Genomic DNA, 113,066 nt, shown 5'->3' on the forward strand with positions numbered 1-113,066 from the left:
TATCGGTCCTCCACGCGGTGCCCTTAGCCGCGTTCAGGGCGCGGATGGGAAGAATGCCGTTCTTGGCTACGATGCCGGCCATCTCCGTATCGTTCCACTTGATAGTTGCCAGTCTCATATTTCACTCATTCCTTTTCTATAAAAATTGAATTGATCGATGCTCGTTGATCAGCCGTTGTAAGTCAACGGATCGTTTCCCCGTCGGCCGCCGCACTCTAAGGAGTTAATGAGCTGTGTTTCCTCTGGCGTTAGGGAGAAATCGAACACATCAAAGTTCTCTCGGATGCGGTCGTAGTGGCTGGATTTGGGGATGGGGATCTGCTGGCGTTCCAAGTGCCACCGCAGCACTACCTGATTGGCCGTTTTCCCGTATTTTTCCCCAATGGACAATATGCGGGGATCCCCCATAAAGGCCCCACGCTTGATGGGACTGTAAGCCACCAGGGCGATACCCCGATCCAGACAGAACTGGCGCAGCTCCCGCTGCTGAAAGGCGGGGTGTAACTCGATCTCGTTGATAGGGGGATAAGCCCCAAAGACTTCCTTTATTCGTTCCAACTGATCTGCCTGAAAGTTGGACACGGCCACCGATCGGATCAATCCCTGGTCTTTCAACCTGAGAAGCTGCTCATAGGCGGACAGACGTCGCTTCTCCTCCGTTCCAGGCCAATGGAGCAGGCAGCAATCCAGATAATCCACGCCCAGATCCCTGAGGGACTGTTGGGCCGAGTTGGCGGCCACCTCATAGTCCTTAGGCCAAACCTTGGAGAGTATGTAGACCTTCTTCCGGTCTAACCCCGCCAATCTGAGTCCTTCGCCCACGTCTTTCTCATTGGCATACATAGCGGCGGAGTCGATATAGCGATAGCCGCACTCCAGCGCCCAGGCAACAGCCTGGGATATCTCATGTCCATAGGAGGCATAACATCCAAACCCATACCGCGGCATCTCGGTTCCATCCAGCAATGGCATCATTCCAGGCTTTGTTTCCATGACTTCACCTCCATCGAATTCAGTTTGCCCACCTTGTTTTTTATTTTATCACGATTTTTTTAAAAGTAAAATACTCTGTTACATAACTTGGTATAAGAATTACCATATAAGTTACATCATTAATGTCATTTATGGGTTCCATTTTTGAAGCGAGAAACAGTAACGTGAATGCACGACGAATTTTCTATAGAAAATAATCAAAAACCACTGGCCGTGCCAGTGGTTTTTGATCACAAATAAAACTCGCCGCAAGCGATACGGCGCTTGCGGCGAGTTGGCGCAGAAGGGGGGATTCGAACCCCCGCACGGTTTTACCCGCCTACTCCCTTAGCAGGGGAGCCCCTTATAGCCACTTGGGTACTTCTGCATGGCTGTAAGCTACGAGTTCACTATTTACTTTGGCTAGAGATGAAAAGTGGCGGAGAGAGTGGGATTCGAACCCACGGCTCTTTCGAGTCACCGGTTTTCAAGACCGGCTCCTTAAACCACTCGGACATCTCTCCTCATCTTTTCAAACAAATTAGAGGCGAGGATTATCTTACCATACCCCCACCCACTTGTCAAGAGCTAAAATGGACAGGTTGCCCATCGCTCCCCGGACGGACCATAGGTCAGCGCCCGGGGAGTTCTTTTCAGATACCTCTGTCCAATGTCTTGCGCAGACGTATTTTTCCCTCCAGAGCCTGGTCGATCATGGAGAGAAACTTTTCCCTATCCTCCGGCAATCCGCCTTTTAGGGGCAGATAGTTAGAGGCATGATTGCTGGTAAAGTGAAGCGGGTCCACATCCAGATTCTCGATCAGCAGACGGCACTCCTCCAGGACATGGTCGGCAGAGCACACCTCAAAGCGGCCAGCCAGCACATCCTCCCCCAGCGGAGTCCCCTTGGCCGGGGCAAAGGTCATGGCGGACAAGTGCCTTGGCTTCATGGCGTTTATCATCTTGGCGGTAGACAGAATGTGCTCCCGCCAGTCGCCCCCCTCTCCCCTGGCCCCAGTCATGCCCAGGATGATGGTGACCCATAGATCGATGCCCGCCTCCACCAGCCGCTGTCCTGCCAGCAGCATCTGGTCGGCAGTAACTCCCTTCCGGATGAAACGCAGTACCGTGTCGCTGCCGCTCTCCACTCCGAGATAGGCTCTGGAAAGACCCGCCTCATGGAGCGTCCTCAGCTCCTCCGGCGATTTGGAAAGCGTACTACGGGGGCCGGCATAGACCGTGACCTTTTCCAGATGAGGAAAGGTGTCGTACAGCTTTTTCAGGATGCGGAGCATTTCCTCCGTTTTGATGATGATGGCATCGCCGTCCATCAGAAAGACCCGCTGGAGTCCAGGACCGTAGTAGTCCCGAGCCATATCGATATCCTCCAGGATCTCCTCTGTCGGGCGGATTCGGAACTGTTTGGATTTATACATTCCGCAGAAGGTACACTGGTTGTTGGAGCAGCCAATGGTACATTGGAGCAGATAGCTCCTCCACTCTCCCGGCGGACGGTACAGAAGGTCACTGTCGTAACGCATAAGTCTCTATCCTTTCAAAATATCCTGGCAGGCCCGGCACATCGCCTCCATCTCCTGGTCAGTGCCGATGGACACGCGGAGATAGTCCCGGATGCGGGGTTTGTCAAACCAACGGACCAGGACCCCGCGGTCCCGCAGGCTCTGCTGAAGCTCTTTTCCGCCAACAGCGGGATGCGTAATAAAAATAAAGTTGGCGTTGGAATCATGGACGAAAAAGCCCAGTTCCCGCAGGCGGGCCGTGGTACGCTCCCGGGTGGTTATCACTTTACGCCGGCTCTCCTCAAAGTATTCCACATCCCGAATCGCCGCCTCCCCAGCCGCCAGGGCCAGCCGGTCCAGAGGGTAGGAGTTAAAGGAGTTTTTCACACAGCGCACAGCGGCCATCACCTCAGGACTTCCCAAGGCATAGCCGACACGCATACCGGCCAGGGACCGGGACTTGGACAGCGTGTGGACTGTAACCAGATTGGGGTAGCGGTTCAACAGCTCCACAGCAGAACGGGCACCAAAGTCGGCATATGCCTCGTCCACCATCACCACCCTGTTCGGGTCCGCCTCTAAGATGCGGCAGATCTCCTCCAGCGGAAGGGTACGGCCGGTGGGGGCATTGGGATTACACACCACTGCGCCTCCACTGCCGCGCAGGAACTTCTCCACTGGGAAAGAAAAGTCCTCATTGAGCGGTATCTCCTCAAAATCCAGTTGGAAAAGGTGAGCGTAGACCGGGTAAAAGCTGTATGTGATATCAGGGAAGATCACCCTTCTGCCCGGGGAGAAGAAGGCGTAAAAGCACAGGCCCAGCACCTCGTCAGAGCCGTTGCCGCAGAACACCTGTTCTGGAGTGAGGCCGTGGTACTCCGCGATGGTCTGCCGCAGTTGGGATGCCTCCGGGTCCGGATAGAGCCGCAATGTCTCATCAGCAGCAGAGCGGATTGCCTCCAACACTTTAGGGGAAGGCGGGTAGGGATTCTCATTGGTATTTAACTTAATAAATACCCGGTCCTTTGGCTGCTCCCCAGGGATGTAGGGTTCCAAGTCCTGAATACGGCTGCTCCAAAATCTCTTATCCATAGTGTGACCCGCCTTCCGTCCGTCTATTACTGGATGGGAGACTCACGCCCCCACCTCGCTGCCGTCCCGATATACCTTGCGGATATTTTTTTCCGCCTTGCTCCTGGGGAGCATGACCTCATGCCCGCAGCCCTGGCAGCGCAGCTTGAAATCCATCCCCACCCGCAGGACCAGCCACCCCTGGCTGCCACAGGGATGGGGCTTCTTCATTTTCAGGATGTCATTGACATGGATATCCATTCCTGTCCCGTCCTTTTTCAAAGTGATTCTATTATAGTATAGAGCTTTTGAAATTGTCAACGGGCGGCGGTTCTCTCCACAAAATAGAATAGGCCGCCGGAATTCCGGCGGCCTGTATGACATGCTCTGTTCAGCCGTTTTACTTCGCCAGCTCGGCAGTATCGAGGGCGATCATCAGTTCCTCGTTAGTAGGGATGACCAGGGTGCGCACGGTGGCATCCTGGGCAGAGATGTCGATCTCCTCGCCCCGCTTGCCGTTCTTCTCGTCATCAATCTTGATTCCCATGAACTCAAGGCCGCTAACGATGGCCTTGCGGTCGCCGGCGCCGTTCTCGCCTACACCGGCGGTAAAGATCACGGCGTCCACGCCTCCCATAACAGCGGCATAGGAGCCGATGAGCTTCTTCACGCTGTAATGGAACACATCCAGAGCCAGAGCGGCCCGCTGATTGCCCTCAGACTTTGCCTTCTCCAAATCACGGAAGTCAGAGGATACGCCGGAGATGCCCTGGACGCCGGACTTCTTATTGAGGATGTTCAGCATCTCCTTGATATCATAGCCGTACTTGTTCATCAGGTACTCCATAATACCGGCATCGATGTCGCCGGCACGGGTGCCCATGGGCAGACCAGCCAAGGGGGTAAAGCCCATGGAGGTATCCACGCTCTTTCCGCCGTCAATAGCGGTAACGGAGGAGCCGTTACCCAGGTGGCAGGAGATGAGCTTCAGCTCCTCAATGGGCTTGCCCAGCATGGCCGCCGCCCGCTGGGACACATACTTATGGCTGGTACCATGGAAGCCGTAGCGACGGACCTTGTCCTGTTCATAATACTCATAGGGCAGGGCGTAGGTGTAGGCCACGGAGGGCATGGTCTGATGGAACGCGGTGTCAAACACAGCCACCATGGGGGTTCCGGGCATGAGGGCCTGACAGGCCTTGATGCCAATGATATTGGCGGGATTGTGCAGAGGGGCCAGGGGGTTGCACTCCTCGATGGCGGCCATGACCTCGTCCGTGATGAGCACGCTCTTGGCGAACTTCTCGCCGCCATGGACCACCCGGTGACCCACAGCATCGATCTCCTTCATGGAGCCAATGACGCCATTGGCGGGGTCCACCAGGGCGTTCAGCACAGTCTGGATGGCCTCGGAGTGGGTGGGCATGGCCACGTCGGCCTCCTTGACGGCCTGCTTGCCCTCAGGCTTATAAGTAAATTTACCGTCGATTCCGATGCGCTCGCACAGTCCCTTGGCCAGCACCTGCTGGGTTTCAGGGTTGAGCAGCTGATACTTCAGGGAAGAGCTGCCAGCGTTGATGACCAAAATGTTCATTGAGATCGATCTCCTTCACAAATCAAATTTCACAAGCTTGTGGTTGCCTTGAGCCGGGGGATGCACTATAATAGTTTCATCCTCTGTCCATGGTCCCTATTCTACCGCTTTTCCCCGGCCAGGACAACCGTTTTTTCGAAAAACAGGAAATTTTCTTTGTCAGGAGGCCTTCCATGCGGGTCATCGGCATCGTGGCGGAATACAATCCCTTCCACACCGGCCACCAATATCAGATCTCTGAGAGCCGGCGGGCCGTGGGTGGCGAGGCCGGGGTCGTGGCTGTCATGAGCGGAAACTGGGTCCAGCAGGCAGGCTGTGCCATTACTGATAAGTGGAACCGGGCCCGGCTGGCCCTGATGGGCGGCGTCGATTTGGTGCTGGAACTGCCCACGGTGTGGGCAGTCTCCTCGGCGGAGTCCTTCGCTCAGGGGGCTGTGGACCTGTTGGAGGCCACTGGAGTGGTGGATGTGCTCTCCTTCGGCAGCGAGTGCGGAGATGTGGACCGGCTCCAACGGGTGGCCGTGTGTCTCAACAGTCCGGTATACGAGACGGGAGTACGCCGTTTCGTGGACGAGGGGATGCCATTCGCCTCCTCCCGGCAGGAAACGGTGCGGAGCATCCTTGGGCCCGATAGTTCAGAGCTTCTGTCTGCTCCCAACAACAATTTGGGTGTGGAGTATCTCCGGGAGCTGGACAGGCTGAAAAGCAGTATTCTCCCTATGACCGTCAGACGGGAGGGGGCTCCCCACGGCGTACTGTTAAAGGTGGCGGAGCACCCCCGTTTTCTCTCCGCTACCCAGCTTCGGGCCTTTTTGGAACAGGGAAGCTGGGAAGCCGCACAGCTCTATCTCCCCCAAGGAGGACTGGAGGTACTAAAGGAGGGCTGGCATGGTTCTCCCTCCTTGAAGCGGGTAGAGCGGGGTCTGCTGGCCAACCTACGCGCTATGACAGCGGAAAACTGGGCCAAGCTTCCTGACAGCGGGGCAGCGGAGGGAGCCTCCGTCCGGCTGGAGCGGGCTGGCCGAAACTGCCGCTCCCTAGAGGAGTTTTTCCATCTGGCCAAGCCCAGACATTGGACTGTGTCCCGGACGCGGCGTCTGCTGACGTGGGCCTACCTGGGGTTGACGGAGGCAGACCGCCCAGACAATCCGCCTTATCTTCGTGTGCTGGGCCTTAACGCCAGGGGGCAAGCCATTCTGAAGAAGATGAAGTCCCAGGCATCTCTGCCCATCCTCACAAAGCCGGCCCACGCCAAGGCACTGGATGAGGTGGGCCGCTCCCTTTTCGCACAGGAGGCCAGATGCACCGACCTGTATGACCTGTGCCTGGAGTCCGTTCCCGTCCCCGGGCGGGAATGGACCTCGGGACCTGTCGTTGTTGGAAATTGACCTGCCCCTTTTCTGCCCCATGGAGGCCGCTATGGAAACAAAGGTAAAACGAAAGATACACTTGGGATTGGCCGCCGCTCTGTTCCTCCCAATCCTGCTCATTGGGCTGTTTTATCTTCTCAGCCCTCTGCCCAGAGTGATGGATCGGTGGGTCTTTGGCGTAATGGCCCCTGTGGAGCAGTTTTTGGGCCGAATGTGGTCCATCTTTCCCTTCTCTGTGGCCGAGGTTCTGGTCGTCCTGGTCTTGACAGGCAGCGTGGCCTGGCTGGTCCGGGCTATCGTTTTAGCTGTTCGGCGCAGGGAGCTCTCCCCTCTCTTACGGCGGCTGCTGGCGCTGGCCGCCGTGTGGCTTTGGGTCCTAGCGGCCCTTTTCTGGTTTTGGAACGCCGCCTATCAGGCCTCCAGCTTCACCCGGCGCAGTGGGCTGGAGGTCGCTCCCTACTCAGTCGAGGCGCTGGCCGCCGTCACGGAGTATTTTGCCCAAAACGCCGCCCGGCTTTCCAGCCAGGTGGACCGGGACTCAGAGGGCCGCTTCGCTGTGCCCCGTGATTACTATTTTCACAAAGGAACACAGGTCTATGAAGGGCTTATCCAGGAATTTCCCTGTCTGGATATCCCGCCGGTCAGGGCAAAACCCCTTCTCTTTTCCAGGCTCCAGAGTATTCTGGGCTTTACTGGCGTCTACTTCCCCTTCACCGGAGAAGCCAATGTGAATGTGGACTGTCCCGCCTGCCTGATTCCGGAAACCATCGCCCATGAGATGGCCCACCAGCGGATGGTAGCCTCTGAGCTGGAGGCCAACTTTGTGGGCATCGCCGCCTGTGTCACCTGCGGAGACACCGTCTTTCAATACTCCGGCTATCTCGCCGGACTGATCCAGCTGTGTAACGCCCTGTACCCCGTGGCTCCAGACCTGTGGGACGAGATCGCCGGCCGGTGGTTTACTCTGGAGCTGGCCACAGACTGGAATGAGAACAACGCCTATTGGGCCGCCCTGGAGTCCCCTATCGAGGATGCGGCCGGACAGGCCTACGACGCCTTTTTGAAGGGCAACGGCCAGGAGCTGGGGATGCGCTCCTACGGAGCCTGTGTCGATTTGCTGGTCAGCTATTTCGGAAGAAAATGAAAGAGGGAGGGCGGCCTACAAGGCTGCCCTCCCTCACAAATACGCCGGACTACACTGCCAAATCATAGATCAGCCGCCCCAGCAGCAGGGCAAGCACCACAAAAAACATAGGGCGGATAATCTTAGCGCCCCCCTTGAAGGCCAGACTGGAGCCCACATAGTTGCCCGCCACACTGCACAGGGCGGCAGGGATCCCTACCAGCCACACGACCTTACCCGCCAGGGCATAGGTCACCAGCGCCGCGATGTTACTGGAAAAGTTGATCGCTTTGCTGTTTCCTGACGCGGTGAGCAGGTCAAACTTGGAAAGGGCGGTGTAGCCCAGTATCATAAAGGTGCCAGAACCCGGACCAAAAAAGCCATCATACCCTCCAATGACCAGGCCGATGGAAAGAGATATAGCCATAAGCTGGGCCCGACTCAGCTCACTGGACCGGTCCTCCCTTCCAAGGTCCCGCCTGACAAGGAGAAAAACCGCCACAACAGGTACAATGGCCAGCATGATATAATACAGGATCTGTTCTGGAACCATCATATTCAGCTGCGCTCCGATCCAGGAGCCTCCCAGGGCGGCCGCCGCCCCCACCAGGACGCTTGGGAGATGAACGTCCCCCTGACGGAAAAAACGGATGGTGGACAGCAGACTCCCACAGGAACTGCTGCATTTATTGGTAGCGGTGGCCCCGTGAGGAGACAGCCCAGCCAGCAGATAGGCTGGGATCGTGATGAGTCCCCCGCCCCCCACGATAGCGTCTACAATGCCTCCCAGAAAGATCAGCGGACAGACGATGACCAACGCTCTGAAAACTTCTAACTCCTCCATGCTTCCCTCTTCCCACCCCAGGCGGGGTCACTCCCTTTTTCTTTTTATCTCATCCCAGTACCGCTTGGCGGCCTGTTCTGTTTTATTCTCCCCATAGACGTAATAGCGCACATCCTTCAGCTCGTCGGGCAGATACTGCTGGTCCACCCACCGGCCTGGGAAGCTGTGGGGATAGAGATAGCCCTGCTCTCGCTCCAGGCCGGAGGAATCGGCGTGGACATTCTGGAGATGCCGCGGGATGTCCCCTACCCTGCCCCGGCGCACATCGGCCATAGCGGCCTCAATGGCCATGCAGGAGGTGTTGGACTTTGGGGCAGTGGCCAGAAGGACTACCGCCTGGGCCAGAGGCAGCTTGGCCTCCGGCAGCCCAAGCTGAAGGGCATTGTCCACACATGCCTTGACGATGGGCACCGCCAGAGGATAAGCCATGCCCACATCCTCGCTGGCGGAGCACAGGATGCGGCGGATGGCGGTAATCATATCCCCCGCTTCCAGCAGCCGGGCCAGATAGTGGAGCGCCGCGTCCGGGTCAGAGCCCCTCATGGACTTCATGAGGGCTGACGCGATATCAAAATGGGCATCTCCCACCCGGTCGTAGCGCATCGCCGACTTCTGGGCCACCGTTTTGGCATCCTCCAAGCTGACAAGGAGTTTCCCTTGCTCACGCCTCGCGGCGCTGAGTAAAAGCTCAATGGCGTTCATGGCCTTTCGGATGTCGCCGCCACAGGCCCAGGCGATGTGCTCCTTTACCCCGTCCTCGCATACTACCTGGGCGCCCAACCGCTCCTCCATGATGGAGATACCCCGCTCCACAGCGGGGAGGGCATCCTCCGCCGTGATCTGCTTAAACTCGAAAACCGTAGCCCGGGACAGCACCGCCCCAAAGACGGCGAAGAATGGGTTTTCTGTGGTGGAGGCGATAAGGGTGATGCGACCGTCCTCCATAAACTCCAGCAGGGACTGCTGCTGCTTCTTATTGAAGTACTGGATCTCGTCCAGATAGAGCAGCACACCCTCCGGCGCCATCAAAGTGCCGATATCTCCGATGATGTCCTTGATGTCGGAGATGGAGGCCGTGGTGGCGTTGAGCCGGTGCAGGGGCCGGTTGGTCCGCTGGGCGATGATGTTCGCCACCGTAGTCTTGCCTGTGCCTGAGGGGCCGTAAAAAATCAGGTTGGGGATATTGCCCCCCTCAATGATCCGGCGCAGCAGGCCGTTTTCTCCCAATATATGCCTCTGCCCCACCACCTGATCCAGGCTCTGGGGGCGTATCTCATCCGCTAACGGGCGGTATGCCATCGTTTCTCATCTCCTCACGGGGTTCTCTGTCATTCCTCGTCCAGCGTTATCTCCGCCTGGAACGCCACCACTGCGTCGCCGATAATGCGGATTTCGCCGGGACGTCCCTCCTCCAGCTCCACACAGACCTCCATAGCACCTGGCCGGCCCATGGCCTCCCCCTGGACAGAGGTGAAGCGCACCTCGTCTCCATCTGTGGGGATCAGTCCAAATTGGACCAGATAGGCACCCATGGGGCCGTTAGCAATCCCCGTCACCGGGTCCTCGGCCACACCGTTCGCAGGACCGAACATTCGTCCATGGACCAGAGGCTCCTCCCCAGGATGGAGGGTAAAGACCAGATACCCGTTGCAGCCAATCTCACCACTCAACTCCTTGAGAGCCTCTAAGTCCGGTTTTAAGCTGTGAAGCTTATCCAGGTCGTTGAGGACCACCATCAGCTTGGGAGAGCCTACGGAGGCGGAAGCCATGGGGCAGCCAGGCCGGAGGTCGTCCCATGTCACGCCTAGGGCGTCCAGCACGCGGGCCTGGTACTCCTGGGGCAACGGTTCTCCTACGACGGCCTTGCCCTGGGTCATGACCACCCGGTAATCACCGTTATCCTTGCACACATCCACAGGAAAAAGGCCAGCTCCGCACTTCTGGACTACCCGGGCGCTGTCCAGACCCAGTTCCATGGCCCGGATATAGTGGGAGGCGATGGTGGCATGACCACAGACAGGTACCTCTCGGGTGGGGGTGAAAAACCGGACATGGACATCATACTCCCCCTCTTTTCCCGGGAAAAGGAAGGCCGTCTCCGAGTTATTCAGCTCCCGGGCGATGCGCTGCATCTGTCCCTCTGTCAGCCCTCGCGCGTCCGGCACCACACCGGCGGGGTTCCCCGCCAGTTTCTCCCGTGTAAACGCGTCCACCTGATAAATGGTATAATTTTTCTTCATGGTTGCTCCGCCTTTCTGCGCATATGCGCTGCTGCCCGCCAGATAGATGACATCCTGGCGAAAGGACGCTCCGGCCCTTATGCTCCTTTTCCCTGCTGCTTACTAAAAAAATCACACCAGGGCCGCAGGGTACACTGCTGGCACTGGGGCCGCCGGGCGATACAGACGGCCCGTCCATGGAGGACCAGCCGGTGGCAGAAGTCATTGGACTCCTCTGGAGGCAGGATCTTCCTCAGCTGCATCTCCACCTTGGTTGGGTCCTTGGAGCCGTCGGTCAACCCAAGCAGACCGGAGATGCGGATGCAGTGGGTGTCCGCCACCACCACGCCGGGGGTGTGGTACACGTCTCCCAGGATCAGGTTGGCTGTCTTTCTGCCCACACCAGGCAGCTTCAGCAGGTCCTCCATAGTATTGGGCACCTTGCCGCCGTATTCCCGCAGAAGCATTTGGGAGGCTAGTACGATGTCCTTGGCCTTTGCCCGGAAAAAGCCCGTGGAATGTATGTACTGCTCCACTTCGGCAATCTCAGCATTGGCCAGCGACTCCAGAGTAGGAAAGCGGGCATACAGTGCCGGAGTCACTTTATTGACACGCTCGTCAGTACACTGGGCGGCCAGTCGAACGGAAAATAGAAGTTCGTAGTCCTTCCGGTAGTCCAGTGAACAGATTCCGTCCGGATATAGGGCTTTCAGCTCCTCTATAATGGCGGCCACATCGGCCTTTTTCTTTTTCATATCTGTTTCTCTCCATTCAGCTTTCTCCACACGAGGGAGAAGTTCTGTCATTTTGATATCATACCATACTTACCGGAAAATTTCGACGGCTTTTTTTCATTCCTCCATTGTTTTTTCTCCGCTTACTGATATAATATATATTATTCTGGGGGAATATCTCTTTTCCTCAGAGCAAACTGCTTATTGATATCAGGAGGAGCTATACATGGTCAAGGAGTCTATGGATTTTCTCATCGCGCAGGACCCTGAAGTGGGTCAGGCTATCCGGGCGGAGTATGACCGCCAGCAGCAGAACATCGAGCTGATCGCCTCGGAGAACATCGTCAGCGCCGCTGTTCTGGCGGCGGCCGGCACTGTTCTTACCAACAAGTATGCCGAAGGCTATCCCGGCAAACGGTATTACGGCGGCTGTCAGTGCGTGGACGTGGTGGAAAATATCGCCATCGAGCGGGCCAAGGAGCTGTTCGGCGCCAAGTTTGCCAATGTTCAGCCTCACTCCGGCGCCCAGGCCAATTATGCTGTCTACCAGGCCCTTTGCCAGCTGGGCGACACGGTCATGGGTATGAGCCTGGATAACGGCGGACACCTGACTCACGGCTCTCCTGTCAACTTCTCCGGCAAGAACTATCACATGGTGGCCTATGGCGTGGACAGCAAGGGATATATCGACTATGACCAGGTCCGGGACCTAGCTAAAAAGCACCAGCCCAAGATGATCCTGGCTGGTGCCTCCGCCTATCCCCGCACCATCGACTTCAAGACCTTTGCGGATATCGCCCACGAGGTAGGGGCCTATCTTTTTGTGGATATGGCCCACATTGCCGGACTGGTCGCCGCCGGGCTCCATCCGTCCCCCATCCCCTATGCGGACGTGGTGTCCACTACCACCCACAAAACTCTCCGCGGCCCCCGTGGCGGTATGCTGCTGACCAACGACCCGGACATCGCCAAAAAGCTGAACTCCGCTATCTTCCCCGGCTCCCAGGGCGGCCCGCTGGAGCACATTATCGCCGCCAAGGCCGTGGCGCTTGGCGAAGCTCTGAAGCCCGAGTTCAAAGAATACCAGGGTCAGATTATCAAAAACGCCCAAGTTCTGTCCAAGACTATCATGGCCGGCGGCCTGGATCTGGTGTCTGGCGGCACGGACAACCACCTGATGCTGGTGGACCTACGCCCCGCCCATCTGACCGGCAAGGAGATGGAGCACCGGCTGGACGAGATCTGTGTCACGGTCAATAAGAACGCCATTCCCAACGATCCAGAAAAGCCCTTTGTCACCTCCGGCATCCGAGTGGGTACTCCCGCCGTTACCGCCCGCGGTTTTAAAGAGGAGCAGATGGAGATCGTGGGCAAACTGATCTGTGCCGCCGCCCAGGGAGACTTTACCGCCAAGGTGGATCGTTTGAAGGAGGAGGCCCTGGCCCTCACCGCCTGTTTCCCCCTGTATCAGGACTGACTTCTTTCCTTAAATCATAGTCACCGGCAGTGCCGGTGGCTATGATTTTTGAAATTTTCTCTTGCATTTTTTCTTCCCCTGGCATATAATACTCCATGGACAACTGAATCCAATGTCTTCAGGGCGGGGTGAAACTCCCCACTGGCGGTAAAGTCCGCGACCGAATGTGGTAGCACATTCGCTGACCCGGTGGAACTCCGGGACCAACGGTCATAGTCCGGATGGAAGAAGATGTGTGTTGAACAATGACACGTGTGTTTTCGCGCGTGTTCGCGCACCTCCTTGATTGTTTTAACACCTGGAAGGCATTTTGGCTTTTCAGGGGTACCAAAACAATAAAGGAGTGTTTTTTATGTCTAATCGAGAGCAGACCCGGAAATTGGTGGTCCTGGCCCTATTGGCCGGAGTATCGGTGGTGCTGGTATACTTTATCCGTATTCCGCTGATCCCTCTAGTCCCCTTTTTAGAATACGATCCTGCTGATATCCCCATTTTCATCGGTGCCCTGGCCTATGGTCCTTTAGCTGGCGTCCTGCTCACTGTGGTTGTCAGTGTGGTCCAAGGGCTTACCGTAAGTGCCGCTACCGGCGGGCTGTTTTATGGCATTATCATGCATATTATCGCTACCTCTACCATGGTGATGGTGGTTTGTTCTGTTTACCGTATTCGGCATACTAAATCTGGCGCGGTTCTTGGGTTGATCTTAGCTACGCTGGCACGGGGATTAGTTATGCTGCCCGCCAATCACTTTATTACCCCCCTCTTCATGGGCCAGCCTGTGGAGGTAGTTGATTCCCTGCTCCTCCCTGGGATTCTTCCCTTTAACCTGCTGGTAGGTACCATCAATTCCACCGTTACCTTCCTAGTCTACAAGACCGTTTCCCGCCACGTCATCCACGGCGAAGGTTGGAGCAAAAAATCCGCCCCGGCCGAGAGCGAAGCCTGACCTCCCCTGCTTACGCTCCACTGAAGCGGTCTGACCAGCCGCTTTCCTTCTAGAATTACATTTGCAACATTCAAAAAGCGGGGCAGAATTATCTGCCCCGCTTTTTTTCGCGCTTTTTTTGCTGCCGGAGAAGGAATTTCCGCCGGTCCTCCTCCTGACGCTCCAGATGCTTCTTTTCCCTTCGGGCCAGCCCTCGATCCTCCCGCTGAAGCGCGAGAGCCGCCTGGGCCTTGGTCCCTATCCCTCTAATCTGGGTAGACTTTCTCGCTTCCCGCTGAAGGCGCTTTTGTTTCTGCTCCAGGGTAGGGCGCTCCTCTTCCGACAGCTTACTGAACACCAGCCTGTGCCACTCCTTCAACACCCATTGATAGATCTGAGTGTCAGTGGGCTGGGCGCCAAAGGTGATTTTGGCCGCCTGATAGCCCTCCTCCCCCCATCGCTGGGCAATACCCACCCAAAAAGGGGACTGGAACAGCACTATAAAACTGCTCATACTTGGAACCATATTCAGTTTCCTCCCTAACATGACACGTCAGAGAAGGGACGACCCGGGAGGGAAGGCTACTTACGGGAGCGCGGACCCGCGGACGGACTACCAACCGCCTTGTGTTTTTATCTCTGCCCCTGCATTCTAATACAGAGCTGTCTCTCTGTCAATCCAGCAGGCCAGCCAGAAGCGCCAGGGCAGGAGCCAGCCGTGCGGGCGCTGTTCCCGGATAATTGACTACCAGAGTGTGGAGGGGGGCCGCCCCCGGCCGCTGCTGGTAGTCTGTGAGAAAGGAGAGCCTTACTCCGCGCGCCTCCATCTCCCTCGACAACCAACTGTCCTCCCTTTCCGTCTCCAGCTCCAGCAAAAAATGGAGTCCGGCCTCCTCTCCAAGCACACGGCAGCGGCCGGACAGAGGACTTTGGCCGATGGCTGCCAGCACCTCGTCCCGGCGATTTCGGTAAAAGACACGCATCCGGTTCACATGGGACTCAAAATAGCCCTCCTCCAGAAAGCTTGCCAGGGTATACTGCTCCATCGCCGGAACTGTACAGGAGTAGAAGCCTAGCCGACGTGGATATTCCTCCATCAGAGAGGGCGGCAGCACCATATAGCTGACACGCAGCGAGGGGGCCAGTGACCTGGAAAAGGTATTCATATAGATGACCCGTCCTGCAGCGTCTATGCTCTTCATCGCTGGTATAGGGCGTCCTGTAAAGCGGAACTCACTGTCGTAGTCGTCCTCGATGATATATCCCCTTTGCTCCTCCGCCCATCGCAGAAGCGCCTGCCGGCGCAGGATGGGGGTCACTGTCCCTGTGGGGAATTGGTGGTTGGGCGATATATGGAGGATCTGCACCCCCCTCTCCTCTACCTCCTGAGGGCGCACCCCCCGGCTGTCCATCGGAAGGGGGATGCATCCCGCCCCGTTCAGGCCGTATATTCTGGCCGCCTTGGAGTAGCCAGGGTCCTCTACCCCGTACAGCAGGTCCCGGCCCAAAAGCTGCACGATCAAATTATACAGGTACTCCGTCCCCGCCCCCACCACGATCTGCTCCGGTGCGGCGGAAATGCCCCGGAACTGGTAGAGATGTCGGGCGATTGCCTGCCGCAGAGGATAGACACCGTTGTGGGGCGTCGCCTGAAGCAGCTCGGCTCCCCGCTCCGTAAGTATTCTTCGCATCAGACGGGCCCAGACAGAAAAAGGGAAGCCCTCTGTCCCGCTTCCGGTCCCCCGCAGGTCCAGCCGCCACTCCCGCTGTTCCCTGTTCTTTTCCCTGGCCTCTGCCGGATTCTCCCTAACTGGTCCTGTCTCCACCGGGTTGACAAAATACCCCCGCTTTTCCCTGGCGTTCAGGTACCCCTCCGCCTCCAACTGGGCATAGGCGTTCTCCACCGTTACCACTGCGGTATTCAAATGGGTGGCCAGGGTCCGCTTGGAGGGCAGCTTCTCCCCCGCTTTCAAGCGGCCGGACAGGATGTCCTCCTTGATGCAGCGATACAGATAGTCGTACCTGGCCAGGCTCCCTCGCTTTTCCAAATCATATGTCAGCATAAACAGCCCTCCAATCTGGTCCTATAAAAAAGTTATAGTTTGGTCCTTTTAATCATATCAGATATGATTAAAATACAACTCAGTTGAAAAAGCAAGCAAAAATTTCCCCACCACTTTTAAAGGAGCGATCACCATGTCAGATACCAAGATCCGTAAGCTGGTATTAGCCGCCCTCTTTGCCGCCCTGTGTACCATCATGACCCTGGTCATCCAGGTTCCCTCCCCCATGCAGGGCTATGTCAACCTGGGAGACTGTGCCGTTCTTCTCTCCGCCTGGGTTCTGGGCCCACTCTACGGCGGGGCCGCCGCCGGCGTAGGTTCCATGCTGGCGGACCTTCTCTCCGGCTACGCTCACTATGCTCCTGGAACCTTCGCTATCAAGCTGGCGATGGCCGTAGTGGCCGCCCTGCTGTTTCAGGCTCTCCAACGGCGCCGCACTCCAAATGTACTCCTCTCCCAGGCTGTGAGCGGCTTTGCGGCTGAGATCATCATGGTAGCCGGCTATTTCGGCTACGCCTGCCTGTGGCTGGGCAAGGGTCTGGCCGCCGCGGCCTCCGTGCCGGGGAATATCATTCAGGGGCTCTTTGGGCTGGCCGCCGCGGCCGCAGTCTACGCCGTACTCAGCCGTGGCCACGCCCTAACTCATATAACCCGCTGATTCCGACAAGGTCCCACCGCCGAAATCTTGCCCGCTAATCGAAAGAAGCTGGAGGAAAGGCACAGCCTTTCCTCCAGCTTTTCTCCTCTCTCCGCCGGGTATTCCGCGTCATATTCTAAGAAGCAGGACGGCGATACGAAAGTATACCATCAGGGATATCCCATCCGCGATGGTGGTGATCAAGGGGCTGGCCATCACAGCAGGGTCCAGATGGGCACGGCTGGCCAGAATAGGCAGGAAACAGCCCAGCAGCTTTGATACAATCACCGTCACTACCAAAGTCAGGCTGACCACTATGGCCACTATCAGATCCAGGTGGTCCAAAACAGTCAGTCGCAGCAGATTGACAGCGGCCAGGGTAATCCCACACAGCACTCCGACCTGTATCTCCTTCCAGGCCACCTTCCACCAGTCCCCATACCCTATCTCCCCCAGGGAGAGCCCCCGGATGATGGTGACGGAGGACTGGCTGCCGCAGTTCCCTCCCGTATCCATCAGCATGGGGATAAAGGCAGTAAGTACCACCTGGGCGGCCAGGGCAGTCTCATAATGGGTAATAATGGCCCCGGTAAAGGCCGCCGATACCATCAGCAGCAGGAGCCACAGCACACGCTTTTTGTAGATCTCCCACACGCTGGTTTTTAGATAGGGCCGCTCGGAAGGAAGGATGGCGGCCATCCGCTCCATATCCTCAGTGGCCTCGTCCCGCAGTACCTCCATGGCATCCTCCGCGGTGACTGTCCCAACAAGCTTTCCCTCGTCATCCACCACGGGCAGTTCCACGCAGTCCGCCGCCTCCATCAGACGCACAGCCTCCTCCTGGTCATACTCCGGAGTAAGGACAGCCCTAGGGGCGGACATGGCCTGATCCAAACGGGCGCAGTCGGGCGCCGCCACCAGTTCGTAGAGGGTAAGAGCACCCAACAGGCGCCCCTCCTCATCCACCACATAGCAGCTGCTCATAAAATCCTGGGGCACACCCACCTGGCGCAGGCGGGCCAGTGCCTCCCGGGCACGCATCCGCGGAGAGAGCTCCAGGGGCTGACGGGACATGATAGCCCCCACAGTCCCAGGGATGGCAGGGATCATATTGATGTTCTTCATAACAGCTTCCTCCTTGTCGTCGAGTTCGGTTTTTTACCGTTTCGTGACAGGAGGTCCGGCAAACTCAGCCGGCTGTCTCGGCGCCCATCCCAGGACGCCGCGTACCATATTGAGTTTGTCCGCCGGGACCTCGACTGCCGCTGTCCATGAGATGTTCACCTCTCTTTGCTTCAAAATCGCTCCGGATAGAAAAGAGCACGCAAGCCGCGGCGGCGGCAAGCGTGCTCTGCACATACCCTATCATGCCACCGTCCAAGCTTTAGCATCGCGGGGCGGTGAAGTCGCGTTAAATCCTGCCTTCTGTTCGACAGGACCTGTTCAAACCAACGAAGGATGTCTCCATCCCTTTGCGGCAGCGACCCATATCCCCACGGTAGCCTTACCTACCGGATTACGGGGCTATTATATCCTCTTTCTGGCGGGCTGTCAACCCCTGGTTAAGCGGCTTGGCCGTCACTGCACCACCACGTTCTCCGCCCCCAGCCGTTCCGTCAGGTCAGCCACCAGGGCTGGATGGATTTGGCAGTAGGAGCCCACACGCTTTTTGCAGTCCTCAAAATAAAGCACCACCCGGCTCTCTCCGGGGAAAAAAGAGAGGGCCAGCCGGACCTTACGCAGGCGAGGGTCCTCTCTGGCGGGCAGGCGGAGGTAGAGCGTCTTTTCCTCCTCCCCTGTCATCTCCCCATTTAGGTCTCCCAGGGGGCGGATCTCATCCACCATGAGCTGTGGCTCCTTCTCGTCCCGGACAGAGATCCGGCCCGTAGCCAGGATCGCCGAGTTTTCCCTGATATGGCTGCCACTATTCTCCAGCACTTTGGCAAAGCACAAAAGCTCCATCGAGGCAGTATCATCCTCCAGGTTGACATAAGCCATCAAGGTGTTATTCCGGGTGGTTCTGGTACGGTAAGTGGAAATAATACCGGCCACTGATACCCTCTGGTTGTCCCGGTACTCCTTAGGTCCATCCTCCCGCTGAAAGTCCAGCAGGATAGAGCCGATGCTCACCGCCCCCTTCCGCCTGGCCATCTCCCGGTACTGATCCATGGGGTGCCCGGACAGATACAGCCCGGTGATTTCCTTCTCCATGGTCATCAGCTCCTGAGCGCTGTACTCCGCCAGCTCCGGCAGGACCAGTGCGGGAAGGGGGGCGCTCTCCTCCACTCCGCCGAGCCCAAAGAGATCCAGCTGCCCCTCCACGTTCCGCTTCCGAGCCGCGGCAATCCCGTCCAGCACTTGGCCGTATACCTGCATCAGTTGGGACCTACGGTAGCCCATGCGGTCAAAGGCTCCGGATTTGATGAGACTCTCCACCACTCTCCGGTTTAGATCCTGGTCAAACATCCGGTCGCAGAAGTCCATAAAGTCTGTAAAGGGTCCACCCTTTTCACGTTCTGACAACATGGCGTTTACAACGTTTCGTCCTACCCCCTTCAGGGCCACCAGGCCAAAGCGGATTCCTCCCTCTACCACAGTGAAATCGGCCTGGGACTCGTTCACATCAGGGGGAAGCAGAGGGATATCCATATCCCGGCACTCAGAGATATACTCCGCCACCTTCTCGGTGGAATCCAGCACCGAGGTGAGCAGAGCGGCCATGTACTCCTTGGGGTGGTGGCACTTGAACCAGGCGGTCTGATAGGCCACCACGGCGTAACACACAGCGTGGGCCTTGTTGAAGGCGTAGTTGGCAAAATCGTTGATTTCATCGTAGATAGACTCGGCAATAGCGGCGGGTACTCCGTTGTGCTCACAGCCGACAATATTCCGCTCCGGGTCCCCGTGGATAAAGGCAGCCCGCTCCCGCTGAATATCCTTCATTTTCTTTTTAGACATGGCGCGGCGCACCATGTCGGCCTGTCCCAGGGAGTAGCCTGCCAGCTGTTGGAAGATCTGAATGACCTGCTCCTGGTAGACGATACATCCATAGGTATTGGACAGGATGGGCTCCAGGGCCGGGTGCTTGTAGGTAATCTTGTCCGGATTGTTTTTGCTGGCAATAAAGCGTGGAATGGAATCCATGGGGCCAGGGCGGTAGAGGGCGATGATGGCGGTGATATCCTCGATATTCTGTGGCTTGAGGCCGAGGCACACCCCGGTCATTCCCGCAGACTCCATTTGGAACACACCGGAGGTCTTCCCCTCTGACAGCATAGACATGGTAGCCGGGTCGTTCAAGGGGATGCTTTCTAGTGTAAAGTTCTTTTCCTTGCTTCGGACCATTTTGACCGCGTCATCCAGAATCGTCAGGTTACGCAGTCCCAGGAAGTCCATTTTCAGCAGTCCCAACTCCTCCAGAGTGGTCATCACATACTGGGTAACAGGCAGGCCGTCGTTGGTCGCTAGGGGCACATAGTCGCAGACCGGCCGGCTGGTGATAACCACACCCGCAGCATGGGTGGAAGTATTCCGCGGCATCCCTTCGATGGCCATGGCGGTATCGATGAGCTTTTTGATGCTCTCATCCCCGTCATACAGCTCTCTCAGCTGTTTAGACAGCTTCAAAGACTCCTCCAGCGTGATGTGCAGCGCTCCAGGACCACTGGGGATAAGCTTGGCCACCGCATCCACATCTCCGTAAGGCATTCCAAGAACCCGCCCCACGTCCCGGACAGATCCCCTGGCCGCCATGGTACCAAAGGTGACGATCTGGGCCACATGGTCGGCGCCATATTTTTTGTTTACATAATCAATGACCTCTTGCCGGCGGCGGATACAGAAGTCAATATCAATATCGGGCATGGATACCCGCTCTGGGTTGAGAAATCGCTCAAAATACAGGGAGTACTGCATGGGGTCCAGGTCTGTGATATTCAGGCAGTAAGACACCATGGAGCCGGCAGCCGACCCGCGCCCCGGTCCCACAGGGATGTGGTTTCCCTTGGCAAACGCGATAAAGTCGGACACAATAAGGAAATAATCCACAAAGCCCATCTTACGGATCATATCCATCTCGTATCGCAGCTGCTTCCGATATTCCTCAGGCTGGTCCGGATAGCGGCGTGCAAAGCCATCCATACACAGCTTTTCAAAGTACGCCTCCCCGTCTGTCCAGCCCTCTGGGAGCTGAAAGTGGGGCAGGTGATATTTTCCAAACTCAAATTCCACATCACACAGTTTGGCAATTTTGGCAGTGTTCTCCAGCGCCTCAGGATAGTTGGGGAACAGTGCGGCCATCTCATCCTCTGACTTGACATAGAACTGGTCGGTTTCAAACTTCATACGATTGGGGTCGTCCACAGTCTTGCCCATTTGAATGCACATCAGAACGTCCTGTGTCTCCGCATCCTCCTGGCGGAGATAGTGGGCGTCGTTGGTGGCGATAAGGGGGATGCCTGTTTCCTCATGGATGCGGACCAGCGCGGCATTCACCTGCTTCTGGGCCGCAATGCCGTGGTCCTGGAGCTCCAGGTAGTAGCCGTCCTCTCCAAACAGCTCCCGCATCTCCAGTGCCACCGCCTTAGCCTGCTCATACTCCCCCGCCAGCAGCAGCTTGGGCAGTTCTCCGCCCAGGCAGGCGGAGCAGGCGATCAGGCCGCCAGCGTGCTCCCGCAGTAAGTCCATGTCGATGCGGGGCTTAATGTAAAATCCCTCTAGATAGGCCTGAGACACCATATAGGACAGGTTTCGATAGCCCTCCTCGTTCCGGCAGAGGAGCACCAGGTGGCGGGAATCCGCGTCAAACTCATGGACCTTTTGGAAGCGGGTGCGGCCCCGTGGCGCCACATAGACCTCGCAGCCGATGATGGGTTTGATCCCCTCGGCCTTGCAGGCCCGGTAAAAATCAATGACTCCATACATACAGCCGTGGTCAGTGATGGCCACCGCATCCTGCCCCAGCTCCTTGACCCGCTCCACCAGCTTTTTGATCCGGCAGGCTCCGTCCAGTAAGGAAAACTCCGTATGCAGATGTAAATGGACAAAGGACATAGCCTTTTCTCCTCCCTGGGACAAACTGCCCCACCACTTCTTCATTTCTCGCTCTAAAATTTGATTTCTAGAGTGCGGTTCACTCCGCCGCCTGCTTTAGCCTCTCCCCCGTGAGGCGGTAAGTAGTCCACTCATCCATGGGAGTGGCGCACATCTTTTGGATATAAAAGTTAATAGAAGGGGTGTTCCAGTCCAGGCAGGCCCATTCCAGCCGCCCGCACCCACGTTCCACCGTGATACGGGCAAGTCTCTTTAGCAGGGCCTCCCCGTAGCCCTTTCCACGCTCCTCAGGCAAAACGAACAGGTCCTCTAGATAGATGCCCGCCCGGCCCAAAAAGGTGGAGAAGTTGTGGAAGAACAGAGCAAAGCCCACCTCTCTCCCACCGGCCGCAGCGAAGATGACCTCCGCCTTCTGTTTCTCAAAAATCCATTCCCGCAGCAGCTCCGGTGTGGCCACCACCTGGTCGGACATATGCTCATAATCCGCCAGAGCCCGGATAAAGGACAGGATCAACTCCTCATCCCCTGGGACCGCGGTCCGAAATGTACAAACTGTCATCGTATCTCTCCTTGTCATAGGCGCGCTTTTGATTGGCTAGGGCCTGTCCCTCTTACCGCTTTTTTCTTAACTGCTTTTTGCTTCTCTCCGCTTCCCCTGTCCATGGGTCCTATATTTCCATATTGAACCAGAGAACAGCGGGGCAGCTCAAAATCTGTCAGCTTGTGCTTTGGGACTCCCAGGGAATGCGACCCGGCTAACCATTTTGCGCCTTCCCTGCATACGCCCGTTCATCTATCCTTCCTCTCTCCCCAACTCTACCAGCTTCCGCAGGCGGTGGTTCAGTGCTGACTTGGTGATCGGTGGATCACACCGCTCCGCCAGCTGGGACAGGGTGTCCTCTGGATGGGCTAGTCGAAGGGCGGCGGTCTCCTTCAGCTTGTCCGGCAGAAGGGCCAGCCGGCCCCGCTCCTCCAGGCGCCGTATGGCCTCCAACTGGACCATGGCCGCCTCCACCGCCTTATCCAGATTGGCGGCATCACAGTTTACCCTTCGGTTCACGCTGCCCCGGATGTCCTTCTCCAGCTTGGCGTTCATCACTTCCATAGCGGACACAGGGGCACCGATGGAGGTAAGAAAATCCTCGATCCGGTCACTCTGCTTAAAGTAAATGACAGAATTTCCCTTCCGCTGGGCCGCTTTGGGCTCCAGCTCCATTTCCCGCATCAAGGCCTCCAGCTCCCGGCTGACGCTCTGGTGCGTGGTAGCCAGCTCCAGGTGGTAGCCCTTTCTGGGGTCGGTCACCGATCCGCCCGCCAGGAAGGCTCCCCGCAAAAAGGAGGTCCGGCAGCAGCTCTCCTCCAGTACAGCAAAATTCAAATGGAGGGCCAGCGCGCCCAGGTCGCTGCCGAAGGTCTGATGGACAGCCGCCAGCTTATCCCGGTCCATGATGGAGAAGATATACTTCCCCTCCCCGTCTGGCAGGCGGTCAAAGGTAATCCGAAACGCCTTTTTCAGCAGTGGAGGCAGCCGCTTGGCAAAGGCTTCGCTCTCTGTCATCACCCGGATCTCCCGGGCACTGAAGGTATTGCAGTAGAGCAGCACACCGTAGGCCTCCGCCTGGGCACAACACCGCCGGTTGAGTGGGATCCGACATAGCTCAGTCTTCACATCTCCGGAAAAGGACATGGTCATTCCTCCAATATGTAGCGCCTCTCTCCCCGGAAGATGCGCACCGCTCGCTGACGGTAGATCTCCAGCAGGGCGGCCGCCAGCTTATCCGGGTCATGGCGGGCAAAATCGCCCTTGTCGGAGGCCAGAGGCCGCTCCTCCAGCTCCAGCCCCATCGCGGCGACGCGCTCCCGGTCCACCGTTAGAGGCGCCGCGTCCTCCACCAGGTATTTCTCCACTAGCCCAGGATGAACTGGCGCACTGTTGGCCAGACACAGGTCCAGCAGCCCCGGCTCCCCGTGGACCAACAGGGCTTCCAGGTGGTCAGCGGCGGTATACCCCTCTGTCTCTCCATCCTGAGTCATGATGTTGCACACATAGATCTTTGGCGCGTCCGACTGGGCGATGGCTTTGGCCACCCCGTCCACCAGCAGATTGGGGATCACACTGGTATACAGGCTCCCCGGCCCCAGCAGGATCAGATCCGCGTCACGGATGGCCTCCAGAGCGGCGGGCAGAGGGGCGGGCCGCTCTGGGATCAGCGCCACCCGAGAGATCCGGCAGTCCTGCTCTTTTTTAAAATGGTATATCTTGGACTCTCCCACCACACGGGCCCCGTTTTCAAAGATGGCCTCCAGCTGCACGTCCGCGCTGGTAACCGGGATGACTCGGCCCGTGATCGCCAGCACCTGGCTCATCTGGCTGACCGCCTCCTCAAAGGAGCCGGTCACCCCATTCAGGGCCGCCAGAATCAGGTTGCCAAAGGACTGTCCGGAGAGGGAGCCCTCAGTAAAGCGGTAGGTCAGCAGCTTCTCCATGATGGGCTCCGTGTTGGCCAGGGCCTCCATACAGTGTCGGATATCACCCGGGGGCGGCATTCCAATATCCCGGCGAAGCATTCCAGAGCCTCCCCCGTCATCCGCCACAGTGACGATGGCGGTCAGATTCTTGGTATATTTTTTTAAGCCGCGCAGCATGGTGGAAAGGCCCGTACCGCCGCCCACAGCGACGATCTTGGGCCCCCGCTCCCACTGCTGGAGGCTGGGCAACGTATCGCTCATAACCGCTCCTTTCCCTGAAAGGACAGACCTGCTCCGTGTCCCGTATCCAGGCCACGGCCCCTGCCATCAGTTTCTTCCCAAGTCCCGGTGGCTCTCCGCCACAGGCCAGCCCTGTCCTCTGATCCGCTCGGCTAGAGCATGGGCGATGGCCACGGACCGGTGGTGCCCGCCGGTGCAGCCCACGGCGATGACTAGAGCCGTCTTGCCCTCCTCCTCATACCGGGGAAGGAGCCAGCCCACCAGGGCCCACAGCCGCTCCAAAAACTCCTCTGCCTGGCCGCCGTGAAACACATAGTCCCGCACCCCCTGGTCCAGTCCGGTAAGGGGACGCAGGTCAGCTACATAGTAGGGGTTGGGCAGGAAGCGGACATCCAGGACCAGATCGGCCTCCATAGGCACCCCGTGCTTGAATCCGAAGGAGGACACCCGAATGTCCATCCGCCCCTCTGTGGAACTGCCCTTAGCAAAAATGCGGCGCAGCTCTCCCTTCAGCTTGGCGGGGGACAGATTAGTGGTGTCGATTATATATTCCGCCCGCCGGCGCAGGGGCTCCAGCATCTGCCGCTCCAGAGAGATGGCCTGCTCCAGACTGTCGCACTCCTCGGCCAGAGGGTGGCTGCGGCGGCTCTCCTTATACCGCTTGATAATAGTTTCGTCCGAGGCATCCATAAAGAGGATCCTGTAAGCGCACTTCATGGCCTTCAGGTCAGTTAGGGCCTGGAACAGGCTATCAAAGTTGGTGCCGCCCCGGATGTCGGTGACCAGAACCACCCGGTCATACTCCCCGGAGCCAGCCATACCGAGTTCTGCGAACTTGGGGATCAGGGGGGCGGGCAGATTATCCACACAGAAGAAATCCATATCCTCCATAAAAGAGGCGGCTTTGCTCTTTCCCGCTCCGGACAGGCCGGAGATGATAACAAATTCCATCCAATCACACCTCACCGCCGCCTCTCCGCCAAGGACCAGGCGGCTTTTCTCTTTCTATAAGGTCCAACAGGCGGCATGGGACCTTCCACCGGGTAGAGCGGCAGGCCCCTAGGGCAAGCACCTGGACACCTCTATTCCTAGAGCATAAGCCAGCGGCTTGTCGCCAGGACCCTCCCGTCACCGTAGGACTTTCACTTCCATCTCCAGTGCTACGCCAGTTTCCGCCAGGACACGGGCCTTCACCCGCTCTACCAGCTCCAGCACATCCGCGCAGGTGGCGCCTCCCCGATTTACGACGAAACCGGCGTGCTTCTCCGACACCTGAGCGCCTCCCACACACACACCCTTCAACCCACACTGATCGATGAGGGCGGCAGCGAAGTGGCCTGTTGGGCGCTTGAACATAGAGCCGGCGCTGGGGTATTCCAGAGGCTGCTTCTCGCTGCGTCGCCGGGCCAGTTCCTCGATTTTCGCCCGGATCTCCTCCGCTTCCCCTTGGGGCAGAGAGAACTCCGCCTTCAGGATAAGCCAGTCGGGGTGCCGAGCAAAGATGCTGCTGCGGTAGCCAAACTCACACCCGGCGGCGGGGATGGTATGCTCGTTTCCCTCCCCATCCAGATAGGTGACGGCAGTGACCACCTGGGACAGCTCACCTCCATAGGCCCCGGCATTCATCATTACACCGCCCCCCAGGGACCCCGGTATGCCGTGGGCGAACTCCAGCCCGGCCAATCCCCGGCCCAGGGCCGCCCAGGCCAGACGGGCCAGTGAGATCCCACTCTCCGCCCACAGGCGGCGGTTCACCTCCTGGGTCTGATCTAAGCCGCACAGCTTCACCACAAATCCTCGGTAGCCCTCATCCGGCACCAGCAGGTTGGAGCCGTTGCCCAAAAAGAAGGGACGGATTTCCAGCTCCCCGGCCGCCCTCACCGCCGCCTTTGCCTCCCCTACTGTTCTGGGCAGGGCCATCAGGGCCGCCGGGCCGCCAATCCGAAAGGTGGTATGCCGAGACATAGGTTCCTCCGTCCTCAGCTCCAGCTCAGGGCAGCGATCTCTTAAATTACGCAACAACTGTTCCAATCGATCCATATTGCCTCCTGGCATCCTCAGGATAAAATCATGTACCGAATTATTATAACAAATTTTTTCTCCAAATAGAATAGGCAGAATCAGAAATATATCCTCTCCGGGCTCCCCCCTCTGTTCGGTCAGTACCCCTTTCACGGGTCCCACTCCGTAATGCCGCAAAAAATGGGCCCCTCCCTGTGTGGGGAGGGGCCGGTTTTACGGTTCCTGCTTTTCAGACTGCTCCGTTTTCCACTTCTTATACTTTCTCAGACCTGCCCATCCGCCCATGGCCGCGGCAGCAATCAAGATGACTAGGACCACCAGGTTGTAGGACATCCACACCAGCAGCTCCTGAGCGCCCCGGACAAAGCCCTCGCAGCTGGCCTTGAAGCCGGCGGTCATCCGCTGGCCGAGGGTAGAGCTCTCCCCCACCTCCTGGACCACCTTTCCTACCTCTTGCAGATAGATGGTAAAGGTAGAGTAGCTGATCAACGCATCGTAGCGGTTCAGGGTGGAGGACAACTGCTCGATCTGATACTCCACATCACCCAGGGCATTCTCCAGAGAGATGATATCCTCCATGGTGTCCGCCTGCTCCAGCAGGGCAAGCAGGCGCTCCTGCTTGGTCCGCTGTGTCTTCAACCGGGTCTCAGCGTCATAGTACCGCTCCCCCACGTCCTCGCTGCTCTCGCTGCTCTCCGTGATATAGCCCAGTGTCCCGGCGCTATTGAAAAAGTCGCTGTACCGCTCTGCCGGCACTCGGACGACGTACTCCCCCCAGCGGCTGGCACTGGCATCCCGGTAGCTCCCTCCGCGCACAGCGGCGGTTTCAAAATATCCCCCGCACTCCGACACCAGACGGTCCAGGGCCTGGACCGTCTGGTCGAACTGCTCCGTCTGGATGCTGAACTCCGCCCGGCGGACCAGTTTGGCTCCTGCGTTCTGATAGACGGAGCTATCCGTGCCCTGTTCGTCCGCGCTGGGCTCCATAGGAGCGGCCTCCCCGCCAAAGCCTATGTCCCAGCCGGAAGATATGTCCGCGCTGGAAGCCGTGTTTCCCGCAGCGGCCCCAGAGTCCTTGCCATTGTTTCCGCTGCCACAGCCTGCCAGCAGCAAAAACAGCAGAGTCAGCCCCGCGGCCAGTGTCTTTTTTCCTCTCATAACAGATCCCCCTTTTTCATTTCGTCTCGACTCTTTCGCGCGTCACTTCCCACCAAGGGGGAAGCCTTCCGCGTCCTCTAATTCTCTAGACGAAATCTGTGGGATCTGGTTCGGACTTTTTTTATTAAAATTTTATATCATGTCGCACAGCAGAGCGGCCCCTACCACTCCGGCGTCGTTGCCCAGTGCGGCCCGCTCCAGCCGGGTGGGCATGGATTTGTCATAGGAGCCCTTCTTTACCAGCTCCCGCAGGGGAGTCAGCAGCAGATCGTCGTCCGCGTTGCTGATGCCACCGCCCAGACAGATGATCTGGGGCTGTAAGATATTGACCAGATCGATTAGACCTATGGACAGCCCCTGGCGGTAATTCTCCAGCACCCGAAGGGCGGCGCCGTCCCCCTGTCTGGCCCCCTGGAAGGCGGTCCGCCCCTGGACCTTGGAGAGATCGCCGCCGCATAGCTCCCACAGAACACTGTGCCGGTCCTGCTCCATCGCCTGGCGGGTCATCCGAATGAGGGCGGTGGCCGAGCCATACTGCTCCCAGCAGCCGTGATTGCTGCAGCCGCAGGGGACACCGCCGGGCTGGATAATCATGTGGCCCGCCTCCATGCCCGAATTGGCATACCCGGTAAACAGCCTGCCTCCCGCCACCATACCGCTGCCGATTCCTGTGCCCAGGGTGACCACCACTGCCGGATCACAGCCTTTCGCGGCGCCGGCCCAGTACTCACCGATGGCCGCACAGTTGGCGTCGTTGCCCAAAAAGAACGGCACATCCCACTCCTGCTGGAACAACTGACGCACCGGCGTATCCCGGAAGGGCATATTGGCGGTCTGGACCACCACGCCGGTCCTGTTGTCCACCAGGCCCGGAAAGCCGGCTCCCACAGCTTGGATCTGATCCAGGGCCACCCCCTCCTCCCGGCATACCTCTACGGCCAGCCGGACCAGCTGGCGACACAGCCCCGCGCCATCTAGGGACTTGTCCACCGGCACCCCGGCTTTCCTCAGGATACTGCCCTCCCGGTCCACCAGACCGGCGACCAGGTTGGTCCCTCCTACATCGATACCCACATAGTACATGGTCACAGATCTCCCTCTTCCATCAGCTTTTCGAAGTGCCGGTCCATCCGGTTGGTCAGCTCCAGAGCGGCATTGTGGCCCATCTTGCGGTTGCGGTTGTTCATGGCCGCTACCTCGACAATACTGGCCAGGTTCCGGCCGGGCTTCACCGGGATAGTGGCCTCCGGCACCTTGACCCCCAAAATATCCGTCTGCACGGTATCCAGCCCCAGCCGGTCGTAGACCGCATGGTCGTCCCAGGGCTCCAGGTCGATGACCAGATCGATCTGCTGCTTGTCCTTGATAGCTCCCATACCGAATAGCCGGCGCACGTCGATGACTCCGATGCCCCGCAGCTCCATGTAGTGCCGGATCAGTTCGGGAGCAGTTGCCTCCACAGTTCCGTGGTTCGTCAGGCGGATCTCCACCGCGTCGTCCGCCACCAGGCGGTGGCCGCGCTTGATCAGCTCGATAGCTACCTCGCTCTTACCCACGCCCGACTCCCCCTGGAACAGAACACCCTCTCCATATACCTCCATCATGACTCCGGACCGAGTGATCTTGGGGGCCAGGCGGTCACATAGGCTGCCGATCAGGTTGCTCATGAAGGCGGAGGTCTGTGCCTTGGTGCGCAGCACCGTGCGGTCGTACTTTTCCGCCATCTCCATACACTCAGGGAAGGGCTCCATCCCACGAGTGACGATCAGGCCGGGGACCGGGTAAGACAGCAGCGCCTCAAAGCGTTCTCTCCGCTTCTCCGGCTCCAGTGTCTCCAAATAGGTGTACTCCGTCAGACCGATGAGCAGCAGCCGCGCGGTATCAAAATGCTCAAAAAATCCAGTCAGCGGCAGACCGGGACGGTTCACGTCCACCGTCCGGAGTGGGACGTTCTCATAGTTTGTTCCTTTGTTCAGCACCTCCAGACCAAATTCCTGGATAATATCTCCCAGCCGGACACTGCTTATTCCTTCCGCCATTGGGACACACTCCTTTCACTGCGTTATCAATGGGGCTAACCCCCCTTGATCTTCCTTATTTTTCAGTATAGACGAAAAGCGACTGGGACGCAAGCGCACCGCCCCTCTTTCTAAAATTTTTTCGTGGCCAGTTTTTGAAAAAAGTGCTTGCATTCTGCCGGAATATCTGTTATGATATCAGTCGAAGCTTTTTGGAAAGCGATTCTCATAGCGAGGAGGTAAGCAACATGGCCAAATGCGAATTCTGCGACAAGGGCGTCACCTTCGGCATCCAGGTCTCCCACTCCCATCGTCGTTCCAACCGCACCTGGAAGCCCAACGTGAAGCGCGTGAAGGCGATCGTGAAGGGCACTCCCACTCACGTGTACGTCTGCACCAGATGCCTCCGTTCCGGTAAGGTCACCCGCGCTGTGTAATGGAATATGGCAAATAGAAAGTCAGCCGCCCATACGGGCGGCTGACTTTTTTAGTCCTCTATCCATCTGTGTGCTCTCCCTGGCCGTTTATCACGATATCCCAGACATAGTTTAGATAGGCCCATCCCGGCCGGTCGGTCCGAGTATAGTAATCGATCATATACACGGTTCCATCCTCCTCCAGCAGATCAGACAAAATCGGAACGGTTTCCATCTCCCAAATCTCCTCCCCGATCTGAACTACCACGTGTGTCTGATCAGTTACCTCCAGGACCTGTGCCACGCCCGTATGGGCGGTATATCCGGACATCCAAACAAAGTAGGCGATCTGTGCCCCTGCCAGTAGCGCCAGGGTCAGCGCCAGAGCCCAATACCGCCGCCAGCGTTTTTGCCGTACTATACGCCATAGCACCGCGATCATCCATATCCAGGTGGCCGCCACAGTAATCAGGATCACCAGGTTAAATATCTCATGAAGGCCGTAGGACACATATCGGTAATTCCCCTGACCCGCCATTCCCTCCTGCCAGAGGTACACCATCCAGATCATAACGATGGCAAAAATGCCGACTAATGCCCGCACCACATGAAAGCCCACCGTCCTTGCTGTCCGCTCCAGCACCTTGGCGCCGTCCTCCGGCGGGGCAGCGGAGGGGGAGCCGGGGATAATTTCCTCCTCCCCTCTCAGCTTGTCCAGCAATTCCCGGCAGCTCTGACAGTCTGTCAGGTGCTCCTCCACCAGTTTGGCGCTTTCCTGACTGCATACCCCGTCCACATACAGGGGCAGCAGGTCACGGACGATATCACAGTTGTTTTTCATTTTTCTCCCTCCTCTATCATGGCTCTTAATTTTTCCCTGGCCCGGTGATAGGTCACACGGGCCCAGCTCTCACTCTTCCCGTATTGAGCAGAAAGCTCCTCATAGGGGCGCTCCTCCAGGGCCTTAGCTACAAAGACAGAACGGTATGGCTCCTCCAGGCGCTCTACCAGATCCAGCCATTCCCAGAGGGAGCTATCCCACGCTCCGCGCTCCTGACACACTGGAAACGGCTCCCGCCGCCTCCGCGTCTCATGGGTCAGCCAGGTATTTTTTGCGATCTGGCACAGCCAGACAGACAGCCTGCACTCCCCTTTGAAGCGGTGGATATGAAGCAGAGCCTTAACAAAGGTATCCTGAGTTAGGTCCTCCGCCTCTTGTGGAGGGCATCCACGGCTGACAAGAAAGCGATATACCAGCCTTGCGTTTTCCCGATAGACCAATTCAAACTCCCGGTAATCTTCCCAGCTCAACCGTTTCTCCCTCCCCCTTCTGTTTTTAACTATAAGACTATCGACGAGGCCCTTTTGTTACAAAGAAACACTGCACCGCATCAGAAAAGGCCGCCCATGGGCGGCCTTTGAAGTGTTTTTTCCGACGTACACGCTGCCGAAAAAAACAGATTATCATTCTTTCGCGCCTTCCGGCGCGAAAGAATGCGAGGCTTTTTTCTGAGCAGCACTCAGCTCTCATCCGCCGTGGGAAGCCTCCAGGGGACATCCTTAAACGCTTCTCCGGCCTCCAGCGCCTCCACGGTGCCGGCGGACACGTCCAGGATGTGGGCGGCAAAGTCCTCCGCCCGCTCCTCGGGCAAGAGGGCAGACAGCACGACGTCCACCCCATAGTCCACAGCTTCCACCACGCCGCCGAAGGAGCCGATCTCCCGGCGCATCCCCTCAAACTGGGCATAGGTGCAGGGGACCTCCATGGCCACCCACCGGCGGACCACCGAGATCCCCGCCCCATCCAGGGCGTCCTTGGCGGCGGCGGAATAGGCCCGAACCAGCCCCCCAGCCCCCAGGAGGATCCCACCAAAGTACCGGGTGACCACACACACCACATCATTGACGTTCTCCCGTTGGAATACATTGAGCATGGGCTGGCCCGCCGTGCCCTGGGGCTCGCCGTCGTCGGAGTATCGCTCCACGCCCCCCTCCCGCAGCCGGTAGCACCAGCAGTTGTGCCGGGCGTCATAGCGCTTCTTTTTGGTCTCCTCAATCCGGGCCCTGGCCTCCTCCTCAGAGGACACCCGCCACACCTGGCCGATAAACCGGGATCGCTTCTCTACCAGTTCTGTCTGGCTGTGCTGGGTAGGAATATAGTATTCGATCATATAGTCACCTCAGTGCAGATAGTATGCGTTTGACCAGCCCGCCGGGCGGGGCACCCTATTCCTCCTCGGGAAACAGCTGGATGTCCAGCGCCTCGCAGATGCGGAAGAACTGTTCCAGAGAAGGATTTTTACGGCCTCTCTCTATTTCACTCAAAAATGTTTGCGTAATCCCAAGCTGCTGGGCCAGTTTATGCTGGCTCAGGCCTTTTGCTTCTCGCTTTGCTCTCATAATCTTACGATAATCCTTCATTGCAATCACCTGCTTTAAATTATAGTATAGCTGATAGCTATTCTTTTTGAAACAAGAGCTTACAGCTCTTGCTCGATTTAAGGTGATAGTATGGAAACCGCAGCGCATGGCTGGAAGACTTTTCCGAAAGCTGTGACTCCCTGCTGGAAGACGCCATTCTCCTTCGTGTCGCCATACGATATCTGACCACGACCTGTTCTCCCTGAGCGGGATCTTTACAAAATAAGCGGGACGGCGCTGGCCGTCCCGCCTCTCCTTATTTCAGCTTTGCGTACATACAGTAGTCGTGGAGCTGTCCATTTTTGATTACTCCCCGCGCCATCACGCCCTCCAGATGGAAGCCTGCCTTCTCCAGCACCCGCCGGGAGGCAGCGTTATGGGCATAGGGCTCGGCAAAGATGCGAACGATATCCCAGCGATGGAAGCCCAGGCGGCACAGCTCCTCCACAGCGGCCGGCATAATGCCTCGGCCCCAGAATTCCCGCCCCAGCCAGTAGCCCAGCTCGGCGGAGAGGCGGTATACGTCTGTCCCTCTGGTCAGGGCGATGCTGCCCACTGCTTGCCCGTTCACAGAGATGGCTCGGAAGATAGCCTGTCCCTCATCCGCCGCCATACAGCTTTGGATAAACTCCCGTGCATCGGACAGGTGATAGGGGGCAGGAAATATGTCCCGGAGATTGGCCGCCACCTGGGGGTCATCTGCGTACCGGGTAATGGAGGGGGCGTCCTCCGGACGCCATTCCCGAAGCTCAAAGCCCACCGTCATTCCTCCCAGGGCTCTCTGTGAGTCTTCCACCCCTCCACCAGAGGGCCAAGCTGGCCGATGACCTTGGGGGTGCAGACCGCCACCACGTCGATGGTCTCACCATACTCCACGTTCTCCACCTTCGCGTCCTGGTATAGCTTTTCCAGCAGTCCGCCCCGGTCATAGGGCAGATGGATCGTAACCCGCCTGGCTCCGTTGTCCAGCCGCTTCCCTATGGCGGCCAGCAGCTCAGGCACCCCCTCCCCGGTCTTGGCAGAGATGGATACAATGCCCTCCCCGTGGGGCCGGATGTCCCCCGTCCACAGGTCGCACTTGTTGAATACCTCGACGCGCGGAGTTTGGTCCGCTCCCAGCTCATGGATCAGTTGGTCCACCACCTGGGCCTGTTCCCTCCACTGGGGGTTCGAGGCATCGATGATGTGGAGCAGCAAATCGGCATACTCCAGTTCCTCCAATGTGGCCTTGAATGCCTCTACCAGATGGTGGGGCAGCTTACGGATGAAGCCCACCGTGTCGGACAGCAGTACAGTACAGGTGTCAGAGATCTCCAGAGTCCGGGTAGTGGTGTCCAACGTGTCGAAGAGCCGGTCGTTTGCCGGGATTTCCGCCCCGGTCAGGTGGTTGAGCAGTGTGGACTTGCCCGCGTTGGTATACCCTACAATGGCCACCACCGGGACCTCGTTCTTGATGCGGCGCTCCCGCTGGGTGGCTCGTACCCGGCGGACCTCCTTCAAGTCCCCCTCCAGCTTGGATATCTTTTTCCGGATATGCCGGCGGTCGCTCTCCAACTGGGTCTCGCCGGGACCACGGGTGCCGATGGCGCCCTCCTGGCGCTCCAGGTGCTTCCACATACCAAGCAGCCGCGGCAGCAAATATTTGTACTGGGCCAGTTCTACCTGGAGGCGGCCCTCCTTGGTTCTGGCCCGCTGGGCAAAGATGTCGAGAATGAGGGCGGATCGGTCCAGAACCGCCACTCCCAGGTCCTCTGTGAGGGCCCGCTGCTGTGAGGGGGAAAGGGCGTTATCAAAGACGACCATGTTGGCATCCATGGCTTGGACCAGCTCTTTTACCTCGGCCACCTTGCCCTCCCCGATAAAGGTGCGGGGGTCTGGGCTGTCCTTGGACTGGGTGACCACACCCACGGTCTCTCCCCCCGCAGTCTCCAACAGAGCGGCCAGCTCCTCCATCGTCTCCTCGGTGGCGTTCTCCTCCTGGGACATGCTGAAGGCGTTCAGCCCCACCAGCACAGCCCGGTCAAATTTTTCTTGCGTAAGTTTGTCTGACATTTTTCCTCCGAATCACAGCGCGGGACTGCCCCCGCCTTATTTTTGCAGAACTTCCACGATTTCCCCGATGTACAGGGTGTGGTAATCCTTCTCCGGGTACCACTTCTCCCGGATCTCCTGGGGGATGTTTTTGGCGTCCAGTGCCTGGGCAAATCGCTTACGGCACACCAGCACCAGTTCGGCCTGCTCGAAATAGGGAGCGCCACATTCCGCGGTTTTTACTGTAAAGCCGCATTCCTTTACCTTATCGATATCCCGTCCGCTCTTGGAACCGCATAGGGATAGGGCCTTCCGGTACTCCTCCCCAAAAAAGGTCAGGGTGAAATATTCTTCTTGGTCGATGAACTCCTTGGTATACCGCTGTGGCCGGATATAGCAGGTGGCCGCGGGCGCCCCCCAGATGACACCCAGCCCGCCCCAAGAGGCGGTCATCGTATTGCACCGCTCCTCTGTTCCAGCGGTGATCAGCATCCATTTGTCCCCGATCAGTGAGAAGGGATTTTCTTTCAGTTCCTTAGGCGCGATTTTCTTGAACATGACATTGTCCTCCTTAATTTAATATCATACAGGACCATTAAATAGGGTATGCGGCTGACCCGTCTTTTTTGCAGCGATACGCAAAAAGCCGCACCGATTCCTCGGTGCGGCTTTTGAAAGCGGGATCTTACTTGGCCAGGCCAAACTTCTTATTGAAGCGGCTGACACGGCCACCGGTGTCTACCATCTTCTGCTTGCCGGTGTAGAAGGGGTGACACTTGGAGCACACTTCCACGCGGATATCCTTCTTAGTGGAACCAGTTTCGATCACGTTGCCGCAGGCGCACCGGATGGTGGTCTGCTCATAATTAGGGTGGAGGCCTTCCTTCATTGTATGTTCACCTCTTTCTCCATGGAGGGTATTCTCGTAAACGCAACTGATATAATAGCATAGTTTCTGTGGAAAAGCAACCACTTTTTTCAAAAAAGTTTAGTCCCTCCCACTCCAAAATATCTCTTGACAAAGGGCCCTCCTTCGGCTAAAATGATGGGCAAGAAAATGCGATGAAGGGGAAAAAGGCAGGCCCCTCTCACCCAGAGAGCCGGCGGTCGGTGCGAGCCGGTGTGAGTCAGCCTGTGTATAACTGGCCCCCGAGCAGTCCATCTGAACCAGCGAGTAGGGTGGAACGTCTGGCCCCGTTACCGGCCGCGGCCTTGTTGGAGGCTATGAGGGCTGTGTGGGAGACCCACAGCTGAACCAGGGTGGTACCGCGTGGTTATAATACACGCCCCTGACTTTTAAAAGTCAGGGGCGTTTTTTCATCCCCTGATGGCCGCTCCGCCGCCAACTACAGCGGAGCAAACAAAAAGGAGGAACTCATTATGAACCCAGGCTACAAAAAGTACATCCCCTTCCAGCCCCAGAAGATCGTGGGCCGCACCTGGCCGGACAAGGTCATCACAAAAGCCCCCGTGTGGTGCTCCGTGGACCTGCGGGACGGAAACCAGGCTCTGGTAGACCCCATGAATATGGAGGAAAAGCTGGAATATTTCCACACCCTGCTGGACATTGGCATCAAGGAGATTGAGATTGGCTTCCCCTCCGCCAGTGAAACCGACTATGAGATCTGTCGGGAACTGATCGAGGGAGGGCACATCCCAGACGACGTGACCATCCAGGTGCTGGTCCAGGCCCGTGAACACCTGATCAAAAAAACCTTTGAGGCCATCCGCGGCGCCAAGCACGTCATCCTCCACTTCTATAACTCCACCTCCACCCTCCAGCGCAAGGTGGTATTCCATATGGACACTGACGGCATCACTAAAATCGCCACTGACGCCGCTGACCTGATCTATGAGATGGCCCAGCCCCTCATCCGGGAGGGCATGGACCTCCGCTTTGAATACTCCCCTGAGTCCTTCATGGGCACTGAGATGGACTACGCGGTGGAGATCTGCCAAGCTGTGCTGGAGCGTCTCCACGCCACCCCGGAAAATAAGGTCATCCTGAACCTGCCCACTACCGTGGAAAACTGTATGCCCAACCAGTTTGCCGATATGCTGGAGTATTTCTGCAAGAAGATCCCTAGCCGGGACAGCGCCATCATCTCCCTCCATCCCCACAACGACCGGGGCTGCGGCGTGGCCACAGCGGAGATGGGCCTGCTGGCCGGAGCCGAACGGGTGGAGGCCACCCTGTTCGGCAACGGCGAGCGCACTGGAAACGTAGACATTGTCACCCTGGCCATGAATATGTATACTCAGGGCATCGACCCCAAGCTGGACTTCTCCAACATCAACAAGATCCGTGAGATGTATGAGCGGTGCACCAAGATGCCGGTAGGCGACCGGCAGCCCTATGTGGGCAAACTGGTATTTACCGCGTTCTCCGGCAGCCACCAGGATGCCATCAACAAGGGTACCCAGTATATGAAGGAGTCCAACTCCGACTACTGGGAGATCCCTTACCTGCCCATCGACCCAGCCGATGTGGGCCGGGAGTATGAACCAGTCATCCGTATCAACTCCCAGTCCGGTAAGGGAGGCGCGGCCTATATCATGGAGCACAACTTTGGCTTCGATCTGCCCAAGGCCATGCACCCCGACTTCGGAGCCGTGGTCCAGAAGGAGACCGACGCTGTGGGCAAGGAAATCAGCCCCGAGCGTATCTTTGAGCTGTTCCAGCAGGAGTACATCGAGGCCAAGGAGCCCTACAAGCTGCTCAAGCACGCCTTTGCGGAAAACATTGATAGCGAAGGTCATTCCCATGTCGCCTTCTGGGGCACCCTCCAGCACACCGATACTATTTTTAAGGTATCCGGCGAGGGCAACGGCCCCATTGACGCCTTCTTCAATGCCATCAAGGATGAGAAGATGTCCCACTTCACCTTCCTGGACTACTCCTCCCACGCCATCACCGACGGCTCTGACTCCCAGGGCGTGGCCTATATTCTGCTCCAGGACCAGCGCACTGGGAAGAAATACTGGGGCATCGGCCTGTCCCACAACATCAATCTGGCCCCCCTGCGGGCCATCCTGTCCGCCATCAACCGCTCCAAGCGCAGTTGACCAGACGCGTCCCTCTCCCACACGGGAGGGGGACGCGTCTTCATATTCCGGTTCTTCCTTTTGGCTTTTACCCCTTCTAACGCCATCCCTTTTTTATGATCTCTCTTAACAATCTCGTTATCTTCTCATTTTTACCGCTTACTTCCGAGATTACCCATTGATTGTTTGGGCGATATGGTTTAAGATATAGAAAAACCCTTATGCGGAGGAGATAAGCCAATGCCAAAGCGCACCGACAACACACAAAAGGCCGTCAAGGCCCCCGCCCGTATGTCCAAAAAGGACCCGCTCACTCGGGAACAGCTCCACGCCATCGACGCCTGGTGGCGGGCCGCAAACTACCTGTCCGCCTGCCAGCTCTATCTGCTGGACAACCCCCTCCTGCGGGAACCTTTGAAGCCCGCCCATTTGAAGCAGAACATCGTGGGCCACTGGGGCACCTGCCCCGGCCAAAATTTTATCTATACCCATCTCAACCGCGCAATCGTCAAGTATGAGCTGAACATGATCTACATCTGCGGCCCCGGCCACGGAGGGAACGCCGTGGTAGCCCAAGACTACTTGGACGGCTCCTACAGCGAGGTCTATCCCAACATCAGTCAGGACACCGAGGGAATGAAGCGGCTGTTCCGCCAGTTCTCTTTCCCCGGCGGCATCCCCTGCCACACAGCCCCTGAAACCCCAGGTTCCATCAACGAGGGGGGAGAACTGGGCTACTCCCTGTCTCACGCCTTCGGCGCCGTCATGGATAACCCGGATTTGATCGCCGCCTGCGTCGTTGGCGACGGCGAGGCGGAGACCGGCCCTCTGGCTACCGCCTGGCACTCCAACAAGTTTCTCAATCCCATCAGCGATGGAGCTGTCCTGCCTATTCTCCACCTCAATGGCTTTAAAGTGGCTAACCCTACCATCCTCTCCCGCATCTCCCACGAGGAGCTGGAGATGTTCTTCAAGGGCTGCGGCTGGGAACCCCGTTTTGTAGAGGGGAGCGAACCCAGGACCATGCATCAGAAGATGGCCGCGGCCCTGGACTGGGCAGTCCGTGAGATTCAGCGTATCCAGGAGTACGCCCGCACCTCAGGTGATGCCTCCCGCCCCCGCTGGCCCATGATTGTTCTGCGCTCCCCCAAGGGCTGGACCGGCCCCAAAGAGGTAGACGGTAAGCAGGTGGAGGGCAGCTGGCGGGCCCACATGGCTCCCATCCCTGTCCATGATGGACAGCCCGGCCGTATCCAGGAGCTGGAACGCTGGCTGCGTAGCTATAAGCCGGAGGAGCTCTTTGATGAAAACGGCTCTCTCCTCCCCGCTATTCGAGAACTGGCCCCTCAGGGAGAGCGCCGCATGGGGGCCAATCCCCACGCCAACGGCGGACTCCTGCTGCGGGATCTGCGGGTGCCCGACTTCCGGGAATACACCCTGGACGTCCCCCAGCCCGGCATGGTGGAGGCCGCCGACATGGATGTGCTGGGAGGATATGTCCGGGACGTGATGAAGCGGAATCTGGAAAACCGGAACTTCCGTGTCTTTGCTCCAGACGAGGCCGCTTCCAATCGGCTCTCTCAGGTCTTTCAGGCCAGCGGCCGCCGCTGGACCGACTCCATCGACTCCAGGTCGGACGAGAACCTGTCCCATGACGGCCGTGTCATGGACGCTGCCCTGTCCGAGCACCTGTGTCAGGGCTGGCTGGAGGGCTATCTGCTCACCGGACGGCACGGCTTTCTCAGCAGCTACGAGGCATTCATCCGCACAGTGGACTCTATGGTATCCCAGCACGCCAAGTGGCTGAAGGTGGCCCGGCAGCTCCCCTGGAGGCAGTCCATCGCCTCGCTGAACTATGTGCTGTCCTCCAACGTGTGGCAGCAGGACCATAATGGCTTCACCCATCAGGACCCCGGATTTCTGGACCATGTAGCCAACAAAAAGGCCGATGTGGTTCGGCTCTATCTGCCCCCCGACGCCAACTGCCTGCTGTCCTGCTTCGATCACTGTATCCAGAGTAAGAACTATATCAACGTAATGGTGGCCTCAAAGCTGCCCCGGCCCCAGTGGTTGAATATGGACGAGGCTATTAAGCACTGTACCCACGGCATCGGCATCTGGCAGTGGGCCTCCAACGACCAGGGCTACGAGCCGGACGCTGTGCTGGCCTGCTGCGGCGACACCCCCACCCTGGAGACTCTGGCCGCAGTCACCATCCTGCGCCATTACCTCCCTGACCTAAAAATCCGGGTCATCAATGTGGTGGACCTGATGAAGCTCCAGCCCCATACCGAGCACCCACACGGCCTGACCGACGAGGACTACGACGCCCTGTTCACCACTGAGGCCCCTATCATCTTTGCCTTCCACGGCTATCCCACCCTGGTCCACGAGCTGACCTACCGCCGGCACAACAAAAAGCTCCACGTCCGTGGCTACAAGGAGGAGGGCACCATCACCACCCCCTTCGATATGCGGGTGCGCAATGACATCGACCGCTTCCATCTGGTGATGGACACGGTGAAGCGGCTGCCTCAGCTTGGCAACAGCGCCTCCTATCTTATTCAGGAGATGAAGGACAAGCTAGTGGAACACCGGCAGTATATCACCACCTATGGTCAGGATCTGCCTGAGGTACGGGAGTGGAAATGGAACGGCGGCAAAGGCAATTACTAAAAGGGAACCCCAGGGGGTTGACCTCTTAGGGCAGCCTATGCTATAATTCAATCAATGTCGGCAGGAAGCCGGCGTCCGCGCCCATAGTTCCATATCTTCTGAAAATCAATACCGTGAAGGTATCTCCTGCCCAGAAGGGCGGGGGCCTTCCCGGTATTTTTTCATCTGTATGTAAAGGAGAACATTTATGACAACGACCAAAAACAGCACTTCCATCAAGCGTATGGTCATCGCCGCCCTAATGCTCGCCCTGGCCTACATCCTTCCCAACTTTACCGGAAACATCCCCCAGATCGGTAATATGCTGCTGCCTATGCATCTGCCAACCATCCTGTGCGGCTACTTGTGCGGCGGCCCCTGGGGCGCAGCGGTGGGCTTTATCGCGCCCTTGATGCGCTCCGCTATCCTCGGTATGCCGCCGCCGTTCCCTACCGCCATCTCCATGGCCGTTGAGATGGCGGTCTACGGCTTTGTGTCCGGCTTCCTGTACCGGCGTCTGCCCAAGACTCTGGGCGGCATCTATGCCTCTCTCATCTCCGCCATGCTTATCGGCCGGGTAGTCTGGGGCGTGGTCCAGCTCGCCCTGCTCACCTCCAGCGGTACGGAATTTCCCTTCTCCGCCTTTGTCGCCGGTGCCTTTACCAACGCCATCCCCGGCATCATCCTCCAACTGGTGGCCATCCCCATCATCGTTCTGGCCCTTCAGCGAGCCAATCTGATCCCCCAAGAGGGTTGAGCCATGTCTGATCTGGCGGAGCTCCTGAAGGAGCATTATGACAACCATCCGGCCATGGAGGTTCGGGACGCCATAAAATTTATCTATCAGAGCCATATGGGACCAGGGCATCTCATCTCCGACGAGAGGGCGGCCCTAGACCGGCTGGCGGAGGAGTGGGCCCGGCTGCCGGCCGATCCAAGCTCTCCTCTGTCCGAGCCCCTTGGAAACGGCCTGTGCAGGCTGTCGCTAAGTGCCTGTAAAGGGATAAAGCTATCCATCAAAACATTGAATCGCCTTTTTGTCCTCACCGCCCGAAAGACAGTCCTTGACCGGGCAGGGTTGGAGCAGGACTTAGAATTGCTCCAAGCCCTCCCCTTTTCCCAGGAGAGTTCAAAGCAATATCTGGCCCAGTACCGTGCCCAAGGCTGTCCCGCGCTTAGTCACAGCAAGACCTATTGTGATACCTACTCCCCTGCTTACCGTGTGGTATCTCAATATTATGTAAATCAAATACCGCTCCTGGCCGCTGTAGACCAGTTGCTTACCCAGGGGCAGCCCGTCCTTGTCGCCATCGACGGCCCCTGCGCCTCTGGCAAGTCTACCCTAGGTGCCGCTCTGGCAGAGCTCTACTGCTGTCCCCTGCTCCATATGGACGACTTCTTTTTACTGCCTCAGGACAGGACGCCGGAGCGTCTGGCCAAGCCGGGAGAAAATGTGGACCATGAGCGGTTTGACCGCGAGGTTCTCTCCCCTCTCTGCCATGGCCAAACTGCGGTATACCGGCCCTGGCAGTGCCGGTCCGGCTGCTTTGGCCCGGCTGTCCCTGTGGAGCCAGGCCCCCTCACTGTGGTAGAGGGAAGCTACTCTCTGCACCCCAGCCTACGGGACCGCTACCAGCTTCGGGTGTGGGTAGAGGCCCCCTGGGGGGTCCGCCGGACCCGTCTGGAACGGCGGGACCCCGGCTGCGTAGATCGTTTTTTGAACCTCTGGATCCCTCTGGAGGACCACTATTTCCAGGCCTGTCATGTGAAAGACTGCTGCCAGATCCACTGTTCCGGGCAATAAAAAGCTGCCGGTCCTTTCAGAAGAAAGACCGGCAGCTTTTTACTTTTCGATAAATTCCTCCACTTGGGCGGTAACCTGTACCAGATCCCGCCGAATAGAGATATGCTGGGGACACAGCTCCTCACAGCGGCCACAGCCCACGCAGTTGGCGGGACGTGCCCCCTCCCCCAGCCCTTTCCAGGACCGGCGCGTCAATCTCTGGTTCTCATACATCCCCATGCTGTTCCAGATCCTGAAGCTCTCAGGGATATCCACGCCAGCAGGGCAGGGCATGCAGTAGCGGCAGCCAGTACAGCCGTTCTTTACCCGCTGTTTCAGCAGCAGGGTGGTCTCATCCACTCCAGCCTCCTCCTCAGGACACAAGGGCCGAAATTGCCCCAGGGTGGCCAGGTTGTCCTCTAGCTGCTCCATAGTGGTCATTCCACTGAGCAGAACAGCTGCGCCGGGTCGGCTGGCCACCCAGCGCAGAGCCCAAGACGCATCAGAGGCCTCCGGGTCCAGCACTCGGAGCGGAGCGGCCACCTCCTCCGGCAGCTTGGCCAGCAAGCCGCCCTTCACCGGCTCCATCACCACCACCGGGACCCCCAGACCTCTGGCCAACTCCAGCCCTTTCAGGCCGGCTTGGTGCTCTGTGTCCATGTAATTGAGCTGGATCTGACAAAAGTCCCAGTGCCGGAACCGGAGTATCTCCTCAAACACCTCATAGTCGTCGTGAAAGGAAAATCCCAGTTTTCTGATTTTTCCCTGGCGCTGGTACTCCTCCAGCAGTGAGGGAATTTTCAGTTCCACCATTTTTGTCCAGGTACGGCGGCTCAGGCTGTGGAGCAGATAGAAGTCCACATAGTCCCTGTCCAGCCGTTCCAGCTGGGTATGAAAGAGCTCCTCCGCCTTCTCCCGACTGTCCACCAGCCAGCAGGGCAGCTTTGTGGCCAGGTAGTAGCTCTCCCTGGGGTACTCCTTCAGGGCCTGCCCTAAAAAGGATTCGCTCTCTCCCTCGTGGTAAGTCCAGGCGGTATCGTAATAGTTGATACCCGCCTCCATAGCCCTCCGGATCAGGCCTGCCGCCTTTTCCCGGTCGATCTTTTTTGTCTCTCGATCCAGGGGATAGCGCATCCCGCCGTAGCCCAACAGAGAGGGCTCCAGCCCGCTTATCTCACGCCGTTCCATCCTTCATCCTTCCAATTCCGCCATCATCTGGTCGATTGCCTGGGCCACATAGACCGGGAGCGCCTGTTCCCTCACCCCGGCCACCAGGACCCCGCAGCTGTTCATGGGGACCAGGAACTTCTTTGCCCTACAACTGCCCACGGCCTGTGCCATAGCCGGAGTCACTTCCCCCAGGATGGCGTTTGCCACCACGATGCCTACTGGGCCCAGAATCGCGTCCGCGTCTTCTACGCCCCGCAGGACCGGATTCTCTCCCGTGGCGCCGTGGTCCGCCCCCGCCTTTAGCATGGTAGAGGTGGCGATACTGTTGGTCCCCAAGGCATATACTTCCGCCTGGGGGACGCGGGACTTGACCCCCTCCACTAGCAGCTTGCCCAGGCGGCCCCCCTGGCCGTCTACGACTACGATCTTCATCGATCTTTCCTCCCCTCCCCGGATCTGCCCGAAGATTCTCTCTCATTTATTATACTAAATTTCCGTCTATCACACAAGGAAAAAGGCCCCGGAAGCCGACCGCTCCGAGGCCTTTTCTCCGCCGCAGTTTAGTTTCCGATGTTGGTCAGGGCCTCCAGCACATCGTAGCGGTCCATATCAAACTCTTTGGTCATCGCCAGGGCCTCCTCCATATCCAAGTCCACGATACGGCCGTCCCGGGTGGCGATAATCCGGTTCCCACGTCCCTGGGCCAGCGCCATGACTGCCTCGTATCCCATGCGGCTGGCAGTCTCCCGGTCCCGTGCGGAAGGTGAGCCGCCCCGCTGGATGTGCCCCAGCACTGTGACACGGGGATCGATCCCCACCTCCTCATGGATGCGTTTGCCGATCTCAATAGCGCTGCCCGCCCCTTCGGCTACCACCACCATGTAGTGGGTGGAGCCAGCCAGACGCGCCCTGCGGATCTTCTCTACTACATCCCGCTCAAAATCTACCGTCCGTTCGGGAATCAGGACAGCGGTAGCGCCCACAGCGATGCCTACATAGAGCGCCAGGTAACCGGCGTGGCGGCCCATGACCTCTACCACAGAGCAACGCTCATGGGACTGCATGGTATCCCGCAGCTTATCGATACACTCGATGGCGGTGTTACAGGCAGTATCAAATCCAATGGTATAGTGGGAACAGCCGATATCGTTGTCGATGGTAGCAGGGATGCCCACCACCTCCAGCTTGTGGCCAGATTCCGCTATCTGCCGTGACAGGGCCAGTGCCCCTCGGAAGGTACCGTCCCCTCCGATGGCTACAATGCCGTCCAACCCCAACAGCTTGCAGGTGGCGATGGCTTTCTCCCGGCCCTCATGCTGCATAAACTCCAGACTGCGGGCCGTATAGAGCATAGTTCCGCCCTTGTCAATAATATGGCTGACACTGGAACCGCTCAACTGCACAAAGTCGCTGTTGATCAGGCCGCTCCAGCCCCGGCGAATGCCAACACACTCAATCCCCTGGTTCACAGCGGTGCGGACCACTCCACGAACCGCGGCGTTCATGCCAGGGGCATCGCCGCCGCTGGTCAGTACGCCGATGCGCTTCACTTGGCTGCTCATTTCCTGGAACCTCCTCACGATATGCCGGACTGGAACGCCGGCTCTCGATTTAACTCTATCGTTTTATCATTATAGCTGTCATGCTCCTGGCCTGTCAAGGCTCTCAGATCTGCATCAGAAAAGACGGTTTATTTTGCCCAGAGCGTAAAAAAATGGACCCGAAAATTTTTACGCCAAAATTTTGCATTTCCCTGTTGACAAGCGGGAAACAGTTTAGTATAATAAGCAAGCCGTCGCAAGAGCGAGCACAGTGGGGAGCATAGCTCAGCTGGTAGAGCACATGCCTTACAAGCATGGGGTCACAGGTTCGAGCCCTGTTGTTCCCACCACTTTTTCCTGATGGTCCATTTCTTCGGACTACCTGGCTCGGTAGTTCAGTTGGTTAGAACGCCGGCCTGTCACGCCGGAGGTCGAGGGTTCAAGTCCCTTCCGAGTCGCCATTTGCCTCTGTAGCTCAGTTGGTAGAGCAGAGGACTGAAAATCCTCGTGTCGTTGGTTCGATTCCGACCGGAGGCACCATCCCCCGCATAGGAAACTTTGCGGGGGATCCAAAACGCGAGTGTAGCTCATCTGGTAGAGCGCCACCTTGCCAAGGTGGAGGTAGCGAGTTCGAGCCTCGTCACTCGCTCCAGTTAGATGGAGCAAAGACCTCTTTGCTCCATCTTTAAATAAGGTGCCATAGCCAAGTGGTAAGGCAGAGCTCTGCAAAAGCTCCACTCCCCAGTTCAAATCTGGGTGGCACCTCCATAAAAATAACCACACCTAACGGTGTGGTTATTTTTATAGATACCTGAGATGTTTAAAATGCTCGGCGGAAATGAGCCTGCGCCGCCCCATCGTGCTGGGCTCCAGTTTCAGCGGACCAAAGCCGCTTTCATTCTACGGAGATTCAAATACACGAGGTGGGACAAATATTGATCATGATATATGAAGGAGCGCCAGGAACCTACCCGGCGCTCCTTTTCTTCACAGTCTGCGCTCCAGATCATTCTTATCTGTCAGCTTTACACCACCCCGAAACAATTCCACAGCCCCGGAGGCGGCCAGCTTCTTCAGCGTTCGGGTCACCGCCTCCCGGGCGCTACCAATGGCCTGGGCCATCTGCTCCTGGGTAACCTTCAAGGTATCGGTCCCCAGCCGCTCACACTCCTCCAGCAAGTAGGCCGCCAGCCGCTGCTCCAATGTGCGGAACAGCATCTGCTCCACAGCAGTGAGCACCTGGGAAAAATGCTGGGTGGCACCCCGGTACAGGAAATTTTCCACATACAGGTTATCCCGCACCAGCGTTGACAGACACACCGCAGGAATGACCACCGCCTCCACCCTGCCCTCGGCCTGGACCTGGACATTGAAGGAGGACACAGACATAGTACAGGAGGCCGTCATGATACAGACTTGCCCCCCGGAAATACGAGAGATAGTAGCTTCCCGCCCATCCTCGGACAAGAGGAACAGCCGCACGACGCCTGATCGGATCAACAGCAATCCCAGACAGTCCCGCTCCCCAGACCAGATCATCTGCCCCGGCTCATAATCCGCCTCATAGGCGGCTGCCCTTACCCGCTCCCGCTCCTGGTCAGAGAGCTTATCCCAAAACGCCAGTTCTTCCAAACAGTATCCAGTCATGGGCACCCCTCCTTTTCTTTTGACTCAATGATAGCTGTTTTCTCTGAAAAAAACAAGAGTCCTTGTAACTCGGTCACAGAACTGCCTCTCCATCTCTTAGTATATTAAAGGCAATATCTCCGCCTTGACAGCCTGTGTTCCATGCTTTACCCTTAATCCCTGAAGCCGATATATCTATATAAAATAATAGGAGGGCCCTATGACCTATTTCATCACCTTTTTGGAGGGTATTATCACCTTCATCTCCCCATGTCTATTGCCTATGCTGCCCATCTACCTATCCTATTTCGCCGGGGGCAACCCAGATGAGAGTCAGGGCACGGTACTAAAAAACGCCGTCGGCTTCGTCCTGGGCTTCACCATAGTTTTCGTGGCTATGGGGGCTTTTGCTGGCTCCATCGGCGCCCTGCTTCGGCAATACCAGACGGCCGTCAATCTCGTCAGCGGCCTGCTGGTCATTCTCTTTGGTTTGAACTTTCTTGGTCTGTTCAATCTTAATATCTTCAAGGGTACTCGGGGATTCAGCCAGACCCATGAGATGGGCTTTCTCTCCGCTCTGCTCTTCGGGCTCATTTTCGCAGTGGGCTGGACTCCCTGTGTAGGTGCCTTTCTAGGCTCCGCCCTTATGCTGGCCTCCCAGCAGGGCTCGGCCCTCCAGGGTATCCTCCTCTTGTTGTGTTATTCTGCCGGCCTTGGCATCCCTTTTCTGGCCAGTGCCCTGCTCATCCAATCCCTAAAGAGCGCCTTCGGCTGGATCAAGGCCCACTATGGAATTATTACAAAACTGTCCGGCCTGCTCCTCGTCTTGGTTGGTATAATGATGGCCACTGGCACCATGGGGCAGCTTCTGACCTTTTTGGCATAGGGAGGGAATTCTATGAAACGTTCTAAAAAGACTTTTATTCTGGCCGCCGTCCTGGTTCTGCTCCTCGCGGGAGCCGGATTGCTGTACAACAAACTTTCCCAGGGCAGATCCCCTGGCCTGCCCCCGGTAGAGGACAGTGCTTCCTCCTCCCAGGAGAGCAGCCCCGTCCCCGCTCCTTCCTTTCCCCTTGAGGACCCGGAAGGGAATTTATTGGATTTGTCCGACCTGATTGGAGACAAACCGGTGGTGCTGAACTTCTGGGCCAGTACCTGCCCTCCCTGCAAGGAGGAGATGCCGGACTTTCAGGCGGCCTTTGAACAGTACGGTCAGGAGATCCATTTTGTCATGGTCAATGTGGGGGACGCCATGCAGGGTGAGACGCGAGAAAAGGCGGAGGCTTTTCTTATGGAGACAGGGTATTCCTTCCCTGTATATTACGATATCGACTATCAGGGCATCCTGACCTACGGAGTCACCGGCTTCCCCCACACCTATTTTATCGACAGCCAGGGAAATCTGCAGCTCTACGCCCCTGGAATGATCAGCGCCGCGGGGCTCCAGCAGGGGCTGCACTCCATCAGCCCCGATCTGGTGCCTGCTCCGGAATCTTAACCCAAAGGCTTCTCTAGGAGGACTTTTACCCCCTTCTCCCCTTGCCAGCGAGACAAAAAAGAGGTATAATATTTTTTATGTGGAATACGCGGTGAAGTTCTATTTTCAAGCTGCTATACCCTGTCCGCCGGATGCCAAACTGCGGCATCCGGCGGATGTACGACAGGCCCCTATGTTGAAGGAGAAACCCATGAAAAAATTTTTATCTGCCTTTCTTTCCCTGGCGGTCGCTCTGTCCTTAACGGCACTGCCTGCCTCCGCCCTAGAGCTGGAGGACGCCAAAACCCTACTCCAGACCTACTATGTGGATCCCCTGCCGGATGAGATCTGGTCCCTGGACTCTCTGGACGAGATTTTAGAGGCCATCGGCGACCCCTACACCGTCTACATGAACACCGAGGAATATCAGGCCTTTCTCTCCTCGGTCAATGGGGACACAGTCGTCGGAATTGGCGCCTCTGTGGAAAACGCCTATAACGACGGCTACCGTATCATGTCCATCCTGCCGGACTCCCCCGCCCTTGAGGCTGGGCTGGAGGCCGGGGACCGCATCATTGCCGTAGACGGCGTAGCTACCGCCGCCGGGGTCGATCCCCGCACTATGATCAGCGGCCAGGAGGGCACTACGGTCACCATCACTGTCATCAGTCAGTCAGATGGGCAGCGGCGGGATTACACGATGGAGCGCCGCTCGGTCCTCATCCCAATCGTCACCTATGATCTGGTGGATGGGGTGGCAGTCATCGACTGCACCAGCTTTGGCGCCAGCACCGCCTCTGTGGTCCAGGCTGCCATTGAGGAACTGGACAACCAGACCGCCATCTGGCTGATGGATCTGCGCTCCAACCCCGGTGGTACAGATGAGTCCGCCGCGCTCACTGCTGGCCAGTTCATCGGCAGCGCCATCATGGTCTACTTCCGTGACAGCGCCGGCGGCTATTACTACCGGGCCACCTCCCCCCTGGTGGAGGACCTGACGGACAAGCCCCTGGTCATCCTGACCAGCCCCCATTCCGCCAGCGGCTCCGAGCTCTTCGCCGCCGCAATCCGAGACTATGAGGCGGGGATTGCCCTGGGTCAGCGCACCTTCGGCAAGGGGATTGCCCAGAACATCTATGACGAGAGCAACACTACCGGTATTTTTGATGGGGACTGCCTGAAGATCACCACCCTCCGCTTCTTCTCCCCCGACGGCACCACCAACCATATCGTAGGCGTCCTTCCTACCCTGGTCATTTCCGCTGAAAACGCCCCTGCCGCCGCTCTCCTGTTGGGCCAGGAGGAACCCAGTCGCGCCTCCGGCCATCTGAAGCTGTCTCTGGCCGGCCAGACCTTCTATCTGAAGATCAGTGAGGCGCTCAATGCAGACAACAAGGCTGCCTTTACCGAGCTGCTGGAGGCTCTGCCCCCTTCCGCCCTTCTGTATCAAGGCGCCGGCACCCGGACCTGGACTGAGGTATCCCCCGCCGACCTGGCACGGGAGAAGCAGTTGGACTTTACCGCCCGTTCCTTCTCCGACTTGGAAGGGAGCGAGTTTGAGCGGGAGATCCGCACGCTGGCCACCTATCAGCTGCTGGGCGGCTATGAGGACGGCACCTTCCGCCCGGACAACACTGTCACCAGGGCTGAGTTCTGCGCTATGGCGGCCACTGCCCTGGCACTCCCCGCCGACCACAGTGTGCTGGACCAGTTCTCTGATGTGAGTGCCCAGTCCTGGTATGCTGACGGCATCTCCGCCATGGCCGATATGGGGTTTATCTCCGGCTACGGTGATGGCACCTTCCGCCCGGACAGCACCATCACCTATCAGGAGATGGTGACCATTCTCTCCGCCGTGGCCGCTTGGGCCAATATGAATATATACGATCTCAGCCAACAGGAGGTGTCCGCCGCCGACTGGGCAACCTACTACGAATACGCTCCGTGGGCTCAGGCACCCGCCCGAAATCTGGCCTCCCTGGACGCGCTGGTGGGCGATCTGGCCCCCGCCGATCTGGGGACCCGCCAGGTGGCTGCCGGGATGCTGTATCAGATTATGGAGGGCATCGGACTGCTCTGGGATTGACCGGCATTCCCGCTGTACCCCTCCTTAGGCCCCCAAACAGAGGGCCCCAGGCCATCAATATTTCTCTGTGAAAGGATATGACTGTTATGACAAAGATCGATATTATCTCCGGGTTTTTGGGCGCTGGTAAGACTACGCTCATCAAGAAGCTGCTGGATGAGGCCTTTCAGGGCGAGAAGATCGTCCTCATCGAAAATGAGTTCGGTGAGATTGGGATCGACGGTGGCTTTTTGAAAGACGCCGGTGTGGAGATCACGGAGATGAACTCCGGCTGTATCTGCTGCTCCCTGGTAGGCGATTTCGGCGCCGCTCTGAAGCAGGTGCTGACCGATTATTCCCCTGACCGCATCGTGATCGAGCCCTCTGGGGTGGGAAAGCTGTCTGACGTGGTCGCTGCCGTGGAGCGGGTGCAGAAGGAGGCCCCCGGCCTCCACCTCCACAGCTTCGTCACTGTGGCAGATGCCTCCAAGGCCAAGGTGTATATGAAGAACTTTGGCGAGTTCTTCAACGACCAAGTAGAACACGCCTCCGCCATCATCCTGTCCAGGACCCAAAAGTTGGACCCCGCCAAGCTGAACGGCGCTGTCCACCTCCTTCGGGAAAAAAATTCCCAGGCGGCCATCCTCACCACCCCCTGGGATCAGCTTACTGGCAGCCAAATCGTCGCTGCCATGGAGGGTGGCCACACTCTGGCGGAAGATCTGATGGCCGAGATCGAACACGAGCATCATGACCACGACGACCACTGTGACTGTGGCTGCCATGACCATCACCACCACGAGCATGAACATCACCACGCCCATGAACACGAGCATCATCATGAGCATGGGCATGAACACCACCACGACCACATCTGTGACGACACCGCCTGTGACACCTGTATGGCCTGTGGCGCAGACCACCATCACCACCACGACGCCGACGAGATCTTTACCTCCTGGGGCCGGGAAACACCCCGGAAATATAGTCGTGAGGAGCTGCAGGAGGCCCTGTCCGCCCTGGCTATGGGCGAGGATTACGGCTATATCCTCCGGGCCAAGGGCATGGTGCCCTGTGACGACGGGCAGACCTGGCTCCATTTCGACTTGGTGCCTGAGGAGTTCCAGATCCGTGAGGGTGGCGCCGACTATACCGGCCGGCTGTGCGTCATCGGCTCCGAGCTGAAGGAGGACCAGCTGGAAAAGCTGTTCCTGCTGGCCTAATTTGCTAGATGGGCGGCCCATGGCCGCCCATCCATATCATACCACGAGGTGAAGATCATGCCCGATAGTAGGATCCCCCTGTATCTTATCACCGGCTTTTTGGACGCCGGCAAAACCACCCTTCTTACCGACACGCTGAATATGGATTACTTTAACGACGGTCAACGCACCGTCCTCCTCATGTGCGAGGACGGCGAGGAGGAGTACGACCCCCAGTTTCTCTCCCAGCGCAACTGTCGCCTGGTCCCCATCGAGGGGCAGGAGCAGCTCAACACCGAATTTCTGAAGGAAGTGGACCGGCGCTATCAGCCGGAACGGGTCCTGATGGAGTTCAATGGGATGTGGCCGGTGGACCTTCTGCGCAAGCTGAAGCTGCCCAAGACCTGGGGGCTGTACCAGGCCATCCATGTGGTGGACGGCACCACCTTTGAGATGTATCTGGCCAATATGCAGTCCATGTTCATCGACATGGTGACTGAGGCGGATATGGTCCTTTTCAACCGCTGCACTCCCGATATGCCCATGGCCGGCTGGAAGCGGTCCATCCGGGCGGTGAACCGTATGTGCGAGATCGTCTTTGAGGACGAGAAGGGGGAGGAGTTAGAGGTGGAGGATATCCTCCCCTACTCCCTGGAGGATGACCACATCACCCTGGAGGACCCGGATTACGGCATCTGGTACCTGGATATCCAGGAGCACCCTGACCGGTATGTGGGCAAGACCATCACCATGAAAACCCAGGCCATGACCGGCTCCAAGCTGCCCCGTGGTACCTTCGTCCCCGGCCGCAACGCCATGACCTGCTGTGCAGAGGATATCCGCTTTTTCGGTTTCCTCTGTAAGTATGACAGAGCCCGCTCCCTGAAAAAGGGAGAGTGGGTCAAGGTCACCGCTGAGATTCGGTGGGAGCGCGCCGACGTCTACGACGGAGAGGGCGTGGTCCTGTACGCCCAGTCGGTGGAGAAGGCGGAGCGCCCTGAGGATCCCCTGGTATATTTCAGATAAGCAGAACGGCGCCCGGTACTTTGTACCGGGCGCCGCTTTTTTCTTCCCTTTTGGCCGGGAGCATCCGCAAACTCAATCGCTCCCCCCTCCCTTATCAGAAAATACTTAGATACATCCGCTTAGACAACTCCTCCAACACCTTAATACCTGCCAGGCTGTTTCCCTTTCCATCCAGCCCAGGGGAAAAGATACCGATTCCCATTCTGGTGGGCACCACAGCCATAATGCCGCCTCCCACTCCACTTTTGGCCGGCACGCCTACATTGACCGCGAAATCTCCTGAGCCATCGTACATCCCACAGGTCATCAAAATGGCGTTGACATAGGTGGCATACCGGCTGGGGAAAATCCGCTCCTCTGTCTGAGGCAGCTTCCCACGGTTGGCCAGCACAAAACCGATGTGGGCCAAGTCCTTGCTGTTCACCGAGATGGAACAGGCTTTGAAATAGCAGTCCAGCACCTGTTCCACATCGTCCTCGATCATGCCATAGGTCTTCAGCAGAAAGGCCAGTGCCCGGTTTTTATTTCCCGTCCGCTTTTCCGACAGGTAGACCTGCTGATCCAGATCGATCTCCTGGTCTCCGGCCAGCTGCCTGGTCAGGTCCAGCAGGCGCCGGAATCGCTCCTCATAGTCCTTTCCCTTAATCAGAGTGCACATGGCGATGGCGCCCATATTGACCATGGGGTTCAAGTGGTCGCTGAACAAGGTCTGGTCCGTGACATTGATGGCGTCAAAGGGCTTGCCCGTGGCCTCTACGCCCACCCGGGATCGGACGTACTCCTCCCCGTTGTCCATCAGCGCCAGCAGCAGGAGGATAGGCTTGACCACGCTCTGGATGGTAAATCGCTTCTTGTAGTCCCCCGCCTGATAGTGCCGCCCGTCGCTGCGGAGCACATAAATCCCCAGGTCATTGGCATCTCCCTTCGCCAGCTCCGGGATATAAGTGGCCACCTTTCCCTGCTGGGTATAGGGCCGGCAATCCTCCAGTAACTGCTCCAACAACTCTTCCATTCCCCATCCTCCTTGTATTTTTTCAACAGGAGCACTCCATTTTTATGGATTTATTATAGCTGACTTTCATAATAAAGTCAATGAAAGCATAAATTCTTCCCCGTTTCAGAATACATAGGTCAATGCGCAAAACAGTGGCATCTCGCGAAATGTCCAAGGTAGAAAGATTTTTCCTCTTGACATCTCGCTCCTTCTTACTATAATTGTATAGTACAAATGTTCTATATTTGTGTTGGAGGCGAACACCATGGAACTGCTAGACAAGCTGAATATCCTGGCAGACGCTGCGAAATATGACGCTGCCTGCACCTCCAGTGGACTGGACCGTGCAGGACGCTCCGGAACCATCGGAAGTACCTCCATGACCGGCTGCTGCCACACCTTCTCCGCCGACGGGCGCTGCGTCTCTCTTTTGAAGGTGCTGATGACCAACATCTGTATCTACGACTGCCTGTACTGTATCAACCGACGGACTAACGACGTCCGGCGTGCCGCATTCTCCCCTAGAGAGCTGTGTGATCTCACCATGGGCTTCTACCGCCGGAACTACATCGAAGGTCTGTTCCTCTCCTCAGCTGTGGTTCGGAATCCGGACTATACCACCGAATTGATGATTCAGACTCTCCACCTGCTGCGGACAGAGCACCGCTTTGGGGGCTATATCCACGCTAAGGCCATTCCGGGGGCCGATCCCCTCCTCACCCACCAACTGGGCCTGCTCGCCGACCGGTTGAGCGTCAATATCGAATTGCCCAGTGCCAAAAGTTTGGCCCTTTTGGCACCGGACAAGAAAAAGGAGGCCCTTTTGGCCCCAATGAAGCAGATCCGGGATGGCATCTCCCTATCCAAGCAGGAGTTGAAACTATACCGCCATACCCCCCGCTTCGCTCCCGCGGGACAGTCCACCCAGATGATTATAGGGGCCACTCCAGAAAGCGACCGTCACATTCTCGCCCTCACCCAAGGACTTTATGACCGATATTGTCTAAAGCGGGTCTTTTTTTCCGCCTATATGCCCGTATCCACCAGCCCTCTCCTCCCCTCTTCCCAGGACTTTAAGCCCCCGCTCCTACGGGAGCACCGGCTGTACCAGGCGGACTGGCTGCTCCGCTTCTACCACTTCCGGGCAGAGGAGCTGCTGGATGAGAGCCAGCCTAATCTGGATCCCAGGATGGACCCCAAGTGCTGCTGGGCGCTGCGGCATCTGCAATTTTTTCCGGTAGAGGTGAACCGGGCCGACTACGAGGCCCTTCTCCGGGTGCCAGGTATCGGGGTAACAAGCGCCCGGCGTATTCTCACCGCCCGACGGGTGGGTCCACTGACCTTTGAGGGTCTAAAGAGGTTGGGCGTGGTACTGAAACGAGCCCAGTACTTCCTCACCTGTTCCGGTCGTTGCCTGGAGGGACTGCGGGTCAGCGAGGACGGCCTGCTGCGCCACCTGCTCGCTTTGGAGTCCCCCGCTCAGACCTCCCCCATGGGCGAGCAGCTGTCTCTGTTCGACCAAGCTGTTTGAAGCGGGCTACTCCATACTATTCAGGAGGTGATCTCATGCCTTGGACCCAAGTATGCTGCCACTATGACGGCACCTTTTCTGGTTTTCTCACCTGTGTTTTTGAAACATATGTCAATCAGGAAGAACCAGTTGAGTTCCGCACACCGGAGGACCCCTGCTGCTCTCTGTACCCCCAGAGAACCATTATCACCGTGGAGGAGCACGCCCAGCGTGTATACCGCTCCTTCTCCCCCAAGCTGGGGCATGAGGGGCGGGAACTGGCCGCTCGCGGATTTCTCACTTGTCTGCCGGAGAAGGAGCTGTGGCTCTGGAGGCTTATCCGCCTGGGCTATGAGCGGGGCCCGGCCTTTGTCCGGGATCTGACCGACCCGACTGTGGACAAGGTACGGAAAGCGGTCCAGCAACTGAACAACGAGGCGCACCTATACACTGGCTTTGTCCGCTTTTCCGACCAGGGCGGCGTGCTGGTCGGAGAGATTGAGCCCAAGAACCGGGTCCTCCCCCTACTTCGTCCCCATTTCTGCTCTCGATATCCCCAGGAGCGATTCGTCCTCCACGACCGCACTCATGGCGAGGCGCTGTTCCACCAGCCGAACCAGTGGGCCATCCTGCCAGTGGAAGATTTTCATCCGGGACCGGCCGGCGAGAGCGAGCTGGCCTACCGCCGCCTGTGGAGATCCTTCTATGATGCGATTTCCATCCGGGGACGGGAAAATCCCAGGTGCCGCATGACCCAGATGCCTAAGCGGTATTGGGGTATGATGACCGAGTTCCAAAAGGAGTGGGACCGTGCCCTGCCGGAGGTCCATGGCTGACCTTAACGCCAGTGGAAGCTCTGACAACACCCTCCGTGGCTGCCGTAAGGCCGCCCCTTGTTTCTCGCCCTATTCCGTGGTATCATTGTCCCTGCCGCCGGTGATGCTACGGCGAGCTTGCCCGAATATGGGCATCTTAGGAGGACAGCACCATGAAGCTTGCCATTGGAGCGGCTCCGCGCAAAGTCTGACCGGGCGGATTTGCGTGGAGCGTGTATTTTCTCATTCCTTACCGCCCCTGCCGGACTTTGCGCCTGTTTTATCCCTATAAAACAAAAAAGGAGCAAAGTCCCATGTCATCTGTCTTTTCTTTTATTGGTGAGCTGAAGTCCTTTCTGATCCTTTGGTTCACCCAGTTGCTGTCCACTCTGGGCAGCTCCATGACCAGTTTCGCCCTTGTGCTCTGGTCGTATCAGGATCGGGGCTCCGCCCTGACCACAGCCCTGCTCTCCGTATGCTCCTATGCCCCATATGTGCTGGTGAGCATCTTCGCAGGTGCTCTTAGCGACTGTTGGAATAAGAAGGCTACCATGCTCTGTTGCGACACCTTTGCCGCCCTGTGCACCTCGACCGTGCTTCTGCTGGCGGCATCCGGTCAGCTTCATATGTGGCATCTATACCTTCTCAACGGTTTGACCGGCCTGATGAACACAGTTCAGCAGCCTGCCGCTGACGTGGCGGTCACTCTGCTGACACCGGAGAAGCACTACCAACGGGTCAGCGGCCTTCGTTCTCTGTCCTACTCGCTGAACAATATGCTGGCTCCCGCCCTGGGCACTGCCCTATACACCCTGCTGGGACTGGAGTGGGTCATTCTCTTTGACTTGGCTACCTTTCTGCTGGCCTTCTGCTCCCTGCTGCTATTCATCCCCATTCCGCAGGGACCAAAGCCGGAGCGGACGGAGAGCCTTCTACGCTCCACCCAGGCCGGTCTCCGCTATCTCGGTGAGAACCGAGGTATTTTAAATCTGATTCTCTTTTTGGCCGCCATCAACCTGACGGCCTCCATGTTCAACGCGGCCCTGCCTGCCCTGGCCCTTACTCGTCCTTGGGGTGGCGAAAACGTCCTGGGCTTGGTCCAGAGCGTCAGCGGTGTGGCCATGCTTGGGGGCAGCATAGCCGCTTCCCTCCTACCGGCCCCAAAAAGCCGGGTGCGTGTCATCTGCAATACCCTGCTGTTGGCAATGTCCACAGAAAATTTTATTCTCGCCCTGGGGCGTGATCTTTCTCTGTGGTGTGTGGGCGCCGCCCTCGGCTGGGTGGGTATTCCCATCATGAACGCCAATCTGGATGCCCTATTCCGATCCAGGATCCCTGTGGACATCCAGGGGCGGGTATACGCCGCCCGCAACTCCTTTCAGTTCTTCACCATTCCGGTGGGTTATCTGCTGGGCGGCTTTCTGGTAGATCAGGTGTTTGAGCCTCTCGCCGCCGCTCTTGGTCCAGATAGTCTCTGGGCTGCCCTCTTTGGGACCGGAAAGGGCGCCGGCGCCGCCGGGCTGTTCCTGGCCATGGGCTTTCTGGGTGTGGCCACCTGCCTGCTCTTCCGGCGGGACAAGCGAATCTGGGCCCTAGAATGCCAGGGATAGTCCTCCCATAACAGCAAACAGGTCCTGACCTTATGGTCCGGGACCTGTTTTCTTTCCCAATCCTCCTTCCGTGCACTGTTTGGCCATCCGCTGTAAGGTGATACTGTTTATACGTCCATTGGGCCCGCCAAATTTCTCCTCTACTTTTTTCCTCTCCCTTGCAATATCCCGCAAAACGGCCTATAATGTGGAATGAGATTTTATGTACACTGGCCCCCACATAGGAGGGAACTTATGACCATTGACCAACGGGGCGCCGGTCTGTGGCGCCGGATCGCTCCCGCCCAGCGGACCGCCTTTTTCAGCTGCCTGATCACAGGCCTTTTAGTCCATTTGTACGCCTTCACCAACCTCATCCCCAACTCTGACGGCTTGAGCCGGGTCCATGATCTTCAACAGATGACTATCTCCGGCCGCTGGTTTCTCCATTACGCCTCCGCTCTCAACAGTTACACCCAGATGCCGGCGGCCATCGGCCTGCTGTCCCTGCTCCTCCTGGGAACCGCCGCCGCCCTGACCGTCAGTCTGCTTCGGCTGGACAGCCGGGTACTCGCTGGGCTAGCCGGTGCGGTGATGGCTGCTTTCCCAGTGATGGGATACACCTTTTTATACCTGTTTACCGCTTCCGCCTACTGTCTGGCTATTTTGCTCGCGGTGCTGTCCGTCTGGCTGGCTAGGCGGGGAACCCTTCTGAGTTGGGCGGCTGGAGTGGTGGCTCTCGCTCTGTCCATGGGGACTTATCAGGCCTATGTGACTGTGGCCATCTCTCTGTCCCTACTGGCAGTGTTTCGGGCTGCTCTGGACCCTGAGTTCACCTTCCAATCCACCCTCCGCCTAGGTCTCCGGCTGATGGCCTATTTGGCTGCCGGCGCCCTGCTGTACTACGGTGTCCTTCTGCTGTTCCTACAGTTCAAGGGCCTGGAGCTGTTATCCTATCTGGGAATGGACGCCGCCAGCTCCGGCTATCCCTTCGGTCAGCTTCCCCGGCTTATCCTGGATTCCTATAAACAGGTGGTGTCCTTCTTTTTTCTTCCCGGCTCCGCCAACGGCTTCGCTGATTTGTGGATGGTCATTCTGGATCTGGCCGCTCTGGCTTTGGGGGGAGCCTGCTTTCTCCTCCACTTGGGGAAAAAGGGGCTTTATCGGGATAGGTGGCGGCCCCTGACCGCCCTGTCTATGGTCGCCCTCCTGCCTTTGGGCATGGACTTTGGCCAGCTCCTCAGCCCATGGTCTGTCCCTACTCCCCTAATGAAATACGCCTTTGTATCTGTCTATCTTCTGGTCCTCCTGGCCGTCGGGCTGTTGGACAGTCAAGGGGCCTCCGCCGGTCTTGGAGCCTGGGTCCCTCCCGCCGCTGTCCTGTGGGGAGTGCTTCTGCTGGTGTTCTGCCTGAATACCAACAATCTGCTGTACACCGCCTCCGCCCAGGCCCACCGGGCTACAGAGAGCTATCTCACCCGGCTTTTTGCCCGTGTGGAGGCCTGCCCCGGCTATGAGCCGGGGATGGAGGTCGCTATCGTGGGCGCTATCCCGGAAGATCAGCTGACGGCCCAGATTGACATCTACGATCAGGTGGACCATTACAGTGTCCCCCGTGATACAGTGGCCCCCCTGAACAAGCACATCTACTACTACCTGAACGACTGGCTCAACATTCCCGTGGCGGAACCTGACGAGGACACCATGATCGCTGTGGCCGCTTCTCCGGAGTTCCAGTCCATGCCCCTCTACCCCGCCCAGGGCAGCGTCCAGATGGTGGGCGGCCGAGTGGTTGTGAAGCTCCAGGAGGAGTACACCCCAAAATCTGACTTCGAGATCGCTTATGAGAACAGGAGATAAGCAAATGGAAGACACCCTAAGATCCGGCCTGCTGTCCGTCGTTCTGCCCTCCTACAACGAGGAGGCCTCTATCCCACGGGCGGCGGACACCATTACCGCCATCCTGATAGATGCGGACATCCCCCATGAGTTAGTATTCGTGGACGACGGCTCCCGGGACCGCACCTGGACCGTCATTCAGGAACAGGCGGGCCGCCATCCCCAGGTCCGTGGGGTCCGCTTCTCCCGGAATTTCGGCAAAGAGGCCGCCATCTTCGCCGGTTTGGCCCAGGCCCGTGGAGACTGCACTTTAGTCATGGACTGTGATCTGCAGCACCCGCCAGAGAAGGCGGTGGAGATGTACCGCCTGTGGCAGGAGGGCTACCAGGTTGTGGAGGGGGTCAAGGCCAGTCGCGGCAAGGAAAACCCCTTGCATACCTTTGCGGCTAAAAGCTTTTACTCCATCATCAGCCGGGCTACGGGCATTGATATGTCCCGTGCCTCCGACTTCAAGCTGTTGGACCGCCGAGCGGTGGATACCCTGCTCGCTATGCGGGAGAAAAATGCCTTTTTCCGTGCCCTCTCCTCCTGGATCGGCTTTCAGACCACCCAAGTGGAGTTTGAGGTACAGCCTCGGTTGGAGGGCGAGTCCAAGTGGTCCATCCGCAGCCTGGTCCGATACGCCATCACCAACATCACCTCCTTCTCCGCCGCCCCCCTTCAACTGGTCACCCTGCTGGGCGTAGTGGTCTTTCTCTGCTCGGTGGTGCTGGGCATCCACTCTCTATGGCAGTGGGCCTCTGGCAACGCGCTGGAGGGCTTTACCACCATCATTTTGCTCCAGCTGTTCATCGGCAGCATCCTGATGATCTGTCTGGGCATCATCGGCTATTACATCGCCAAAATCTATGAGGAAATCAAGGACCGGCCACGGTATATCGTGGCCGAACGATGCGAGGGGGACCGGGATGAAGGAACTGCTAAAAAAGATATTTGATCCCACCTTCTTCCGTTTCATCCTGGTGGGGATTGTCAATACCCTGGTCGGCTATGGCGTCATGTTCGGGCTCTACAACCTAGCGGGACTCTACACCTGGGGCGAGGTGGGCGAGTGGGTCTCCTCCGCCGCTAACTATATTGTAGGCAGTGTAGTCAGCTTCTTTTTGAATAAGCACTTCACCTTCCGCAACCAGGAGAAAGGGGCTGGGGTCGTCCTTCGATTCGCGCTCAATATCACCGTCTGCTGGTTGCTGGCCTACGGTCTAGCCCAGCCTCTCATGGGCTGGCTGCTGGCCGGTATGGGTCTTAGCCCACAATGGGAAGGCAACCTTACCCTGCTAGCCGGCTCCGGTCTGTTTGTGATTTTGAATTACTTTGGTCAACGCTTTTTTGCCTTCCGGGCGAAATAAAAAATTGGTTTTTTCGGTACAGCCCCAGGACCGAAGATAAAAGGCGGTGTGTTCTTTATCAGAACACACCGCCTTTTATCCTTGACAGCCAGGACAGCCTCCCTGCCTACTCACTTCCTCTCGCCGCTTCTTCCGTATACTGGCGGCCCACAGGTCCGCCCCAATCAGGACGGCGCACCAGGTTAGCAGTAGAGTCAGCACCAAAACGGCACAGTTCCGGAAAAATTCCTGGGGCAAAATCAGGATAACCGGGTCCTCCCACCAGTTAAAAAGCCAGTTCTCTTTTCCTGGGAAAAACAGAGCATGGAACACCACAAAGGCCCGGTCAAAGTCCAAGGCCGCCAGTCCGCCCACCACCAGGAAGATAGCACCCAGCGCGGACGCGGCCCAGAATCCGGGACCTCGTCCAAGAAAACAATGGGGGCGAGCCTTTTTTCTCCTGCACCAGAAAAACAGGACCACAAGTCCGGCCAGGGACAGTACAAGTACCCACAGGTCCAGGAGGAACAGCCCCCTCACATCGGCAAAATGGCTGGCCCCGGAGGCTGAAAAGGGGAGCACGCCGGCGGCAAAGTTCGGACGCTGGCCCAGGCAGTAGTCCATCATCTGGTCAAACGCCTCTGTGATCTGCTCCCTGGTCAGGCCAGTATACTCCACCAGCCCCAGTGCGTCGATATGCGCGTAGTAAAATGGGCGGCATAGCAGAGGGGCGGCGATGGAGCCGCTAAGAACCGCCAGGGCGGTGAGGAGAGAAAGCAGCAGGGACAGCGGTTTACTGGTTTTCATAGTCATGACCTCGCAATACAGCATCTGGAAGTAGGGATAAGGCAAGCCGCACCTGACCGGTCAGGTCCCCCCCACACACATACCGACACCGGAAACGTGCTCCAGCCACCTGGGCGCTCCCCGGACTATCGATAATTTCCATACAAATATCACAGCACAAAAATCGTCGGCCCCAGAGGAAACAGGTGAAACCTCCTGTGGCATCCACATGTAGGAAATCTCCATAGGCCGCTGTCAGGACCAGCAGGAACACAGTAACCGAGCGCTGCGCTCCCTCACCGGCCGCTGACTCACCTTTTCCAGATTATCTTAATCATAACACAGTTGGTCCGGCACCGCAACAAAAAGCGGGCCCGGCGTACCGGGTCCGCTTTTGTCGTTCGGATGGAAAAATCAGGCGGCCCTCTTCTTGCCGAAGATGGTCTTGCAGCCCTCCACAGCCAGTACGATGGCCAGCACAAACAGGGCGGCACCCAAGATAGACTGAGCATAAGGAGCCCAGTCGAAATTGCCGGCCTTGTCCAGAGGCATACCGCCAGCGGCCATGATCTTACCAGCCTGGGTGGTGATAGTCTGGACCAAAGAAGTCAGAGTGACTACCAGCATGAAGGCCATGGGGATATAGAACATCTTGTTGTTGCGGCCGATGTTGCCCAGCCAGGCACACACAGTCAGCAGGGCCAGAGCGGCCAACAGCTGGTTGGCTGCGCCGAACAGGGGCCAGATCTTGGAGTAGCCAGTCATGCCCAGGCCAACGCCCAGCACCACGGTGATGACAGTGGCCACGAAGGGGTTGCACAGGATGGCCTTGAAGCCGGTGGCATCCTTATAGGTCTGGCCGGGCTCCAGCCAGAACTCCTGGAACATGTACCGTGCCAGACGGGTGGCGGTGTCCAGAGAGGTCAGGCAGAACACGGACACGGTCAGGACCAGCAGGGAACTGATGGTACTCTGGGCGCCAGCCAGGCCGGGGATGGAGGCGACCATGCGGGAGATGCCGGTAGCGAATACCTGTGTGGGAGTTACGATCTCGCCGGAGGCGTACTCGTTCCAGATGAAGGACACGGCGGACAGGGAGATCAGAGCCAGGGCGCACTCGATGAGCATACCGCCGTAGGCGATGGGCTTGGCGTCCCGCTCGTGGTCCAGCTGTTTAGCGGTGGTGCCGGAGCCCACCAGGGAGTGGAAGCCGGAGATGGCGCCGCAGGCGATGGTAACGAACAGAGCTGGGAAGACATAGCCCAGAGAGGTCCCGGTCGGGGCGATGGTGTCATACGCGCCGGTGAAGGCGGGCATATCCATATGAGCGGCGTCCGCGCCGGTGAGGCCGGCGCCGATCACGCCCACGGCCGCGATGACCATCATGGCGTACAGCAGGAAGGAGGACAGATAGTCACGAGGCTGGAGCAGAATCCACACGGGGGCCACGGAGGCGATCAGAATGTACACACCGATAATCCACATCCAAGCGGTGTTGGACAGGTAGATAGGGTGCCACTTCAGACCGATGGCCAGGCAGATCACGATACCGATGACGCCCACGATGGTAGCTACGGAGAGAGAAGCGCCCCGACGGTAGACGAAAAAGCCAAAAAGAATAGCCATAATAATGAACAGCAGGGAAATCATAGCCACAGAGGCATTCGTCCCGGAAGCGGCCACATCCACCACACCGTCTACATAGGTGGCCTGGAAAGTGCTGGCCACGATGGAGGCAAAGGCGGCCACCACGAGCACCAGGGTCAGGTAAGAGAAGGTCAGAAACAACTTTTTAGCTCGCTCACCGATGTTCAGTGCCACCACTTCGCCCAGGGACTGACCCTTGTGGCGGATGGAGGCGAACAGGGCGCCATAGTCATGGACAGCGCCGAAGAAGATACCTCCGATCAGAACCCACAGCACCACAGGAACCCAGCCAAAGACAGCGGCCTGGATGGGGCCGTTGATGGGGCCGGCGCCGGCGATGGAGGAAAAGTGGTGTCCCATCAGGACAGGGGCCTTGGCAGGGACATAGTCCATGCCGTCCTCCAGCTCATGAGCTGGGGTGACCTTGGAGTCATCAACACCCCACTGTTTGGCAAGCCAGCCGCCGTAGAAGATGTAGCCTACGATCAAAATAGCGATGCCAACGATAACAACTAACATTGCATTCATTGCGTTTTCTCCTCTCCTAAATGATATGCAGAGATGATACTCCCTGTCAGCCGCTTCAGATCTTTTTGAATCGCTCTTCCCGCGCGGTTGACAGTGATTTCTCCCGTGGACAGGTCCACGGCGGCTATTCTAAACTCCATCCATCCATGGAGCGATAGCTTGTATTCCCGGCGCTTCTTCAGCTTCCTCAGCTTGGCCAGGGCTTGGGGCTCGGCGCTGTCATATAGCGTCACCGCCGTCAGATAGGTATACATATGCTGTATATGGGGGTGCACACGGGGCTCTCCGTCCTCCAGCACCCGCTGAAAGATCTGGTCCACAGCCCCCTCATCCAGGTGGTCCACCGCACAGAGATAGAGATACTCATGGTTTTCCGCCGCCCACAGCTCCGCTTTTTTGACCAGAACATACTGGCTATCCCGCATATGATAGGCGCACAGCGCCTTGAGCGGAGTACCGTCTTCTATATCCTCAATATCGTAATAGGCGGCATAGGCCCGTTTCAAGCGGTCCAGCGCCAGTTGACTCATTCGGGACAAGGTATCCTCGCTTTCCAGCTCCCGCCCACAGACATAGTAAAACAGCCAGACTTACAAAGGACGGCTGTTTTGTGTGATCGCCCTGTTGAACACAGAGGCTCCCTGGTGTAAACCTGCGGGAATTATGAACAATCTATTAATATCATCGCTATCATATCAGATTGTAGAAAAATTTGCAAGTAGTATTTGCTATCTTCAGGTCAAAAAGCGCCTTATTTCTCTCCATATTTTATTCATATTGTACAATTTTTGAGCGGTTTTTTATCAGGGCATAAAATCTTAAATTTTTTCTCTCCGCCTTCCCTGCATTGACAGCCTAACGGGAATGGACTAGAATAAAAATACATTTCTTAGCCGGAGGATCTTAATCATGAACGGATCTGTTCCGCTTCGGGGCCTTCCTATCCCAGAGCGGTGGCGGAGGCTTGCCCTCCCTTCCCTGTTTTTCGCCGCGGTCATCTACTATGAAGAATTATTCTTGAAGCTGTACTGCTTTTACTCCCTGTCCCCTGTTGGAATGCTGTTCACCCTACTGTTCACTCTGCCTGTGGCCCTCCTCTTGGGACTCTTGTGCGGCGGCCTGCCCCCCCGCCAGGGCCGGGTCCTGTTACCTCTGCTCACGCTGCTCCTCTCCCTGTGGATCGGGGCCCAGGCCATCTACTATCACCTGTTCAAGACCTTTCTGACCATCTTCTCTCTCACCAAGATGGCGATGGTCGCCGGGGCCTTTGGCGATATGGCCACCATGGAGGTATTAGTCAACTGGTTCCCTGTGCTGATGATGGCCATTCCGGTGATTCTGTCCTTCCTCTTTCGCCAGCGGCTAGTCCCAGACCATCCTCCTCTGGTCCGGGGCCAGAGGAGACGATGGGCGGTCATGGCCGCCGCTATCCAGTTGGCCACCATGTGCATCGTGCTGCTGTGCAGCGGCGGCGCCATGTCCCTGCGGTATATCTACACCCAGGCCGCTGTCCCGGCTCTGGAAACGCAATATTTCGGCATGATGACCCAGACACAGTTGGAGATCCGCCGGGTCCTCTTTGGCATCGACCCAGACCAACCTGCCGACCCGGATATCTCCCAGGAGCCTGACGGCACAGAAGTGAACGGTTCCACGCCAAACCGCAGCGGCGACCATGTGATGGACCTCCCCTTTGACACTCTCATCCGGCAGGAAACGGATGCAGATATGCTGGCGATGCATCAGTGGTTCTCCCAGCGGGAACCCACGGCTAAAAACCAGTGGACCGGCTATTTTAAGGGTAAAAATCTGGTCTGGATCGTGGCAGAGGGCTTTTCCACCCTGGCCATGGATCCCCAGCGCACCCCCACTCTGTGGAAGCTGTCCCACCAGGGCTTTGTATTTGAGAACTTCTATACCCCCTTGTGGGGAGTATCCACCTCGGACGGTGAGTATGTTACCACTACCAGTCTGATCCCCAAGTCGGGTGTTTGGAGCTACTCCCAATCCTCGGACAACTATATGCCCTTCGCGCTGGGTACCCAATTCCGCAAGGAAGGCTACCGGACCATGGCCTTCCACGACTACCTCTACGACTACTACGACCGGAATCTATCCCACTCCAATATGGGCTATGAGTACTATGCCATCGATCAGGGGTTACGGGCGGAGGATGTGATTCCTGCCGACGATCTGGCTGCTGGGCGGATTTTTCCCCCTTCTGACGAGATGATGATGGATACCATTGTCCCCATGTTTGTGGATGAGGACCAGTTCATGGTCTACTGCCTGACAGTCAGCGGCCACCTGAATTATACGCTGGAGGAGAATATCATGTCTGCCCGCCACTGGGACGAGGTCAAGGACTTACCGTACAGCGACCCGGTCAAATGCTATCTTGCCAGCCAGATCGAGCTGGAGCTGGCTGTGGAGAGCCTGGTAGAGCAACTGGAGGCGGCGGGCAAACTGGAGGATACGGTCATTGTCCTGTCCGCCGACCACTACCCCTACGGCCTCACTGACGAGGAGTACAGCGAGTTGTTGGGCCACCCGGTGGACCCAATATTTGAGATCTATGAAAATACTTTGATCCTGTGGAGCGCCGACCTGGAGGAGCCGGTCTATGTGGACAAATACTGCTCCAGCCTGGACGTAATGCCAACCCTATCTAACCTCTTTGATTTGGAATATGACTCCAGATTGCTCATGGGGTCGGACATTTTGTCCGACAGCCCGGAGCTGGTGATTTTCGCCGATTACAGCTTTATCAACGAGCGGGGCTACTACAACTCCTCCGACGACTTGTTCACCCGCTGGGACGGCAGCGAAACCGATTTGGAGGCCCTGGTCCCCCTGGTCAATGAGGTACAAAATCGGGTGGCCTATTCCGCCTCCATTCTGGATACAGATTACTACCGTCTTCTCTTCCACGCCCCTACTGACTAAAGACGCCCCCTGGATAACCAGGGGGCGTCTTTCCTGTATATCAAACCCGCGGGCGGGGTATTTTTGGTCTGCCGCCCCGAGGCCGGCTGAGGGGCAGCAGTGAGCGGGCCGGTCCTTCTCCTGGCGTTCTGCCTGATAGAGAAGTCCGGGGGCCGGCGCAGTGGGGCGTCATCGGCCCAGACGGCCCATTGTCCGTCATTTCAAAGAATGGGTCAGCGGGTATCCACCCTTGACCTAATCTTAGGATACCATGTACACCCAGGGAATTTTTCACAGAACTGCAAATAATTCATGAACCTTCCATGAACAGGCCTATGGTACATTCCAGCAAGGTGTCCTGGATATCCATGGGTATCGCGGCAGCCGTTCTCTGATCCTGTTCCCCACCTTGAAGAGAGCCTAAAAATATTGTATAGTTACAAATATCCCATCATTGAAGCCCCACTGACCGGGGCACACACCAGTGGCATAAGGAGGACAACTATATGGCCTTTGATTTCAAAAAAGAATTCAAAGAATTTTATATGCCAAAGGACAGGCCGGAGATCGTAGAGGTCCCGTCCACCAACTACATCGCAGTGAGAGGCGAGGGAGATCCCAATGCAGAGGGCGGCGCGTACCAGCGGGCGATCAGTATCCTATATGCCGTTGCGTACACGTTAAAAATGAGCTACAAGAGCGATTATAAGATTGAGGGCTTTTTTGAGTATGTCGTTCCCCCACTGGAAGGGTTCTGGTGGCAGGGCGGTACAGCCGGGGCGGGCTATGGGCGTAAAGAGGACTTTCACTGGATCTCCGTCATTCGTCTGCCGGATTTTGTGACCAGAGAACACTTTGGCTGGGCAGTCCAAACTGCTGAGAAGAAGAAGCGGATAGACTGCTCATCGGCCGAATTCCTGACGATCCATGAGGGTCTGTGCGTCCAGATCATGCATCTTGGCCCATTTGACGAGGAGCCCAAGACCGTGGCTCTGATGGAGGAATATTTAGAAAAACATGGATATGTGACAGATCTCACAGCCGACCGCCTGCATCACGAGATCTATCTGTCCGACGCGAGAAAAGTGGCGCCTGAACGGTGGAAAACAGTGATCCGCCATCCCATCAAGAAAAAGGCATAAGTCTTTGTCAGTCCAATTTGAGGCCCTTCCCTCCAGGGAGGGGCCTCTTTATATTATTTTTTATGAAGCGTATATGCCACAACCGTACATATGATGATCCCAACGCTAAACGGAACGGCATACAGAAAGGCAACGCTGGCCGGCGCGCTGTAGCAGGAGTGCTCAATACCGCAAAGCATATCACGGTAATGATAGGCAACCACGAAACACATTATGTCAGATAGTACAATCGCGAGCGCCGTGAACAAATAACTCAACTTTTTCATATGCCTGCCCCCCAATTCATTTTTTTCGCAATATTAGTGCTAATCCTATAACCATCGAAAGCACGCAGAGAATGATAAGTATACCAGATCCGCTCAAAGTAACTGTTGAAGCAGCATTAAGCTGTTCCGCTGCGCTTGGACTCAAAACCATCATAGCTCCGAACAGGATCAGACAGATAGCACCCACCAAGCAAAGCCCTATGCCCACTTTCATTTCGATTGCTTTTGGATCTTTGTTTTTTTCCAGTTCCTGTGGCACTTCATTTGTCCCTTGAGTAAATGCCTCGTCTTTCACAAGTTCGTCAATAGTAATGCCAAAACACTCGCTCAACGCTAACAGTTTTTCTAATTCAGGCGTTGATATTCCACTCTCCCATTTGGAGATAGCCTGTCTTGAAACGCCTATTTTCTCCGCCAGCTGTTCCTGAGAAAGCCCGCTGTTCCGCCTGAACTGATAGATCCTTTCAGACAACATCTTCTTTCCCTCCCTATAAGCACTATACCGCCATTCCTAGTTACATACTATCAACTATGGTTGAAACTTCCGCAACCGGCGGTTGCGGAAGCAATTTTTTTCTTCTATAACAGATATCCTTATCCCGCACCGTAGTAAAGAAGTGAATATCAATAGTATACTCCCGATTCTTTTCCACTGCCAGAGGTATCTCTTCTCTAGCTGTCGGTATCCAACGACGGTCTCCCCCTGATCTTAATTGAGTCCTCCATCCCCTCTTAAGGTTTTTACCGGCCACATAAAAAGCCCGCTATCTCTTTTCAGAGATAGCGGGCCTGTTTCAGTTAATACCCAGTTGAGTCCAGAGCTCGTTGTACAGATTGCGGATATCGGGCGGGGTAACCAGATAGGCTTCGCACCGGTCCAACACCTCCTGGGGAGCGGCCATAATCTCATACAGCTCCATATCCAGAGGCTCGCCGTACTGCTCCTCGTACCAAGCGGGGTACTGCTCCAGCGCCTCGCTGTTGGGAGAGGCATACCAGATATAGTCCATGTTGGCCAGGTTGGCCTCGGTGGAGGCAATAAAATTGATCCATTCATGGGCCTCGTCCACATTCTGAGCGTTTTTCAGAATGCACATGGCGTCCACGAACCAGTTGGAACCCTCCTCAGGCACCACATAGGCCAAATCAGGGTTGTTCTCCCGCATGGTCAGGTAGTCGCCGGCGTAATAGGCGGTGATAGCGGCGTTGCCCCGCTCCATGGCCTGGAAGATCTCGTCCATATAGAATGCCTGATAGACGCCCTTGGCGTTGGCATCAGCCAGCAGCTGATAGGCCTCACGGATCTCACTCTCATCAGTGGTATTGACGGAGTAGCCCAGATAGTACAGCGCAATGCCCAGGGCGTCACGGGAGTTGCGGATCATCACCACATTGTCGGCGTACTTCTCATCGAACATAGAGCTCCAACTGGTAATGGGCTCGTCTACCATAGTGGTGTTATAGATGATGCCCAAAGTACCCCAGGTGTACGGTACGGTATACAGATTCTCTGGATCATAGGACAGATTCCGGAATCGTGGGTCGATCTTCTCAAAGTTGGGGATCTTGCTGTAGTCCAGCTCCTGAAGCATCCCCTCCTCAATCAGCTGAGAGATCATATAGTCAGAGGGGACGATAACATCATAGTTCGCTCCGCCCAGGGCCAGGGTAGAATACAGCGCCTCGTTGCTCTCGGCGGTCTGGTAGTTGACCTCGATGCCGGTCTTCTCCTCAAATTCATCGATCAGGCTTGTGTCGATATACTCACCCCAGCTGCACACATTGACGACCCGCTTTCCGGTGTTGGTGCCGCTGCTGTTGTTGCCCGCGCTGCCGGTACTGCCGCTCCCCGCGGTATCCCCTCCATTGTCCTCCATGGCGCATCCGGACAGGAACAGGCCCAGCGCCATGGTCATGGCGAGGGTCAAGGCTGCGATTTTTTTCAATTTATCATTCCTCCAGTAATTTTTAAGAATATATCTCCAGGCCGGCAGGCCCTGAGAACAAAATAGGGTGATTATCGTCTTTGCTTTCTGGCCTTCTCCAATCGGGCTTCCCTCACATTGTTGATAATGAGCAGGAGCAGCACCGTAGCAAAGAGCAGGGTGGAAATGGCGTTGATCTTAGGGGTAATCCGCTTCTTAGTCATGCCGTAAATAGTCATGGCCAAGGTGGACACTGAGGAGCCGGCAGTAAAGTAGGAGATGACGAAGTCATCCACGCTCATGGTGAAGGCGATGAGCGCGCCGGACACAATGCCCGGCTTGATTTCGGGCACCACGACCTTCCAGAACGCCTGCATCCAGGTGCAGCCCAGGTCCTGGGCCGCGTCGATGAGGTGGCCATCCATCTGCCTCAGCTTGGGCATGATGCACAGCACCACATGTGGGATATCAAAGCAGATATGGGCGATCAGTAAGGAGCCAAAGCCCATATACAGCCTGGGCGCGGTAAGCCGATGGGTCGTTTCCATCCATTCCACAAAGCCGTTCCAGGCGCCAAAGGCAGCCACAAAGAACAGACACAGCGCCACACCGGTGACGATGTCGGCGTTGATCATTGGGATGTTGTTGACCGTCACCAGAGGTTCCCGCCAACGCCGGCGCATATTGTAAAAACCGATGGAGGCAAAGGTGCCCACAACAGTAGATACCACTGTGGCGATCAGGGATACCGTCAGCGTGGTATATACGCTCTGCATAATGATCCGGTCCTTGAACAGCTCTTGATACCACTTTAGAGAAAAGCCCTGCCAGACCGCGTTACTATTTCCCTCGTTGAAGGAGAAGATGATAAGCAGAAAGATAGGGGCATACAGGAACAGAAACACCATGACCATAAAGGCACGGGAAGCGATACCATTTTTTCTCATAGCGTCACCGCCTGTTCTTCGCCCTCTCCAAAGCGATTCATAATCCACATACAGGTGACCACAATGACCATCATTACCAGGGAGATAGCCGAGCCCAGCCTCGGGTTGTAGGCGTTGCCCAGAAACTGCATCTCGATCAGGTCGCCCAGCATGATCTGGGTGCCGCCGCCCAGCATTTTGGAGATTGCAAAGGTGGAAACGGCCGGAACAAACACCATAGTAATGCCGGACAGCACACCTGGCAGGGACAGGGGCAGGGTAATCTTCCGGAATACCCGGGCAGAGCTGGCCCCCAAGTCCCTGGCTGCCTCCAGCAGAGAGTTGTCCAGCTTAAGCAGCACCGAATAGATGGGCAGGATCATAAAGGGCAGGTAGTTGTAAACCATGCCAAGCACCACAGCGCCCTGGGTGTTGAGCAGCTTAAAAAACTTCATATTGGTCGGCCGGGCTGCATCCAGCAGGAAATCGGCTGGCAGCAGCTCCCCGATCCCCGGCAGATCTTTCAGGGCCGGCAGCACCGTCGTGTTGATGGCCGCACAGACATCATTGAGCCAGCCATTCAATAAATTGCCCAGATCTATGATGCCCACCGCCTGGAAAAACTGGTTCAGAATGCCGCTGTTGTCCAGAATGGACATCCAGGCGTAGGTCCTCAGGAGGAAGTTCATCCACATGGGCAGCATAATGATGACCATGGCCATCTTCTGAAAGCCGGGGCCCTCCTTGGCCATGAAGTAGGCCAAGGGATAGCCGATGAGGACGCAGATAGCCGTGGCAATGATGGCCAGCTTGAAGGAGCGGGTAAAAACCACCGCGTAGGTGCCCATCCGGGCAAAATTATCCAGGGTAAACGCCTCTCTCCAGTTGCCCGCCGCGATCAATTCGGCGCTGTTCGCCGTGGTAAAGGCGTAGAACACCACCATAAAGATGGGGACAATGGTGAATACCGCCATCCACAACACATAGGGGGCGGCAAACAGGGAAAGCAGCTTATTCCTTTTCATCTCCGTCCTCCCCATCCGCCTCGTCCGGTTCCAGGGAGGCGTCGCCGATCTCCTCGTACTCCTCGGAGTAAGAGGAGTAGTCGCCAAACATCCCGGAGTATTGGCTCTTCTTCATAACGTGGATGCCATCGGGATCAATCTTGATGCCGATGCGGCTGCCCACGGGGGACAGGTCGGTAGTCTGGATCAGCCACTTGAAGCCATAGAAGTCTACGATGATGTCGTACTGCATTCCCTTGAAGGTCACGTTGGTGACCGTGCCCCTCAGCTGGCCCTGGTCCTCGGGGACGATATCCACGTCCTCGGGCCGGATGACCACATCCACCGCCTCGTCCTTCTCAAAGCCTCCGTCCAGGCACTGGAACCGCCGGTTGAAGATCTCCACCACTCCGTCCTCTCGCATGATGCCGTCGATGATATTGGACTCACCGATAAAGTCGGCCACAAAGGCATTTTTCGGCTCATTATAGATGTCCTCAGGAGTGCCGATTTGCTGGATCTTGCCGCCGTCCATGACCACTACAGTGTCGGACATGGCCAAGGCCTCCTCCTGGTCGTGGGTAACATAAATAAAGGTGATCTCCATAGCCTGCTGGATGCGCTTGAGCTCATTCTGCATATCCTTGCGCAGCTTCAGGTCCAGGGCGCCCAAGGGCTCGTCCAGCAGAAGCACCTTGGGCCGGTTCACCAGGGCCCGCGCAATGGCCACCCGCTGCTGCTGGCCGCCGGACAGCTGGCTGATGTGCCGCTTTTCAAAGCCCTTCAGGTTGACCACCTCCAGCATCTCCATGACACGCTGGTGGATCTCCTTTTCCGGCAGCTTGACTTTTTTCCCCTTATCATCCGCCTTCGGGATACGCAGGCCAAAGGCCACGTTCTCATATACGTTCAGGTGGGGAAACAGGGCATACTTCTGGAATACCGTGTTCACCGCCCGTTTATGGGGCGGAACAGCATTAATCCTCACACCGTCAAAAAAAACATCGCCAGAGGTGGGCGTCTGAAAACCACCAATGATTCTGAGTGTGGTGGTCTTGCCGCACCCGCTGGGACCCAGCAGTGTGAGGAATTCCTTGTCGTTGATATACAAATTGATTCCATCCAGCACCACTTCGCCGTCAAAGGACATGGTGCAGTTGGACAGACGGATCAGCTCCTTGGACATCTCGCTTATCCCCCTTTAGTCTGATAAAAACTTGTCAGCTCCCTCGATTTATTCACCCGGTTCGGCGTCCGCCCGCTGTGGACATCCGGGGGGCCGGGTTTTCACGGATAGCGAGATACACTATATCCGGTCATACCCCAAATGTCAATGATTTTCCCTAAAATTTTTTCTGACTTTTCCCCTCCGCTCCCCCGCAGCATGTCCAGACCGGTTTTGGACCCAAACAGGACAGCGGGAGAGGGTCCTTTCCCTCTCCCGCCGATCCTAATCCAAATTCAGATAAACCACGCGGCCCATCCCCCGCTCATCCAGCTGGACCAGATGGTGGGAAGCGCCCGCTTCCGTCCCCAGAGTGTAGACAGACCGCTCTGTGTCTCCAGTCCGGTCCCTCTGGGTCACAAGGGCCCAGACCGCCCCCTGGGGCCGCTCCAGGGACAGCCCCTCTCCCACTTCCTCCATGGTCAGCGTCCTGCGGTCCAGCAGCTCCTCCTCTCCGTACCAGCGGACCTCCAGCTCTGTCACCCGCTCCACAGATTCCATCGTTACTTCCGCCGTAAAAGAGAATATTTCCTCCTCCCCATCGGCGGTCTTGGTTTGGGTGTCTGTGACCTTAGTGGTAAATCCCCCCATACCGCCGTAGCTGTTTCCACTGCCGTCCAGATAGACCGTGCCATCCTCCATCTGGTACACCTGATAGGCAGTCCAGCAGTAGTCAAACTCGTTTGTATTCCAGTTTCTGTCATCCAAAGGCGGTCCAAAGTAGACCGTTCCGCTGATAGACTCCTCCTCATCGCCCACTTTAATATGAGCGCCCGCCAGGCCGCTGGTACCGGCATATTGAGTACCGCCTTCTTCCAGCTCCTCCTCGGCCAAAAAGCAGTTCAGGCCAGGCAGACCTGGAAATTCATAGTCCTGTCCGTGAGGATCGTCGGTAAACCGTCCAATTAAAATCTTTTTGGGAAAGGACAGGGTGCCGAAGTCCTCTGTTTTCATTTCCTCTGTGCCGTACTCCACCCAGTGACTCTGGTCCACCGGGATCTCCTCCCCCTCCTTCGGCATCTTCTCCAATACCATGTGAAAACCGATAAACTGGTCCGCTCCGGGGTCCTCCCTCTCTGGCCGGGCCAGTCGGCTGCCAGAAGTGCTGGCGGCTAGAGCCGCCAGAAAGCAGGCCAGCAGGACGGCCGCCGCCCCTGTCTTCCCCTTAGTCCACAGTTTCTTCATCTTTGTCCTCCAATCGTCCGTCAAAGTGGAGAATGTCCCCCACCTGACAGTCCAGATAGTAGCATATCTTATTGATGGTGTGGAAGCGCACACCGCTGGCCTTCCCGGAGCGCAAGATAGACAGGTTAGCCTCGGTAATTCCCACCTTGGCACATAGCTCCTTAGAGGTCATGCCCCGCTCCTTCAGCACGTCGCTCAAATATACTCTGATCGCCATGGCTTTCCCTCAAATGATGGAGTCGTTGTCCTCCTGGAGGACCGCCCCCCGCTGAAGGCAGCGGCACAGGAGAAACAGCCCGGCGGAGGCCGCCAGTGAGAACAGCGGGAGGGTGATGGAGAAGCTGGCGGAAAGCAGCTCCCCCACCAGGGCCAGTTGGAGCAGGTTGGCAAAGACAGTCAGCGTCACAGTAGCTTGCGCCGCCGTCTTGCAGGCCAGAGCAACACGGCCGCACAGCTCCGCCCCCGCCTGGTCAAAGGTGCCGCCCCCCAGGACGGGGGCCAGCTCGGAGCCCCAAACCATAGTTACAGCTACCAGCAGGCCGGGGGCGGCGTTCAGCACCCCCAGAACAATCAGGACTGGCAGCGTCAGCCCTCCAAGGTCCGTGTTGCCTTCCACCACCTGGGCCCACTGGGCAGCTACCCCGGCGGCCCCTCCGTAGGCCACGGAAAAGGCACACAGCAGGGCACAGCCGGAGAGCAGCGCCCCAAAGGCGGCAGCTAGGCGCTGGGTGGGCGCCCCATCCAGGCCCCGGAGCAGCTTCAAAACCAGCCACGCCGCCCCCATAGACAGCACCGTACACCCTCCGGCTAAGGGGAAGATCTGGGCCGCGGTCTCCCCCAGCTGGGTCGGATTGGCCAAATAAAAGAGCCAGCAGAAGATCACAGGGGCCATCAAGCCAAGAAGGAGATCCTCCATCCCTCTGCCCTTCTTCCCTATCCGAATCAGGAGCAGCAAGGGCGCCCCGCTGACCAGCAGGACTACCAACCAGGCCAGCAGGTCGCCCCCAAAGCCAGACAGGGACAGCGCCCTTAGACCCCGCCCTACTGATAGGAGAGGGTCATTCATCGTGCTCCACCCGGTTTTGGCGGACAACAGCCCTCCGGCCAGAGCCGCCAGCAGCCCCAGAATGGCTCCCCCTGTTAGCATCCACAGTTTTTTCTTCATATCTATTCCGCCCTTCAATTATTGTTTTACAATAATTTTAAATATAAGATATCAAGAAAATTATTGTTTGTCAATAATATATTCAATAAAAAAGAGCCGAGGCTGTCCCGACTCTTTTCCAGCCTATTCACCGGGAGGACGGCTCTCTCCCGGCCTCTGGCCAAGCTCCAAAATACTCTCGGACAAAGTCCACGTCCTCCACCTGAAAGGTCCGGCCATTCAGGTGCTCCAGAGGTCCGGCATCGGTGGTGAAGTGGAAGGCGAGCTTATAGGAGTACAGGGCCTGCCCATGGCGGCCATACTTTCGATTCTCCCGCTCACTGCCGTACTTGCCGTCCCCGATGAGGGGGTGTCCGGCATGGGCGAATTGGGCACGGATCTGATGGGTCCGCCCGGTGATCAGGTCGCACTCCACCAGGGACAGGCCGTTTTTCACCGCAAGCGTCTTATATAAGGTAACGGCAGTTTTGGCCCCCGGCCCCGGCCGGCCGCGGACATAGACCTGCTTTTTGACCTCGTCCTTAAAGAGATAGCCTTCCAGTTTCCCCTCCTTGGGCGCCATCCTGCCCTGGACTACACACAGGTAGTATTTGCTTAACTCCCGGTCCTTGATCTTCTGGTTCATCACCCGGAGTCCCTCCGCCGTCTTAGCCGCAATGACTATGCCCCCCGTGTTCCGGTCGATACGGTTGCACAGGGCCGGCGCAAAGGAATTCTCCCAATAGGGAGACCACTCCTTCTTCTGATATAAGTAAGCCTGGATATGGGTAAGCAGGGTATTGACTCGCTCGTTCTCATCCGGATGGACCACCAGGCCGGGCCGCTTGTCCAGCAGCAGGATATGCTCATCCTCATACAGGATATTCAGCTTCGGCTGGTACAGGGACAAAAAAGCGTTTTCCGGGGTGGGGCGGTCAAAGAACTCGTCGTTGATATATAACTGGAGCACATCTCCCACATTCAGCCGGATGTCCCGCTTGGAGCCCTTTCCGTTGACCTTTACCCGCTTGAGGCGGATATACTTCTGGGCCAGCGGGGCAGGCAGCAGGGGGATCGTCTTGGCCAGCCAGCGGTCCAGCCGCTGACCTGCGTCATTTTTTCCAATGGTAAATTCTTTCATGGCGGCTCTCTCCTACAAAGGCTGTAAAAAGTGCCCTATCTTCCCAAAATTGGACCATAAAAAATTATATTTGTCAATCAGAAAAAAAGATTTGACAAGTTGGGAACTTTTCTCTATAATACTTTCCGTACCATTATGCGAGTTTAGGGTCAAACCCAGGAGGAAGCCATGCGTCTGGATCTGAAAGATATCATTCATAAGCCAGACGCCCGCAAGACCTTCCAGTTCCAGGCAGACCTGTCCGGTCTGGAATTTTATGGGAGGAAACCCATCACCCGCCCCGTTCTAGCCCAGGGCAGCGTGACCAACCACGCGGGCGCTCTTGTGCTGGAGGGGACGGTCAGTTCCCTGTTGGATCTGGTCTGTGACCGCTGCGGGAAGGAATTTTCCCGTGAAAAGGTGGTCCGGCTGGACAGTCTGGTTGCCCAGGCCCTGGAGGATGAGGAGAACGACGAGATCATCCTTCTGGATGGAACTGAGTTGGATCTGGACCAGGTGGTGACGGAGGCTTTCGTACTCGAGATGGATACCAAAAACCTTTGCTCAGACGACTGCAAAGGGCTGTGTGCCAAATGCGGGGCTGACCTGAATCTCGGTCCCTGCGGGTGCAGACCTGAAGTAGATCCAAGACTGGCGGCCCTTGCGCAGCTGTTGGATGGCGAAACTGAGTGAGTAGTCGAAGTGCCGCACGGCACGTAAACCGAAGGAGGTGTCACCCATGGCGGTTCCTAAGAGAAAAGTGTCCAAGGCCCGGCGCGATAAGCGGCGCAGCTCCCACTGGAAGCTGGAAACTCCCGGTATCGTGACCTGCCCCAAGTGCGGGGCGTTCCGGCTGCCTCACCGGATGTGCAAGAATTGTCTGACCTATAACGGCCACACATTTGGCCAGGTCGAGGCCCAGCAGTAATGAATATTGCGGAAAAAGCCCGCTGTGGAACTCCACAGCGGGCTTTTTTTGAATCATATCCCTCCGGTCTGTATCCCTTTGTAAAAATCCAGCGTCTGAAAGCCCCGCTCCAGTTGGGTATGGAGATATGCCTCTGTCAGATCCGCCAGCTTGGTCAGCCCTTCCCCGCCTATCGAAAAGGAGAAGAGCCGCTTTGGATCTCCATAGGCGATATGCTCCATAGCCCGCAGCGCGTGGAGGTTGAGAGGCATGGAGATGCCCTCCCCCATCTCTCCCCGGCAGGCAGCACAGTGGACCACGCCCTCTCGCAGATGGAAGCGCGGCTCCTCCGGCGGGGTCCTGCCGCAGACGGCACAGCCGTCCAGCAGCGGCTCGTATCCAGACAAGCACATGGCCTTCAGTTCAAAGGCCGCCTTAACCAACGCCAGGGGTTTCTCTTTCATTTTATCCAGTGCGTGCAGGCTGTTCAATATCAATGAGAGCAGCTCAGAGCTGGCGACCCCTTCCACTGCCAACAGCTCCGCCACCTCGGCGAAATAGCAGCCCAAAGCCAGCCGCTCCAGGTCATCCCTCACCCCCTGGAACAGCCGTTCCGTGGACGCCTCCTTCACGGTCCAGCGCCCCTGGTAGTCGTATAGCACCATTTCTGACCAGGCCAATAGCTGGCATGGCGCGGCCAGGGCGCTCCCCTTTTTTCGGCAGCCCCGGGCGGAGGCAGTGAGTTTCCCCTGCTCCTGGGTAAAGAGCGTCAGGATCTTATCCGACTCCTTATAGTCCACCTGACGGAGGACCAGAGCCTTAGTGGTCATATGCATAGCGTATCTCCTATGTACCGGGGCACAGCCTCAGGACTATGCCCGGTCCGCCCCCTTGGGCTGAGGCCGAAACGACGGCCTGGCCGGCAGTGCCGGTCCCTCCCGGTCCAGGGCCGCGAGCATCAGATAGGCTTCTGGCAGACCGGTTTCCCAAAATAAGCTCCACAGTCCGTTCTCATTCATACTCCAGTCCTCCCACAAATCTCTCCGCAATTAGACTGGGCTTTTCTCATGGAAAGTATGACCGGGAAATTCTGTTTATTGCTGGCGTCAGCTGCAATCAATCCTGGTGGTAGCCAAAATTCTGAATTGCCGCGGGATTATCACGCCAATTTTCCTTGACCTTTACCCAAGTCTGGAGGTACACCTTAGTCCCCATAAATCGCTCCATATCTTGCCGGGCCAGGGTGGATATCTTTTTCAGCATGGCACCGCCCTTGCCGATGATGATACCCTTATGGCTGTTCTTTTCGCAGTAGATGGTGGCCTCTACCTCAATGACCTCGTCCTCCCGCTCTACGAAACGGGTAATCTCCACCGCGGTCCCATGAGGGATCTCCTTATCCAGGGACAGAAGCAGCTTTTCCCGTAAGATTTCCCCCATCATCTGCCGCTCCGGCTGGTCGGAGGTCATGTCCTCCGGGAAGAGCTGGGGCCCATCGGGAAGGAAGCCCTCCAGCACGCCCAGCAGCTCCTCCACCCCCTCGCCGGTCTTGGCGGAGATAGGAACCACGGCCTGAAAGTCGTGTTCCTGGCTGTAAAGCTGTATCACTTCAAGGAGCTTGTCTTTCCGCTCCAGCGTATCCGCCTTGTTGATGACCAACACGGCGGGACAGCCCAGGGTCTTGACGCGGGCGATAAGCTGTGCTTCCGGCTCCCCAATATTCGGGATGGGCTCTACCAGCAGAGCCACCGCATCTACGTCAGCCACACTCTCCCTGACCACATTCACCATATAGTCCCCCAAGCGAGTACGGGCTTTATGCAGACCCGGCGTATCCACAAAGACAAACTGGCTCTCTCCCCGTGTCAGAATACCGCAGATGCGGTTCCGAGTGGTCTGGGGCTTGTTGGTAACGATAGCTACTTTCTCCCCCACCAGGGTGTTTATCAATGTGGACTTGCCTACGTTGGGCCGGCCGCACAGAGTAATGATACCGGATTTTTTGATAATCGGCATAAGATAATCCTCACTTTCTCAGGTGTGAACAATTTCCCGTCTACAAATATTTTTTATTATTATCTTTCAAGTCAGAGAAAGGCCACCTCTCCCTTTTCTGCTTTTTATTTTATCATATTTGACGGAAAATAGCAAACGGCCCGCCGATTTGGCGGGTCGTTTGCCGACCGTGTTACACAATGCCCATAAAATACTCGACCGCGATTGCCACTACTACCACCAAGGCAGAGATAATAAATCCGTGAATCATGGGGTTAATGCCAGATTTACGCATTTCCCGGAAATCAGTATTTAAGCCGATGGCTGCCAGAGCTGCCACCATTAGGAATTTGCTCAGCTCTTTTAAGCCAGAAGACAGCTCCTGCGGAAACACTCCCAGGCTGTTAATGGCTGCCATTCCCAAAAAGCACAGGATGAACCAGGGAAAGATAGAGGTAATCTTCACTTTTTCTCCCTGAGACACTATCCCGGCCTTCCGTTTCTCCCGCACCTCGATCAGGCTGAATACCAGCACAGTGGGGATGATGGCCAAGGTGCGAGTCAGCTTCACCATTGTGGCAAAATCGCCGGCTCCCTCTGAAAAGGCGTATCCTGCCGCCACCACGCTGGAGGTGTCGTTCACCGCCGTCCCGGCCCATAGTCCATAGGCCATATCGCTTAATCCCATGGCCTGCCCCATAATAGGAAAAAGGACGATCATCACCATGTCAAATAGAAAAGTGGCCGACATGGCATAGGCAATATCCTTATCCTCCGCATCGATCACCGGGGCGATGGCCGCAATCGCAGAGCCTCCGCAGATCCCCGTCCCGGCAGAAATCAGGTTAGACAGCTTCCAGTTCAGGCCAAGTGCCCGCCCCACAAAATATCCGCCGCCGAAGCAGGTCAGCAGGGTAAACATCATGACTACCAGGGACAGCCGGCCTACATTGAGCACTACCTTGATGGACAGCGAGGCTCCCAAGAGAATGATGGCGAATTTCAGAATTTTTTTGGATGTGAACTTCAGGCCCTTGGCCACACCATCGCTCGGCTTCCTGATCTGGTTGAGTCCCATACCGATGAACAGGGCAATGACTGACGCCCCAATGAGATGGATCGGCAGTAGACCCTCAATGAATTTGGCACAAGCCGCGATAGCCAATGCCAGTAAAAGTCCGGGAATAAGCTCCCCTATCCGGTTCAACACCTTCATAGCTCCACTTCCTTTTGCAATATTTCCCTCTGGTCACATTCATCATAACACCGGTTGATTATAAAATCAAATTATGTTATATTATATATAATAAATATTTTTAATGGACGTGAACATATGCTGGACCAAAAACTTCAGACCTTTCTCACTGTAGTGGAGCTGCGCAGCTATACACTGGCCGCCCAGGCCCTTCATATCACCCAGCCCGCCGTTTCTCAACACATCCGAAAGCTGGAAGAGCACTACGGTGCCCAGCTCATCGACTTCACAGGCCATCAGCTCGCCCTCACCCGAGCGGGAGAATTGATGTATCGATACGCCACCTTTCAGGCAGCCAACGAGCACAGGCTGCTGGAGCAGCTCAACCAAAGCGCCCAAACTCTCCGGGTCGGTGCCACCCTGTCCATTGCCGACTATTATCTTCCCCCTCTTTTGGCCCCCTTTCTGGCCCAGTCCTTCCGTCCCCTGGCGCTCCATGTAGGCAATACGGAAGAAATGCTGTCCGCCTGTGTTCGGGGAGAGCTGGACTGTGCCCTCATCGAAGGGATCTTTTATGACAATGACTTCTGCAGCCACATTTTTCATACTGCCCGGTTTTTACCTGTGGCTGCCGCCAGCCATCCTCTTTCACAGAAAGAACACAGGCTGACAGATCTGTTTTCTTATCCTCTCATTTTGCGTGAGCCCGGATCAGGCACCCGCGCCATTCTGGAAAACAGACTCTTTCAAGCCGGCTGCTCTCCCCAATCCTTCTCCTCTGTACTGGAGTGCGGCAGCTTCCGAATGATTAAGGAACTGCTGAAAGCAACTCATGCTGTCAGCTTCATGTATGAGCAGGTGGCCGCCCAGGAGGTGGCGTGTGGTACACTGACCTATCTGCATCTGTCCGATTGGCAGATCCTGCGCCCCCTCTATTTTGTCTACCCCAGGCACAGTATGTCCCACAAAGCCTGTCAGAATTTTTATGACGAATGTCTTTGTCCCAAATAGAACAGACGGAGCCAAGTCCTATGACTTGGCTCCGCTGTGTTATGTCCGGTCAAGACCCATCTCCGTCAAAATTTTTTCTTCTCTTTCCCGCATCTGCCGCTTCATCGGGCCCTCGTCCAGGTGGTCGTAGCCCAGCAAATGGAGGACCGAGTGTACCGTTAGATAGCACAGCTCCCGCTCCAGGGAGTGACCGTACTCCTCGGCCTGCTCGTTTGCCCGCTCCAGGGAGATCACCATATCCCCCAAAAAGACTTTGCCCGTGTCTGGGTCCGCCCACTCGGCTCTGGGCTTTTCTCCGGGAGACAGCTCGAACATGGGAAAGGACAGCACATCGGTGGGCCGGTCCACCCCTCGCGTTTCCAGATTGGCCTGATGGATGCCTGCGTCATCTGTGATAAGCACATCGACGGCGCAGGGCACGTCCACCCCCTCCGTCTCCAAGGCTGCCTCGATAACCCGCTGGAGCTTTGACTCGTAGGGCCAGTCCTCCTCACAGTCCACACACACGCAGTGGGACGTCCCCTTTTGTCCTTTGCCAAGCAGCATATCTTCCACCCCTGCCCTTACCAGGCCGCCACAGTGCCATCGCACCGAGGCTCGGTCCCGCCAACTAGCATTCCGTTCTCCGTCCGCCAAATGATTTGCCCGCGGCCCATAGTGATGTTGGTGTTCAAAACCTCCACCTCATGGCCCATGTCCGCCAGCTCTCTGCCGATGTGGGCGGGAACCTCCCGCTCCAACTGGATATGCTTTCCGCCCACCCACTGAATTCTCGGGGCATCCAGCGCCTCCTGGGGATTCATATGATAGTCGATGGTGTTCACCGCCACCAGCACATGGCCCTGGGGCTGCATGAAGGCGCCCATGACGCCGAAGGGGCCAACAGCATCTCCGTCCTTCATCATAAAGCCGGGGATGATGGTGTGATAGGACCGCTTCCCTCCGGCCAGGCAGTTGTCGCTGTTCTCCTCCAGGGAGAAGTTGGCGCCCCGGTTCTGTAAGGAGATACCAGTGCCGGGGATGGCCACGCCGGCGCCGAAGGTGGTATAGTTGCTCTGGATAAAGGATACCATGTTGCCCTCTGGGTCGGCAGTACACAGGTAGATGGTCCCGCCGCAGGAGGGGTCTCCCGCCTCCGGCATCAGCGCCCTGTCAGAAATGAGGGCCCGGCGCTGGGCGGCGTACTCCTCGGACAGCATATCCTCCACCTTGGTCTTCATGTACCGGGGGTCCGCCACATAAGTCTTAGTGTCCGCGAAAGCCAGCTTGATGGACTCCAGGATCTTGTGGTAGGTGTCGGCGCAGTCCTTCTCCTGGGACAGCTCCAGCCCCTTTAGGATATTCAGCGCCATCAGCACTGTGATGCCGTGGCCGTTGGGCGGTATCTCGCACACGGTATAGCCCTTATAGTCTGTGGTGATGGGCTCCACCCACATGGGCTGGTAATTTCTGAAGTCATCCTCACAGAAATACCCCCCAGTTTCCCGGCTGAAGGCCACAATCTTCTCCATCAGAGGACCACGGTAATAGCTTTCACAGTCTGTGGCGGCCAGCTCCTCCATCGTCTGGGCATACTCCTCCCAGCGGAACAGTTCACCGGCCCGGTAGTGGGTGCCGTCCTCCTTCATAAAGGTATTCCACCAATAGGAGTGAGGCGCAGGTTCCTTGGACCGGGCAGCGGCAATACGCTGGGAGTCCTTCTCCCACTGGGGCTCCAGATTGACCGGGACAGGATATCCCTCCCGGGCATAGGAGATGGCTGGAGCAAACAGTTCGGACAGGGGCTTGGCGCCAAATTTTTTATTGATCGCCGCCCAGCCCGCGGGAGCCCCCGGCACCATGGTCGGCAGCCAGCCCGTCTTGGGCATCTCACTGTGCCCCATGGCTCTCACCATCTTCGCATCCAGCGCCATGGGAGCCACGCCACTGGCGTTGAGTCCGTACAGCTTCTTCTCCTTCTCTACCCAGATCAGGGCAAAGCAGTCTGAGCCCAGGCCGTTTCCGGTGGGCTCCAGGATGGGCATGGCTGCGGCCATGGCGACAGCCGCGTCCATAGCGTTTCCTCCGGCCTTCATCACATCCAGGCCGATCTGGGCCCCCAGAGGCACAGAGGTGCAGGCCATTGCGCGGCGGGCATAGACTACATTCCGGCGGGAAGGATAGGAATATTTTTGTGGGTCGAATTGGGGCATAGGTCCTCTCTCCTTTTCTTTCCTTTGCAGCCCCCATTATACAGGAATCTGGCCCTTTTGAACAGAAGAAAGCAAAAGAAATTTTTATTTGCCTCTTCCTTATGCTTCGGGCATATTTCTCTCCCCTTCGGACAAGCTATGGTCATCTTCATTCTCTATTGGGAGGCGTTTCCCTTGACGACAAAAAAAACAGGCAGCCAGACAGTCACCCTGGCCTGTCCCCCTTCCTTCGCCGGTCACGCCAACGTGGTAGGAAAGAAGGAGGGTGAGGGCCCTCTGGCCAGCTCCTTCGACTATATCGGGACTGACGACACCTTCGGCGAGTCCACCTGGGAGAAATCGGAGAGCGCCATGCAGAAGCAGGCCCTGGCTCTGGCCTTAAATAAGGCGGGCCAACCTGCCTCTAATATAGACTGGCTCTTTGCCGGCGACCTGCTGAATCAGTGTATCGGTTCTTCCTTCGCCGCCCGCGGCCAGGAGATTCCCTTTTTCGGCCTCTACGGGGCCTGCTCCACCATGGGGGAGGGGCTGGCTCTGGCCTCTATGACCTTGGATGGCGGCTTCGGGGAGTGGGCCGGAGTGGTAGTCTCCTCCCACTTCTGCACTGCCGAGCGCCAGTACCGCACCCCTCTGGAGTACGGCGGCCAGCGAACTCCCACCGCCCAGTGGACCACTACCGCTGCCGGAGCTGCTATTCTGGCACGGGAGGGCCCCGGCCCCTATATCACCCATGTGACGGTAGGCAAGATTGTGGACAAGGGCATCACCGACACCAACAACATGGGGGCAGCCATGGCCCCGGCCGCCTATGACACCATCTCCACCCACCTGAAGGACACCGGCCGGGCGCCGAACTACTATGACCTGATCGTCACAGGCGACCTGGGTAATCTGGGCAGCGAGCTGCTGTTGGAGTTGCTCCGGCAGGACGGGCTGGAACTGTCCAACCACACCGACTGCGGGATGCTTATTTTCGACCCGCAGAGTCAGGATGTCCACTGCGGAGGTTCCGGCTGCGGCTGCGCAGCCTCGGTGCTGACGGGCTACCTGCTCAATGGAATGCGGGAGGGCAAATGGAACAACATTCTTTTCTGCCCCACCGGCGCTCTCCACTCTCCTACCTCCGCGTTCCAGGGGGAGAGCGTACCCGGCATCTGCCACGCCATCGCCATTTCTACTCAGCGATCCCCCCAGGCGTGACCGCCGGCTGTCTTCGGGCATCACGCCCATACCTGGGACCTCTATCTTGTTTGAAAGGTGCGTAATCATGGAATATCTTAACGCCTTCCTCTGCGGCGGCATCCTATGTATTATCGGCCAGCTTTTGATTGATAAGACTCCCCTTACCCCCGCCAAGATCCTGGTGTCCTATGTGACCGCCGGGGTGATCCTCAGCGGCCTGGGGCTCTACCAGCATCTAGTGGACTGGGGAGGAGCCGGCGCCACAGTACCCCTCACGGGTTTTGGCCACCTGTTGGCCAAGGGGGTCAAAAAGGCGGTGGCGGAGGACGGATTTCTGGGCGCCCTCACTGGCGGGTCCACCGCCGCGGCCGGCGGTATCACCGCCGCTATCTTCTTCGGCTTTGTAGTGGCCCTTCTCTTTAAGCCGAAGCCCAAAAGTTAGATCAAAACACAAGCGGGCCCCATCCATTGGATGGGGCCCGCTTGTTACCCGCCTTCTTTCGGACTGTTCTCCAGCAGCTTGAGATTTCCCTGGAGCCGCTCGTTGTCTGGCTCCAGCTCCACAGCCTTCCTCGCCTCCTCACGGGCCTCTTTCAGCCTCCCAGTGTGGAAGAGGGCAATGGAGCGCAAGTCGTGGGGCAGAGAGCCCCAGGAGGCAGCCTCACAGATATAAGACCTGGGCCGGTAGGTGATGGCCAGGGCGCAGCCAGTAAAGTAGAGCACCCCGTCCCACTCCCCCTGCTCATACAGGGCAAGCGCCAGGTCCATATAGGGCTCCCGCAGATGGGGTGCCTCAGCGATGGCCCTCAGGTACCAGTCCCGGGCCTGTGCCCGCTCCCCCTTGTTCAGATAGGACTTGGCGATGTACCGCATGGAGGCCGCCCTCTCATCCCGCCAGGTGGCGCTCGGCATGGTAAGATGCCTTTTCAGGGTACGGATGCAGTCGTCCCAGCGGCCCCTGTACATATATTCCCGGCCTAAATAGTGGACATTCCGGTCATCCTCAGGGTCCTCCTGTACCGACAGCTCCAGCAGCGGAAGATACTGCCCTCTAGACTTTGAAGGGTCGGGGTGGTGGTCCAGCTGGACTCCCTCCGCCACCACTGTGGGGCCTGGCCTTCCAGTCCCCATCCACTTCAGCACCTCATGCACCGGATGAACCCACTGATAGCCGTGGCGTGCATGGGCCTTTTCATACCAGAAGGTAACCCCCTCGCTGCCGTCCGGGTTAAAGGACCAGGTATAGCGGTATGTAGCCTGGCCCGCCTCTGGCAGCCACGCCTCCTCCAACCGGGCCCGCCAGCCAGGATGAAATACCTCATCCAGATCTGTACATACGCAGATATCCGCGTCTTCCGGCACCAGCTCCATGGACCGGTTGCGGGCCACATCGAACCTCCAGGGGGAGATGACCTCTACCTCAGCCAGAGCCCCCCTGGCTCGCAGCCGCTCCACAGTGTCGTCCTCGGAGCCGGTGTCCAGCACCACTACCTGGTCCGCCTCTCCCATAGAGTCCATCCAGCGGTCTACGAATTGAGCCTCATTTTTACAGATGGCATATACCACCACTTTCACGGCGCTCGCCCTCCTCTTTCAGATAAGGAACAGGGCGGGCGGCACGGTGTGCCGCCCGCCCTGTTTAGGCCCCATTGGGGTCTTTCGGTCAGTTCAGCTTCTGGATTACGATCCCGGCCTCGGTCAGAGTCACGTTGTTCTCTGTGGAGGTCAGGGTAATGGTAGCCGTCCCGGTGACGTTCACCAGGACACTGGCCGCCAGAGTGGCCAGATCATTGGTAGTGGAAATGGTGGCCTGGCTCTCGCTCCCAGGGACAGGGGTAGAGTTGTTCTCCAGCTCCACGCCCACAGTACCAGTAGAGCTTGTATTGGTCGCCACCACCGAGTAAGAGACCCGGTAGATACCGGTTTCTCCCAGGGTGAAGGTGGCCGTGCTCGTGGTATGGGTGATGGCGGTTCCCTCCTCCACCTGATTGGTGTCGAAGCTGGCGTCATCGCCGGTGGTTGCCAGGGTCTGGGACCCCACATTGGTGGCGTAGAGCGCGTTCAGCGCGGGGGCTGCTCCAGCCGGTCCAGTGGGCCCGGTAGGACCTTCCGCGCCTGTGGCTCCGGCGGCACCAGTTGCGCCGGCAGGGCCGGCAGGACCAGTCGGGCCAGTCGGCCCAGTGGGGCCTTCCGCTCCGGTAGCTCCGGTAGCGCCAGCAGCACCAGCAGCGCCAGTTGGACCAGTCGGGCCGGTCGGGCCCGCAGGACCAGCGGCACCCGCAGGGCCGGCAGGGCCAGTTGGGCCAGTAGCGCCGGCCGCTCCGGCAGCGCCAGTGGCCCCGGTGGCTCCAGTCGCCCCTACAGGACCCGTGGGGCCGGTAGGGCCTTGGACAGACACCAACTCAAAGTCAGCGGATGTGCCGGGAGTACCGCTGGGATTGGCGATCCGGGCCCGGTACAGGCTGCCGTTATAGGTCACAAAGTCCCCCTGGGCATAGGGTGTGCCTAGCGCGAATGTGGTCACAGTTTCCAGCCCCTCGCCAGCGGGGCCGGTGGGACCGACGGGGCCGGCGGGACCCTGAGCGCCAGTAGCACCAGTGGCACCGGTTGCGCCGGCAGGGCCAGCAGGACCAGTGGGACCGGTCGGGCCGGTCGGGCCGACGGGGCCCTGGGCGCCGGTAGCTCCGGTGGCACCAGTTGCACCCGTAGCGCCAGTCGCGCCAGCAGGGCCAGCAGGACCAGCGGGGCCAGTAACGCCGACTGGGCCGGGGATTCCCTGAGGTCCGGTGGGGCCAGTGGGACCAACGGGACCAGGATAGCCCTGGGGTCCGGTCGGCCCGGTGGGGCCTACCATGGACGGGAAGGGAGGAGGACAGGGACAGGGAGGCGGGCAAGGGGGAGGACAAGGAGTGGGGCAGCAGGAAGTAGAGCCGGACTGACCGCAGCCACAGCCGCAGCTGGAGCTGGTGCCGCCGTTCAGATAGGCGACCACGCCGTCCCGGCGATTCTGCTCCCACTCAGAAGCACAGTATCTTCTCATAAGACGCTCCTTTGCACGGTAAAAAATGGGTGTGGCGATGCCACATTCCATCCTATGCTGAATCAACGCGCCTGTGCGCGGCCTGTCAAATGGGCAGGCCGTCCTCTCCCGCTCCGGTCTTTACAGCCCTCTGTTTTTCTGTCATAATAAGAGCATATTCAAGGGGAGGGACGCCCATGAAACGATATGTCATCGCCCTGGACCAGGGCACCACCAGCAGCCGCTGCATTCTCTTCGATCAGGATCAGAATATCGCGGGGGTGGCGCAGCGGGAATTTTCACAGATATACCCCCAGCCCGGCTGGGTGGAGCATGACCCCATGGAGATCTGGTCCAGTCAATACTCCGTCCTCACCGAAGTGCTGGCCCAGGCCGGCGTTTCTCCTGATGAGGTGGCTGCTATCGGCATCACAAACCAGAGGGAAACGGCCATCGTGTGGGATAGACATACCGGGCGGCCGGTCTACAACGCTATCGTGTGGCAGTGCCGCCGCACCGCCCCTCTGTGTGAGAAGCTGAAAAAGGACAAGGAGCTCACCCAGTATATTCAGGACCGCACGGGACTGCTCATTGACGCCTACTTCTCCGCCACCAAGGTCAAATGGATACTGGAGCATGTAGAGGGAGCCTGGGAACGGGCCCAGGCGGGCGATCTGCTCTTTGGTACAGTGGACAGTTGGCTGGTGTGGAAGCTGACAGGTGGAAAGGTCCATGTCACCGACCGGACCAACGCAAGCCGTACCATGCTCTATGACATCCAAAACCTCTGCTGGGACACCTGTATCTGCCGCACCCTGGACATCCCCATCTCCATGCTGCCCCAGGTCCGAGACTCCAGTGAAGTGTACGGCACTGTCAATCTCCAGGGGGTGGAGGTACCCATCTCTGGCATCGCCGGCGACCAACAGGCCGCCCTCTTCGGTCAGACCTGCTTCTCCTCCGGTCAGGCGAAAAACACCTACGGCACCGGCTGTTTTCTTCTGATGAACACCGGTGACCAGTTGTGCCGAAGCCGGAACGGGCTGTTGTCTACCATCGCCATCGGCTTGAGCGGAAAGGTCCAGTACGCTCTGGAGGGCTCCGTATTCGTAGGCGGCGCCGTCATCCAGTGGATCCGGGACGAGCTGCGCTTCATCTCGGAGGCCCGAGACGCGGAGTATTACGCCTCCAAGGTTCCGGATACCGGCGGGGTCTATCTCGTCCCGGCCTTCACCGGCCTGGGTGCTCCCCACTGGGATATGTACGCACGGGGTGCCCTGGTGGGACTGACCCGGGGCACCACCCGTGACCATATCATCCGGGCGGCACAGGAGTCTATCGCCTATCAGGTGGCGGACTTGGTGGATGCCATGGAAAAGGACACTGGGATTGCCCTTCGGGAGCTGAATGCTGATGGCGGGGCCAGCAGGGACCGTTTTCTAATGCAGTTCCAGGCTGATATTCTGAACAAATCCGTCTGCCGGCCGGCCATCCGGGAGACCACCGCTCTTGGCGCGGCCTATCTGGCCGGCCTGGCTGTGGGGGTATGGCGGGATCTAGACCAAATCCGTGCCCTGCGCACCCTGGATCAGCGGTACGACCCGCATATGGAGGCAGATACCAGGCAGCGGCTGCTGCGCGGCTGGCACAAGGCCGTAGGACGCAGCTTGGACTGGGAGGAACACGATTGACATGGGCTTAAATACGCCACGGCTGGAGACAGAGCGCCTAATCCTGAGGAAATTTACACAAAACGACCTGGATGCCCTTTTCTCTATTTTCCGTGATGAAGAAGCAAACCGGTTTTTGCCCTGGTACCCGCTGCATACCATGGAGGAGGCCAGATCTTTTTTCCTGGAGCGGTATGCGGCCTCCTATGGACAGGAGCGGGGCTACCGGTATGCCGTTTGTTTCCGCTCCGACGACATACCTGTGGGATACGTCAACGTGGCTATGGACGACAGCCACGACCTAGGGTACGGCCTTCGTAATGAGTTTTGGCATCAGGGCATCATTACCGAAGCCTGCAAGGCCGTTATACAGCGGTTGAGAGCGGATGGCATTCCCTATATCACCGCCACCCACGACCGGAACAATCCCCGGAGCGGCGGCGTGATGCAAAATCTCGGCATGAAATATCAATACACCTATGAGGAGTTGTGGCAGCCTAAGAATATGCCGGTTGTCTTTCGAATGTATCAGTTGAACTTGGATGGGCAGACAGACCGGCAGTACAAAAAATATTGGGAAGCCCACGACCATCATTTCATTGAATCCGCCCTGTAAGAAGGGGCGGATACCACAGGCAGGAGTGATACCTATGTTACCCCCTATTGAAATCCCTACCCTGCTATTCTGGGAGAATGGCAATACCTGGTATGGCAGTAAAGGACAGGCCCGCTTTTTTATTCAGCCCGTGACCCACGAAGCTGCCCCAGATACCCCTGACGCACCCTCTCATACCACCCTGGACATAGAGTTCTGGAGGGGTCCGCTGACCAAAGCGTTGAGCCATATCTGTTCCACCGCCTCTTTCCCCCTTAGCGGGGAGGGGCTGGAGCAGACCGTCCAGTGGCTGGAGGAGCAGGCCGCGATAGTAAACGAAGAATAAGGAGAGCAACAATGGAAGCCTTTCAATTTTATTCCCCTACACAGATCATTTTCGGGCGTGGTACTGAGGAGCAGGTTGGAGAGCAGATCGCCCGCCGAGGGGGCTCCCGGGTGCTGGTGGTCTATGGCGGCCAGAGCGCTGTCAAAAGCGAGCTGCTGAGTCGGGTCCTGGCCTCTCTGGAGCAGAGCGGGCTGTCCTGCGACACGCTGGGTGGTGTAAAGCCAAATCCCAGACTCAGTCTGGTATTATCCGGCATCCAGCGGGCGGAGGCTTTTCAGGCCAACTTTCTGCTGGCCATTGGAGGTGGCAGCGTCATCGACACGGCTAAGGCCATCGCCGATGGAGTCGCCAACCCGGAGCTGGACCTGTGGGATGACCTGTGGATGAAAAAGGTCCCTCTGGAGCGGTCCCTGCCTGTGGGGGTGGTATTGACCATTCCCGCGGCCGGCAGCGAGAGCAGCGACTCCGCCGTTCTGACCAAGGATGACACCCTGGAAAAGCGAGGGCTTGGTTCCGATCTGCACCGTCCCCGGTTTGCCATCCTAAACCCCGATCTCACCGCCACCCTGCCCCGCTACCAGGTGGCCTGTGGCGTGGTGGACATCATGTCGCACACCATGGACCGCTACTTCAATCCCATCACCACCAACCAACTCACCGACGAGCTGGCGGAGGGGCTGCTTCGAGTGGTCATTTCCAGCGGCCGGCGAGCCATGGACCATCCCGGCGACTACCAGGCCATGAGTGAACTGATGTGGGCCGGTTCCCTGTCCCACAACGGCCTGACTGGTCTGGGCGGGAAGAAGGACTTTGCCCCCCATCAACTGGGCCATGAGCTTAGTGCCCGGTTCGATTCTGCCCACGGTGCCACCCTGTCTGCCGTTTGGGGCAGCTGGGCCCGCTACTGTCTGGATGCCGATGTGTCCCGCTTCGCCCGGTTCGGTGTCAAGGTCTGGGGATTGGACCCCACCGGCCGCACAGAGCGAGAGCTGGCTTTATCCGCCATCGATGCGACTGTGGATTTCTTTCACTCTTTGGATATGCCCACCTGCTTCTCTGAGTTGGGCTGCGGCCTCCAGTCTGAGAAGGAGCTGGAGGAGCTGACCCGCCGCTGTACCTTCTTCGGGACCCGGACCATCGGCGCCTTCCGGGTGCTGGACCACGACGACATCCTGGCCATCTATCGAATGGCGAATCACTGAGCGGAAGCTGGGCCGGCCATCTCCTTGTGCCGCTGCCCCATTCTCCTTCGCTTCACAACAAGGCGGGACGCCTGGCTATCGCCAGGCGTCCCGCTTCTTCAACACATTTTCTTGGTCATATCCTCATAGCTGTCTACCACTTCGTCCGCCAGGGCCCGGAGTTCCTCCGGATGCTCCTTGCCTACCAGTACGACCTGGAAGCCAGCCTCCCTCACACAGCGGAGGACCTTCTCCCGAGCGGTAAACACCAGAGTAGCTGGGCGGGCGGTCCCCAGGCGCCGCACACATTTCTCATAGAGCTCCGGGTCCTCTATCCCTCTCCCCTGTTCCCCAGTATACAATACACCCCGGAAGTAGGCGGCCAGTCCCGCGGCTTCCAGCTTAGGCTGGAGCGTGCGCCGCTCCTCCTCAGAAACCAGATAGAGCAGCACCCCCTCCATCCGAAGCAGGGACAAAAAGGGCATTAGCCCGGTCAGCGGTCTCCCCTCTCGGTCCAGCAGAGTGTCTGGAACATCAAAAATAGCGCCTTGCAGACGCATGACCGATCCCTCCTCAGTTTTATTTGTCCGGTCCTATTTTAACCTCTTCCCCCTAAAATTACAATTCCCATTTCCTTTTTACTGAAACTGTTTTATACTGTCCCAAGGAGGGATATTATGAAGCTGATCATCTCCCCGGCAAAGAAAATGAACGTGGACACGGATACCATGGAGATCCGGGGCCTCCCCCGGTTCTTGGATCGGACCCGGCTGCTCTGTGACTGGCTGAAAACCATGTCCTACGACCAGCTAAAGGCCCTGTGGCGCTGTAATGACGCCATCGCCTCACTCAATTATGAGCGGCTCCAGCATATGGAGCTGGAGGAAAGACTCACTCCAGCAGTCCTGGCCTATGAGGGCATCCAGTACCGCTATATGGCCCCCCACCTGTTCTCCTGGGAGCAGTTCGACTATTTAGACCGGCATCTGCGCATCCTGTCCGGCTTTTATGGGGTGCTGCGCCCCTTCGACGGAGTCACCCCCTACCGGCTGGAGATGCAGGCCAGACTGGCCGGGTCGGGCTGTCAGTCTCTGTACCAGTTTTGGGGTCCCTCTTTAGCCCAGGCGCTGGCGGAGGAGGACGACCTTCTGGTCGATCTGGCCTCACGGGAATACAGCCGAGCGGTGACCGACCATCTGCCACAGGGAATGACCGTCATCTCCTGTACCTTCGGGGAACTGAGGAAGGGCCGGGTACTGGAAAAGGGCACGCAGTGCAAAATGGCTCGTGGTGAAATGGTCCGCTATCTCACCGAACACCTGTCAGAGAGCCCGGAGGCCATGCAAGCCTTTGACCGTCTGGGGTACTCCTTCTCCCAGGAGCGGTCCACCCCCACTCACTATGTATTTATCAAGAAGGCCAGGGCCAAAGAGGACTGAGCTTTCTGGAAAGCAGAGGACCTATGGAACATCTTTTGCTCATTGAGGACGACCAGGCACTTGGCCGGGGGATCACCCTGGCCCTGGCTGCTGGGGACCGGGAGCCCCATCTGGCCCGGACTCTGGCCGAGGGCCGCCGGCTGTTCGCCCAGCTACCCATCTCCCTGGTTATTCTGGATCTCAATCTGCCCGACGGGAACGGCCTGGAACTGCTGACTGAGATACGCTCTGTGAGTCAGGTACCCGTTCTCATCCTCACTGCCAACGACCTGGAGAGCGACCAGGTGACCGGGTTGGAGCTGGGGGCGGACGACTATGTGACAAAGCCCTTTTCCCTCGCTGTCCTCCGGGCCAGGGTAAACAATCTGCTCCGCCGGGGGGCCGTCCCCAGAGGCGAAGTGGTGGAGCTGCCCCCCTTCTCCTTTGACTTTGCGGGCATGGCCTTTTCCCGGAACGGAGAGGCGATCGAGCTGTCCAAGACGGAACAGCGGCTGCTCCGTCTGCTGGTGGAACACCGGGGCCAGACCTTGACCCGGGAGCAGCTCCTGGATCGAGTATGGGATGGGGGCGAGTTTGTGGACGAAAACGCTCTGTCGGTGGCGGTGCGCCGCCTGCGGGCCAAACTGGGGGACGCCCCCATTAAGACGGTATATGGCCTTGGCTACACCTGGGAGATCCAGTGATGGGAGCGGGCGGCTATGTCTGTTTAGCACTGGCCCTTCTGGGCCTGGGCTTCGGCCTGTACCAGTGGTACAGCGGCCGCCGGACCCTCCGGCGGCTGGATGAAATGCTGTCCGCCGCTGTGGACGGAAGCTTTCGGGAAAACGCCTTTGACGAATCCGTTCCCTCCTCTCTGGAGGCCAAGCTGGCCCGGTTTCTCAATGGCTCCGCCTCCTCCACCCGAAATTTGGAGCGGGAGCGGGAGGTCGTCCAGACGCTGATCTCCGACATCTCCCACCAGACCAGGACTCCCATTGCCAATATCCTGCTCTACGCCTCCCTGCTGGCCGAGGGGGACCTGCCTCCGGAGCAGGCGGAGCAGGCCGCCGTACTGGCCCAGCAGGGGGAAAAGCTGTCCTTCCTCATTCAGACCTTAGTGAAGGCGTCCCGTCTGGAAACGGGCATCTTTGCCATGGACCCACAGGTCCATGGCGTCCAGCGGCTGCTGGACGCGGTTCTGATCCAGGGGCGGCATAAGGCCAGGGAAAGGGGGCTCTCCCTCACGGCGGAGCCCACCTTTGCCCAGGCCAGGTTTGATGAGAAGTGGACTGCGGAAGCCCTTTACAACCTCGTAGACAACGCCCTGAAATACACCCCGCAGGGGGGCAAGGTCGCCCTCTCCGTCCGGGAGTTCGAGCTGTTCTGCGCCATTCAGGTAGAGGACGATGGCCCCGGCATCCCGGAGGGAGAACAGGGGGCCATCTTTGGCCGCTTCTACCGGGGCGAGGCCGTCCGGGACCAGGAGGGCCTCGGGATCGGCCTCTATCTGGCTAGAGAGGTGGTAACTCGTGAGGGCGGATATATCCGCCTCAATTCCAGCCCCGGCCAGGGGAGTCGGTTTTCCCTGTATCTGCCCAAGGAATAAAATCTTCAAATCTTACAACAGTGAAAGATTTGAGAAAGATTGTGGAAAGATTGTCTTGGTATAGTGGGGAGCGTAGGCATACGCCCTCACTTTTCCATAAAGGAGATATCACAATGACAATTTTACAGACCAAGGATTTAAGAAAATACTACGGCTCTGGCGACACTCTGGTAAAAGCCTTGGACGGAGTGGACCTGAACGTGGAGGACGGGGAATTTGTAGCTATCGTGGGCACCTCAGGAAGCGGGAAATCCACCCTGCTCCATATGCTGGGCGGTTTGGACCGGCCCACCTCCGGTTCTGTCACCGTAGACGGGCAGAAGATTTTTGACCTGAAGGACGAAGCCCTGACCATCTTCCGGCGGCGGAAAATCGGCTTCGTCTTTCAGTCCTTCAATTTGGTGCCGGTACTCAGCGTGTACGAAAATATCGTCCTGCCCATCCAGTTGGACGGGGGCCGGGTTGACGAGTCGTACGTGGGGCAGGTCATCTCCGCTCTGGGCCTGGAGAGCAAGCTCCAAAATCTCCCTGGCCAGCTCTCCGGAGGCCAGCAGCAGCGGGTGGCCATCGCCCGGGCCCTGGCGACCAAACCGGCCATTGTCCTGGCAGACGAGCCTACGGGTAATCTGGACACCAGGACCAGTCAGGATGTGCTTTCCCTGATGAAGGTCACCGGTCAAAAATTTGCCCAGACCATCGTTATGATCACTCACAACGAGGAGATCGCCCAACTAGCCGACCGCATCGTTCGCATTGAGGACGGCAGGATCGTGGCACGGTGAGGAGGTGGGCTCTATGAAGGTATCCAATGGCAAATGTATCCGGACCCTCTCTCACAGGAGTCTTCGGGCCAACCGCACCCGCAACATTGTGGCGGTGCTGGCCATCGCTTTGACCACGGTGCTATTCACCTCCCTGTTCACCATTGCCATGTCCATTAACGACGGCATCCAGCAGAACAACTTTCGCCAGGTGGGCGGCTTCTCCCATGGCGGCTTCAAGTACCTGACGGAGGAACAGTTTGACCAGTTGAAGGACGACCCTCTCATCGGTCAGTGGGGCCTGCGGCGCTTTCTGGGTATGCCCAGCGAGATGCCCTTCAACAAGTCACATGTGGAGATTGGCTGGTCCGATGCAAACGAGGCCCACTGGCAGTTCTGCGACCCAGTGGAGGGCCGTCTGCCCCAGGAGGGCACGAATGAGGCCGCCACTGATACCCATGTGTTGGAGCTGCTGGGAGTAGAACCTAAACTGGGGGAACAATTTACTGTCACCTTTGATGTGGACGGCCGCACGACCACCCAGACCTTTACCCTGTGCGGCTGGTGGGAGCACGACGAGGCCATCGTGGCCAACCACATTCTCATCCCGGAGAGCCGGGTGGACGCCGTCCTGGCAGAGACCGGCGTGGTGCCGGGCCAGACCACAGACGGCATGACCGGCTCCTGGAATCTGGACGTGATGCTGAAAAATGGGGCCCGGAACATCGCCGGCGACCTAGAGGAGATCCTGACCAACCACGGCTATCAGGGTCAGAGCTCCACCCAGCCGGGCTATATCCACACCGGTGTCAACTGGGGCTACACCGGCGCCCAGCTTTCCGGCAGCATGGACCCCACCCTCCTGCTGGCCATCGGCGCAATCCTGCTCCTCATTATCTTCACCGGCTATCTCATTATTTACAATGTGTTCCAGATCTCAGTGGCCAACGATATCCGCTTCTACGGCCTGCTCAAGACCATCGGCACCACCCCTCGGCAGCTCCGCCGGATCATCCGGCACCAGGCCCTGGCCCTGTCTCTGGTGGGCATCCCTCTGGGATTGCTGCTGGGCTGGCTGGTGGGTGGACAGCTCACCCCGGTTATCATCCGCCAACTAAACGCAGTGTCCAACGTGGTATCAGTAAACCCGGCTATCTTTGTGGCCTCCGCCCTGTTCGCTCTGGTCACGGTTCTGATCTCCTGCCGCAAGCCTGGGCGGATGGCCGCACGGGTGTCCCCCATCGAGGCGGTACGATACGCCGAGGGCGGAGCGGTGCGGCATGGAGGAAAGAGGAACGCCAAAGGCGTCTCCTTGCTCTCTATGGCCCAGGCCAACCTGGGCCGGAACCGGGTCAAGACCGCGGTCACCGTCCTCTCCCTATCCCTGGCCGTGGTGCTGCTCACTGTGACGGTCACCTTTACCAACGGCTTTGACATGGACAAATATGTATCCAACTTCACCGCCAGCGACTTTATCGTGGCCGACGCGGGCCAGTTCCAGACTGGCGGTGACGCTTACAACAGCGAGATGGATGTTACCGAGGACGTCATTTCCGCCATCGACGCCCAGGGCGGCATCACTGACGGCGGCCTGGTCTACGGCAAGACCTCTTCCGCTCTGGAATTCATCACCGAGGAGTATTACCGCTCCGTCTGGAGCAAATGGAACACCCCGGAACAACTGGACAGCAAGGTCCACTTCATGGACCGGAACGAGGAGGGCCTGCTGGCCGACCGGGTGCAGCTCTACGGCATGGAGCAGTTCCCTCTGGACCACCTGACAGTGCTGGCGGGGGACCTGTCCAAGCTCAACGAGCCTGGCGGGCGGTATGTGGCCGCTGTGTATAGTGACGACGACTATGGTCAGCCCGAGATGGACTCCCACTGGGCCCGGCTGGGGGACACAGTCACCCTGCGCTATGTGGAAGAGTACGAGTATTATAACCCTGACACTGGCGAGATATATGGCCCCTGGGAGAATGTGCCCGAGGGCGCCAACTGGGTGGATCGGGCCGTAAAGTACCGAGATATCGAGTACGAGGTGGCCGCCTTGGTGACGGTGCCCATGGCCCTGAGCTACCGCTATTACGGGGCGGACGAGTTTATTATGAACGACCAGACCTTTATCCAGGACACGGGCACAGACAGCGTCATGTACTATGCCTTCGACACTACGGATGAGGCCAACCCCGCTATGGAGTCCTTCCTGGCGGACTACACGGAGAATGTGAATCCTCAGTTCGACTATGAGAGCAAGTCTACCTATGCCGCGGAGTTCGAGGGGATGCGCTCCATGTTCCTACTGCTAGGCGGGGCCCTCAGCGGCATCGTTGGACTGGTGGGGGTGCTGAACTTTTTCAATGCGATCCTCACCGGCATCATCACCCGAAAGCGGGAGTTGGCCGTCCTCCAGTCCATCGGCATGACAGGTGGACAGCTCAAGCGGATGCTGGTATGGGAGGGGCTGCTGTACGCCCTTGGTTCGGTGCTCCTGGCCTTGGTGCTGGCCCTGGTATTGGGCCCGATTGCCTTCTCCGCCTTGCAGAGCATGTTCTGGTTCTTCACCTACCGCTTCACCTTAGCCCCCATCCTGGCCACGGCCCCTGTATTCGCCCTGTTGGGCTCTCTTGTCCCTCTGGCGGTATACCGCTCAGTAGCCAAGCATACCATCGTGGAGCGTCTGCGGGATTCCGAATAGGGAATGTGATTTCCTTCCCCGACCGCTGGAGCTGGAGATTGGAGTAAGCCAGCAAATATAAATACAGCCCCAGATGCGCAGCAGACATTTGGGGCTGTATTTTTTTGGAAGGGGCGTCTATTCTTCTTGCCAAGCTACCTGTATCAAAAATTCTACAGCAAAGGCTCCGCACAAAGAAGTGCGGGGCCTTTGCTTTCATGGAAAACCAAGTCGTGCCGGTCCTATTCCCATTCAAAGCTGATTGATCTCCCTAACTCGGTGGCAGGACACATAGTGTCCGGGCAGTACCTCTTCCAGCCCAGGGGACTGGGTCCGGCACAGCTCTGTGGCATAGGGGCATCGGCTGGCAAAGCGGCAGCCAGGTTTAGGGTCGATGGGAGAAGAAATTTCCCCCTTCAGCAGCTTGCGAGGCTGCTTCTCCCGCAGGGCCGGAATGGGTACCGCTGCCAGCAGGGCCTTGGTATAGGGATGGAGACGGTTCCGGAACATCTCCTGTGCGTCAGCAAGCTCTACTACAGTACCCAGATACATGACCAGGATGCGGTCGGAGATATGCTTCACCACTGACATATTGTGAGTGATAAAGAGATAGGTCAGGTTCCGTTCTTCCTGCAGGTCCTGCATCAGATTCAGGATCTGGGCTTGAATGGACACGTCCAGGGCGGAAACCGGCTCATCACAGACGATGAACTTAGGGTCCAGGGACAGGGCTCTGGCGACACCGATACGCTGGCGGCGGCCTCCGTCCAATTCATGGGGATATGTGTTGACCAGGCGGCGGGCCAGTCCCACGGTGTCCATCAGCTCCTCCACCTTTTGAATCAGCGCAGCTCTGGAGGAGCACTTTTTATAGATGATCAGCGGCTCCGCAATCAGCTGGCTGACGGACATACGGGGGTCCAGAGAGGAGAAGGGGTCCTGGAATATCATCTGCATATCCTGCCTGAGCTGCTTCAGTTCTCGGCGGTTCACCTGGGTAATATCCCGCCCCTGATAGAGCACCTGACCCTCTGTGGCGTCATGTAGACGGAGAATGGTGCGGCCCAGGGTAGACTTACCACACCCCGATTCGCCTACCACACCTAGGGTCTTGCCCTCCTCGACGGAAAAAGAAACATCGTCCACCGCATGAAGGGTGCCCCTGGCGGTACGGAAATATTTTTTCAGATTTTTGACTTCCAGCAGCGCACTCATGCTCCAGCCACCCCCTGCTGTTCAAATAGGACGCACTCCACCAGGTGTCCAGGCTCCACCTCCACCACTGGAATAGGAGCCTGGCGGCACCGATCAGTGGCATGGGGGCAGCGGGGTGCGAAGGCACAGCCTTCAGGCAGCCGGGTGGGGTCCGGCATCAGTCCCGGAATAGGCTTGAGCCGACGGACATTCTCATCAAAGTTTGGGATAGATCCGAAGAGACCTACGGTGTAGGGATGTTTAGTATTGTTGTAAATATGCTCCAGATTGCCATACTCCACGATGCGTCCGGCGTACATGATCGCAGCCTTGTCGCATACCTCGGCCACAATGCCAAGATCGTGGGTAATCAGAAGCAGCGAGGTGTTAAAGTCGGCCTTCAGCTTCTCAATCAGGTCCAGCACCTGGGCCTGGATGGTTACATCCAAGGCAGTGGTGGGCTCGTCGGCCACCAGCAGCTCCGGGTTACAGGCAAGGGCGATAGCAATCACAATACGTTGTTTCATACCGCCGGAAAATTGGTGAGGATAGTCGTTGTAGCGGCTCCCTTCGATACCAACCAACTCCATCATCTGGACCGCCCTCTGAGTTGCCTCTGTCCGGGGGATATTCTGATGAAGGTGGATGACCTCGCAGATCTGCTCACCCACAGTAAGGACCGGGTTCAAAGCGGTCATGGGGTCCTGAAAGATCATGGATATCTTGGCGCCCCGGATCTTACGCATATCAGCCTGGCTGGTTTGGAGCAGGTCTTCCCCTTCAAAAAGGATCTCACCGTTGACCACCTTTCCTGGAGGATTGGGCACCAGACCCATGATGGCCAGGGCGGTGGTGGTCTTACCGGCCCCGGTTTCACCCACCAGTCCCAAAGACTCTCCCTTTTCCAGACCGAAGCTAATACCGTTGACGGCCTTGACCGTATCCTTACCGGAGGCATAATGAACGGCCAGATTTTTAATATCTAACAGTTTTTCACTCATCATGCTCACCTCAAGTCTTCAGTCTGGGGTCTAAAGCGTCCCGTAGGCCATCTCCGAACAGGTTAAAGGCAAACACAGCTAGCATAATGGCCAGGCCTGGGAATGTTTCCACAAACCAGTGGTCTCGGAAGAAGCTGCGGCCTGCGGACAGCATTGCGCCCCACTCGGGGTTGGGAGGCGCGATACCCAGTCCGATAAAGCTCATACCGGCAGCACCTAAAATAGAGGAACCCACACTGATGCTAATCTGCACAATGATAGGCGCCAGACAGTTGGGCAGGATATGGCAAAAAATAATGCGAAAGTCACTAGCTCCGATGGCGCGTGCCACCTCGATGTACTCCTGTTCCTTGACGGTAAGGATCTGTCCACGGACCACGCGGGCAAAACCGCCGGTGGCACCAATTCCAAGAGCCAGGATCAGGTTGGTCTGGCTGCGGCCCAGGGCGGCCACGATGGAGATGGCCAACATCAGGTTGGGGATAGCCAGCAGAATATCCACGGCCCGCATAATCAGATTATCGGTCAGGTTTCCATAATAGCCTGAGATACAGCCCAAAATGGTACCCAGGACACAGGCAATAAGAACGGACAGCAGCCCGATGGCCAGGGAGGTACGGGTCCCGTAGATGACGCGGCTAAAGATATCACGGCCGAACTCGTCGGTACCAAACAGGTGCTCCGCACTGGGGTTGGCAAAGCTCGGACCCGTACTCATGGTTTCATAGGAATAGGGTGCAATAAGTGAGGGGAAAAGGGCGCAAAAAACGAGGAGCAGAATAATGAAAAATCCAGCTACAGCCACTTTATTTTTCATGAATCGGCTGATAATCTCCCGCGTCTGGCTGTTCTTTGCCCTGCCTCTCAGCCGTGTCTCAGGCACAGCGGTAGCGGCATTGCTCATTTACTCTCCCCTCCTTCCACGGCGGCCATTTTCTTGGGCGCCTTGCGCCGGACATACTGCGAGCGGATCCGGGGATCCACATATGCGTAGAGCACATCGGTAATCAGATTAATGATAGACATGGCAAAGGCGATAAACAGAATACCACCCTGGACCAGCGGCGTGTTCTTGATGGGAATGGCATCCACGATCAGCTTGCCCACGCCAGGGACGGCGAAGACGGCCTCGCAGATAGCAATACCGCCCAGCAGACGGCCAAAGTTCAGTCCAATGACCGTCATCACGGGAATGAGGGCGTTTCTCAGGGCGTGCTTCCAGATGACCACCCGCTCGCTCTGCCCCTTAGCCCTTGCCGTCCGGACATAGTCCTGGCGAATCGCCTCCAGCATACTGGAGCGTGTCATCCGCATGATAGTCGCGCAGGGCACCGTAGAAATGGTAACAGCGGGTAAAATCCAGCATTTCCAGGAAGTAAAGCCGGAAGGAGGCAGCCACCCCAGCCCCACCGAGAACAGCAAGATGAGCATCATGCCCTCCCAGAAGCTCGGCATGGATATGCCCACGATAGACCCGACTCGGGCTAGGTTGTCCCACAGGGTATACTGTTTTGTCGCTGATATAATGCCCAAAGTGACCCCCACCACCGTAGCGATGACCATACTGACAAAGCAGAGCATCAGAGTGTTGGGGAAGCGGGCCAGGATCTCGTCCAGCACCGGGCGCTTGTTGCTGTATGAAGTTCCCAGGTCTCCATGGAGCACATCCCATACATAGTCCACATACTGGACCAGGAAAGGCCGGTTCAGGCCATTCTGCTCCTCAAAGGCCAGCTTGTCCTCCTCTGTGGCCATGTCGCCCAACATATAGTCGGCGGCCCGGCCGGGAGAAAAGTACATCATGCTGAATACCACCAGCACCACGCCCAGCAGCACTGGAATCATCATCAGCAGACGCTTTCCAATATATTTGATCAAAGGTCTATACCCCCCTACATACGTTCATTCCGCTTGGCTGCGAATCAGAAAAGCCGCTCCGGTCAGCGGTCTCCCTTTCAGGTAGACCGCCGTCCCAGAGCGGCATTTCTCACATTTCGCTCTGTCCGCGACGAGCTTATCAGACGCCCACGCGGAAGGTGGCCAGGAAGGGAGCGCCAAAGATATCGAATTCAAAGCCCTCTGCCTTGTCGTTCATAGCATACACCATGGGTGCGTTGGCAATGGCCATCTGATATCGCTGGTCATAAACATACTCCTGGATCTCCTGGACCATCTCCAGCCGCTTGGCGGGGTCGGTCTGCTGGTCAGACGCCTCGACCAGATCGTTCAGATACTGGTCATTCACCTGCAGGGTGCGGCCGAAGGAGGTCTTGTAGATGACCAGGGCGCTGGTCAGGTTGGTGGCGGCGCCAGTGCGGACCGCAGCCTGGTACTTATTGCCGGCAGCCTCGAAGTTGACGTAGTCCATCTGGATGATCTCAGCCCGGACGTTCAGATACTGCAGCCACATGCTCTGAATCGCCTCACAGACCCGCTTCTCAGCCTCGCCCACCACATGGAGGGTGATATCAAAGCCATCGGGATAGCCGGCCTGCACCATCAGCTCCTTCGCCTTGTCAGGATCAAAGGGGACAGTGCCCACTTCCTCGGCACCAAAGAGCATCTTGGGATAAATAGTGTCCATGATGGTATAATAGCCGCCATAGCAGGTGTCGATCAGGAACTGCTTATCAATGGCATAGCACAAGGCGTAGCGCACGTCCTTGTTCTCAAACAGAGGCTCCTGCATACTGAAGGTCAAGGAGGTAAACAGAGAGGAGTCACCCTCTACCAGAGTCAGGCCCTCAGTCTCCTTCACGCGGTCATAATCAGAGGTAGAGATGGAGTAAGCAAAGTCCACGCCACCGGTCTCCAGCTCGATCATGCGGCTGGACGCCTCAGGGATGACACGGAACAGCAGCTTCGGGGTAGCGGCGGGGCCGTTCCAGTATTCGTCAAAACGGTCCAGTTCAATCTCACTTGCGGTGTCCCAGCGGGTCATCTTATAGGGGCCCGTACCCACAGGAGCAGTGGCAAACTTGTCCGCGCCCATACTCTCGAAGGCGGCAGAGGAGGGGATATACATACGGGTCATCAGGTAGACGCCCTCAGCATAAGGGTACTTCAGAGCCACAACCATGTTGTAGTCGTCGATAATCTCAGTATTCGCTGTGTCATAACACACAAAGCGAGAAGCCGCGGACGCGTTGCTTTCAATGTTGTCCAGGAAGAACTTGACGTCCTTTGTGGTCAGCTCGTTGCCGTCGTGGAACTTGACGCCCTTGCGCAGGGTCAGTTTGATATGGGTATCATCCACCATCTCATAGCCTTCGGCCAGCCAGGGCTCTACTTCACCGTTCTCTCCTTCCCGGAAGAGGGGATCATAGATTTGGCGGCCTACATTCAAGTCATAGGCCATACCGGTCAGCCACGGGTCCAGGTTGGGATCCGTAGAAATGGCTAGCTTCACGGCGTCCTTGTACCCGTCGCCATCCGCGTCCACCTGGCTGGCGTTCCCGCCGTCGGCAGTTCCGTTCCCGCTGGTGTCACCACCGTTTCCACAGCTCACCAGGGCCAGAGACATGGCGGCCGCCAGCAGAAGGCTGAACAGTCTTCTTTTCTTCATATTGAGTTCCTCCCTTTCAATTCACTTCTTTGATATAAAGTAATGCGCTGTTTTAGGCGTTTTGGGCCAGCCAATTTACCGCCACTGTCGCATGGATAGCCGCGCCCAGGGGCAGGACTGATTCAGAGAACTTGGTACGTGGGCTGTGCACCTTCTCTGGATAGCCTTCACTGGGGGTTCCGGCCCCCATCCAGACATACACTGTGGGGATGATCTCACTGATAGGACCAAAATCCTCACTGCCGTTGACCGGAGCAATCTGCTGGACCATCTCCTCCCCCGCCAGAGCACAGAGCGTGGGCTTCAACTGGTCGAAGAGGTCGGGGTCAGTGATACAAAAACCGGTTTCCAGAGGATATTCCACGATGGCCTGTCCCCGGAAGGTGGCAGCAGTCTGCTCCACGATCTCTTTGAAGCGGGTCTTGAGCAGGGTCCTCGCCTCCTTGGACAAGGTGCGGATGGTGCCGTCCAGCACCGCCTCTGAGGGGATAATATTGGATGCCTCGCCGGAGTGGAATTTTCCGAAGGTGATGACAGCCTCCTCCGTAGCGGGCAGTTCCATAGATACCAGCTCCTGAGTCGCCGTGACAATACGGCTTCCGATGTTAATAGGATCAATGCCCCGGCAGGGATAGGCCCCGTGACACTCCTTCCCTTTCACTGTGATACGGAACATATCGCAAGCCCCAAAGGCAACCCCACGGACATATTGGATACTGCCAGTGGGGAAATTCTCGTGCCCCGTAGTCACATGAATGGCAAAGGCAGCGTCCACCTTAGGGTTCTCCAGCACACCAGCCTCCATCATGGCGGTGGCTCCTTTTAAGGCCTCCTCCGCTGGCTGAAACATTAGCTTGACGGTTCCCTTCAGCTCGTCCTGGGTCTCAGACAGCATTTTAGCCGCGGCCAGGAGCATAGCCGTATGCATGTCATGTCCGCAGGCGTGGGCCGTGCCGTTTTGACAGGCGAAGGGTAAGCCAGTGTCCTCCTGGATTGGCAGGGCATCCATGTCCGCCCGCAGCAGGATGGTCTTCCCTCCTGAGCCGATGGTACACACGATACCAGTGCCGCACATCCGCTGAGGATGCAGGCCATAGCTCTGTAACTTTTCAAATACGAAATCCGAAGTCTCCTGAATATCGAACCCAATTCCACCAAACTGATGGATCTTCCGGCGGTTCTCTACGATCTCCGACTCTAACTCCTTTGCGCGCTTTAGGTACCGCTGCATGGCAATTCACCCCACTGATACTTCTTTAGGCAGTCTATTTTTATTCAAAAGTACCATAATCCTGATTTCTTGTAAAATATCGAAAATGTATGGCATCAGCCGCTAATTGCATAGAAAGTATCCCTTTCTCCCCTTCCTTGTCTATCATAGCACCACCAAGCTACTGAGCCAAGATCAAGAGAATATTGCAATTTCCCCGGTTTTACAGTATAATATTCAAATATTCTAAAACATTTCTGATCTATGCGACCCAACGAACAGGAAGGAGCGTTTTGGCTGTGGACACACAAAAACTTATCTATTTTATCGCGGCGGTCAAGCATTTAAATTTTACCAAGGCCGCCAATGAGTGCCATATTGCTCAGACGGCCATGAGCCGCTATATCTCCTCCCTAGAACGTGAACTGGGCTTCCAACTGTTTTACCGTGACAACCGAAACGTATCCCTGACCGCAGCCGGCGAATCCTTCTACCAAGAGGCTGTCCTCCTGACCGAGGGGCTAGAGCGGGCCGCCGCGCAAGCCCGTCTAATCGCCAATGGATATGAAGGGGTGCTACGCATCGGCTTCGGTCCCTCCGCCGAGCGTGAGCTTGTCGTCTCCTCCATGGAGCAGTTTGTTCAGCGTTACCCAAAAGTGGAGCTCATTTGCCTGGAGTATAACTACAGCCTTCTTGTGGACCATCTAGCCCATGGCTTTCTCGACGTCATCTTCTCCCTGTCCTGTTGCCCCGGCACTGTAGAGGGCACCATCTATAAGGAAATCAAGCGGTCTGATATCTATGTGATGATGAGCAAGCGCCATCCCCTGGCTAGCAAGGACAAGCTGGACCCCCAGGATCTCAATGGGATGGATTTTGTCATTCATCAGGAGTCCGGCGGTCCAAAATCTCCCAAAAACTTTATTGAAAGCTGCTCTCTCCTTGGATTCCGCCCCAACAGCACCCTTGTGGTCAACACATACGAGGCCAAAAAACTCACGGTTCAGGTCAGCCGCAAAGTGGCGTTGATCACCGCCGGGCAGAAGAAGCTGCTCGACTCCAATTTCCGAGTGTTTCCTCTCACTGGCAGCTCTCTCCAGGCTATGTTTTATATCACCATGCTCCAGTATAACACTAACCCGGCGGCTAAAGCCTTTTATGACCTGCTTCCCGCCCTGCCTCCAAGAAAGAAGGCCTCTATTTCAGGCACATGAGTTGGTCATCGTGTTTTTATGGCATCGGCAGCCCCCAATAAGGGGCTGCCGATACGTTTTTGTTCTGATGTCACACATTTTTAGCATTTTACACCGGAGCGTTCTTGTGCTATTTTTTAGAAAAAGGTTTGAAAGGAGTCCTGAAATATGGCTATTGTGACAGCAATGATTCCCGCCGGCTTTGGTCCGGAGAAAAAGGCCCGTTTTATCAGCGAAACCAAGAACGCCCTGTGTGAAGCTTTTGACCTGATTCCCATGGCGATCTCCCTCTGGGTCCAGGAGTATGAGCCGGAAAATATGTGCCCCGACGCCGCTAAGAAACGTGTCCTCATCGTATACACCACCGAAGGCAAGCCCGACGAACAGAAAAACAAGGTGGGACAGCTCTTCGACCAGGTTTGCGGCGACGTCTTTGGCGAGCAGAAGGGGGATACCTTTGTTATCTTCAAGGAGCATCCCAATTCCAATGTGTGCGCCCGCGGTGTACTGAAGACCATGGACCCAAAGCCCCCCATCAATCCCTATCGCAGCCAACAATAATACGCCCCTCGCCCGGTCCTGATCCTTTTATCGGCACCGGGCGAGCTCCTATCCCATCTGAACGGGGCCCGTGCCCCTCTTTCTAGGAGGATATCACTATGACAGATGTGCTGAAAGAAGCTCTTGCCCTAAAGGAATACTGCACTGGCTGCCGCCAGACCGTCCATCAGAATCCTGAGCTCTCCTTCCAGGAGTTTCAGACCACCGCCTTTATTCGTCGGCAACTAGAAGAAATGGGGGTAGAGATCCTGCCTCTGGAGCTGGAGACCGGCCTAGTCGCCATCATCCGGGGCGGTCTGGGCGATGGTCCCGTCACCGGCCTTCGGGCTGATATCGATGCCCTTCCTCTCACCGAAGAGAGCGGTGTCCCCTATTCCTCCCAAAATCCTGGCGCAGCCCACTCCTGCGGACATGATGGTCATGTGGCCGTCCTGCTGGGCGTAGCCAAGCTGCTCCACCAGTGGCGGGATCGGTTTTCCGGCGTGGTAAAGCTGATTTTCCAGCCCGGGGAGGAGGGACTGTATGGCGCCCTCAAGATCGTTCAGTCCGGCGCCCTGAAAGATCCTGACGTGGAGGAGGTGGTATGCCTCCACGGGTGGCCCTATCTAAAGGTAGGTGAAGTGGGAGTATGGCCCGGAGAATATATGGCCTCCGCCGATATGTTCCAGGTCCGGGTCATTGGCCAGGGTGGACACGGTGCCCGGCCCTATAAAGCCATGAACCCCATCCCCGCCGCCGCCCTAGCGGTTAGCGCTCTACAAAACATCGTATCCAGCGAAATCGTCACCGCCAAGCAGGCGGTGGTTAGTGTGTGCTCCATCCATGCCGGCGACGCCTTCAATGTCATCCCTGGCGAAGTCAAGTTCGGCGGTACGGTCCGCTGCCTGGACCCCGGCGTTCGGGATGAACTGGAGTCCAAAATCCGACGTACTGTCGAGGGGGCCGCCCAGGCACTAGGCTGTCGGGCTGAGATCGAGTATACCCGCGGCGTTCCCGCCCTATACAACGATCCCGGCGTGACTCAGAATCTAGAGAAGGCTATGGTCAAAGCCCTGGGTCAGTCCCACGTCAAGCCCTTGGATGGCCCAGTCATGGGGTCTGAGGACTTCTCCAATTTAGTAAGCGCAGTGGGTAAGGGCGCTTTCTTCCGGCTGGGGATCGGCTGGCCCGATGGCACTGAGTACACAGCTTTGCACAATGGGGCCTTTAACTTTAACGATGAGGCCATCCCCTACGGTATTGCCGTTATGGTCCAGTATATCCTGGACCGTCACAGTAAGGACGCCCGATAATATCAGGTGTATAGCGTGTCGTCACCGCGACGCCATAAACACTTAAAAACTCCTCCCCTGCAAGACATCTTTGACAAGGGAGCTTCGAACTGCCCAGCCCCCGTCAGATACTGCAGAAGCAGTATCTGACGGGGGCTTTTTCATCTATGAAGTTCTACCCTACTCCATGTTTTCTTCAATTGTGCCAATGAACCCAATTATCCTTATCATGATCTCCCCTGTCTGTCGAGAATACTTCCCTCACCTCATGTTCTAATTATGAACCACGACCTTCCGTATGAACATCCGCACCTCTGAAAACCACCTTCCGCTGATGTATGCCTGGATCCAGGAGACGATACACGCCTCACTTCCAAGCCGATAAGTAAGTGGTTATTAGGTGACTGCCGCAGTATTTGCTCGGTGTAGTGCCGTGGCATACCATATTCAACGTATACAGCAGTTCGGAATATTGTCTTTGTAACCAACCGTCGTTTATCCGCCGTACCAACTGAAACGATCTCCCTGGTCTATGAAAAGTTTATGACTGCCCTTGCTTACGAGACATTCTTTTCCACTCTATATTGGAGAATAATAGAAAACCCAGACAGCCTTTGTCCGGGTTAAAATATTTTATAGTTAAAAGAGTTCTAAAGTTATTTCAGAAAAGTTGTAACCGGCATTATTAGTTACATTATTTAAGAAATTCTTCATCTTCATTTCCTTCAGCCGCATAAGCCTTGTCCATGAACGCCAGATACTTGGGATACGAAGGACTCTATTTAGATATTCCTCGTAGATCAGAAGGTTTCTCTTGCCAATCTTATCGCAGTTATTTTAGTAAAAATTGCCCCCCAATATTATATGGGAAACATATGACTATCTTTTATCAGTCCGGGCAATAGGACGAAACATCTGTACAACAAGGCCCTCTCAAAACGGGACAACAACACCGCATGAGAGGGCCTTTTCATAAAGTATTATATAATCTTGTAAGTAGGTTCCCTGCCGGAAAATACTTCGTCGATCCCTTTTGCAGCATCAAGCACCATACGGACCATAGCCTCATGCGTTGTGCCTGCACAATGAGGAGTCATAATTACCTCATCCATATGGAAAAGCGGATTATCAGGCACAGCTGGCTCCGGGTCACTCACATCCAAACCGGCGCCTGCAATTTCCTTATTTCGAATAGCCCTTTCCAGTGCCGTTTCATCTACGATTTTTCCACGGGCGGCATTAATTAAAACTGCCGTAGGCTTCATGATCTGGAATTCATGATTACTGATACTCTTAATATTTTCTGGCGTCGCCGGGATGTGGACACTGACATAGTCCGCCTGTGCCAACAATTCATCCCGATTATGTACCAGCTTTACCTCACCAATGTCTCTATTTTCAGCTAAAAATGGGTCATATGCAATAACACGCATACCAAAGCCATGTATCGCCATATTGGCCACTGCCATTCCAATTCTACCAAGGCCAAGTAACCCTAGGCACTTGCCATGAATCTCATCATTTGGATAGAGATCACGTACCTGAGGATTTCCATTCGCATATTCACGAGAAAAATAAGGAATTTTTTTTGCGCAGGCAAGGAGAAGCGCCATGGTATGTTCAGCGACAGATAGGGAATTGGCATTTGGCGCAAAAACAACTCGAACTCCTTGCTTTTCCGCGGCTCCGACATCAATATTATCGTAGCCCGCGCCATGTTTTGCGATCACTTTCAGTTGAGGATTTTTTTCTATAATCTCCTGGTCAATGATAGCTACTCGGACAAGTGCAGCATCACAATCCTGAATATCCTCTAACAATGATAAGTGATCAATTCCATGTCCACGCTTAACCTGATACCCATGTTCCTCTAGATATTCAATTCCTTCCTGAGCGACAGTTTCAGAAATTAAAACCCGATGTGTCATATGATTATTTGCCTGCCTTTCTTTTAAGGGTTGTGGTTATAGGCAAGAACGCAGAAAGTAGTATATACTACAAACTTGATTATAGGCACTACACACACAACATTCAATGGCAGACTTTTTCTAAAATTTCTCTATACTTTTTGGATAACTTGTCGTTTAGTCCGCTATACAAGGCAAAAAAAGTGACAAAAAAGAATAGATTTTGTAGTGGATGACAAGATCGTCATTACAAGAAGGGGGCAGTAAATTTTTCACGCTCCTCCATATGCATTTGATATTTCTGAGGCTCTCTCCAACAAAGCATAGCCAATAAATATTCTAAAACACTAATTGACCCAGCAGCGGAATTTAGAAAACTCATATGTTTTGTTTCTACTAATAGGACAACGTCGGCAACCTGAGCCAAGGGAGATGCGGTACTATCAGTAAGGGTAATCAAAGAAATCCCCTGACTTTTGATTAAATTAGCCAATATAAAATCACTTTTATAGTATCGGGCAAAACTGATCGCAAGCGCTACATCATTTTGACACAAGTTTTGAAGCAATGCAGCATCATCACTGGAACCAGCAGTTATAGTCCGTACATCGTCCATCAAAAAACTAAGCGCCCGTGCAAAATAGAGTGCGATCCCCTGGCACCCATGTAGTCCAAGCACCAGATGCCTTCGAGCACTAGACAAAAGATTTACCGCCCGCTCATATTGTTGAAAGTCATTTTGTCGAAGGGACTGTTCCACATTATTTAGCAAAAGATGGAGCAGTTCAGCGGGACGATTTAAATATTCATACTTTTTCACTTGCACATCCAGGCGCTTGTCTGGCGGATATTTACCTAGATTTATCTGCGAAAGCTCTTGTGTCAAATTGCTATGCAAATCATTTTTTAAATCCGCAAAACCTTTGTAGCCAATTGCTCGTGAGAAACGAATAATAGAGGCGTCGCTTACTCCTACTTCACGTGCAACCGCCAAGCTGCTCATTGTGCAAATTCGATTTTGATGTTTTAAAAAATAGTCCGCAATTTTTAACTGTCCATGAGTAAGTCGGGCTTGTTGAATGCGCCGAACAAAAGAAGTGTTCACCCGAAGATCCCCCTATTACAATCAAGGTGGTTTTACAGGATTGAGCTACGGCCGTTATCCGTTCCTTTTTCACATCTGATACCAAAGCTGTTAGAATGAGAAAATCCCGGCCTGGTGTTATCCCCTAAAGGCCATTGTGCCCCTCTTAGGAACTCCGCTAACCAGTCTCTCATTCGCAGCGTTAGAGCTATGACTGATCGATTACTTCCAGACAGTTTAATCCTGACTGCCACTTGAGTGGTTGTGGTTTTGCGCTTTTTCGCCTCTTTTATCGCCTATAATTAATTTCATACTGTATTACACTCCTTAATCGATCAAGCTGGATAGCTATATAATTCTTTGATTGTATCTATAAATAATCTCATAGTACGTGTAATATGTGAGTTTTTAGGATAGACAATGGCAATTTCCCACTCAAGAGGAGGCGTTCCGAACTCAAAGAGGACGACATTTTCAGGCAAATGCTCCATCTTGGTACATAGCGCAGGGATAGATGTAAAATATTCTGTACAATTAACTAGATTCAGTGCGGTCACGATATTTTCTGTACTCCAGATCTCTCTAGGATGCACATCATGTTGATTAAAAAATCGCTGGTTTAAACGGCAGAGCAGCTGACCTGGCTTTAGATTAATAAATTGTTCGCCATTCAGTAAAGAAACGTCAAAATTGTGTATACCATCAGGGCCTGCCGGCTGCTGCAACGCATGTTGGACAAGTAAGTGCCGTCGATTTCCGGCCAGATAGATCTTCTCCATCCCAAGACTTTCATAAGTAGCAGGGAAACTAAAGTTAGATGGTACACTCATCAGGCAAAAATCCACCTGGTTGTTCAGCATAGCGCTTTCAAATGTGTAGCTTTTGCCCTCCACAACATTAATTTTTATATGTGGATACCGACTCCGAAACAGCGGCAGAAGAGTGGGGAGCATAATACTGCTCCTCCAGCTTGTAATACCAAATGTAAATTCTCCCTTCTCATCATTGCGTATTTTATCAAAATCATCCTGAAGCTGATGATTCAGGTCGGCCATTTTATTGACATAGTCAAGATATAATTTCCCGGCATAGGTCAATGAAAGCGGGGAGGAAGATCGATCAAATAGTTGAATATTGAGGCTTTCTTCAAGGCGACTTAAATATTTGCTAAGAGATGGTTGAGTAACATATAGTGCTTCAGCAGCCTTTGTTAAACTGCCAAGCTTCGCAATAGTCAGAAAATAATCGTAATTTTTATACAACATAGCTCTTACCTTCAGATTCTCCCGGAGTCTATATGACATAAAAGGAATGTTGATTATATTATATATTGAATTGTACTTCTCGTCAATGATATGCTATCATTAAGCCAAATCAAATTGTGCAATATACATAAACCGAAGCATAAAGTCAAAATCATTTGGGTCAAAAGGAAGGGAGATATATGGAAAGAGCAGTAGTCGTAGATAAAGACTATGGCAGTGTATCGTCCGAAGAATTGGAGAAAGTACGAGCAGCTTATGCCCAGGCAGGTTTAAAACTGGATACACAACACTTTATTACAGAAGAAGAAATTATCAGTGGCTGTCAAGGAGCAATTGCAATTTTAGCGACCGGAAATCCCCCTATTACACGCAAAGTTATGGAAGCGTTACCACAACTAAAATATGTACAACGTTTTGGTGTAGGCGTCAATTCCATTGATTTGAACGCAGCTGCAGAACTGGGTATCGTCGTTTTAAATCTGCCTGGTTTTTGTGCTAAAGAGCTTGCAGATTTAGCCACGGCTATGATTATGGGATTAATCCGTAATACCAATTACTATGACCGCGAAATTCGCAAGGGTGGTTGGCCTAAGTGTCAATACTTACTCCCTGGGGATGTTCGAGAGATGACCTTAGGGCTTTTCGGGTTTGGTGGGGCCGCCCGCCACTTGCATGATATCTTCTACAATGGATTTGGTACAAAAATTATTACATGTGACCCCTATATTACAGACGAAGTTAAGCGCCAGTATCCACATGTGAAGTTTGTATCTTTTGATGAGCTGCTCACGGACAGTGATATCATATCGATACATGTTAATCTTACTCCTGAAACAACCCATATTTTTAGCGAAGACGCATTCCGCAAAATGAAAAATACAGCTATGATTATCAATACGTCTCGCGGCCCAGTGATTGATCAGAAAGCACTTGCATGGGCCTTACAAAACGGTGAAATCCTTTATGCCGGCTTGGATACCGTGGAAAAAGAGCCGATAGAAGCAAATGATCCGTTGCTTAAAATGGACAATGTAATTTTGAGTCCCCATAGCGGATCATATGGTGTGGGAGCAAAAAAGACGCAAATTACCATGGTATGCCAACTGTTGCCTGACGCCCTCACGGTGGGAAAGCTG

105 protein-coding genes, 7 tRNA genes, 2 riboswitches and 1 other annotated feature (1 of these 115 running past the window's edge) are annotated in these 113,066 nt (G+C 56.7%); of the genes, 46 read left to right on the forward strand and 66 right to left on the reverse strand.

Going from position 1 to position 113,066, the window contains the following annotated elements; genetic code table 11:
* Positions 1-168: 168 nt before the first annotated feature.
* The 7 genes from ACEVJK_RS00005 to ACEVJK_RS00035 all read right to left on the reverse strand — a co-directional run bounded on the left by ACEVJK_RS00005 (position 169) and on the right by ACEVJK_RS00035 (position 5,157).
* Positions 169-993, reverse strand: coding sequence for an aldo/keto reductase (locus tag ACEVJK_RS00005; protein ID WP_240287399.1), 825 nt, complete (start codon positions 991-993; stop codon positions 169-171).
* Positions 994-1,268: 275 nt separating this feature from the next.
* Positions 1,269-1,360: transfer RNA gene (locus ACEVJK_RS00010), tRNA-Ser, on the reverse strand.
* 49 nt (positions 1,361-1,409) lie between these two features.
* Positions 1,410-1,496 (reverse strand) — tRNA-Ser (locus tag ACEVJK_RS00015).
* 129 nt (positions 1,497-1,625) lie between these two features.
* A complete protein-coding gene (locus ACEVJK_RS00020; protein WP_186852116.1) occupies positions 1,626-2,513 on the reverse strand; it encodes a radical SAM protein in 888 nt (295 codons plus the stop codon).
* Between the two features lie 6 nt (positions 2,514-2,519).
* Positions 2,520-3,584 (reverse strand): histidinol-phosphate transaminase, encoded by a 1,065-nt coding sequence (hisC, locus tag ACEVJK_RS00025; RefSeq protein ID WP_374739717.1) that lies wholly within the window; start codon positions 3,582-3,584, stop codon positions 2,520-2,522.
* A 42-nt stretch (positions 3,585-3,626) separates the two neighbouring features.
* The gene (locus ACEVJK_RS00030) at positions 3,627-3,824 is read right to left on the reverse strand and encodes a DUF951 domain-containing protein (protein ID WP_374739718.1); all 198 of its coding nucleotides are present in this window, start codon (positions 3,822-3,824) and stop codon (positions 3,627-3,629) included.
* A 139-nt stretch (positions 3,825-3,963) separates the two neighbouring features.
* Positions 3,964-5,157, reverse strand: coding sequence for an acetate/propionate family kinase (locus tag ACEVJK_RS00035; protein WP_186852114.1), 1,194 nt, complete (start codon positions 5,155-5,157; stop codon positions 3,964-3,966).
* Between the two features lie 173 nt (positions 5,158-5,330).
* Here ACEVJK_RS00035 and ACEVJK_RS00040 point away from each other — a divergent pair, with 173 nt between their 5' ends.
* Entirely contained in the window at positions 5,331-6,545 is a 1,215-nt protein-coding gene (locus ACEVJK_RS00040; protein WP_374739719.1) for a nucleotidyltransferase family protein, read from the forward strand.
* 31 nt (positions 6,546-6,576) lie between these two features.
* Positions 6,577-7,671 carry a DUF3810 domain-containing protein gene (locus ACEVJK_RS00045; RefSeq protein ID WP_374739720.1) on the forward strand — a complete coding sequence of 365 codons (1,095 nt, stop codon included), beginning with the start codon at positions 6,577-6,579 and terminating at the stop codon, positions 7,669-7,671.
* Between the two features lie 49 nt (positions 7,672-7,720).
* Here ACEVJK_RS00045 and ACEVJK_RS00050 read toward each other — a convergent pair whose 3' ends face one another.
* The 4 genes from ACEVJK_RS00050 to nth form a co-directional block, all read right to left on the reverse strand.
* A complete protein-coding gene (locus ACEVJK_RS00050) occupies positions 7,721-8,494 on the reverse strand; it encodes a TSUP family transporter (RefSeq protein WP_374739721.1) in 774 nt (257 codons plus the stop codon).
* A 27-nt stretch (positions 8,495-8,521) separates the two neighbouring features.
* Positions 8,522-9,793: a replication-associated recombination protein A gene (locus tag ACEVJK_RS00055; protein WP_374739722.1), complete on the reverse strand. Its 1,272-nt coding sequence runs from the start codon at positions 9,791-9,793 to the stop codon at positions 8,522-8,524.
* Between the two features lie 29 nt (positions 9,794-9,822).
* Entirely contained in the window at positions 9,823-10,734 is a 912-nt protein-coding gene (locus ACEVJK_RS00060) for a PhzF family isomerase (protein WP_374739723.1), read from the reverse strand.
* Between the two features lie 77 nt (positions 10,735-10,811).
* Entirely contained in the window at positions 10,812-11,468 is a 657-nt protein-coding gene (gene nth, locus ACEVJK_RS00065) for an endonuclease III (protein ID WP_240287388.1), read from the reverse strand.
* 205 nt (positions 11,469-11,673) lie between these two features.
* Here nth and glyA point away from each other — a divergent pair, with 205 nt between their 5' ends.
* Both glyA and ACEVJK_RS00075 read left to right on the forward strand, forming a co-directional pair.
* Positions 11,674-12,924, forward strand: a complete 1,251-nt coding sequence (gene glyA / locus ACEVJK_RS00070; protein WP_374739724.1) for a serine hydroxymethyltransferase — start codon at positions 11,674-11,676, stop codon at positions 12,922-12,924.
* 110 nt (positions 12,925-13,034) lie between these two features.
* A riboswitch (FMN riboswitch) is annotated at positions 13,035-13,161 on the forward strand.
* A 115-nt stretch (positions 13,162-13,276) separates the two neighbouring features.
* Positions 13,277-13,870 carry an ECF transporter S component gene (locus ACEVJK_RS00075; protein ID WP_340405133.1) on the forward strand — a complete coding sequence of 198 codons (594 nt, stop codon included), beginning with the start codon at positions 13,277-13,279 and terminating at the stop codon, positions 13,868-13,870.
* 88 nt (positions 13,871-13,958) lie between these two features.
* Here the strand turns inward: ACEVJK_RS00075 and ACEVJK_RS00080 are convergent, their stop codons facing one another.
* Positions 13,959-14,375: a YjdF family protein gene (locus ACEVJK_RS00080; protein WP_262669827.1), complete on the reverse strand. Its 417-nt coding sequence runs from the start codon at positions 14,373-14,375 to the stop codon at positions 13,959-13,961.
* A gap of 148 nt (positions 14,376-14,523) precedes the next feature.
* Positions 14,524-15,912 carry a PLP-dependent aminotransferase family protein gene (locus ACEVJK_RS00085; protein WP_147572186.1) on the reverse strand — a complete coding sequence of 463 codons (1,389 nt, stop codon included), beginning with the start codon at positions 15,910-15,912 and terminating at the stop codon, positions 14,524-14,526.
* 133 nt (positions 15,913-16,045) lie between these two features.
* On the opposite strand from ACEVJK_RS00085, the gene ACEVJK_RS00090 reads away from it, so the two are divergent.
* Complete coding sequence (locus ACEVJK_RS00090; RefSeq protein WP_186852108.1) at positions 16,046-16,570, forward strand: ECF transporter S component; 525 nt, start codon at positions 16,046-16,048, stop codon at positions 16,568-16,570.
* Positions 16,571-16,678: 108 nt separating this feature from the next.
* Here ACEVJK_RS00090 and mgtE read toward each other — a convergent pair whose 3' ends face one another.
* From mgtE to hprK, 10 genes are all read right to left on the reverse strand, one after another.
* Entirely contained in the window at positions 16,679-17,674 is a 996-nt protein-coding gene (gene mgtE / locus ACEVJK_RS00095; RefSeq protein ID WP_147572184.1) for a magnesium transporter, read from the reverse strand.
* A 236-nt stretch (positions 17,675-17,910) separates the two neighbouring features.
* A riboswitch (M-box (ykoK) riboswitch) is annotated at positions 17,911-18,072 on the reverse strand.
* Between the two features lie 55 nt (positions 18,073-18,127).
* A complete protein-coding gene (locus ACEVJK_RS00100) occupies positions 18,128-21,601 on the reverse strand; it encodes a DNA polymerase III subunit alpha (protein WP_186852107.1) in 3,474 nt (1,157 codons plus the stop codon).
* A 79-nt stretch (positions 21,602-21,680) separates the two neighbouring features.
* Positions 21,681-22,160, reverse strand: coding sequence for a GNAT family N-acetyltransferase (locus ACEVJK_RS00105; RefSeq protein WP_186852106.1), 480 nt, complete (start codon positions 22,158-22,160; stop codon positions 21,681-21,683).
* Between the two features lie 234 nt (positions 22,161-22,394).
* Complete coding sequence (whiA, locus tag ACEVJK_RS00110; RefSeq protein WP_186852105.1) at positions 22,395-23,288, reverse strand: DNA-binding protein WhiA; 894 nt, start codon at positions 23,286-23,288, stop codon at positions 22,395-22,397.
* Positions 23,289-23,290: 2 nt separating this feature from the next.
* Positions 23,291-24,331 (reverse strand): uridine diphosphate-N-acetylglucosamine-binding protein YvcK, encoded by a 1,041-nt coding sequence (gene yvcK, locus ACEVJK_RS00115; protein ID WP_374739725.1) that lies wholly within the window; start codon positions 24,329-24,331, stop codon positions 23,291-23,293.
* A 66-nt stretch (positions 24,332-24,397) separates the two neighbouring features.
* Complete coding sequence (gene rapZ, locus ACEVJK_RS00120) at positions 24,398-25,261, reverse strand: RNase adapter RapZ (protein WP_147572179.1); 864 nt, start codon at positions 25,259-25,261, stop codon at positions 24,398-24,400.
* 177 nt (positions 25,262-25,438) lie between these two features.
* Positions 25,439-26,350, reverse strand: coding sequence for a UDP-N-acetylmuramate dehydrogenase (gene murB, locus ACEVJK_RS00125; protein ID WP_147572178.1), 912 nt, complete (start codon positions 26,348-26,350; stop codon positions 25,439-25,441).
* 195 nt (positions 26,351-26,545) lie between these two features.
* Positions 26,546-27,490, reverse strand: coding sequence for a DUF4349 domain-containing protein (locus ACEVJK_RS00130; RefSeq protein WP_374739726.1), 945 nt, complete (start codon positions 27,488-27,490; stop codon positions 26,546-26,548).
* Positions 27,491-27,622: 132 nt separating this feature from the next.
* Positions 27,623-28,573 carry an ROK family protein gene (locus ACEVJK_RS00135; RefSeq protein ID WP_374740022.1) on the reverse strand — a complete coding sequence of 317 codons (951 nt, stop codon included), beginning with the start codon at positions 28,571-28,573 and terminating at the stop codon, positions 27,623-27,625.
* Positions 28,574-28,575: 2 nt separating this feature from the next.
* Entirely contained in the window at positions 28,576-29,529 is a 954-nt protein-coding gene (gene hprK / locus ACEVJK_RS00140) for an HPr(Ser) kinase/phosphatase (RefSeq protein WP_147572176.1), read from the reverse strand.
* A 227-nt stretch (positions 29,530-29,756) separates the two neighbouring features.
* Between hprK and rpmB the strand changes: the two genes are divergently transcribed.
* Positions 29,757-29,945 (forward strand): 50S ribosomal protein L28, encoded by a 189-nt coding sequence (gene rpmB, locus ACEVJK_RS00145; protein ID WP_087288054.1) that lies wholly within the window; start codon positions 29,757-29,759, stop codon positions 29,943-29,945.
* Positions 29,946-30,003: 58 nt separating this feature from the next.
* On the opposite strand, the gene ACEVJK_RS00150 is transcribed toward rpmB, so the two are convergent.
* From ACEVJK_RS00150 to rpmE, 8 genes are all read right to left on the reverse strand, one after another.
* The gene (locus tag ACEVJK_RS00150; protein ID WP_374739727.1) at positions 30,004-30,765 is read right to left on the reverse strand and encodes a zf-HC2 domain-containing protein; all 762 of its coding nucleotides are present in this window, start codon (positions 30,763-30,765) and stop codon (positions 30,004-30,006) included.
* Positions 30,762-31,235: an RNA polymerase sigma factor gene (locus ACEVJK_RS00155; RefSeq protein WP_186852102.1), complete on the reverse strand. Its 474-nt coding sequence runs from the start codon at positions 31,233-31,235 to the stop codon at positions 30,762-30,764. The genes ACEVJK_RS00150 and ACEVJK_RS00155 overlap by 4 nt, the downstream gene beginning before the upstream one ends.
* Before the next feature lie 209 nt (positions 31,236-31,444).
* On the reverse strand, positions 31,445-32,095 hold the full coding sequence (locus ACEVJK_RS00160) for a YigZ family protein (RefSeq protein WP_147572173.1): 651 nt from the start codon (positions 32,093-32,095) through the stop codon (positions 31,445-31,447).
* Between the two features lie 55 nt (positions 32,096-32,150).
* The gene (locus tag ACEVJK_RS00165) at positions 32,151-32,345 is read right to left on the reverse strand and encodes a helix-turn-helix domain-containing protein (RefSeq protein WP_147572299.1); all 195 of its coding nucleotides are present in this window, start codon (positions 32,343-32,345) and stop codon (positions 32,151-32,153) included.
* 256 nt (positions 32,346-32,601) lie between these two features.
* Positions 32,602-33,111, reverse strand: coding sequence for a GNAT family N-acetyltransferase (locus ACEVJK_RS00170; protein ID WP_374740024.1), 510 nt, complete (start codon positions 33,109-33,111; stop codon positions 32,602-32,604).
* Entirely contained in the window at positions 33,108-34,397 is a 1,290-nt protein-coding gene (hflX, locus tag ACEVJK_RS00175) for a GTPase HflX (protein ID WP_374739728.1), read from the reverse strand. The genes ACEVJK_RS00170 and hflX overlap by 4 nt, the downstream gene beginning before the upstream one ends.
* A 36-nt stretch (positions 34,398-34,433) precedes the next feature.
* Positions 34,434-34,934 (reverse strand): flavin reductase family protein, encoded by a 501-nt coding sequence (locus ACEVJK_RS00180; RefSeq protein WP_147572170.1) that lies wholly within the window; start codon positions 34,932-34,934, stop codon positions 34,434-34,436.
* Positions 34,935-35,061: 127 nt separating this feature from the next.
* On the reverse strand, positions 35,062-35,265 hold the full coding sequence (gene rpmE / locus ACEVJK_RS00185) for a 50S ribosomal protein L31 (protein ID WP_147572169.1): 204 nt from the start codon (positions 35,263-35,265) through the stop codon (positions 35,062-35,064).
* Positions 35,266-35,429: 164 nt separating this feature from the next.
* Positions 35,430-35,670: a binding site (T-box leader), on the forward strand.
* Positions 35,671-35,756: 86 nt separating this feature from the next.
* Between rpmE and leuA the strand changes: the two genes are divergently transcribed.
* From leuA to ACEVJK_RS00205, 4 genes are all read left to right on the forward strand, one after another.
* Positions 35,757-37,442: a 2-isopropylmalate synthase gene (leuA, locus tag ACEVJK_RS00190; protein ID WP_374739729.1), complete on the forward strand. Its 1,686-nt coding sequence runs from the start codon at positions 35,757-35,759 to the stop codon at positions 37,440-37,442.
* A 270-nt stretch (positions 37,443-37,712) separates the two neighbouring features.
* Complete coding sequence (locus ACEVJK_RS00195; protein ID WP_240288887.1) at positions 37,713-40,097, forward strand: phosphoketolase; 2,385 nt, start codon at positions 37,713-37,715, stop codon at positions 40,095-40,097.
* A 187-nt stretch (positions 40,098-40,284) separates the two neighbouring features.
* On the forward strand, positions 40,285-40,833 hold the full coding sequence (locus tag ACEVJK_RS00200) for an ECF transporter S component (protein ID WP_374739730.1): 549 nt from the start codon (positions 40,285-40,287) through the stop codon (positions 40,831-40,833).
* Between the two features lie 3 nt (positions 40,834-40,836).
* Positions 40,837-41,880 (forward strand): uridine kinase, encoded by a 1,044-nt coding sequence (locus ACEVJK_RS00205; RefSeq protein ID WP_374739731.1) that lies wholly within the window; start codon positions 40,837-40,839, stop codon positions 41,878-41,880.
* 39 nt (positions 41,881-41,919) lie between these two features.
* Here ACEVJK_RS00205 and ACEVJK_RS00210 read toward each other — a convergent pair whose 3' ends face one another.
* From ACEVJK_RS00210 to pfkA, 3 genes are all read right to left on the reverse strand, one after another.
* Positions 41,920-43,047 carry an aldo/keto reductase gene (locus ACEVJK_RS00210; RefSeq protein ID WP_374739732.1) on the reverse strand — a complete coding sequence of 376 codons (1,128 nt, stop codon included), beginning with the start codon at positions 43,045-43,047 and terminating at the stop codon, positions 41,920-41,922.
* A 3-nt stretch (positions 43,048-43,050) separates the two neighbouring features.
* Positions 43,051-43,461: a DUF3842 family protein gene (locus ACEVJK_RS00215; protein WP_147572164.1), complete on the reverse strand. Its 411-nt coding sequence runs from the start codon at positions 43,459-43,461 to the stop codon at positions 43,051-43,053.
* 128 nt (positions 43,462-43,589) lie between these two features.
* A complete protein-coding gene (gene pfkA / locus ACEVJK_RS00220; RefSeq protein WP_147572163.1) occupies positions 43,590-44,591 on the reverse strand; it encodes a 6-phosphofructokinase in 1,002 nt (333 codons plus the stop codon).
* A gap of 253 nt (positions 44,592-44,844) precedes the next feature.
* Between pfkA and ACEVJK_RS00225 the strand changes: the two genes are divergently transcribed.
* The 5 genes from ACEVJK_RS00225 to ACEVJK_RS00245 all read left to right on the forward strand — a co-directional run bounded on the left by ACEVJK_RS00225 (position 44,845) and on the right by ACEVJK_RS00245 (position 45,338).
* Positions 44,845-44,920 (forward strand) — tRNA-Val (locus ACEVJK_RS00225).
* A 34-nt stretch (positions 44,921-44,954) separates the two neighbouring features.
* Positions 44,955-45,031: transfer RNA gene (locus tag ACEVJK_RS00230), tRNA-Asp, on the forward strand.
* Positions 45,032-45,034: 3 nt separating this feature from the next.
* A tRNA-Phe gene (locus ACEVJK_RS00235) sits at positions 45,035-45,110 on the forward strand.
* Between the two features lie 36 nt (positions 45,111-45,146).
* Positions 45,147-45,222 (forward strand) — tRNA-Gly (locus ACEVJK_RS00240).
* Positions 45,223-45,263: 41 nt separating this feature from the next.
* Positions 45,264-45,338, forward strand: a tRNA-Cys gene (locus ACEVJK_RS00245).
* Positions 45,339-45,557: 219 nt separating this feature from the next.
* Here the strand turns inward: ACEVJK_RS00245 and ACEVJK_RS00250 are convergent.
* A complete protein-coding gene (locus ACEVJK_RS00250; protein WP_240287369.1) occupies positions 45,558-46,217 on the reverse strand; it encodes a Crp/Fnr family transcriptional regulator in 660 nt (219 codons plus the stop codon).
* A gap of 199 nt (positions 46,218-46,416) precedes the next feature.
* Here ACEVJK_RS00250 and ACEVJK_RS00255 point away from each other — a divergent pair, with 199 nt between their 5' ends.
* The 5 genes from ACEVJK_RS00255 to ACEVJK_RS00275 all read left to right on the forward strand — a co-directional run bounded on the left by ACEVJK_RS00255 (position 46,417) and on the right by ACEVJK_RS00275 (position 51,966).
* The gene (locus ACEVJK_RS00255; protein WP_186852095.1) at positions 46,417-47,082 is read left to right on the forward strand and encodes a cytochrome c biogenesis CcdA family protein; all 666 of its coding nucleotides are present in this window, start codon (positions 46,417-46,419) and stop codon (positions 47,080-47,082) included.
* Positions 47,083-47,094: 12 nt separating this feature from the next.
* Positions 47,095-47,694 (forward strand): TlpA family protein disulfide reductase, encoded by a 600-nt coding sequence (locus ACEVJK_RS00260; RefSeq protein ID WP_374739733.1) that lies wholly within the window; start codon positions 47,095-47,097, stop codon positions 47,692-47,694.
* 190 nt (positions 47,695-47,884) lie between these two features.
* Positions 47,885-49,759 (forward strand): S41 family peptidase, encoded by a 1,875-nt coding sequence (locus tag ACEVJK_RS00265; protein WP_240287365.1) that lies wholly within the window; start codon positions 47,885-47,887, stop codon positions 49,757-49,759.
* An 86-nt stretch (positions 49,760-49,845) separates the two neighbouring features.
* Positions 49,846-50,961: a CobW family GTP-binding protein gene (locus tag ACEVJK_RS00270; RefSeq protein WP_240287363.1), complete on the forward strand. Its 1,116-nt coding sequence runs from the start codon at positions 49,846-49,848 to the stop codon at positions 50,959-50,961.
* A 57-nt stretch (positions 50,962-51,018) separates the two neighbouring features.
* Complete coding sequence (locus ACEVJK_RS00275; protein WP_374739734.1) at positions 51,019-51,966, forward strand: GTP-binding protein; 948 nt, start codon at positions 51,019-51,021, stop codon at positions 51,964-51,966.
* A 94-nt stretch (positions 51,967-52,060) separates the two neighbouring features.
* Here ACEVJK_RS00275 and glsA read toward each other — a convergent pair whose 3' ends face one another.
* Positions 52,061-52,978: a glutaminase A gene (glsA, locus tag ACEVJK_RS00280; protein ID WP_147572156.1), complete on the reverse strand. Its 918-nt coding sequence runs from the start codon at positions 52,976-52,978 to the stop codon at positions 52,061-52,063.
* A gap of 247 nt (positions 52,979-53,225) precedes the next feature.
* Here glsA and ACEVJK_RS00285 point away from each other — a divergent pair, with 247 nt between their 5' ends.
* The 6 genes from ACEVJK_RS00285 (at position 53,226) to ACEVJK_RS00310 (ending at position 60,122) form a co-directional block, all read left to right on the forward strand.
* Positions 53,226-54,491 (forward strand): putative DNA modification/repair radical SAM protein, encoded by a 1,266-nt coding sequence (locus tag ACEVJK_RS00285; protein ID WP_374739735.1) that lies wholly within the window; start codon positions 53,226-53,228, stop codon positions 54,489-54,491.
* 35 nt (positions 54,492-54,526) lie between these two features.
* The gene (locus tag ACEVJK_RS00290; RefSeq protein WP_240287357.1) at positions 54,527-55,306 is read left to right on the forward strand and encodes a TIGR03915 family putative DNA repair protein; all 780 of its coding nucleotides are present in this window, start codon (positions 54,527-54,529) and stop codon (positions 55,304-55,306) included.
* Positions 55,307-55,599: 293 nt separating this feature from the next.
* Positions 55,600-56,895, forward strand: a complete 1,296-nt coding sequence (locus tag ACEVJK_RS00295) for an MFS transporter (RefSeq protein WP_374739736.1) — start codon at positions 55,600-55,602, stop codon at positions 56,893-56,895.
* 234 nt (positions 56,896-57,129) lie between these two features.
* Positions 57,130-58,734 carry a glucosyltransferase domain-containing protein gene (locus ACEVJK_RS00300; RefSeq protein WP_374739737.1) on the forward strand — a complete coding sequence of 535 codons (1,605 nt, stop codon included), beginning with the start codon at positions 57,130-57,132 and terminating at the stop codon, positions 58,732-58,734.
* Positions 58,735-58,738: 4 nt separating this feature from the next.
* Entirely contained in the window at positions 58,739-59,710 is a 972-nt protein-coding gene (locus ACEVJK_RS00305; RefSeq protein ID WP_186852087.1) for a glycosyltransferase family 2 protein, read from the forward strand.
* On the forward strand, positions 59,682-60,122 hold the full coding sequence (locus tag ACEVJK_RS00310; protein ID WP_147572150.1) for a GtrA family protein: 441 nt from the start codon (positions 59,682-59,684) through the stop codon (positions 60,120-60,122). The genes ACEVJK_RS00305 and ACEVJK_RS00310 overlap by 29 nt, the downstream gene beginning before the upstream one ends.
* Before the next feature lie 75 nt (positions 60,123-60,197).
* Here ACEVJK_RS00310 and ACEVJK_RS00315 read toward each other — a convergent pair whose 3' ends face one another.
* The 3 genes from ACEVJK_RS00315 to ACEVJK_RS00325 form a co-directional block, all read right to left on the reverse strand.
* Entirely contained in the window at positions 60,198-60,908 is a 711-nt protein-coding gene (locus tag ACEVJK_RS00315; protein ID WP_374739738.1) for a TIGR01906 family membrane protein, read from the reverse strand.
* Positions 60,909-61,301: 393 nt separating this feature from the next.
* The gene (locus ACEVJK_RS00320; RefSeq protein ID WP_374739739.1) at positions 61,302-63,062 is read right to left on the reverse strand and encodes a carbon starvation protein A; all 1,761 of its coding nucleotides are present in this window, start codon (positions 63,060-63,062) and stop codon (positions 61,302-61,304) included.
* Positions 63,059-63,592, reverse strand: a complete 534-nt coding sequence (locus ACEVJK_RS00325) for a hypothetical protein (protein WP_186852085.1) — start codon at positions 63,590-63,592, stop codon at positions 63,059-63,061. Before ACEVJK_RS00325 ends, ACEVJK_RS00320 begins: the two co-directional genes overlap by 4 nt.
* 379 nt (positions 63,593-63,971) lie before the next feature.
* Between ACEVJK_RS00325 and ACEVJK_RS00330 the strand changes: the two genes are divergently transcribed.
* Together ACEVJK_RS00330 and ACEVJK_RS00335 are read left to right on the forward strand one after the other, a co-directional pair.
* Positions 63,972-66,008 (forward strand): LTA synthase family protein, encoded by a 2,037-nt coding sequence (locus ACEVJK_RS00330; RefSeq protein WP_240287352.1) that lies wholly within the window; start codon positions 63,972-63,974, stop codon positions 66,006-66,008.
* A gap of 485 nt (positions 66,009-66,493) precedes the next feature.
* Positions 66,494-67,129, forward strand: coding sequence for a GyrI-like domain-containing protein (locus ACEVJK_RS00335; protein WP_147572145.1), 636 nt, complete (start codon positions 66,494-66,496; stop codon positions 67,127-67,129).
* 282 nt (positions 67,130-67,411) lie between these two features.
* Here ACEVJK_RS00335 and ACEVJK_RS00340 read toward each other — a convergent pair whose 3' ends face one another.
* The 9 genes from ACEVJK_RS00340 to ACEVJK_RS00380 all read right to left on the reverse strand — a co-directional run bounded on the left by ACEVJK_RS00340 (position 67,412) and on the right by ACEVJK_RS00380 (position 75,945).
* Positions 67,412-67,870, reverse strand: a complete 459-nt coding sequence (locus ACEVJK_RS00340; protein ID WP_374739740.1) for a helix-turn-helix domain-containing protein — start codon at positions 67,868-67,870, stop codon at positions 67,412-67,414.
* Between the two features lie 319 nt (positions 67,871-68,189).
* Complete coding sequence (locus tag ACEVJK_RS00345) at positions 68,190-69,341, reverse strand: PotD/PotF family extracellular solute-binding protein (protein ID WP_243200896.1); 1,152 nt, start codon at positions 69,339-69,341, stop codon at positions 68,190-68,192.
* Between the two features lie 71 nt (positions 69,342-69,412).
* Entirely contained in the window at positions 69,413-70,267 is an 855-nt protein-coding gene (locus ACEVJK_RS00350; protein ID WP_147572143.1) for an ABC transporter permease, read from the reverse strand.
* Positions 70,264-71,271 carry an ABC transporter permease gene (locus ACEVJK_RS00355; protein ID WP_240287341.1) on the reverse strand — a complete coding sequence of 336 codons (1,008 nt, stop codon included), beginning with the start codon at positions 71,269-71,271 and terminating at the stop codon, positions 70,264-70,266. Before ACEVJK_RS00355 ends, ACEVJK_RS00350 begins: the two co-directional genes overlap by 4 nt.
* Positions 71,258-72,436, reverse strand: coding sequence for an ABC transporter ATP-binding protein (locus ACEVJK_RS00360; protein WP_147572142.1), 1,179 nt, complete (start codon positions 72,434-72,436; stop codon positions 71,258-71,260). Before ACEVJK_RS00360 ends, ACEVJK_RS00355 begins: the two co-directional genes overlap by 14 nt.
* 264 nt (positions 72,437-72,700) lie before the next feature.
* The gene (locus ACEVJK_RS00365) at positions 72,701-73,660 is read right to left on the reverse strand and encodes a hypothetical protein (protein WP_374739742.1); all 960 of its coding nucleotides are present in this window, start codon (positions 73,658-73,660) and stop codon (positions 72,701-72,703) included.
* Entirely contained in the window at positions 73,641-73,877 is a 237-nt protein-coding gene (locus ACEVJK_RS00370; RefSeq protein WP_147572140.1) for a helix-turn-helix transcriptional regulator, read from the reverse strand. The genes ACEVJK_RS00365 and ACEVJK_RS00370 overlap by 20 nt, the downstream gene beginning before the upstream one ends.
* 9 nt (positions 73,878-73,886) lie before the next feature.
* Positions 73,887-74,825 (reverse strand): hypothetical protein, encoded by a 939-nt coding sequence (locus tag ACEVJK_RS00375; protein ID WP_374739743.1) that lies wholly within the window; start codon positions 74,823-74,825, stop codon positions 73,887-73,889.
* Positions 74,826-74,952: 127 nt separating this feature from the next.
* Positions 74,953-75,945 carry an RluA family pseudouridine synthase gene (locus ACEVJK_RS00380; protein WP_147572138.1) on the reverse strand — a complete coding sequence of 331 codons (993 nt, stop codon included), beginning with the start codon at positions 75,943-75,945 and terminating at the stop codon, positions 74,953-74,955.
* Between the two features lie 168 nt (positions 75,946-76,113).
* On the opposite strand from ACEVJK_RS00380, the gene ACEVJK_RS00385 reads away from it, so the two are divergent.
* Complete coding sequence (locus tag ACEVJK_RS00385) at positions 76,114-76,617, forward strand: DUF177 domain-containing protein (protein WP_147572137.1); 504 nt, start codon at positions 76,114-76,116, stop codon at positions 76,615-76,617.
* 46 nt (positions 76,618-76,663) lie between these two features.
* Entirely contained in the window at positions 76,664-76,852 is a 189-nt protein-coding gene (rpmF, locus tag ACEVJK_RS00390) for a 50S ribosomal protein L32 (RefSeq protein WP_147572136.1), read from the forward strand.
* Between the two features lie 53 nt (positions 76,853-76,905).
* Here rpmF and recO read toward each other — a convergent pair whose 3' ends face one another.
* The 4 genes from recO to ACEVJK_RS00410 form a co-directional block, all read right to left on the reverse strand.
* On the reverse strand, positions 76,906-77,667 hold the full coding sequence (gene recO / locus ACEVJK_RS00395; RefSeq protein WP_186852080.1) for a DNA repair protein RecO: 762 nt from the start codon (positions 77,665-77,667) through the stop codon (positions 76,906-76,908).
* Positions 77,668-77,703: 36 nt separating this feature from the next.
* On the reverse strand, positions 77,704-77,850 hold the full coding sequence (locus ACEVJK_RS00400) for a hypothetical protein (protein WP_262669847.1): 147 nt from the start codon (positions 77,848-77,850) through the stop codon (positions 77,704-77,706).
* A gap of 97 nt (positions 77,851-77,947) precedes the next feature.
* Positions 77,948-78,847 (reverse strand): GTPase Era, encoded by a 900-nt coding sequence (gene era / locus ACEVJK_RS00405; RefSeq protein ID WP_262669849.1) that lies wholly within the window; start codon positions 78,845-78,847, stop codon positions 77,948-77,950.
* Between the two features lie 172 nt (positions 78,848-79,019).
* Complete coding sequence (locus ACEVJK_RS00410) at positions 79,020-80,042, reverse strand: YeiH family protein (protein ID WP_186852077.1); 1,023 nt, start codon at positions 80,040-80,042, stop codon at positions 79,020-79,022.
* 117 nt (positions 80,043-80,159) lie between these two features.
* Between ACEVJK_RS00410 and ACEVJK_RS00415 the strand changes: the two genes are divergently transcribed.
* Complete coding sequence (locus ACEVJK_RS00415) at positions 80,160-81,032, forward strand: LysR family transcriptional regulator (protein ID WP_240287331.1); 873 nt, start codon at positions 80,160-80,162, stop codon at positions 81,030-81,032.
* A 39-nt stretch (positions 81,033-81,071) separates the two neighbouring features.
* Here ACEVJK_RS00415 and ybeY read toward each other — a convergent pair whose 3' ends face one another.
* Together ybeY and ACEVJK_RS00425 are read right to left on the reverse strand one after the other, a co-directional pair.
* Complete coding sequence (ybeY, locus tag ACEVJK_RS00420) at positions 81,072-81,578, reverse strand: rRNA maturation RNase YbeY (protein WP_186852075.1); 507 nt, start codon at positions 81,576-81,578, stop codon at positions 81,072-81,074.
* Positions 81,579-81,595: 17 nt separating this feature from the next.
* Positions 81,596-83,224 (reverse strand): gamma-glutamyltransferase family protein, encoded by a 1,629-nt coding sequence (locus ACEVJK_RS00425; RefSeq protein WP_262669850.1) that lies wholly within the window; start codon positions 83,222-83,224, stop codon positions 81,596-81,598.
* A gap of 174 nt (positions 83,225-83,398) precedes the next feature.
* Between ACEVJK_RS00425 and spoVAD the strand changes: the two genes are divergently transcribed.
* Both spoVAD and spoVAE read left to right on the forward strand, forming a co-directional pair.
* Positions 83,399-84,424: a stage V sporulation protein AD gene (gene spoVAD / locus ACEVJK_RS00430; protein WP_374739744.1), complete on the forward strand. Its 1,026-nt coding sequence runs from the start codon at positions 83,399-83,401 to the stop codon at positions 84,422-84,424.
* 67 nt (positions 84,425-84,491) lie between these two features.
* The gene (gene spoVAE / locus ACEVJK_RS00435; RefSeq protein WP_186852073.1) at positions 84,492-84,848 is read left to right on the forward strand and encodes a stage V sporulation protein AE; all 357 of its coding nucleotides are present in this window, start codon (positions 84,492-84,494) and stop codon (positions 84,846-84,848) included.
* Positions 84,849-84,892: 44 nt separating this feature from the next.
* On the opposite strand, the gene ACEVJK_RS00440 is transcribed toward spoVAE, so the two are convergent.
* Positions 84,893-85,981 carry a glycosyl transferase family 2 gene (locus ACEVJK_RS00440; RefSeq protein ID WP_374739745.1) on the reverse strand — a complete coding sequence of 363 codons (1,089 nt, stop codon included), beginning with the start codon at positions 85,979-85,981 and terminating at the stop codon, positions 84,893-84,895.
* A gap of 88 nt (positions 85,982-86,069) precedes the next feature.
* Positions 86,070-87,446 (reverse strand): BclA protein, encoded by a 1,377-nt coding sequence (locus tag ACEVJK_RS00445; protein WP_374739746.1) that lies wholly within the window; start codon positions 87,444-87,446, stop codon positions 86,070-86,072.
* A 176-nt stretch (positions 87,447-87,622) separates the two neighbouring features.
* Between ACEVJK_RS00445 and glpK the strand changes: the two genes are divergently transcribed.
* Genes glpK through ACEVJK_RS00465 form a run of 4 tightly spaced genes read left to right on the forward strand, consistent with a single transcriptional unit; the run spans position 87,623 to position 91,238 of the window.
* Positions 87,623-89,116, forward strand: a complete 1,494-nt coding sequence (gene glpK, locus ACEVJK_RS00450; protein WP_262670353.1) for a glycerol kinase GlpK — start codon at positions 87,623-87,625, stop codon at positions 89,114-89,116.
* A 1-nt stretch (position 89,117) separates the two neighbouring features.
* On the forward strand, positions 89,118-89,711 hold the full coding sequence (locus ACEVJK_RS00455) for a GNAT family N-acetyltransferase (protein WP_240287269.1): 594 nt from the start codon (positions 89,118-89,120) through the stop codon (positions 89,709-89,711).
* A 34-nt stretch (positions 89,712-89,745) separates the two neighbouring features.
* A complete protein-coding gene (locus tag ACEVJK_RS00460; protein WP_186852068.1) occupies positions 89,746-90,036 on the forward strand; it encodes a hypothetical protein in 291 nt (96 codons plus the stop codon).
* An 11-nt stretch (positions 90,037-90,047) separates the two neighbouring features.
* A complete protein-coding gene (locus ACEVJK_RS00465) occupies positions 90,048-91,238 on the forward strand; it encodes an iron-containing alcohol dehydrogenase (RefSeq protein WP_374739747.1) in 1,191 nt (396 codons plus the stop codon).
* A gap of 98 nt (positions 91,239-91,336) precedes the next feature.
* On the opposite strand, the gene ACEVJK_RS00470 is transcribed toward ACEVJK_RS00465, so the two are convergent.
* The gene (locus ACEVJK_RS00470; protein WP_374739748.1) at positions 91,337-91,777 is read right to left on the reverse strand and encodes an HAD family hydrolase; all 441 of its coding nucleotides are present in this window, start codon (positions 91,775-91,777) and stop codon (positions 91,337-91,339) included.
* A 117-nt stretch (positions 91,778-91,894) separates the two neighbouring features.
* Between ACEVJK_RS00470 and yaaA the strand changes: the two genes are divergently transcribed.
* The 5 genes from yaaA (at position 91,895) to ACEVJK_RS00495 (ending at position 97,700) form a co-directional block, all read left to right on the forward strand.
* Positions 91,895-92,656, forward strand: a complete 762-nt coding sequence (gene yaaA, locus ACEVJK_RS00475) for a peroxide stress protein YaaA (protein WP_374739749.1) — start codon at positions 91,895-91,897, stop codon at positions 92,654-92,656.
* A 23-nt stretch (positions 92,657-92,679) separates the two neighbouring features.
* Positions 92,680-93,339 (forward strand): response regulator transcription factor, encoded by a 660-nt coding sequence (locus tag ACEVJK_RS00480; RefSeq protein ID WP_147572116.1) that lies wholly within the window; start codon positions 92,680-92,682, stop codon positions 93,337-93,339.
* Positions 93,339-94,241, forward strand: a complete 903-nt coding sequence (locus ACEVJK_RS00485) for a sensor histidine kinase (protein ID WP_374739750.1) — start codon at positions 93,339-93,341, stop codon at positions 94,239-94,241. The genes ACEVJK_RS00480 and ACEVJK_RS00485 overlap by 1 nt, the downstream gene beginning before the upstream one ends.
* 113 nt (positions 94,242-94,354) lie before the next feature.
* Positions 94,355-95,023, forward strand: coding sequence for an ABC transporter ATP-binding protein (locus ACEVJK_RS00490; protein ID WP_147572115.1), 669 nt, complete (start codon positions 94,355-94,357; stop codon positions 95,021-95,023).
* 13 nt (positions 95,024-95,036) lie between these two features.
* On the forward strand, positions 95,037-97,700 hold the full coding sequence (locus ACEVJK_RS00495; RefSeq protein ID WP_374739751.1) for an ABC transporter permease: 2,664 nt from the start codon (positions 95,037-95,039) through the stop codon (positions 97,698-97,700).
* A gap of 231 nt (positions 97,701-97,931) precedes the next feature.
* Here ACEVJK_RS00495 and ACEVJK_RS00500 read toward each other — a convergent pair whose 3' ends face one another.
* The 6 genes from ACEVJK_RS00500 to ACEVJK_RS00525 all read right to left on the reverse strand — a co-directional run bounded on the left by ACEVJK_RS00500 (position 97,932) and on the right by ACEVJK_RS00525 (position 104,670).
* Positions 97,932-98,894 carry an ABC transporter ATP-binding protein gene (locus ACEVJK_RS00500; protein ID WP_147572113.1) on the reverse strand — a complete coding sequence of 321 codons (963 nt, stop codon included), beginning with the start codon at positions 98,892-98,894 and terminating at the stop codon, positions 97,932-97,934.
* Positions 98,891-99,874: an ABC transporter ATP-binding protein gene (locus ACEVJK_RS00505; protein WP_186852160.1), complete on the reverse strand. Its 984-nt coding sequence runs from the start codon at positions 99,872-99,874 to the stop codon at positions 98,891-98,893. Before ACEVJK_RS00505 ends, ACEVJK_RS00500 begins: the two co-directional genes overlap by 4 nt.
* 10 nt (positions 99,875-99,884) lie before the next feature.
* On the reverse strand, positions 99,885-100,778 hold the full coding sequence (locus ACEVJK_RS00510) for an ABC transporter permease (RefSeq protein WP_147572111.1): 894 nt from the start codon (positions 100,776-100,778) through the stop codon (positions 99,885-99,887).
* Positions 100,775-101,752 (reverse strand): ABC transporter permease, encoded by a 978-nt coding sequence (locus ACEVJK_RS00515; protein WP_147572110.1) that lies wholly within the window; start codon positions 101,750-101,752, stop codon positions 100,775-100,777. The genes ACEVJK_RS00510 and ACEVJK_RS00515 overlap by 4 nt, the downstream gene beginning before the upstream one ends.
* A gap of 139 nt (positions 101,753-101,891) precedes the next feature.
* On the reverse strand, positions 101,892-103,439 hold the full coding sequence (locus ACEVJK_RS00520; RefSeq protein ID WP_262670358.1) for an ABC transporter substrate-binding protein: 1,548 nt from the start codon (positions 103,437-103,439) through the stop codon (positions 101,892-101,894).
* A 52-nt stretch (positions 103,440-103,491) separates the two neighbouring features.
* Positions 103,492-104,670 carry a M20 family metallopeptidase gene (locus ACEVJK_RS00525; RefSeq protein ID WP_186852060.1) on the reverse strand — a complete coding sequence of 393 codons (1,179 nt, stop codon included), beginning with the start codon at positions 104,668-104,670 and terminating at the stop codon, positions 103,492-103,494.
* A 278-nt stretch (positions 104,671-104,948) separates the two neighbouring features.
* Here ACEVJK_RS00525 and ACEVJK_RS00530 point away from each other — a divergent pair, with 278 nt between their 5' ends.
* The 3 genes from ACEVJK_RS00530 to ACEVJK_RS00540 all read left to right on the forward strand — a co-directional run bounded on the left by ACEVJK_RS00530 (position 104,949) and on the right by ACEVJK_RS00540 (position 107,695).
* Positions 104,949-105,863, forward strand: a complete 915-nt coding sequence (locus tag ACEVJK_RS00530; protein WP_186852059.1) for a LysR substrate-binding domain-containing protein — start codon at positions 104,949-104,951, stop codon at positions 105,861-105,863.
* A gap of 147 nt (positions 105,864-106,010) precedes the next feature.
* Positions 106,011-106,403, forward strand: coding sequence for a tautomerase family protein (locus ACEVJK_RS00535; RefSeq protein ID WP_147572106.1), 393 nt, complete (start codon positions 106,011-106,013; stop codon positions 106,401-106,403).
* A 98-nt stretch (positions 106,404-106,501) separates the two neighbouring features.
* Positions 106,502-107,695: a M20 family metallopeptidase gene (locus tag ACEVJK_RS00540; protein ID WP_340405161.1), complete on the forward strand. Its 1,194-nt coding sequence runs from the start codon at positions 106,502-106,504 to the stop codon at positions 107,693-107,695.
* A gap of 959 nt (positions 107,696-108,654) precedes the next feature.
* Here ACEVJK_RS00540 and ACEVJK_RS00545 read toward each other — a convergent pair.
* From ACEVJK_RS00545 to ACEVJK_RS00555, 3 genes are all read right to left on the reverse strand, one after another.
* Positions 108,655-109,602: a hydroxyacid dehydrogenase gene (locus ACEVJK_RS00545; RefSeq protein ID WP_374739752.1), complete on the reverse strand. Its 948-nt coding sequence runs from the start codon at positions 109,600-109,602 to the stop codon at positions 108,655-108,657.
* Between the two features lie 226 nt (positions 109,603-109,828).
* Positions 109,829-110,686: a MurR/RpiR family transcriptional regulator gene (locus ACEVJK_RS00550; protein ID WP_186852056.1), complete on the reverse strand. Its 858-nt coding sequence runs from the start codon at positions 110,684-110,686 to the stop codon at positions 109,829-109,831.
* A gap of 314 nt (positions 110,687-111,000) precedes the next feature.
* Positions 111,001-111,930 (reverse strand): LysR family transcriptional regulator, encoded by a 930-nt coding sequence (locus ACEVJK_RS00555; protein WP_240287252.1) that lies wholly within the window; start codon positions 111,928-111,930, stop codon positions 111,001-111,003.
* Between the two features lie 179 nt (positions 111,931-112,109).
* On the opposite strand from ACEVJK_RS00555, the gene ACEVJK_RS00560 reads away from it, so the two are divergent.
* Positions 112,110-113,066 carry the 5' portion of a C-terminal binding protein gene (locus tag ACEVJK_RS00560; RefSeq protein WP_186852054.1) on the forward strand. The gene runs 63 nt beyond the window's last position, so the window shows 957 of its 1,020 coding nt (coding positions 1-957); its start codon is at positions 112,110-112,112; the stop codon falls past the right edge of the window.

The sequence above is a fragment of the Flintibacter sp. P01028 genome (genome assembly GCF_041925235.1).
Classification (GTDB): Bacteria; Bacillota; Clostridia; order Oscillospirales; family Oscillospiraceae; genus Lawsonibacter; species Lawsonibacter aceti.

Excerpts from the sequence above, each read along its gene's own strand:
- ACEVJK_RS00005 (WP_240287399.1), bottom strand. The coding sequence starts at position 993 with ATGGAAACAAAGCCTGGAATGATGCCATTGCTGGATGGAACCGAGATG.
- ACEVJK_RS00020 (WP_186852116.1), bottom strand. The coding sequence starts at position 2,513 with ATGCGTTACGACAGTGACCTTCTGTACCGTCCGCCGGGAGAGTGGAGG.
- hisC (WP_374739717.1), bottom strand. The coding sequence starts at position 3,584 with ATGGATAAGAGATTTTGGAGCAGCCGTATTCAGGACTTGGAACCCTAC.
- ACEVJK_RS00030 (WP_374739718.1), bottom strand. The coding sequence starts at position 3,824 with ATGGATATCCATGTCAATGACATCCTGAAAATGAAGAAGCCCCATCCC.
- ACEVJK_RS00035 (WP_186852114.1), bottom strand. The coding sequence starts at position 5,157 with ATGAACATTTTGGTCATCAACGCTGGCAGCTCTTCCCTGAAGTATCAG.
- ACEVJK_RS00040 (WP_374739719.1), top strand. The coding sequence starts at position 5,331 with ATGCGGGTCATCGGCATCGTGGCGGAATACAATCCCTTCCACACCGGC.
- ACEVJK_RS00045 (WP_374739720.1), top strand. The coding sequence starts at position 6,577 with ATGGAAACAAAGGTAAAACGAAAGATACACTTGGGATTGGCCGCCGCT.
- ACEVJK_RS00050 (WP_374739721.1), bottom strand. The coding sequence starts at position 8,494 with ATGGAGGAGTTAGAAGTTTTCAGAGCGTTGGTCATCGTCTGTCCGCTG.
- ACEVJK_RS00055 (WP_374739722.1), bottom strand. The coding sequence starts at position 9,793 with ATGGCATACCGCCCGTTAGCGGATGAGATACGCCCCCAGAGCCTGGAT.
- ACEVJK_RS00060 (WP_374739723.1), bottom strand. The coding sequence starts at position 10,734 with ATGAAGAAAAATTATACCATTTATCAGGTGGACGCGTTTACACGGGAG.
- nth (WP_240287388.1), bottom strand. The coding sequence starts at position 11,468 with ATGAAAAAGAAAAAGGCCGATGTGGCCGCCATTATAGAGGAGCTGAAA.
- glyA (WP_374739724.1), top strand. The coding sequence starts at position 11,674 with ATGGTCAAGGAGTCTATGGATTTTCTCATCGCGCAGGACCCTGAAGTG.
- ACEVJK_RS00075 (WP_340405133.1), top strand. The coding sequence starts at position 13,277 with ATGTCTAATCGAGAGCAGACCCGGAAATTGGTGGTCCTGGCCCTATTG.
- ACEVJK_RS00080 (WP_262669827.1), bottom strand. The coding sequence starts at position 14,375 with ATGGTTCCAAGTATGAGCAGTTTTATAGTGCTGTTCCAGTCCCCTTTT.
- ACEVJK_RS00085 (WP_147572186.1), bottom strand. The coding sequence starts at position 15,912 with ATGCTGACATATGATTTGGAAAAGCGAGGGAGCCTGGCCAGGTACGAC.
- ACEVJK_RS00090 (WP_186852108.1), top strand. The coding sequence starts at position 16,046 with ATGTCAGATACCAAGATCCGTAAGCTGGTATTAGCCGCCCTCTTTGCC.
- mgtE (WP_147572184.1), bottom strand. The coding sequence starts at position 17,674 with ATGAAGAACATCAATATGATCCCTGCCATCCCTGGGACTGTGGGGGCT.
- ACEVJK_RS00100 (WP_186852107.1), bottom strand. The coding sequence starts at position 21,601 with ATGTCCTTTGTCCATTTACATCTGCATACGGAGTTTTCCTTACTGGAC.
- ACEVJK_RS00105 (WP_186852106.1), bottom strand. The coding sequence starts at position 22,160 with ATGACAGTTTGTACATTTCGGACCGCGGTCCCAGGGGATGAGGAGTTG.
- whiA (WP_186852105.1), bottom strand. The coding sequence starts at position 23,288 with ATGTCCTTTTCCGGAGATGTGAAGACTGAGCTATGTCGGATCCCACTC.
- yvcK (WP_374739725.1), bottom strand. The coding sequence starts at position 24,331 with ATGAGCGATACGTTGCCCAGCCTCCAGCAGTGGGAGCGGGGGCCCAAG.
- rapZ (WP_147572179.1), bottom strand. The coding sequence starts at position 25,261 with ATGGAATTTGTTATCATCTCCGGCCTGTCCGGAGCGGGAAAGAGCAAA.
- murB (WP_147572178.1), bottom strand. The coding sequence starts at position 26,350 with ATGGATCGATTGGAACAGTTGTTGCGTAATTTAAGAGATCGCTGCCCT.
- ACEVJK_RS00130 (WP_374739726.1), bottom strand. The coding sequence starts at position 27,490 with ATGAGAGGAAAAAAGACACTGGCCGCGGGGCTGACTCTGCTGTTTTTG.
- ACEVJK_RS00135 (WP_374740022.1), bottom strand. The coding sequence starts at position 28,573 with ATGTACTATGTGGGTATCGATGTAGGAGGGACCAACCTGGTCGCCGGT.
- hprK (WP_147572176.1), bottom strand. The coding sequence starts at position 29,529 with ATGGCGGAAGGAATAAGCAGTGTCCGGCTGGGAGATATTATCCAGGAA.
- rpmB (WP_087288054.1), top strand. The coding sequence starts at position 29,757 with ATGGCCAAATGCGAATTCTGCGACAAGGGCGTCACCTTCGGCATCCAG.
- ACEVJK_RS00150 (WP_374739727.1), bottom strand. The coding sequence starts at position 30,765 with ATGAAAAACAACTGTGATATCGTCCGTGACCTGCTGCCCCTGTATGTG.
- ACEVJK_RS00160 (WP_147572173.1), bottom strand. The coding sequence starts at position 32,095 with ATGATCGAATACTATATTCCTACCCAGCACAGCCAGACAGAACTGGTA.
- ACEVJK_RS00165 (WP_147572299.1), bottom strand. The coding sequence starts at position 32,345 with ATGAAGGATTATCGTAAGATTATGAGAGCAAAGCGAGAAGCAAAAGGC.
- ACEVJK_RS00170 (WP_374740024.1), bottom strand. The coding sequence starts at position 33,111 with ATGACGGTGGGCTTTGAGCTTCGGGAATGGCGTCCGGAGGACGCCCCC.
- hflX (WP_374739728.1), bottom strand. The coding sequence starts at position 34,397 with ATGTCAGACAAACTTACGCAAGAAAAATTTGACCGGGCTGTGCTGGTG.
- ACEVJK_RS00180 (WP_147572170.1), bottom strand. The coding sequence starts at position 34,934 with ATGTTCAAGAAAATCGCGCCTAAGGAACTGAAAGAAAATCCCTTCTCA.
- rpmE (WP_147572169.1), bottom strand. The coding sequence starts at position 35,265 with ATGAAGGAAGGCCTCCACCCTAATTATGAGCAGACCACCATCCGGTGC.
- leuA (WP_374739729.1), top strand. The coding sequence starts at position 35,757 with ATGAACCCAGGCTACAAAAAGTACATCCCCTTCCAGCCCCAGAAGATC.
- ACEVJK_RS00195 (WP_240288887.1), top strand. The coding sequence starts at position 37,713 with ATGTCCAAAAAGGACCCGCTCACTCGGGAACAGCTCCACGCCATCGAC.
- ACEVJK_RS00200 (WP_374739730.1), top strand. The coding sequence starts at position 40,285 with ATGACAACGACCAAAAACAGCACTTCCATCAAGCGTATGGTCATCGCC.
- ACEVJK_RS00205 (WP_374739731.1), top strand. The coding sequence starts at position 40,837 with ATGTCTGATCTGGCGGAGCTCCTGAAGGAGCATTATGACAACCATCCG.
- ACEVJK_RS00210 (WP_374739732.1), bottom strand. The coding sequence starts at position 43,047 with ATGGAACGGCGTGAGATAAGCGGGCTGGAGCCCTCTCTGTTGGGCTAC.
- ACEVJK_RS00215 (WP_147572164.1), bottom strand. The coding sequence starts at position 43,461 with ATGAAGATCGTAGTCGTAGACGGCCAGGGGGGCCGCCTGGGCAAGCTG.
- pfkA (WP_147572163.1), bottom strand. The coding sequence starts at position 44,591 with ATGAGCAGCCAAGTGAAGCGCATCGGCGTACTGACCAGCGGCGGCGAT.
- ACEVJK_RS00250 (WP_240287369.1), bottom strand. The coding sequence starts at position 46,217 with ATGACTGGATACTGTTTGGAAGAACTGGCGTTTTGGGATAAGCTCTCT.
- ACEVJK_RS00255 (WP_186852095.1), top strand. The coding sequence starts at position 46,417 with ATGACCTATTTCATCACCTTTTTGGAGGGTATTATCACCTTCATCTCC.
- ACEVJK_RS00260 (WP_374739733.1), top strand. The coding sequence starts at position 47,095 with ATGAAACGTTCTAAAAAGACTTTTATTCTGGCCGCCGTCCTGGTTCTG.
- ACEVJK_RS00265 (WP_240287365.1), top strand. The coding sequence starts at position 47,885 with ATGAAAAAATTTTTATCTGCCTTTCTTTCCCTGGCGGTCGCTCTGTCC.
- ACEVJK_RS00270 (WP_240287363.1), top strand. The coding sequence starts at position 49,846 with ATGACAAAGATCGATATTATCTCCGGGTTTTTGGGCGCTGGTAAGACT.
- ACEVJK_RS00275 (WP_374739734.1), top strand. The coding sequence starts at position 51,019 with ATGCCCGATAGTAGGATCCCCCTGTATCTTATCACCGGCTTTTTGGAC.
- glsA (WP_147572156.1), bottom strand. The coding sequence starts at position 52,978 with ATGGAAGAGTTGTTGGAGCAGTTACTGGAGGATTGCCGGCCCTATACC.
- ACEVJK_RS00285 (WP_374739735.1), top strand. The coding sequence starts at position 53,226 with ATGGAACTGCTAGACAAGCTGAATATCCTGGCAGACGCTGCGAAATAT.
- ACEVJK_RS00290 (WP_240287357.1), top strand. The coding sequence starts at position 54,527 with ATGCCTTGGACCCAAGTATGCTGCCACTATGACGGCACCTTTTCTGGT.
- ACEVJK_RS00295 (WP_374739736.1), top strand. The coding sequence starts at position 55,600 with ATGTCATCTGTCTTTTCTTTTATTGGTGAGCTGAAGTCCTTTCTGATC.
- ACEVJK_RS00300 (WP_374739737.1), top strand. The coding sequence starts at position 57,130 with ATGACCATTGACCAACGGGGCGCCGGTCTGTGGCGCCGGATCGCTCCC.
- ACEVJK_RS00305 (WP_186852087.1), top strand. The coding sequence starts at position 58,739 with ATGGAAGACACCCTAAGATCCGGCCTGCTGTCCGTCGTTCTGCCCTCC.
- ACEVJK_RS00310 (WP_147572150.1), top strand. The coding sequence starts at position 59,682 with ATGAAGGAACTGCTAAAAAAGATATTTGATCCCACCTTCTTCCGTTTC.
- ACEVJK_RS00315 (WP_374739738.1), bottom strand. The coding sequence starts at position 60,908 with ATGAAAACCAGTAAACCGCTGTCCCTGCTGCTTTCTCTCCTCACCGCC.
- ACEVJK_RS00320 (WP_374739739.1), bottom strand. The coding sequence starts at position 63,062 with ATGAATGCAATGTTAGTTGTTATCGTTGGCATCGCTATTTTGATCGTA.
- ACEVJK_RS00325 (WP_186852085.1), bottom strand. The coding sequence starts at position 63,592 with ATGAGTCAACTGGCGCTGGACCGCTTGAAACGGGCCTATGCCGCCTAT.
- ACEVJK_RS00330 (WP_240287352.1), top strand. The coding sequence starts at position 63,972 with ATGAACGGATCTGTTCCGCTTCGGGGCCTTCCTATCCCAGAGCGGTGG.
- ACEVJK_RS00335 (WP_147572145.1), top strand. The coding sequence starts at position 66,494 with ATGGCCTTTGATTTCAAAAAAGAATTCAAAGAATTTTATATGCCAAAG.
- ACEVJK_RS00340 (WP_374739740.1), bottom strand. The coding sequence starts at position 67,870 with ATGTTGTCTGAAAGGATCTATCAGTTCAGGCGGAACAGCGGGCTTTCT.
- ACEVJK_RS00350 (WP_147572143.1), bottom strand. The coding sequence starts at position 70,267 with ATGAGAAAAAATGGTATCGCTTCCCGTGCCTTTATGGTCATGGTGTTT.
- ACEVJK_RS00355 (WP_240287341.1), bottom strand. The coding sequence starts at position 71,271 with ATGAAAAGGAATAAGCTGCTTTCCCTGTTTGCCGCCCCCTATGTGTTG.
- ACEVJK_RS00360 (WP_147572142.1), bottom strand. The coding sequence starts at position 72,436 with ATGTCCAAGGAGCTGATCCGTCTGTCCAACTGCACCATGTCCTTTGAC.
- ACEVJK_RS00365 (WP_374739742.1), bottom strand. The coding sequence starts at position 73,660 with ATGAAGAAACTGTGGACTAAGGGGAAGACAGGGGCGGCGGCCGTCCTG.
- ACEVJK_RS00370 (WP_147572140.1), bottom strand. The coding sequence starts at position 73,877 with ATGGCGATCAGAGTATATTTGAGCGACGTGCTGAAGGAGCGGGGCATG.
- ACEVJK_RS00375 (WP_374739743.1), bottom strand. The coding sequence starts at position 74,825 with ATGAAGAAAAAACTGTGGATGCTAACAGGGGGAGCCATTCTGGGGCTG.
- ACEVJK_RS00380 (WP_147572138.1), bottom strand. The coding sequence starts at position 75,945 with ATGAAAGAATTTACCATTGGAAAAAATGACGCAGGTCAGCGGCTGGAC.
- ACEVJK_RS00385 (WP_147572137.1), top strand. The coding sequence starts at position 76,114 with ATGCGTCTGGATCTGAAAGATATCATTCATAAGCCAGACGCCCGCAAG.
- rpmF (WP_147572136.1), top strand. The coding sequence starts at position 76,664 with ATGGCGGTTCCTAAGAGAAAAGTGTCCAAGGCCCGGCGCGATAAGCGG.
- recO (WP_186852080.1), bottom strand. The coding sequence starts at position 77,667 with ATGCATATGACCACTAAGGCTCTGGTCCTCCGTCAGGTGGACTATAAG.
- ACEVJK_RS00400 (WP_262669847.1), bottom strand. The coding sequence starts at position 77,850 with ATGAATGAGAACGGACTGTGGAGCTTATTTTGGGAAACCGGTCTGCCA.
- era (WP_262669849.1), bottom strand. The coding sequence starts at position 78,847 with ATGCCGATTATCAAAAAATCCGGTATCATTACTCTGTGCGGCCGGCCC.
- ACEVJK_RS00410 (WP_186852077.1), bottom strand. The coding sequence starts at position 80,042 with ATGAAGGTGTTGAACCGGATAGGGGAGCTTATTCCCGGACTTTTACTG.
- ACEVJK_RS00415 (WP_240287331.1), top strand. The coding sequence starts at position 80,160 with ATGCTGGACCAAAAACTTCAGACCTTTCTCACTGTAGTGGAGCTGCGC.
- ybeY (WP_186852075.1), bottom strand. The coding sequence starts at position 81,578 with ATGCTGCTTGGCAAAGGACAAAAGGGGACGTCCCACTGCGTGTGTGTG.
- ACEVJK_RS00425 (WP_262669850.1), bottom strand. The coding sequence starts at position 83,224 with ATGCCCCAATTCGACCCACAAAAATATTCCTATCCTTCCCGCCGGAAT.
- spoVAE (WP_186852073.1), top strand. The coding sequence starts at position 84,492 with ATGGAATATCTTAACGCCTTCCTCTGCGGCGGCATCCTATGTATTATC.
- ACEVJK_RS00445 (WP_374739746.1), bottom strand. The coding sequence starts at position 87,446 with ATGAGAAGATACTGTGCTTCTGAGTGGGAGCAGAATCGCCGGGACGGC.
- glpK (WP_262670353.1), top strand. The coding sequence starts at position 87,623 with ATGAAACGATATGTCATCGCCCTGGACCAGGGCACCACCAGCAGCCGC.
- ACEVJK_RS00455 (WP_240287269.1), top strand. The coding sequence starts at position 89,118 with ATGGGCTTAAATACGCCACGGCTGGAGACAGAGCGCCTAATCCTGAGG.
- ACEVJK_RS00460 (WP_186852068.1), top strand. The coding sequence starts at position 89,746 with ATGTTACCCCCTATTGAAATCCCTACCCTGCTATTCTGGGAGAATGGC.
- ACEVJK_RS00465 (WP_374739747.1), top strand. The coding sequence starts at position 90,048 with ATGGAAGCCTTTCAATTTTATTCCCCTACACAGATCATTTTCGGGCGT.
- ACEVJK_RS00470 (WP_374739748.1), bottom strand. The coding sequence starts at position 91,777 with ATGCGTCTGCAAGGCGCTATTTTTGATGTTCCAGACACTCTGCTGGAC.
- yaaA (WP_374739749.1), top strand. The coding sequence starts at position 91,895 with ATGAAGCTGATCATCTCCCCGGCAAAGAAAATGAACGTGGACACGGAT.
- ACEVJK_RS00480 (WP_147572116.1), top strand. The coding sequence starts at position 92,680 with ATGGAACATCTTTTGCTCATTGAGGACGACCAGGCACTTGGCCGGGGG.
- ACEVJK_RS00485 (WP_374739750.1), top strand. The coding sequence starts at position 93,339 with ATGGGAGCGGGCGGCTATGTCTGTTTAGCACTGGCCCTTCTGGGCCTG.
- ACEVJK_RS00490 (WP_147572115.1), top strand. The coding sequence starts at position 94,355 with ATGACAATTTTACAGACCAAGGATTTAAGAAAATACTACGGCTCTGGC.
- ACEVJK_RS00495 (WP_374739751.1), top strand. The coding sequence starts at position 95,037 with ATGAAGGTATCCAATGGCAAATGTATCCGGACCCTCTCTCACAGGAGT.
- ACEVJK_RS00500 (WP_147572113.1), bottom strand. The coding sequence starts at position 98,894 with ATGAGTGCGCTGCTGGAAGTCAAAAATCTGAAAAAATATTTCCGTACC.
- ACEVJK_RS00505 (WP_186852160.1), bottom strand. The coding sequence starts at position 99,874 with ATGAGTGAAAAACTGTTAGATATTAAAAATCTGGCCGTTCATTATGCC.
- ACEVJK_RS00510 (WP_147572111.1), bottom strand. The coding sequence starts at position 100,778 with ATGAGCAATGCCGCTACCGCTGTGCCTGAGACACGGCTGAGAGGCAGG.
- ACEVJK_RS00520 (WP_262670358.1), bottom strand. The coding sequence starts at position 103,439 with ATGAAGAAAAGAAGACTGTTCAGCCTTCTGCTGGCGGCCGCCATGTCT.
- ACEVJK_RS00525 (WP_186852060.1), bottom strand. The coding sequence starts at position 104,670 with ATGCAGCGGTACCTAAAGCGCGCAAAGGAGTTAGAGTCGGAGATCGTA.
- ACEVJK_RS00535 (WP_147572106.1), top strand. The coding sequence starts at position 106,011 with ATGGCTATTGTGACAGCAATGATTCCCGCCGGCTTTGGTCCGGAGAAA.
- ACEVJK_RS00540 (WP_340405161.1), top strand. The coding sequence starts at position 106,502 with ATGACAGATGTGCTGAAAGAAGCTCTTGCCCTAAAGGAATACTGCACT.
- ACEVJK_RS00545 (WP_374739752.1), bottom strand. The coding sequence starts at position 109,602 with ATGACACATCGGGTTTTAATTTCTGAAACTGTCGCTCAGGAAGGAATT.
- ACEVJK_RS00555 (WP_240287252.1), bottom strand. The coding sequence starts at position 111,930 with ATGTTGTATAAAAATTACGATTATTTTCTGACTATTGCGAAGCTTGGC.